Genomic DNA, 112,455 nt, shown 5'->3' with positions numbered 1-112,455 from the left:
GTGATCGCCAAGGCATCCACCACATGCACTTGTTCGCTTGACCCTATAACGGGTGCGTCTCTGGCCGTCTTCACTGGGAAGACCGCGCGAGCCACATCGTTACAGGTTGAGTATTCGTGTTGCGCCGTATTCAAGGCAATCTTTCGATCACCTTTTCATACATCGATACAATCACAACCCTGATTCACCTACTCGGGTCATCTCTGATGTCCTTTCGTGAATCTCTTTACTACTTCTTCCTGATTGTTAAAGAACGACAGCCGATAATGCGGTTGCTATAACCGCCTATCTTTACTGACTGGCTCAATCGCCAATGCTTGTTTCACTGAACCGCCAGCACGTTTAAATGCCTGCGCCAGATAAACCAGCATTGAAGATTGGTGGAGGATGACGGGATCGAACCGACGACCCCCTGCTTGCAAAGCAGGTGCTCTCCCAGCTGAGCTAATCCCCCAGTCACATACATCACACAGGGGAACTTCGCCGATCAGCCACACCAGACAAGACATTGGTGGGTCTGGATGGATTCGAACCATCGACCCCCGCCTTATCAAGACGGTGCTCTAACCGACTGAGCTACAGACCCCTGAGTCTGTCTTTCAAATTCACAGCCGATAAGCGTGAGCGCTCAACTTTGATGCTGAAGCTCTGGAAAGGAGGTGATCCAGCCGCACCTTCCGATACGGCTACCTTGTTACGACTTCACCCCAGTCATGAATCCCACCGTGGTAAGCGCCCTCCTTGCGGTTAGGCTACCTACTTCTGGTGAAACCCACTCCCATGGTGTGACGGGCGGTGTGTACAAGACCCGGGAACGTATTCACCGCGGCATGCTGATCCGCGATTACTAGCGATTCCAGCTTCACGCACTCGAGTTGCAGAGTGCGATCCGGACTACGATCGGTTTTCTGGGATTGGCTCCCCCTCGCGGGTTGGCGACCCTCTGTTCCGACCATTGTATGACGTGTGAAGCCCTACCCATAAGGGCCATGAGGACTTGACGTCATCCCCACCTTCCTCCGGTTTGTCACCGGCAGTCTCCCTAGAGTGCTCTTGCGTAGCAACTAGGGACAAGGGTTGCGCTCGTTGCGGGACTTAACCCAACATCTCACGACACGAGCTGACGACAGCCATGCAGCACCTGTGTTACGGCTCCCTTTCGGGCACCCCGACCTCTCAGCCAGGTTCCGTACATGTCAAGGGTAGGTAAGGTTTTCGCGTTGCATCGAATTAATCCACATCATCCACCGCTTGTGCGGGTCCCCGTCAATTCCTTTGAGTTTTAATCTTGCGACCGTACTCCCCAGGCGGTCAACTTCACGCGTTAGCTACGTTACTAAGGAAATGAATCCCCAACAACTAGTTGACATCGTTTAGGGCGTGGACTACCAGGGTATCTAATCCTGTTTGCTCCCCACGCTTTCGTGCATGAGCGTCAGTATTGGCCCAGGGGGCTGCCTTCGCCATCGGTATTCCTCCACATCTCTACGCATTTCACTGCTACACGTGGAATTCTACCCCCCACTGCCATACTCTAGCCCGCCAGTCACAAATGCAGTTCCCAGGTTAAGCCCGGGGATTTCACATCTGTCTTAGCGGACCGCCTGCGCACGCTTTACGCCCAGTAATTCCGATTAACGCTTGCACCCTACGTATTACCGCGGCTGCTGGCACGTAGTTAGCCGGTGCTTATTCTTCCGGTACCGTCATCCCACCCAGGTATTAACCAGATGGTTTTCTTTCCGGACAAAAGTGCTTTACAACCCGAAGGCCTTCTTCACACGCGGCATTGCTGGATCAGGCTTGCGCCCATTGTCCAAAATTCCCCACTGCTGCCTCCCGTAGGAGTCTGGGCCGTGTCTCAGTCCCAGTGTGGCTGGTCGTCCTCTCAGACCAGCTACAGATCGTCGCCTTGGTAGGCCTTTACCCCACCAACTAGCTAATCTGCCATCGGCCGCCCCTTGAGCGAGAGGTCCTAAGATCCCCCCCTTTCCTCCGTAGAGCGTATGCGGTATTAATCCGGCTTTCGCCGGGCTATCCCCCACTCCAGGACACGTTCCGATGTATTACTCACCCGTTCGCCACTCGCCACCAGGGTTGCCCCCGTGCTGCCGTTCGACTTGCATGTGTAAGGCATGCCGCCAGCGTTCAATCTGAGCCAGGATCAAACTCTTCAGTTCAAACCTGTTACTGTTTTTCGGTTCCGTTAAGAACCGGTCGCTCACTCAACGTACTGACGAATGATCCAGCCATCTTGCGACGGCCAAACCTTCCTTTCATTACTGTGTGAGACTTGATACTTTCGCTTTTACGCCAGACTCCGAAGAATCCGGCCAGCGTCGCCATCAAGCGCCCACACTTATCGACTGTTAATTTTTAAAGATCAATTCGCGTCACTTGCAGTCGCCGCACTTCAAACTATCCGGCACCGCTTCGTTCTGCGTCGCTGCATCTGCAGCAGAGAAACGAGATTATGAAGAATCTTTTTCGCTACGTCAACCGTTGTTTTTGCTATCGCTTAAAACTTCCGGTTCACCTCGCGTTCACCGGTTTCTGCGGCGAACCCCGTTTGCACGGAGGAGGCGAATCATAGGTGAGCCGCGCCCCTAGTTCAAGCGTTTTCCCAAAATTCTTTTTTGATATCTCATTTTGGCGTGGCAGCAAGTAGCCGCGCCCACGCTAGACGATCCCGCTATTTCATCACTCGCGCGACGACATCCATAAAGTGATCCATATCCGGCGTCGCGCGATCCGGCGACTTGGCGCGATCGTCCCACTTGCGCAGACGCAGCGCATCGCTGGCGAAGGGCTTTTGCAGGAACGTCTCCGCTTCGGACTCACTGAAGACGCCGCCCTGCAACGCCAGGCTCCGCACCGAATCCGCAGAGAGCTGCGCGAAGTACGTCGCATCGACCGCGCACAGACAACGCTTCGCATCCACGTGCAGACGGATCGGCTCCAGCACCGCGTCCGGCAGGATCGGGCGCAAAAACGGCAATGCAAAGTATTGATGCAGATCGTCGATGCCGCGCTCGCTCGGTGTTTCGCCGTGCCGATTCAGCAAATGCCCAAGGTCGTGTAGGAACGCCGCCGCGACCAGCTCATCGGACGCGCCCTCTTCTTCGGCCAGCGCGCCGCTTTGCAACGCGTGTTCGAGCTGCGTCACCGGCTCGCCGCTATAAGCCAGCGCGCCGAACGCATCGAACAATCCGCGTATGTCGTTCAGATTCAAAGCCACGCCATCACTCCCAAGGTAACGAGAAGGTTTTCAGATTCGTAAAGCTCTTCATCGCTTCCTGTACGCCTTCCTTATAGCCAAGCCCCGAATCCTTGATGCCGCCGAACGGCGTCAACTCGGTCCGGTATCCAGGCACTTCCCACACGTTGACCGTGCCGACACGCAATTCGTTGATCAGCCGCGTGATCGAATCCTGACGATTCGTGCAGACCCCGGACGACAACGCGAACGGCGTGCCATTGCTGATGCGGATGGCATCGTCGAGCGTGTCGAAGGTGAGGATCGGCGACACCGGGCCGAAGGTTTCTTCGCGCACCACCGTCATCGACGGATCCACCCGATCGATCACGGTCGGCGAGTACAGCGCGCCGATCCGCCGGTTGCCCGCCAGCAGCCGCGCGCCTTGCGCCACCGCCTCGTCGACCCGCGCCTCGAACAGCCGCGCGGCGGCCTCGTCGATAACCGTGCCCATCTGGTTCGCGGGATCGAACGGATCGCCATACGTCCACGCACGCGTCTTCTCGACCACACGTTCCGTGAAGTCGGCCGCGATACGCTTTTGCACCAGGATTCGCTTGACCGCCGTGCAACGCTGCCCGGAGTTCTTGTACGAACCCTGAACCGCCAGCGTCGCCGCGCGATCGAGATCGGCGTCTTCGAGCACGATCAGCGGATCGTTGCCGCCAAGTTCCAGCACGACGCGCCGATACGCCGCCTTCGACGCAATATATTTGCCGATCGCCACGCCGCCCGTGAACGTCACGAGTTCGGCCAGCGGATGCGTGATCAGCGTATCGGCGATCTCGCGCGGATCGCCGGTCAGCACCTGCAACATCGGCTCGGGCAAGCCGGCTTCATACAGAATGTCCGCGAGATAAAACGCCGACATCGGCACTTTTTCCGACGGTTTCAGAATGACCCGGTTATTGGTCGCGATGGCCGGCGCGATCTTGTGCGCGACCTGGTTCATCGGGTGATTGAACGGCGTAATCGCGACGATCACGCCCGCAAGCGGCTCGCGCTGCGTAAATACGCGGCGCTTCTTGCCATGCGGCGTCAAATCGCACGAAAAACTTTGCCCGTCGTCGCGCAGCGTTTCGATTGACGAAAACTTCAGCACGTCGGCCACGCGCCCGATCTCGTAGCGCGAGTCCTGTTTCGACAGACCCGATTCGAGCGAAATCAGATCCGACGCTTCCTCGACGCGCTCGCGCAACAAGCCCGCCGCGCGTTCGAGAATCTGCGAGCGCTCGTAGCGCGACAGCGCCGGTCGATACGCGGCCGCGTAATCGAACGCGGCATTCACGTCCTCGACGGTCGCCAGCGGCACCGTGCCGACGCACGCGCCGGTATACGGATCGCGGACGTCGAGCGTGCGCACGCGGCTCGCGTGCTGGCCGCACCACCGCAGCGCTTCGGTGCGAAACGGCGCGTCGTGGTCTTTCAGCACGGCGCTCATGACGCCACCTGATGATTGAGCGCGAGATCGAAGATATCGAAATTGCGCAGGCGTTTCGCGGTGGCCGCGCCGTCGATGTTCCGGTTGAAGATCAGCGGCACTTCCTGTTCGGAGATGCCGCCGTGCGAACGCAGCGGCACGGTCAGCCCCGACAGGTCGTGCGCTTCGCGACGCGTGCCGAGCGTGACGTTTTTCTGGCTGACGACGACGATATCGCCCACACGGTCGTTCGGCAGCTCGAAGCGGTCGCACGCCGCCGCGTTGCCGAGCACCACATCGACGCCGTCGAGCGCGCGCAACCGCCCGATCACGTCCGCAGCGTCGGCGTCGCGCGGCAGATAGATCGTCGCGAACGAGCCGAGCGCGCCGTGGTGAACCACGTAGGGATCGGTGATCGGCAGGATCACGCGTGCGTTGGCCGCGCCGAACCAGTCGTCCATCACATCCTGCAGATAGATCACGTTCGGCTCGCCGGTTTGCGGGTCGTGTTTGGCGTTCATCCCGTGATCGGCGGTCAGACCGATCGTCCAGCCCAGCGCGTCGAGCTGCGCCAGATAGCCGTCCATCATCGCGTAGAACGCGTTCGCGCCTTCGGTGCCGGGCGCCCACTTGTGCTGGATGTAGTCCGTCGTGGACAGATACATCAGGTCGAGCTTACGGGTTTCGGCAAGCCGCACGCCGGCAGCGAACACGAATTCCGACAACGCCGCGCTGTACACATCGGGCACCGGCAAGCCGACCAGATCCAGCACGTCGCCGATGCCGTTTTCGTCGATGCTCACCGTGTCCGCCTTTTCAGCGGAGAAGCAGATGCCGTCGAGCTTGTCGCCGAGCAGGCGGCGCAGTTTGTCCTTCGCGGTGACGACGGCGACTTGCGCGCCCGCCTTCGCCGCGGCGGCCAGCAAGGTGCCGGCGCGCAGATAGGCCGGATCGTTCATCATCACTTCCGCGCCCGTGCCGCCGTTCGCGTCCGGGTCCCAGAAGTAGTTGCCGCAGATGCCGTGCACGCGCGGCGGCACGCCGCAGACGATCGACAGGTTGTTCGGGTTGGTGAACGACGGGATCACGCAGTCGCCCTTGAACGCCGCGCCGCCCTTCAGCATCTTGCCGATAAACGGCGCGACGCCGGCCGCGACCGCGGCTTCCAGATAGTCGTACTCGCAGCCGTCGACGCACACTACGACGACAGGTTGCGTGGGCAGCCGGTAAGCACGGCCGTTGACTTCAATCTTGCGGGTGTCGAGTTCGGTCGGGATAGCCATCGTCATCTTCCATGCGCGTTGAACGCGCGTTCGCGGTTCACGGGTTCACTGGTTCACTTCACTGCGGCCGCGTCGAAACGGCGGCGCTTCATGCGGTGCGGCTGCGTGGTCGGGCGCGGTCGTGCTGCGGATCGTCCTGCTGTGCTTCATACGCTTCGTGGACCCGCTGACGACCGCCGTTCACATGCGCGTGCATCAACGACGCCGCGCGATCGGCGTCGCGCGAAGCCAGCGCCGTGAGGATCGCGCGATGTTCGGCGAGCGAGCGCTCCATCGTGTCGTCGCGCGCGCCCAGCGCCGCGCGACGGAACAGCCGCAACTCGCCCACCAGCCGCCGATACGTGTCATACAGTTTCGTGTTGCCTGCGCCCGCCACGATCGCGTCGTGAAACGCGACGTTGGCGCGCGCATACGCGTCTTGATCGTGCGCGTCGAGCGCGTCGCGCATCGCATCGATCTGCACGCGCAGTCCCGCCAGTTGCGCCGCATCGATCCGCTCGGCCAGCGCGCGGCAGGCCGCTTCCTCGAGCACGCCGCGCACGGCATAAATCTCGTCTGCCTCGTCGAGCGACACGATCCGCACGAACACGCCGCGATTCTTTTCGGTGCGGACCAGCCCAGACTGTTCGAGCGCGCGAAATGCCTCGCGAACCGGTCCGCGCGACACCTGCAAACGCGCGGCCCAATCGGCTTCGTTCAGCTTGTCGCCGGGCGCCAGCGCGCCGCTGGCGATATGCCGCTCGATTTCGTCGCGCACCACCGACGTCAGCGACGGCCGACGCCTCCCGCGGATCGCACCGCCCGGCGGGACACTCCGGCCCTGCGCTGTGTCGTCGGATGTTGCATTTGGCATATTTTCGGTCATTTCGACAATTTTTGCCACATTCAAATGGGTGAAACGCCGTCGAGGCGCAACACCTCAAATCAGAATGAAAGAGAGAGAGAGCGGGTTGAAAACCCGTCTTAGTCGATACGACGGCGCGGCACGCGCGCCGCGATGACCAGCAGCGCCGCCAGCGACACCAGCAGCAGAATCAGCGACAACGCGGACGCCGGCAGGTAATAGCCGCGCTCCACCTGGCCGACCACGACGATTGGCACGGTCGCGAAGCCCGGCGGATACACCGTCAGCGTCGCGCCGAGTTCGCCGAGCGACAGCGCGAAACCCAGCGCGAGACTCGCGCGAATCGCAGGCACGAGTTGCGGCAGCACGACCCGGCGCAACACCATCGACGGCGGCGCACCGAGACTCGCGGCGGCTTCGCGCAGTACCGTCAACTCGGGACGCAGCGCGGCGGCGGCGCATCGATAGCAGAACGGCAAGACCAGCGCGAGTTGCACCAGCACGACGATCGCCCACGAACTGGACAGATCGACCGGTTTCTTGTGATACGCGATCAGCACCGCAAGCCCGAGCACGACGCTCGGCACGCCGTTGGGCATCATCGCGATCGTGTCGACGAAGGCGCCGAGGCCGCGCCGGTCGCGCCCTTCCAGCGCGAGCGCCAGCCACATGCCGACGATCGTGCCCAGCACCGCGACGCCGAAGCCCACTTCGAGGCTCGTCGCGACGGCGTCGAAGTCGTCGGAACCGAGACGTTCGAACCAGCGCATGCTGAATCCGCTCGGCAGGATCGTGCCGGACCAGTGCGCCGCGACGCTCGACAGCGCCACGACGATCACTGGCAAAACGAACAGCCACACGCACAGCAGCGCGGCGAGACACAGCAGCGCGCCACCCGTGATCCGCGCGACGAGGCTGCGTCGCACCGGACGGGCGCGCAAATGGATCGTCGGCAAAACGGTCGGATCGAGATCAACGGCCATGTTTCGCTCCTGCAAGCTTGCGACGGTTCACCAGACGATAAAGCGCATACAGCGACAACGACATCATCAGCATCACGACCGCGCCCGCGGCCGCGGTCGGCAGATCGAGATCGACGGTCGCGGAACTGTAGATGGCAACCGGCAGCGTGATCAGATGTGCGCTGCCGAGGACCAGCAGAATGCCGAACTCGTTGAGCGTCAGCAGAAAACAGAGAATGGTGCCGGCGGCGATGCCCGGCCACGCGAGCGGCAGGATCACGCGAAACGCGACCATCCAGCTATTCGCACCGAGACTGCGCGCGGCTTCGATCAGCCGCATGTCGAGCGTCGCGAACGACGCGAGCGTGGGCCGCACGACGAACGGCGCGTAAAACACGACTTCCGCGAGAATCACGCCGCCGACGCCGAACAGAAAATCGAGCGGCGGGTTGTCCAGATGGAACAGACGCTGCAGGCCGATGCTGACCGAGCCTTGCGAGCCGTACAGAAAGATCAGCGTGAACGCGACCAGAAAAGACGGGAACGCAACGAACAACTCCAGGAAACGCGTGATGATCCGCGCGCCCGGAAACGGTTTGAAAAACAGCAGCGACGCCAGCCCGACGCCCAGCAGCGACGCGAGACCCGCGCTGGCGAACAGGATCCATAAGGTCGTGCCGACCACGCCGCGCGTCTCCGGATTCTGGAAGAAGCTCGCATACGCGTGCAGGCCGAGGCCGTGCGGGCCCGTCAGGCTCAGCAGCACGAGACGGATCAGCGGATAGATCACCAGCGGTCCGAGCACGACCACGGCGAGAAACAGCAGATGCCATTGCGCGCGCCGTTCGCGGCGGCGCACCGACGCGGTATGCGCGGCGGCGCTGGCCGCGCGACGGGCGTCGGCGGCGGTGCCTGGATCGAGCGGATTAGCGTTGGACAAGGACGACATCGTCAGCCTCGTATTGCAGGGAAATTCGCGCGCCCTTCTCCGGCATCATGCCGTGGCCGCGTTGCATCGTGACGAGCACCGGCTCGCCGGGCAGCGCGTCGAGCGTGACCTGCACCGACAGCACCGCGCCGTACCATTCGACCGACGCAATCGCGCCGTGCAACTGCCCTTCGCCGAGCGGCACGATCCGCAGCGCTTCGGGGCGCAGACAGGCGAGCCGGTCGCGTTCGTTGTAACGCACGTCGCCCATCGAAAACGCGACCTGCGGCGGCAGCAGGTTCGCCGCGCCCAGATACCGCGCGACGAAGGCGTCGGCGGGCGCGTCGTACAACTCCTGCGGCGTGCCGAGTTGCGCGATGCGGCCTTCGCGCATCAGCAGCGTGCGATCGGACAGCACCAGCGCGTCGTCCTGATCGTGCGTCACGCAGACGATCGTCAGGTTCGGCAGACGCTCATGCAGCGCCTTCAGCTCGGAACGCACCGACGCGCGCAGATTGGCGTCGAGCGCGGACAGCGGTTCGTCGAGCAGCAGCACGTCGGGCTCGATCACCAGCGCGCGCGCCAACGCCACGCGCTGCTGCATGCCGCCCGACAGTTGTGCGGGCATCACGTGCCCGGCGTCGCCGAGTTGCACCAGTTTCAGCGCATCGGCGACACGCCGCGCGATGTCTTTGGCAGGCGTCTTGCGCGCCCGCAAACCGAACGCGACGTTCTCGAACACCGACAGATGCGGAAACAGCGCATAGCTCTGGAACAGCAAACCCAGATTGCGCCGATGCGGCGGCACATGCGTCAGGTCGTGTCCGGCCACCGTCAGGTTGCCGGACAGACCGTCCGCTTCGATGAAGCCGGCGATAAAGCGCAACAACGTCGTCTTGCCGCAGCCGCTGCGGCCGAGCACGGTCAACAACTCGCCGCGTTCGATCGTCAGCGACAGGTCGTCGAGTACGGTACGCGAACCGAAGCGCACCGTCAGATGCTCGATCTGCACGCCGCCCGGCGCGCCTTGAAGCGTCGCGCCGGGCGCTTCCGGATTGGCGCCGAGTGCGCCGGCATGAGCAAGACTGGCCGTATTCACCGGATTCATCCTCCAACGTTAAAGTGCAAACGACGTATTACTTCGGCTTCACGACGTCGAGCTGCTTGCCCGAGCTGCCGATCACATCGTTCTTCCAGCGCGCCGTCCAGTCGGCCTTCTTCGCCATCACCTGGTTCCAGTCGACCGGAATCAGCTTCACGCCCGCGATCGCTTCCTTCACGGCTGCGCCGTTCTTGCCCGTCAGCGCGACGTCGGTGCGGCCCGGGATACCGAAGATGTCCGGCACCTTCGACTGCACTTCCGTCGACATCAGATAGTCGATCAGCTTCTTGCCGCCAGCCGTGTTCGGTCCGCCCTTGATCAGGCCGATCGCATACGGCAACTGGAACGTGGTCGGCTGGCCGCCCGCTGCACCGGCGAGGAAGATCGGCTTGAGCGACAGACCGCCGTTGGCGGCGTCGTCGAGGTCCATCTGCAGGTCGCCGTTCGCCACCGAGATTTCGTTACGCGACAGCAGCACGTCCAGATAGCCGGTGCCCTTGGTGTGGAACTTGGCGCTGTTTTCGAGCTTCTTCAGATAGTCGAACGCCTTGTCTTCGCCCATCAGCGACGTCGTCAGGATGATCACGGCCATGCCGTCGCCCGCCGTCGCCGGATTCGAGTAGGCGATCTTGCCGGTGTAGTCCGGATGCAGCAGATCCGCGAAGGTCTTGGGTTGCGTCTTGACGACTTCCGGGTTGATCGCGAACGAGAAATAGTTGTTCACGAAGGTTGCCCATGCGCCGTTCGGCGCCTTGGCGATTGCCGGCACGTTCTTGTAGTTCGCGCTTTGATAAGCCTGCAACAGGCCGCTTTGATCCGCCTGCTGGATGAACGGCGGCAGCGTGACCAGCACGTCGGCCTTCGGCGAGTCTTTTTCGATGTTGGCGCGGTTGACGACCTCGCCGCTACCCGCCGTGACGATGTTGACCTTCACCCCTTCCTTCTTTTCGAAGGCCGGCAACACGTCCTTGTAGAGGTTTTCGAGGCCGTCCGCCGTGTACAGCACCACGGCGTCGGCGGCCTGCGCCGGCAGCGCCGCGCCGAATGCCGCGATGGCGACCAGCGCCGGCAGCAGTTTGCGGGCGAGACCGGTGGTCGCGCGAAGGTGATTCGTCTTAGTCATGTCGCTTATCTCCGTAAGGCTAAAAAACCGGACGGTCGGGGGACCCGAACGCTGTTGTGTTTGAACGGCGAGACGGCGCGTGCGCCGCATTGCGTGTGATGCCCACAGCCCTTGGCAAAGCAGATACCGGTACGGCTCCAGATTGCTGACAACTTTATCGCGCCATTTTTCGGCCGGGCGCGAAAGCGCGCAGCCCGTTCGCGCTGCATACCTTGCCAGTTGGGGCACGGCAAGAATCGCAGGTCTGCGTGACAGCGCCGTGACTATTTTTATCATTTCCAACAAATGACACAATTCGCCAATAATATGCAAATCTACGGATGTGCGAGAGCGCGCATTCATCTGAAGACGGAGGGCGTGTGATTGTAGGAAATGATCCAATTCTGCTTACCCCGGGGCCGTTGACGACATCGTCGGCGACGCGTCAGGCCATGCTGCGCGACTGGGGATCCTGGGATGCCGCATTCAACCGCATGACACAGACGGTGTGTACCGATCTGCTGGATGTTGTGCACGGCGGCGCCGATTACGTATGTGTGCCGCTCCAGGGGAGCGGGACGTTTTCGGTCGAAGCCGCGATTGGCACGCTGGTGCCGCGTGAGGGCTGCGTGCTGGTGCCGAACAACGGCGCGTATTGTGCCCGCATCGTGCGTATCTTGCAGCGGTTGCGGATTGCTTACGTCGAACTTGCATTGCGCGAGGACGAACCGGTGACTGCCGCCGCGATCGAAGACGCGTTTATGCGCGATCCGCGGATCACGCATGTGGCGCAGGTTCATCTGGAGACGAGTGCGGGCTTGCTGAATCCGCTCGACGAGATTGCCGCCGTCTGTTTACGGCATGACAAGCGGTTGATCGTGGACGCGATGAGTTCGTTTGGCGCGTTGCCGATCGACTTGCGGCTGGGCGGCATCGATGCGTTGATATCGGCGAGCGGCAAATGTCTGGAAGGCGTGCCGGGGATGGGTTTCGTGATTGTGCGACGCGATTTGCTGGCGTCGTGCGAGGGGCGTTCGCCGTCGCTGGCGATGGATCTCTACGATCAGTACGCGTACATGCAGAAGAGCACGCAATGGCGCTTTACACCGCCGACGCATGTGGTTGCCGCGCTGCGGGTGGCGCTGGATCAGTTTATCGCCGAGGGCGGGCAGCCCGCGCGCGGTGCGCGTTATGTGAAGAACTGTCACACGTTGGTCTCAGCGATGAAGGCGTTGGGGTTTGAGACGTTCTTGCGGGCGGAGGTGCAGGCGCCGGTGATTGTCACGTTTCACGCGCCGCGCGATCCGATGTGGCGGTTTGGGGATTTTTATGCCGCAGTGCGGGAGGCCGGGTTTGTGCTTTATCCGGGGAAGCTGACGGTGGTGGAGACTTTTCGGGTGGGGTGTATTGGGGCTGTCGATAGCCATGAGATGTTTGATGCGGTTGCCGCGATCGGGAGGGTTTTGGTGGAGATGGGGGTGAAGGTTTAGGTTTGCTCCTGGCTTTTTTTTCTGGGTTTTTTCTGATTTTGGGGTTGGCGTTGGTTTTGGGTCTGGTCTGGTCTGTTGTCCCGGTTTCACGTCGGTCTGCCTGGATCGTCCCTGTGCGGGACCGCACCTACTTTTCTTTGCTCGCGCAAAGAAAAGTAGGCAAAAGAAAGCGCGTTTACACCGACACTTCGTAGCGAGTGGCGTCCTTTCAGAACGGGTAGTGGACCGCGCACGTTTGGAGTTGCCGCGCCGTTTTTCCTGGTGGTCCGCGCCCGCACATCCCGCCCGCTTCGCGGCGGTAGCCTGCTTCAAAAACCCATTTGCGCCACGTCATTCGCCCGCCGCTTCGACAGTTCCGGCGCCCGGATCGAAGGCCGGTTTTCGCCACGCCATTCGCCCGTTTTTTCGACGGTTCCGGCGTCAGCTCAAAACTCGGTCCACGCCACGCGATTCGCCAACCTTCACGACAACTCCAGCGTCCGGCCCAAAGCCCAGTTTGCCCCACGGCATTCACCCGCCTTCACGACGGTTTCGACGTTCCGGGTTGCCAGGAATTTTGCGCGCGCGACCAGACCGGCGCATGCCAAGAAAGTGGGTTTTGTGGCCGACGGAGTGCAGCGCGCGAATGGCGCTAAGAGATAAAGACGGGGCTGTGCCCGTCGGCTGTCGCGGAGCGAACAGCCGGAACTAATGACTGCCTTGCCACCAAGTCAGGCGGTGCGGCAACTCAAATCGTGCGCGGTCCACTACCCGTTAATTACTAGACGCCACTCGCTACGAAGCGCGAGGTAAACGCGCTTTCTTTTGCCTACTTGTATATTGAGGACGTGGCGCTGACCTGATCAGTCTTCGTCACAGAGGCAGTCAGTTCGTTTCGCCTACAGGGTCTTCGAACCCGTAGAAAAGCCTGGAACGGCTGCCTCTTTCATCCCCTGAACCCGAACAGTTGACTGAGCTCAAAGCTCGAATTCACGCAAGTATGGGTGCCGCGATGACTATGCAAAACACGTCTTCTACCTTCCACGTCGGTATCGATGTCAGTGGCAAGTTCCTCGATATCGCCGTCCTCGAAACCGCTGAAACCTTCCGCGTCGATAACCAGCCCCACGCCATCGACGAACTCGTCGCGCGCATGCTCACGCTCGACCCCGCCCTGATCGTCATGGAAGCCACCGGCAAGCTCGAACTCGCCGTCCTGTCCGCCATGCTGATGGCCGGCCTGCCCGCCGTCGCAGTCAATCCCCGCAACGTTCGCGCCTTTGCCCACGCCACCGGCCAGCGCGCCAAGACCGACCGGATCGACTCGCTGCTCATCGCCCGCTACGCCCAGGCCGTCAAGCCGCCTGTGCGCCCCCTCACCGACGGGCACACCCAGCAGTTGCAGGCCTTGCTGCTGCGACGCCTGCAACTGCTCGAGATGCTCAATGCCGAGGTAGCGCGCCTGCGACGCGCCCATCCCGCCACGCGCCCCAGTCTGCGCGAGAACATCAAGTGGCTCAGCCAGCAGGTCCATATCGCTGACCTCGATATCGGCGCCTTCGTGCGCGCCTGTCCCGCCTGGCAGGACAAGGAGGCCCTGCTGCGCTCCGTGCCCGGTGTCGGCCCGACCATCTCCGCCACGCTGCTCGCATTTCTGCCCGAACTGGGCTCGCTCGATAACCGCGAAATCGCTTCGCTCGCCGGACTCGCGCCGTTCAATTGCGACAGCGGCGCACGCAAGGGCAAACGCCGTATCGCGGGCGGGCGCATCGCCGTGCGACGCGTCCTCTACATGGCCTGCATCAGCGGCCAGCGGTGGAACGCCACCATCAAGGCGCTGAACACGCGCCTGCTCGCCGCCGGCAAACCCTTCAAGGTCGCCATCACCGCCTGCATGCGCCGTCTGCTCGTCATGCTCAATGCCATGGTGCGCGATTCCGCACCCTGGAATCCCATTGCCGCTTGACGTTCAATACAGTTGCTTTTCTTTGCGCGAGTGTACAGACTGGAGACATAGCTGACAGGTGTACAGGGACATGGTTGACACTTTCGGGCACTCGAACGCCCGGATCCAACCATGCCCTGGAACGTAAAAGACACCATGAGTCTCCGACAGGAATTCGTTTGCCTCGCTATCCAGCATTCGTTGCCGTTCAGCGAGTTATGCCGGCGCTTCAACATCAGCCGCCAGACCGGCTACAAGTGGCTGGAGCGCCATCGGGCTGAAGGCGACGACGGTCTTGCCGATCGCTCCCGACGCCCGCATCACAGTCCCTGCGCTTCGCCCGATCAGGCGGTTCAGGCCGTGCTGGCATTGCGCCGTGAGCACGGCTGGGGCGGACGCAAGATCGCGCGACGCCTGCTCGATCTGGGCATGACCGGCGTTCCCGCGGCGGCCACGATCACCGAGATCCTTCGCCGTCACGGGATGATCCATCCACACGCGTCCGCGCAGCGCCAGCACTGGCAGCGCTTCGAACATGCGTATCCGAATTCGCTCTGGCAGATGGATTTCAAGGGCGATTTCGCGACGCTGGAGACGGGGCGCTGCTCCCCGCTCACGGTGCTGGACGATCACTCGCGGTTCAACATCGTGCTGGCGGCCTGCTCGCGAACCACCACCGAGGTCGTGCGCACGGAGCTGGAGCGGGCGTTCCGCTGCTACGGTCTGCCCGTGCGTATCAATACGGACAATGGCGCGCCCCCGGGGGCGCCCAGCGCCCCACGGCAGCTCACCGAGCTCGCGGTATGGCTGATCAGGCTGGGAATCCGCGTGAGCTACAGCCGGCCGTATCACCCGCAGACCAATGGCAAGGATGAGCGGTTTCATCGCACGCTGAAGGCCGAAGTGCTCGAGCGTCATGCGTTCACCACGCACGCCCATGTGCAACGGGAGCTCGAGCGCTGGCGCCAGGTGTACAACACCGAGCGTCCGCACGAGGCGCTCGATATGGCCACTCCGCTCACGCGTTACAGGCCCAGCGAGCGAGCCATGCCCGAGCGGCTGCTGGAGCCCGAGTACAGCCCCGACGATGAAGTGTTACGGGTCAATGCAAGCGGCGTGGTGCGTTTCCGGGATCGGGTGCTGCGCCTGTCGGTTGCGCTCAAGGGACTGCGCGTGGCTGTGCGCCCGAAGCCCGATACGGACGGCGTGTATGAGTTTTGGTATGCCCATCACCGCGTCGCCAGACTTGACCTGAAGACCACAAAACCGTAACCATCAGGTGTCAACGATGTCCCCGTACATGTGTCAACCATGTCTCCAGTCTGTACACGCGAGCAAAGAAAAGTAGGTGCGGTCCCGCACAGGGACGATCCAGGCAAACCAGCGTGAATACAGGACGCGCACGCCACGCCAGGAGCAACCAAACCCAAACCATCACCCAGCAATAACAATCTCCAACCCTCGCCCCGCCACAACCTCAGCCAGCCCGCGCTCGGGCGCCAACTCCGTCACCAGATACCGGGCCGACTCAAAACCATTAATCCTCACCGGCGTCACCCGCCCGAACTTCGAATTATCGGCAACCACCACCACCATATCCGCACACGCGATCATCCGGCTCCGCACTTCCGCCGCCATCCGCGAATAATCGGTCAGCCAGCCGTCCGGCGAAATCCCCCCCGCCCCGACGAACGCAAAATCCGCGCGATATTGCTGCAACTGATGCAAGGTATCCAGCCCGAACGTGGCGTCTTCGATGTCGGATAACTCGCCACCCAGCAAGGTCACCCGATTGTCATTGCGACGCCCCAGCAACAGCGCAATCCGCCAGTCGTTCGTATAGACCGTCAACCGGTGACGGTCTGTCAGCGCGCGCGCCAGCGCCTGCGTCGTACTGCCCGAATCGACGATCAACGATGCGCCGTCAGGCACGAACTCGGCGGCACGCTGGCCGATTGCGCGTTTCGCGCCCGCATTCGCGGCTTCGCGTGTGTCGAGGTCAGGCTCGCGCCGTTCGCTCGACAACGCGCCGCCATGCGTGGTCACCAGCAAGCCGCGACCGGCCAGCACGTTCAGATCGCGCCGGATCGTCTCGCGCGATACGTTCAGTTCGCGCACCAGTTCCGCCACCGACAACGCGCCGGCTTTGGCAACCTGCGACAGGATGTATTGATGTCGTTGTTCTGCAAGCATCTCGATTGAGGCCCAAGACTGTTTGGTTTCGTAAGCCGCCGTATTGTAGTACGCATGCCTTCAGGACGACTCCCGCAGCGGCGCCTTCCCTGCTAACCTGTCCGTCCCAATGCAAAACTTGCACGACCGGCGCGCGCTGTGCGTCACGCGCCACCGTGCGGTCCCACGATGCCGCCATTGTTTCGCCGCCTGTCCCTGCTGTTCCACGCACTGCGCTACGGCATCCGCCTGCTCTGGCTCGCGGCGCCGCCCGACCACAAGCTGCAATGGATCGCCACGCTCATCGAACGCGTTCACGCGTCCGGCAACGGCCGCGGCCGCCTGCACGGCGTCCTGCCCGCGCTCGGTCCACTCGCGTCCACGTTCGCCGAAGCCGTCTCGCGTCGCCCGGAACTCGCCACCGGCACGCTCCACGACGCAATCGACGCGATCGGCCATCTCGAAGATCCGCTGTCGCCGCAAGAATGTGAACAAGTATTGACGCGCACGTTCGGCGCGCCGCTCGCCGCGTTGTTCGAGTCGATCGATCTGATCCCGCTGCACAGCGGTTTCGCCGAGCAGACGCATCTCGCGCGCCTCGCCGTGCCGGTCAACGGCCATCGCGACGTGACCATCAAGCTGGTGCGCGCCGCGCAGCTTCAGCAGATCGGCGACGAAGCCGCGCTGCTGCGCTGGGTCGCTCGCTGGCTCGAAAAGCTGTCGTCGAGCGCGCGTCGTCTGCACTTGCGCGAACTGGCCGAATCGTTCACGCAGGAAGTGCTGCGCCGCTTCGACCTGCGCGCCGAAGCGGCCAACCTCAGTCAGACCGGCCATCACTTCGACGGCGACGCGCGCATCGTCGTGCCGGACGTCATCTGGGAATTGAGCACGATCCACACGCTGACCATCCAGCGCATCGACACGCTGTCGGCGGCGGATCTGCCCGGCCTTGTCGCGCATCGCGTGAAGCTCGCGCCGCTGGCCGCGCACATCGTCGAAGTGGTCACGCAACAGGCGTTCGAACACGGCTTTTTCCATGCGACGCTCGACGCGCGGCGGGTTCGCGTCAGCATCGAGCCCGACACGCTGGGCCGGCTGGTGCTCGCGGAATTCGCGATCATGTCCACGTTGTCGTCACCGGAGCGGGAGTTTTTCGTGCACGGCGCAACCGCGTTGTTCGACCAGGATTACGGACGCCTTGCAGATATGCATCGCGATGCCGGCCATGTGCCCACGTCCACGCGCACGGAATCGCTCGAAGCCGAATTGCGGATGCGCAGCGAAGCCCATTTCGCCGACCAGCCGCACGAAAGATCGGCAGGCGCGCTGTTTCATCATCTGCTGCACGCGGTCCATCCGTTCGAAGGCGCGGTGCCGCAACGCCTCGCCACCGCACAACGCTCGTTCTCGCAGGCGGAAACGCTGGCCCGCGCGCTTCACCCCGGTCTCGACACATGGAATATCGCGCGCGGTGTCCTGTCGGATATAGCGAAGCGCGATGTCGGAACGCATGGCTGGATCAAGCGCGTATCGAAGGAATTGCCGCATCTCGCGCATATGTTGCCGCGTCTGCCGCAACTGGCCGTCCGCTATTTGCAGCATCAGCACGATTCCGCAGGCACGAAGCAGCACGCGCAACTCGTCCACGACCTGATCCGCGAACAGCGGCGCACCCGCGCGCTGCTATGGGCGTGCGCGATCACCGGCATGCTGGTCGGCGCAATCGTCGCGGTTCTGAATTATTGGGCCTGAACTTTCAGACCTGGCTGCCGTTATATGGATAGATCGCGTGGCTTCTGCACTCGCCGCGCGCAGACAGGCGGAGCAGACAATCCGCCGTCGGCCGCATCGTCAAGACATCGGGGATTCCATGACACGCAGGGCTTTTCGTATCGCCGCGCTCACGATCGCGCTCGCGACCGGCGGCGGTATCGCCACACCCGCATTCGCAGAACTCGGCGGCCTGCCCAGCTATCCCGCCAGCACCACGCCTTCGACACGGCTCGTGCTGAAATCCACAGCTGCGGCTGCGGCGGCTACATCGGGCGCGGCGGCGTCGAACTACACCGTCGATACGACCACGCTCGCTTCCGGCACCGTCGTCAGCGAATACGTCGGCCACGACGGCACCGTGTTCGCGATCGTCTGGAACGGCCCGACCATCGCCCCGCTCGACACGTTGCTCGGCGCCTACTTTCCGACCTACAAGCAAGGCATCGCCGATGTGCAGGCCGCGCGCGGCGGCGGCTTCGGTCCGGCCGCAGTCCGTCAGTCGGGACTGGTGGTCGAAACCGGTGGCCATATGGGCGCATTCCACGGCCGCGCGTACCTGCCGCCAGCGGTGCCCCAAGGCCTCAGCGTCGACGATATCCAGTAATTCGCGCGCGCCGGATCCAGCAGACGACGCCGGCAGCGCAGGACTCGCGCACACATCGATAAGAAAACGGATAAGCAAGCGGATAGGCAAACGGGAATGACAATGGGCAAAACCGGATGGATGGTGGCGGCTGCGCTGAGTCTCGGCGTCGTGGCCTGCGGCGGAGGCGGTGGCGGCAGTTCGTCGACGGTGAGCACGACCGGCAACAGCAGCAATAGCAACGGCACGAGCGGCGACGCGGTGAACAGCGGCTCGGTGACGGTGGTCAACGCGTCGGCGGTGCCGACCAGCAGCAGCGCAATCAATACCGTGCCGGTCACGGTGTCGTCGGCCGGCTTCCAGGACCAGCCGATGGTCAAGGTGACGGTCTGCGCGCCGAACAGCAATGCCGCGTCGAGCTGCACGACGATTTCCAACGTGCTGGTCGATACCGGTTCGTACGGCCTGCGCGTGTTCGCATCGGCGCTACCAGCCACGCTGGGCGCGCTGACAGCCAGAACCGACTCGCTGTCGGGCAAAGCCGTCACCGAGTGCGTGGTGTTCGCGAGCGGCCACGCGTGGGGCAGCGTGCGCGGCGCCGACGTCCGGATCGGCAACGAAACAGCCATCGATCTGCCCGTCCACATCCTCGCCGACCCGAGCCTGCCCGCCGAACCGTCCGCCTGCGCGGTCAACACGGCTATCGCCGGCGCGTCGGACCTGGGCGCGAACGGCATTCTCGGCGTGGGCGTCAAGAGTCAGGATTGCGGCGCGCCCTGCGTGACCAATTCGCTCGCCTGGTATTACTTCGCCACGGATTCGACATCAAGCACCCGGATCACCGTGCCGCTCGGCAACCAGGTCACGAATCCGGTCGCCAGGTTCGCCACCGACAACAACGGTGTGATCCTGGAAATGCCGCAGGTACCGGATTCGGGCACCGCGGTGGCCACCGGCACGCTGGTGTTCGGCATCGATACGCGGTCGAACAACGCACTCGCCGGCACCGGCGCGACCTTGCTCGCCACCACCGACGGCGGCAACTTCAACGCGACCTACAACGGCCGCAGCTTCACCGGCAACGCGTTCTTCGACTCGGGCTCGAACGGCCTGTTCTTCCAGGACGCGTCGATTCCCTCCACCGGCTCGTTCTTCACGCCGGTATCGACACTCGGCCGCGAAGCGACGATCAGCGCGAGCAATCTGTCGGGCGCGACGATCGGCTTCAATATCGCCAATGCGAGCACGCAGTTCGGCACGGGCAATCGCGCGTTCAACAACGTCGGCGGTTATATGAGCGGCAGCTTCGACTTCGGCATGCCGTTCTTCTACGGACGTCACGTCTACTACGGCCTCACCGGCCAGACATCGACGGGCGGCGGCACCGGTCCGTACGTCGCGTTCACGTCCAGCTGAAAACCGGCCACCGGGCACGGGCACGGGATTAAGCAAAAGCACGGGCACGGCACGCGCCGCGCCCGCGTCGCGAGTGCACGCTCGAACAAGACGCGCCGACGGCCGATCGCGATACTTCGGTATCGCTACAAGCGCTTGCGATCGTCCGCGATCTTTTGTCATTCCTTCGACGCCGTCCGATGTCCGCCATCTTTCTGCCTGCCATTTTCGTGCTGTTGTGGTCGACCGGTTTCGTGGTCGCCCGCGCGATCACGCCCTTCGCCGATCCCAATCTGTTCCTGCTGGCCCGTTTCGGCGGGACGGCGCTCGTGTTCGCGCTGGCCGCCGTCGTCGCGCGCGTCCGCTGGCCGAGCGGCCGCGAAATCGGCAAGCATCTGATCGCGGGCGGGTTACTGCAAGGCGTGTACCTTGGCGCGGGTTACTGGGCAGTCGCGCAAGGCATGAGCGCGGGCGTAATGGCATTGCTCGGCGCGCTTCAACCGCTGGCCACCGCTGCGCTCGCCGCGCCGCTATTCGGCGAAAGGCTGTCGGGACGCGGATGGACGGGCATGGCGCTCGGCCTCGCGGGCGTCGCGCTGGTGCTGACGCCGAAATTGACGACGGCGGCGCTGCCCGGCGCGGTCGCCACCGGTTCACACGGCAACGCGCCGCCGTGGCTCGTGATTGTCGTATCGATTGTCGCGGTCGGCGCGATCACGGCGGGTACGCTGTTCCAGAAGACGTCGCTGTCGAAAGCGGATCTGCGCAGCGCGAGCGCGATCCAGAATGCCGGCGCCGCCATCGTCGCCGCGCTGCTCGCGCTGGCGCTCGGCGAGCATCGGTGGATTCCGTCGCCGGTGTTGTGGATCTCGCTCGGGTGGGGCATCGCGATGCTGTCGGGCGTCAGCTTGACGCTGCTGGTGTGGATGGTCCGCCGGGGCGACGCTTCGCGCGCGACCGCGCTGCTGTTTCTCGCGCCGCCGCTTGCCGCGCTCCAGGGCTTTATCGGTTTCGGCGAAACCTTGTTGCCGGTGCAGATCGCCGGTTTCGTCGTTGCACTGGTCGGCGTTCTGCTTGCACGCTCGTGACGGTTTGCGCACTATTTTGTCTGGGTATCGCCGATCTCAATCCATTGCCAAGGACCTTCCCATGACCCAGCAAGACCGTGCCGACCGCCAGCGTCTGATCGCCGACGAACTCCACGTCGCCGAGCATTTCGACGCAGGCCAGGAAATCGAACGCCGCGTCGCCTTCCTCGCCGACTATCTGCGCGAAAGCGGGCTGCGCACTTACGTGCTGGGGATCAGCGGCGGCGTCGATTCATCGACTGCGGGACGGCTCGCGCAACTTGCGGTCGAACGACTGCGCGGCGCCGGTTACGACGCGCAGTTTGTCGCCGTGCGCCTGCCGTACGGCATCCAGCGCGACGAAGCCGACGCGCAACAGGCGCTCGCGTTTATTCGCGCGGATCGCGGCGTGAGCGTCGATATCCAGCCCGCCGCCGACGCGATGCTGGCGTCGCTGGTCGCGAGCGGCACCGCCTTTTCTGGCGACGCGCATCAGGATTTCGTCCACGGCAATATCAAGGCGCGTCAACGGATGATCGCGCAGTATGCGATTGCCGGCGCGCACTCGGGTGTGGTGATCGGCACGGATCACGCGGCGGAATCGGTGATGGGATTTTTTACGAAGTTCGGCGACGGCGGCGCCGATGTATTGCCGCTTGCCGGCTTGAACAAGCGCCGCGTTCGCTCGGTGGCGATTGCATTGGGCGCGAGCGACGCGATTGCGCACAAGGTGCCGACGGCGGATCTGGAGATGCTGCGTCCGCAACGCCCGGACGAGGACGCCTACGGCATTCCCTACGACGCAATCGACGACTTCCTGGAGGGCAAGCCCGTCAGCGATGCGGTGTATGACACCGTGCTACGGTTTTATGAAGCGACGCGCCACAAACGGGCTTTGCCCTACACACCGTTCGACTGGCCCGAATAACGCGTGCGGTCTGCGCGGCCTGAACTCTCTGCGCGACGGCGCGCGACCTGCGTGCTATTCGCCCGAGGGCTCGGCGCCGAACAGTTCCGCGCCGGCCGCGAGCGCCACTCCGCCCAGATGCTTGCCCTGCACCAGCCGCGCGATCACCTCGCCGATATACGGCACCTCGGCGTTCAACGCCACGGTTGCAATGGCACGCGGCGTGCCCGAGTCGCTCACCGACACATGCTTGGCGTAATGGCCGAGTTCGTGCTCGAGAAAGTCTCGAACCTCTTGCTCGCTACACGACTCGGCAATATTCCACACATACAGGTTCATGATTTTCGGCTTAGCGGATACGACGCCGTGCGGCTTCGTCAGTCACGCGGATTCGCACAGGCCTTAGCGCCGCCCGTTGACGCGACGCCTGAGCCGCCGCCCGGCTAATTAATGCAGTGCCGCTTAACGCTACTGCGGACAAAATCAGATAAAAGGCAATCATTTGAATATCCCCTTCGAATTTCTGTTCGTTTTAAGGATAGGTGGCATCGCCCCCAAAAGCGATGCGACAGTTTGTCATGACGCACCTCGCCGAAATTGCGATGCCGCACTGCCGCTCCTGCCTTCGCTGCAGCGGTCCTGGCGGGATAACAGACGGCGCTTGAAAATGCACCGTTTTGAAACCTCGCTTTAAAAACCACGAATACACTTTACCCGATTATCTGACCGAAAAAATAGCAAAAAATGGGAGTCGGGTGAATGCCAATTGCAGACCGGAATAAACGACGCGCGCACTGACAAAGATCATCAAAACGACTCAATCGCGCGTCGTAATTCCAGATAACACGTCAACGTTTCCGATCAACTTGCGCGACGTGCCTGCAATGCACGAATCCGGCTCATGGCTTCGCCGTTCGACACCGCCGCTTCATACATCGACGCCAGATCCGCCTTCAACGCCGTGCGCGATCCGCCGTCCAGATACACCATATGGCCCGACGGATAAAAACGCGCGGACAGGTTCTGCCGCACCTGCTGGCTGACGAGCGGCATCTGCTGCAAATCGAGAACGGTTTGATAAAACGGCGTCACGTAGTCGTAGAAACCGTTCGCCGACAGCACTTTCAGATCCGTGTTCAACGCCATTACCGCTGCAAGATCGCCGGCCGTGTAGAGAATGACGTTGCCCTTCGCGTCCAGCCCCTTTTGCGCGCCGGTCGGATCGATATGGCCGAAGTCCCAGTTCTGGAACGCCTGGTCGTTCAGGTCGGTGAACGACGAGTCGGACGTGAATTTCAACTGCTCGTTCAGATACACGTTCCACATCGTCGTGTAGACGCCGGTCACGGCCGTCATGGTCGGATCGTTGCCGCCCGAATTCGGATCGATCTTGCCGGCGATGCCGGTCTCGATGGCCGTCACGCGACCGTCGTATTCACCGAGCGCCAGGCCTTTAGACTTCAGCAAGCTCGTCAGGAACAGCGAATTGCCGCGGCTGTCGTATGCGGCGATATCGAGGCTCCACGCGAGCAGCGTCGTCTTGTCGATGCCCGTGTATTCGCTGAGCTTTTCGACGATCGACGAATCCGTGGTCGGGAACTTGCGCAGCGCGGCGATGTAGTCGGTGCGGGCGAACTGCGCGACCTCTTCCGCGAATGCGCCGAGATCGGTGGGACGCGGCGCGATGCCGAGCTTCTTGTGATACCACGCGTCGGCGGCAGCGGTTGGCAACGCGCCGACCGGATTGCCCGCCTGCGTGTAATCGAGGATCGACGATTGCAGCGTGATGCCGTTCAGATCGACGCCGTCTTCGTGCAACCGGTACGCCAGCACGCAACTGCGCGCCGTGCCGTACGACTCGCCGAACAGAAACTTCGGCGAATTCCACCGGTTGTTCTTCGTCAGAAAGCGCTTGATAAATTGCTTCAGCGAATCCGCGTCCTGATCGACGCCCCAGAAATCGCGGTTCTTGTGCGGCGCGATCGCGGCCGAATAACCGGTTCCGACAGGATTGACGAAGACCAGATCACTTTTGTCCAGCAGGCTGTCGGGATTGTCTTCCATCGCGTACGGCGCGGGCGGCGTGAAGCTCGGCATCGACGTCTTGATCCGGCGCGGCGCAAACGAACCCAGCAACACAAACACCGACGACGAACCTGGCCCGCCGTTATAGAAAAACGTGACCGGGCGCGATTCCTCTTTTTGCGCATCTTCGGTGAACGCGACATAGAACAGTTTTGCACTCGGCAACGAACTGCTCGGGTCGACGGTGACGAGATGGCCCGCCGTTGCCGTGTAGTTGATCTTGCGCCCGCCGATGGTGGTCGTGTGATGCGTGACCGCGGCGTTTTCGCTGGTATCGGTGACGGAATCGTCCGGACCGTTGCCATAGGCGACGGGATCGAAGAAAGGATGATCGCCGGAAGGACTCCGCGATTTTCCGGCCGGCGCCCTGGCGCGCGACGAAGGCGGCGGTGGCGTCCTGGCCGCGCCCGTCGCGGCATTCTTCGTGGTCGAAGAAGCCGCGTCGGCAGGCGCGGCGGGTTCAGCTGGTTTTTCGACCGGCTTTTCGACCGGCGCGGCGGTCGTTTTCACGGGTTCGGGCGAGACGTGCGAATTGTGAGACGACTGCGGACTGCCGGACACTGCATCGGGATTCGACATGATCGCTCCATGGTTTTTCGAATTGCGCCGGGTAAGCCTGAGTTACCCGTCAGACTATAGTGCTGCCGCCACCTTCTGACCATCAGGACTCCCGAGCCCCGTGCAGGCATCCCATCCCGCCGACGCCGCAAAGCTGCCGTTATTGCCCTGCGTGATGTCGTGACACACGCCCGGCGTCTTGTACAGCTTCGGGTTCACGAAACCGACCGGCTGACCGTTCGTTGCGTTAATGCGCGCGATCAACGCGGCCCACAACGGCGCGACCGCGCTGGTACCGCCGACCACCGTGGTCGAGCCGCCGATCAGCACTTCGTAGCCGGTCATCGGTGATGCGTCGCCGGCCACGTCGGGCACGCCGCGTCCGGTCAGCGGCTTCTTGCCGCCGGACGACGCCGTCGAAGTCAGCCCCTTTTGCCATACCGGAACCGGGAATGCCGCGCTGACGCCGCCACCGCCCGCGCCGCCCTGCGCGCCGTCGTTCCACACCACTTCGTGCGTGATCGATTGCCCGCTCGCGGTCAGGTTGGTGCCGCCGCACGCCAGCACGTAGGGGCTCGACGCGGGGAAATCGACCGAGTCGCCGCTGGGCGCGCCGTCGCTCGATCCGCTGTCGCCGGACGCAACGCAGACCGTCACGCCCATCGTCACCGCTGCCTGCAACACGCTGTTGAACGCGTCGCGCGATTGCTGCGTCCAGCCGGTTTCCGGGCCGCCCCAACTGATCGACACCACCGACGGCTTGTTGGTCGTGTCATGGACCGCGCGGCTGACGGCATCGATAAAGCCGGAATCGCTATTGGGCGAAAAGTACACGGCGATCGTTGCCGACGGCACCAGCGCCCCGACGATCTCGATGTCCAGCGTCACTTCGCCGTCCGGGCCATTTGGATCGCCGCTCGGATGATTGCCGCCCTGATCGACGCCGACAGATTTTACGGTGGGCGATTTCACGCCCAGACCGGAGAAATACGCGTTGAGATCCGAGGTCGAATAGCCGCCGCCGAGCTCGATGATGCCGACGCACTGCCCCGCGCCGTCGCCGGCCGGAAAGTCGTACAGCGACGCGAGTTGCAACGGCGTGTACGACACCTGCTGCCGCGCGTTTGCCGGGCGAAACGGCGGTCTGATCCGGAAATGCGGCCGCGCCGGCGGACGGTTGTCGAGACCGAGCACGGCGGTGACCACTTCGTGAAGGTCGTCCGGCACGCTGATCGAGCCCGAGCGGCCGCGATACCGTCCAATGGAATGGTGTTCGTACTGATGCAGTTCGACGTCGAACGCGGTCTGGAACTGCTGAACCGTGCCGCCCAGCACGACGAGGCTTGCGGCCGGATCGTCGCGCACCACGCTCAGGCCGTGTTGCGCCGCAAACGCATTGACCTTCGCGATGTCGTCGGGCGCGGCGCCGAACTGCTGGGCGAACGCTTCGCGCGACAACGGCTTTGCGGCGGGGTCGCCCGCTTCGAGCTTGTCGAGCAAGGCCTGGAACTGCGGCTGCGCATGACGCCGCAGCATGACGACGACTTCGATCTTCTCAGCGGGGTCGCATGCGCCGACCACTTTCGAACCCGCTGCGATGGCCCGCTCACTGCCGGGCAGGAGATGCTTGCTCATGGTTTCGACACTCCGTGGTGCTGCGCGGATTTCGCGCGATGAAACGGGTGAAGCGGCTAGAACGTCGCGCGGAAGCTTGCACGGATGCGCGTCGTCAACCCGTCCGACCATTCGATTCGAACACAGTTCCGGAGTGTGCGGCAGTCGGCCGAATGGCCAGCTACGACCCGTTGCGGGTCGCGCTATGATGCTGAAGCGGCGATCCAGCCGCTGCATTGACTCGCGCAATCCCCATGCGCACGAACGAAGAATTCGAGGAATCGTCTAATGTCCATTTCGATGTATCAAGCGTCGGTGCCGGCACTCGTGCGCGGCCTGACCGCGCTGCAAGCCATTCTCGGCAAGGCCGAAGCCCACGCGGCAGAAAAGCAGGTCGACCCGTCCGTGTTCACCAGTGCACGCCTGTTCCCCGACATGCTGCCGCTGACGCGCCAGATCTATATCGCCACCGACACGGCCAAAGGCTGCGCGGCGCGCCTCGCGGGCGTCGAGCCGCCGAAGTACGACGACGTCGAAACGACTTTCGACGAGCTGACGGCTCGCCTGCAAAAAACGATCGACTATCTCAAGAGCCTGGATGCCGCGCAGATCGACGGCTCGGAAGAGCGTGAAATTGTGTTGAAAATGCGCAGCGGCCCGATCGAATTCACGGGCGCGTCATATCTGTTGACCTTCGTGCTGCCGAACTTCTATTTTCACGTGACGACGGCTTACGACATCCTGCGTCACAACGGCGTCGAGCTGGGCAAGCTCGATTACCTCGGCGGCCGCTAAGTTCTCCGGCTTTCCGGCGCGTCGCGAACACCAACGCCGCGTCGAAAACGACAACGCGCGAAGGCACCGGTAGCGAACCGGTGCCTTCGCGCACTCAGATCGTGCCGCGCGTCACGCACCGCATCCGGCCGATCGCATCAATCCATCGAAAGCCGCAACGCAAAGCCGATCAACGCCGCCGAAAAGGTCCAGCGTTGCACCGTCTGCGCCCGCGGATGCGCACGCATCCAGCGCGAAATCGACGACGCGCCGGTCGCATAGGTCACGTCGAACGCCGCGCCGATGGCGAGCAGCACCACGCCGAGTTCCACCATTTGCCACGCCACCGGCCCCGCTTCCGGACGCACGAACTGCGGCAACAGCACCGAACAGAACAACAACGCCTTCGGATTCAGCAGGTTCGTCAACAAACCTTTGATGAACACGGTGCGATGCGAATGACGCGTCGCGCTGGCGTCGTCACCGGACGGCAACGCGAACACGGGCGAGCGGAAAATCTGCACGGCGACATACGCGAGATACAACGCGCCGCCATAGCGCACCACCTCGTATAACCAGGGCGCATTGCGCAACAACGCGGCCACGCCGCACGCCGACAACGTGACGTGAACCGCGCGCGACGCACCGAGCCCCGCCGCCGCCGCAAACCCGCTGCGCGCGCCGCGCCCGATGCTGGTCTGGATCACCAGCGCCATGTCCGGCCCGGGCACCGCGTACACGACAAACAGCGCGGCGATATAGACGATCAGAAGATGCGTGGAAATCATAAAAACCCCCGGTTTCGAAGGCTCTATCTTGCAATTGGATGCGGAGCGATTGCTGGCGTAATTCACGGCTCGGCTGCGCTGGATTGGTGGAATCCGCTACACTGTGTAGATTAACCTCGCCTTTCCCCTACCCATGCCCGACCTCGACAAACTCGACCGCGCCATTCTCGCCGCGCTTCAAACCGACGGCCGCATGTCGAATGCGCGTCTCGCCGAGGTGGTCGGGTTGAGCGAGACGCCGTGCGCGCGCCGGCTGAAGCGCCTCGAAAGCGACGGCTATATCGATCACTATCGCGCGGTGCTGTCGCGGCCCGCGCTCGGGCTCGGCGTGATCGCGTTCGTGTACGTGCGCTTCGCGGTCCACGACCGCGCGGTGGCGACGCGTTTCGAGCGTGAAGTACAGGCGATTTCGCGGATTCTGTCCTGCCACAACGTGTCGGGCAGCGCCGATTACATCTTGCAAGTCGTCGCGCGCGATCTCGACGATTACGGCACCTTCATGCGCGATCAGTTGCGTAGTCTGCCGGGCGTGACCTCGGTGGAATCGTCGCTGTCGCTGCGCGAAGTGAAGGCGACCGGACCGTTGCCCTTGTCGTGAGCCACGCGCGCAGCGCGCCCGTGGCATAGTGACCGCCACGGCCGTTCGAGGCCCACGAACCCGCAAAAACACCAGAAACCAGATGGAGTTGTCATGAATCACGAACAGGCGCGAGCCGAAGAAACCCGCGCAATGGAGCGCGTGCTCAACGCCACCCGCCAGGTGCAAACCTCGTTCGCCGCATTGCAGTCGCTGTTTCCGCCGTCGGGTGACGGCAAGCCGTCGCAATTCGCCCTTCAAACCTTCGACGCCGCGCTTCAGGAACTCGAAGAAGCGCAAGCCGCATTCGACGAATTGCTCGGCGATCTGCTTGACGGCAATCGCTAGCCGTTTTAGCCGTGCGCCACGTGCTGGATAGCATCGGCACAGCAAAAAGCCCGGTCATCGACCGCATAAGCGGTCGATGACCGGGCTTCGTTCGAGGACGCCGCGCGGACTTGACAGTTAGTTGCCTCCAAGGCGGCGCGCGCCGGTTCGGCGCCAGCCGCTCAACGAGACGTCATTCCGGCACGGCGTCGCGCATGTTGCGCGCGAGGCGCACGATCAGCAGCAGGCCGACGAACATCACGATTCCGCCTGCAATCAGACTCGATCCGATCGCGAGCCGATAGATTTCGACGACGCGAAGCTGCTGGTCGTGCGGCAACTGCACGATGGCGGCCGCGCCCTGCTCGATCAGCGTCGACGAATCGATCGACGTCGAGAAACCGTCGAAGCTATGGCGCATCGACGCGCCCATCACGCCACCCGACAGGCCGATCCCCAACGCGCCGCCCAGCGACCGCACGAACGACATCGACGCCGTCGCCTCGCCGATCGCGCCCGACGGCACCGAGTTCTGCACGATCACCGTCGCGTTCGGCATGCCCATGCCCATGCCCATCCCGAGCACGCCCATCGCCACGAGGAAATACGGCGCGCTCGCGCCGACATGCGCCAGCACTGACAGAATCGCCAGCCCGGACGCCTCCAGAAACACGCCCAGCGCCAGCAGTCCGATCAGGCGACGGTTGGTCGAACCCAGGCGTCCGCCGATAAACGAACTGATCAGCATCATCGCCACTTGCGGCAACAGCATCAGACCGGATTGCTCAGGCGTCTCGTGCAGCACCAGTTGGAAATACAGCGGCATGAACACCAGCGAGCCCATCATCGCGAACGCCATCAAACCGGACGCGGCCACACAGGTCGCATACGGCGCATTGCGGAACAGGCTGAAGTTGACGATCGGTTCGGCCGTGCGCCGTTCGACCACGACCAGCAGCGCGAAGCACGACACCGCGATCAGACCGAGGCCTGCCAGCAGCGTCGCGTGACTGGCGAGACCGGCGCTGCCCGCGTCCATGATCAGCAACGCGGCCGTCGCGCCGCACACCAGCAAGGCCGCTGCTGCCGCCGGCAACGAAGTCAGCGCCACCGCCAGCGAGATCAGGCCGATCGGCAGATTGACGTAGAACACCCAGCGCCACGAAAAGTGCGTGGTAATGAAGCCGCCGAGCACCGGCCCGGCCGCGCTGCTCGCCGCGAACGCGCCGGTGAACAGACCTTGATAGCGGGCGCGGTCGCGCGGCGACACGATATCGCCGATCACGGTTTGCGACAGCGTCATCAAACCGCCCGCGCCGAGCCCTTGCAGGCCGCGAAACAGGATCACCTGCGTCATGCTCTGCGCCGATCCGCACAACACCGACGCCAGCAGGAACGTGCCGACGCTGATCGCGAACAGCAGCTTGCGGCCGTACATATCGGACAGCTTGCCGTACAACGGCGCGCTGACCGTCGAGGTCAGCATGAACGCGGTGACCACCCACGTGATCCGCGACAATCCTTCGAAATCGCTGGCGATCACCGGCAGCGCCGTCGATACGACCGTCTGGTCGAGCGCGGCCAGAATCATCGCGAGCAACAGACCCGCGATGATCCAGCTTCGTCGCGCGCCCTGCACGTATCCGCTTGCTATGTTCTGCGTCATATTTCTCGATAATTTGTGGCGTTGGCGCCGTTGTCCGGCGTCACTTCGCGCTGGCCTGGGTCTGTTCCTGCTGCGTCCAGCCGCCGCCCAACGCCGTGTACAACGTAATCAGATTGCTTTGCTGGCCGAGCCGGTCGGTGACGAGCTGGCTTTGCGCGGTGAACAGCGTGCGCTGCGCGGTCAGCAAGGTCAGGAAGCCGTCGAGACCGGCGCGATAGCGCGCGTTGGCGATGTCGTAGTACTTCTGCGCGGCATCGACATATTCGCGATCGGCTTCGACCTGATCGACGTAAGTGGTGCGTCCGGCCAGGCCGTTCGACACTTCCTTGAACGCCGTCTGGATCGCTTCCTCGTACGCGGCGATGTCGATGTTTTTCGTGATCTTCGCGACGTCCAGCGACGCTTTCAGATCGCCGTAGTTGAAAATCGGCACCGAGATCGACGGTGCGAACGACCACGAGCCGGAGCCCGCCTTGAACAGGCCGGTCAACGCGCTGCTGGCCGTGCCGGCGGCCGCCGTCAGCGAGATCGTCGGGAAGAACGCAGCGCGCGCCGCGCCGACATACGCGTTCGACGACTTCAGCGTGTGTTCCGCCTCGACGATGTCAGGACGGCGCGTCAGCAGATCGGACGACAACCCCACCGGCACGTCGGCGAACAGCATGTCGTCCTGCAGTTCACGATCCTGCGGGAAACCCTCCGGCAACGCGCAGCCGATCGCCGCAACCAGATTGTTGCGATCCTGTTCGACCGCGCGCTGGTACGACGCGACGCTCGCCTTCGCGCTCGCCAGCGACGTGCGCGCTTCCTGCACGTCCTCTTCCGCGCCGCTGCCGAGTTGCGCGGATTTCAGCGTGGTTTCGTAGGTTTCCTGATCCGACTGGACCGTGTGTTGCGCGATATTCAGCAACGAGCGGTCGGACAGCCACGTCAGGTAGTCGGTGGCGGTGGTCGAGACGAGGCTCAGTTGCGTGCTCAGACGCGCGGCGTCGGTGGACAGATATTCTTCGAGCGCCTGGTTTTTCAGGCTACGCAAGCGTCCGAAAAAGTCCACTTCCCACGACGACATGCCCAGTTGCACCGACGAACTTTGACTCGTCACGCCGGACGAATGCGCCTTCGTGTTCGTCCCGGTGGCGGTGATGGTCGGCGCGAGATTCGAACGCGCGATCCGGTATTGCGCTTCGTACTCGGCCACCTTCAGCGCGGCCTGTCGCAAGTCGCGGTTATTCTGCAAGGTCAGCGTAACAAGCTGTTGCAGATACGGATCTTTGAAAAACGCTTTCCAGTCGCTCAACACCGCCTGGTTCGCGGCGTCGTCCGGCTTCGCGGCGACAGTGCGCACCGCGCCGCCGCCTGCAAAACTGTCCGGCACCGGCGATGCGGGCCGCTGATACACCGGGTCCATCGAACAGGCCGTGGTCAACACGACCGCCGCAATCGCGGCTGTCACGAGTCTCAGCTTCATGGTCGTTTCTCCTCTTGCTGGCCATCGCTTCGACTGCCATCGTTCTGATTACCGCTTTGATCGGCGTGGTCTTGCCCGTCGTTCGCGGACGACGCAACCGCCGTGTGATCCTTGCCCTTGCCGAACTTGCGCACGACCACGAAGAACACCGGCACGAACAGCACAGCCAGCACCGTCGCGGCAATCACGCCGCCCAGCACACCCGTGCCGAGACCTTGCCGGCCGGCCGCGCCCGCGCCGCTGGCAAGCGCCATCGGCAGCACGCCGAAACCGAATGCGAGCGAGGTCATCACGATCGGACGCAAGCGAAGATGCGCGGCCTCGACGGCGGCGTCGACGATGCTCTTGCCGCTTTCGTGCAGCGACTTCGCGTATTCGACAATCAGGATCGCGTTCTTGGTCGCCAGACCGACGGTCGTCAGCAAACCGACCTTGAAGTAGATGTCGTCGGACAAACCGCGCAGATGGGCGGCCAGCAACGCGCCGACCACACCGAGCGGCACCACAAGAATCACCGAGAAGGGCACCGACCAGCTTTCGTACAAACCGGCGAGACACAGGAACACGACCGCCAGCGACAACGCGTACAGATAGATGGCCTGCGATCCGGCCAGGTTTTCCTGATACGACTCGCCGGTCCATTCCATGCCGATGCCTTGCGGCAACTTCGCGACCAGTTCCTCGACCGCTTTCATCGCGTCGCCGCTGCTGACGCCCGACGCCGCCTGCACCGACATTTCCGCCGCCAGCGTGCGGTTATAGCGCTCGACCTGCGGCGAACCCGCCGTCCAGTGACCGGTGGCGAAGGCCGAGAACGGGACCATCGTGCCGTCGTAACTGGTGGTCGTGCTGCCCGAGGTGCTCGACGTGCTCGACGACGTGCTGCTCGAACTGCTGGACGAACTCGACGACGAACTGCTGCTCGACGTGGACGACGTCACGTACCAGTTGCCGATGTCGTACGGCATCATCCGGTACGGCGCATCGCCCTGCACATAGACCTTTTGCACGCGGCCGGTGTCGATGTAGTTGTTCACGTAGGTCGAACCGAACGCCGTCTGAAGCGTCGAGTTGATGTTCGCCGCCGTGACGCCCAACGCAGCCGCTTTCAGATAGTCGATATCGACTTCATATTCCGGCACGTCGTTCATGCCGGCCGGACGCATCCCCGCAAGACGCGGATCTTTCGCGGCCGCCGCCATCAACTGGTTGCGTGCGGCGACCAGCGCATCGTGTCCGGCCGCGCCCTGGTCTTCGAGTTCGAAATCCAGCCCCGCGTAGCTGCCCAGCGATTGCACTGCGGGCGGATTCATCACGAACACCTGCGCGTTCTTGATCTTCGAAAATTCCTGGTTGGCTGCGGCGATGACTGCTGCGGCCTGCTGGTCAGAGCCCTTGCGAACACTCCAGTCCTTCAGGCGAACCATCGCCATCGCTTCGTTCTGGCCGGTGCCCGCGAAGCTGAAACCGCCGAGCAACATGACCTTGTCCACGGCCGGCTGCTTCATGAAATAGCTTTCGACCTGCTTCGACACGACGTCGGTTTCGGCGGCCGAGCTGCCTGCGGGCAGATTGACCATCGCCATGATCGACCCCTGGTCTTCATCCGGCAGGAACGACGACGGCAGATTCCAGTACAGCAGACCGGCGATCCCGCAGATCAGCCCGTAAGCGAGCAAGGTGCGCAGCGGACGCGCCACCAGACGCGACACGACATTGCCGTAGCGGGTATTGCCCGCCTCGAACGCACGATTGAACTTGCCGAAGAAACCCTTGCCATGCTGTTCCGCGTTCACCGGCTTGAGCAGCGTCGCGCACAGCGCGGGCGTCAGCGTCAGCGCGAGCAGCACCGACAGCACCATCGCGGCGGTGATCGTCAGCGAAAACTGCCGGTAGATCGCGCCGGTCGAGCCGGACATGAACGCCATCGGGATAAACACGGCGATCAGCACCGCCGTCACGCCGACCAGCGCGCCGCCGATCTGGCTCATCGCCTTCAACGTGGCCTCGACCGGACTCAGACCTTCGTCGCGCAACAATCGCTCGACGTTCTCGACCACCACGATCGCATCGTCGACCAGCATGCCGATGGCCAGCACCAGCGCGAACAGCGACAGCACGTTGATCGTGAACCCGGCGATCGACATCAACCCGAACGTGCCCAGCAGCGCGACCGGCACCACGACGGTGGGAATCAGCGTCGCGCGCAGATTGCCGAGGAACAGGTACATCACGAGGAACACGAGGATCACGGCCTCGAACAAGGTCTTGACGACCTCGCGCACCGACACCGAGATATACGGCGTCGTGTCGTGCGAATACTCGACCTGCACGCCCTTCGGCAACTGTTTTTGCAGCGTCGCGAGCTTCGCCTTGACGTCCTTCGCGACGTTCAGCGCGTTCGCGCCGGTCGCCAGTTCGATCGCCATCGACGCAGCGGGCTTGCCGTTCACGCGCGATGTGGTGTCGTACGAGTCGCCGCCCACTTCGATCCGCGCGACGTCTTTCAGATAGACGCGCGAGCCGTCGGTGTTGACGCGCAACAGGATGCTGCCGAATTCGTCGGTGGTTTTGAGGATGCCCTTGGTGGTGATCGTCGCGTTGATCACCTGCGTGCTGGTCGCGGGCGTGCCGCCGATTTGCCCGACCGACAACTGCGTGTTCTGGTTTTCGATCGCGGTCGTCACGTCGCTCGTCATCAGCCCGTAACTGTGCAGCTTCTTCGGATCGAGCCAGATACGCATCGAGTGCTGCGCGCCGAACAGTTGGACCTGACCGACACCGTCGATCTGCGTCAGCGGATCTTCGATGCGTGTGGCGATCACGTTACCGAGATCGATCGCGTTCATGCTGCCGTCGGTGGACGTCAGCGACACCACCATCAGGAAGCCCGACGAACTTTTGGTGACCTCGATGCCTTGCGTCTGCACGACCGACGGCAACGATGCATTCGCTTCCTGCACCTTGTTTTGCACCTGCATCGCGGCGACGTCGGCATTGGTGCCGGATTTGAACGTCAGCGTGATGGTCGCGGTGCCGGCCGAACTGCTGGTGGACGACAGGTACAACAGATTGTCGATGCCGGTCAGATCCTGCTCGATGACCTGCGTGACCGTGGTCGCGACCGTATCGGCGGATGCGCCCGGATAGGTTGCGGTGACGCGGATCGACGGCGGCGCGATGCTCGGATATTGCTCGACGGACAGACTGGTAATCGCGGCGGCGCCGATCATCATGATGACGATCGCGATCACCCACGCGAGAATCGGACGATGGATAAAGAAACGTGACATACGCGCTCCTTATCCCTGCGCGGCCGAAGCCGCTGCGGGTGTTGCGGTCGTCGTCGCGTCCGATGCCGCCGGTGCAGTGGATGCGGCCTGCGTCTGTTCGACCGGCTGCACCTTGCTGCCCGCGTTGACGGTTTGCAGGTTATCCAGCACCACGCGATCGCCGTCCTTCAGCCCGCTTTTCACGACCCACTGGTCGCCGTACGCGGTATCGGCGACCACCGACCGGCTTTGCACGGTGTTGCTCTGATCGACCACGAGCACCGTTGACGCGCCCGAAGAACCGCGCGTCACGAGATTTTGCGGAACCAGAATCGCGCTGTCCTGCGAGCCTTCGCTGAATTTCGCGTGGACGAACATGCCGGGCAGCAATTCATGCTTCGGATTCGGAAACACCGAACGCAACGTGACCGAACCGGTGGTCGAATCGACTGTGATGTCGGTGAACAGCAAACGGCCGGTGTTCGGATAAGGCTCGCCGTCTTCGGTGGTCAGCGTCACCGCGACATCGCCCGGCTTCAACTGTCCCGACGAGATGGCTTTTTGCAGACGCAACGCTTCGGCGCTCGAACGCGTGACGTCGAGATACATCTCGTCGATCGACTGGATCGTCGACAGCGCGGTGGTTTGATCGGCGGTGACGAGTGCGCCCGCCGTGTACGACGACTTGCCGATCCGGCCGCTGATCGGCGCGACGATCTGCGTGCGTTCGAGATTGATACGCGCGGTTTCCAGCAGCCCGCGATCCGCGACGACGTCGGCGCGTGCTTCGTCGGCGGCAGCGACGTAGTTTTCGACATCCTGCTGGCTGACGCCTTTAACTTGCAGTAAGGCTTGATAACGCTTCGCCGTGATGTCGGCGGCGCGCGCGGTGGCTTCGGCCTTCGCGAGCGTGCCGCGTGCATTGTCGTAGCTCGCCTGATAACTCGCCGGATCGAGTTGGTACAGCGGCTGTCCGGCCTTGACCGTCGATCCTTCGACGAACAGCCGCTTCGTGATGACGCCGTCCACCTGAGGCCGCACGTCGGACACCTGAGTGGCCGACAGACGTCCCGACAGATCGTCGATGATCTCGATCCGCGCGGCGTGCAGCGTCTTGACCGAGACGGTCGGCGTGGCGGGCTTCTGCGCGGCGTCGTTCGACGACTTGCTGCAGGCGGCGACGCTGAACACCATCGCGACGCACAGCGCGGGCAAGGTCAGACGCGGCAGGCGCGGCAGATGTGACGCAGCGAACGCGACGACCCGCCCGAGGCTGGAGCGGGTCGATGCCGGCACACGATGAGCCGTGACGTGCTGGAGTGTGGCCTCGTTGGGAACCGGCGGGCGTTCGGCGTGTGATGTCATGTCGGCTTTCGCATCCTCTTGGCGACGGGTTCGGGCTTAAGCCCTGCTAACGATTCCTGATACTTCGGTGTTAGCGAAAGTCGCCAAGGCTACGCGGCAAAGCCTTAGGGCGGCTTACCCGACTATTACGAGTTGTAACCCTCGCAAAAGTTGATTGAAGCTGGCCGACAGCCTTCCGCCGACTGCTGGTTGAGTGCACGAACGCGACTTGAACGTGCGTCGGGCGCGACTTGAAGTCGCATGCAAAAACACCCTGCGGCAGCGCGCGCAAAGACGTAAAGTCCTCGCGCGCGCCATCGCAGGGTGCGGTCCTTCGGCGACAGCGTGAAGGCTGTCGCGCGGCGGCTTACTGGCTCACGGCATACCGTTCGAGCCAGTGTGCGTACGGCGCGGGCAACACCCACGACGGACGCGTCTGCTTCAGTTCCAGCGCAGCGTGATACGGCCAGTGCGGATTCGCGAGATGCGCGCGACCGACCATCACCAGGTCCATCTGACCTTCGGCGATGGTGCGCTCGCAGATCGGCGGCGAGTCGATGCCCCACGCCGACGACACCGGCAGTTCGGCTTCGCGACGCACGCGTTCGGCGATCGGCGCGAGGAACGCCGGGCCCCACGGAATGTTGGCGGCAGGCGTCGAAAAACCGACGCTCACGCCGAGCATGTCGAGACCGCCGCGACGGAATGCCTTGGCCAGTTCGATCGATTCGTCGAGCGTCTGTTCGTCGCGGCCGTCGTATTCGATCACGCCGAAACGCGCGGTCAGCGGCAGGTTCTCCGGCCACACGTCGCGCACGGCGGCGAGCGTTTCGAGCAGGAAGCGGCTGCGGCCCTTGAAGTCGCCGCCGTATTGATCGTCGCGCTGGTTCGCGTGCGTCGAGAAGAAGCTTTGCGCCAGATAACCGTGCGCAAAGTGCAGTTCGAGCCATTCGAAACCGGCGTCGCGCGCGCGCTTCGCGGCAGCGACGAAGTCGGCCTTGACGCGCGCGATATCGTCGAGCGTCATCGCTTTCGGCACCTTCGGCAGGTTCGCGCCGAATGCGATAGCCGACGGCGACAGCGTATCCCAGCCGCGCGGGTCGCCGTCGGCGATATGGTCGTCGCCTTCCCACGGACGATGCGCGCTGGCCTTGCGTCCCGCATGCCCGATCTGGATGCCCGGCACCGAACCGGCCGCCTTGATCGACGCGGCGATGCGCGCCATGCCTTCGGCTTGCGCGTCGTTCCACAAGCCGGTGCACGCCGGCGTGATCCGGCCTTCCGGCGACACCGCCGTCGCCTCGACGATCACCAGCCCTGCACCGCCGCGCGCGATGCTGCTGTAGTGCGTCTGATGCCAGTCGTTGGTGAAGCCATCGACGGCGCTGTACTGACACATCGGCGGAACGGCGATCCGGTTGCGCAGCGAAACGTCCTTGAGGGTGTACGGCGAAAAGAGTGCTGACATGCGTGTTTCCAATCGAATAGGTGAAGTGCTGCGAGTTGTCCTGCCAGCGCCGCTTCGGCTCAGCCGGGTCAGACCGAGACCAGCGGCTTGCCGGAAAACTGCCGGTGTTTGAGACCGTCGAGTTGATCGGGCAAGTTTTCGAAACCGCCGACGATACACGGTTCGGCTTCGAGCCGCCCACCGGCCAGCGCGTCCAGCATCTGCTCGCCGGCATGCGTCAATGCCGCCCAGGCGGCGCTGTCGCCGAATACATGCAGCGCGCCGAGCGCCACTTCATGCACGGACAACGCGCGACCAAATGGCGCACATGGCCAGTGTTCCGCGCGCCCCTGGATGCAGACCAGATGACCGTTCGCGCGCAGCGCGGGTGCGACGCGCGTCGCGTGATCCGCATTGACGCAATCGACAATCGCGAAAAAGCGCGCGGCGTCGCTCGCGGGCCACGACACGCCGTCGGCGAGCGGTCCTTCCAGACATTCGCTGACGCCCAACGCACGCAAACGCGGCCAGTGACGCGGATTGCACATCGCACTGACGACGAAGCCGCGCGCGAGCGCCAGTTGCACCAGATAACGGCCGACAGCACCGCCCGCGCCGCTGACCAGCAGCGTGCGTCCGGTCTGCGCGGGCAGTTTTTCCAGCGCTTGCCATGCGGTCAGCGCCGGACACGGAAAGCTCGCGGCAACCGTCAGATCGAGTCCGGCCGGCACGCGCAACAGCACGTTCGCGTCGATCGGCGTGTATTCGGCATAGCTGCCCGGACGATGCAGGCTCTGGTGGTACGCGACGCGCTGACCGAGCCACGCACGATCGACGTTCTCGCCGATCGCGACCACGGTTCCCGCGCCATCGACGCCCGGCACTTTGCCCGGCTGCCAGCCCATCTGCGCGTCGCCGAGCACTTTCCAGTCGACCGGGTTCAGGCCGATCACCGCGTTCTTCACCAGCACGTCGCCCGCTTGCAGCGGTTGTCGCGCGACGCGTTCGAGCGACAGTTCATGCGGCGTCGAGCCGCCGCGCCAGACCCACGCGCGCCAGTCGGCCGGCCATTCGATATGTTTCGGTTCCGTCATTTCAAGTCTTCGTTGTCAGTTGCGGCCGGGCGACGTGGGCCCCGCCGACCGGCTTACTGATACGCGCCCGCCGAGTACGTGAGTTCGTAGCTGTGGCTGTAGATTTCGAGGATGTTGCCGAACGGGTCTTCCATATAGACCATGCGATACGGCTTTTCGCCGGGGAAGTATTCGCGCACCGGCATCCGTTGCTTGCCGCCCGCAGCGACGATCTTCGCGGCCAGGCCTTCGACGTCCGGGTCTTGCACGCAAAAATGGAACACGCCGGTTTTCCAGTATTCGAAGTTGTTGTCCGGCTTTTGCGCATTCGGAAACTGGAAAATCTCGACGCCGATGCGGTCGCCGGTCGACAGATGCGCGATCCGGAACGAGCCCCAACCGCCGCCGAATACATCCGTGCACATCACGCCGATCGCACTGGTGTCTTCGGTGATCGTGGTCGGCGGCATGATCAGATACCAGCCCATGACCTCGGTGTAGAACTTCACGGCGGCGTCGAGATCCGTCACCGACAGACCGATATGCGAAAAAGCGCGGGGATAGGGAGTAGGCATCAGCGAAGCGTCCTTTCAGGAAAATGGGCTCGCTAACAGACTACGGCTACGACGCTATAATTAAAACCACGTAGCAGTAATCCATTCGATAAATTATCGTTATGCTTAATCCCCAATGGCTGCGCACTTTCGGAACCCTCGTCGAGCTGGGCAACTTCACGCGTGCCGCGGAGCGGCTGCAACTGACGCAAGCGGCGGTCAGCCAGCATGTGCGTCATCTGGAGGACGAACTCGGCTTGCTGGTGATCCGGCGGCCGCGGCGGCTCGAACTGACGCCTGCGGGCAACGCGCTGCTCGACTATTGCCATGAGATGGAGCTTGCCGACCGACGGTTGCGGTTGCGGCTGTCCGGCACCGACGACGAATCCGGCGAGGTCAGCGTGATCAGTCCCGGCAGCATCGGGCTCGCGCTGTTTCCGATGCTGCTCGGTCTCCAGCAGACGCATCCGGGCTGGATCGTCCGGCACCGTTTCGCGCCGGATCCGGAAGTGCTCGGCGCCGTGCTGCAAAATCAGTACGAACTGGGACTCGTCACGCTCAAACCCGACGATCCGCGCCTGAGCGCCAGCCATTTCACGGAGGAACCGCTCGAACTGGTCGTGCCGGCCGGTCAGGACGTGCATGACTGGCGCGATCTCGAACGACTTGGCTTTATCGATCATCCCGACGGGCAGGCGATGGCGAACCGGCTGCTGAGCCGTCGTTTTCCGGGCAATCCGGGCATCCGCACGGTGCCGCGAAAAGGCTTCAGCAATCAGGTCGGGCTTATTCTGGAACCGGTCGCGCGGGGCTTCGGTTTTACGGTGATTCCGCGCTATGCGCGCACCGCGTTTGCGCAGCAGGACGCGATTGCGGTGGTCGAGTGCGGCGCGGCCGTCGTCGATACGTTATGGCTGATTCACCGGTCGGAATGGCCGCTGTCGCGTTGCGCGGCACGCGCCGTCGAGCATTTGCGGGAGCAGCTCGCGGTGACGTCGGTAGGATTGTGAAAAGTGTCGGCTTTCGATGCAAAGCGCGGCACCGGTCACGGACGGTGCCGGTGCCGGTGCTACCGCTCAAGCGAAAACGCTCAGGCGGTGCAACGTATCAGGCTTTTGCCGGGCGTCCGGTCTTGACGGCCTCGACTGCCGACACGGCGGCGACAAGGCGCTTCGACGGCGCGGCCGCGAGCAGCAGCAAGCCCGCGCGCAGCAGTTCGCTCTTCTTCACCGAGATGCCTTCTTCAAGGCAGCGCTGCTTGAGTTCCGCGATTTTCGCGTAGTCGGACTTGGGCATCGTGAAGCTGTCGCGCACGACTTTTTCTTTCTTCGCGCGGCGGGCGTTTTTCGTCACCGTTGCGGGTGCGGGAGCAACGGGTGCCGAGGCCACTGCCTCAACCGCTTCAACCGAAGCAACCGGCTCAACCGACGCAACCGCCGTTTCCGCTTTGGCGCGCTTACGGCTCTTCGCCTGCGGCTTCGCTGCCACTTCCGCTTCCACTTTCGCCGGCACCGCCGCTTCCGTCGCCGCAGCCTTTACCGGCTTCGACTTCCCCTTCGTTGCTCCCGCTTCCTGTTCGGGCGTCGTAGGAAAATGGAAGGTTTTCTTTGTGGCTTTTTTCGCAACAGCTTCGGTCATTATTTTTTCACCCCTCAAATTAATTGTATAAACAGTATATACGGTTTATACAATTACACGAATGGCCCGCGCACCGATGCGCAGCACGACACACATGGACGCATCGCCGATGAGCCTGTCACGGGAAAGTCACAGTTCACACCCATCATCTTCGACCATATGGCGAAGGGAACTCGCCGCTGAAACAGGCAGAGGGCAAACAGCGCCCCGCCCAACCGGAAGAGACATGCCGTGAAACAACGTGCGACTGTTGTGTGTTCGTCGGGCACTCGCCTGCTTCTCGTCAGCCGCGACGGCGCGCGCTGGTCGCTGCCGGGCGGACGGCCGAAAACGGGTGAAGCATTGCAACGAACCGCGAGCCGCGAGTTGCTGGAAGAAACGTCGCTGCACGCAACGGACGTTCGGTACATCTTCGCCGTCAACGGCATCAATACCTGCCATCACGTTTTTCTCGCGGGGTATTCGGAGGCCACGCGCCTCGCACCGCGCAATGAAATCACGCATTGCCGCTGGGCCAAAATCGCCGAGATTTCACGACTCGATACCAGTGTCGCCACTCGGGCCATTGTCGAGATTCTCGTGATGAGCGCGGATCGCAGCAACGGCAGCGCGGCGCCCTATCGTCAACGCGCGAAGACATTGCCCGAACAGGCGCAGGTCGCATTCGACGCAAACGCCTGGTTCGCGTGACCGGTTTCGACGCGTCCGCGACCGGACGCCGACAACGCCGCGCTCGCCGCACATTCCACTACCCGACAAGACTCCACCCGACCCGCCACGCGGTTCTTTGGAACCGTGACGCGGTACGTTCTATTTTGATGCGCGACATGTGCGCCGTATCATGAGATTCGTTTGAGCGGCCTGTTCGGACGCGCATTCGTCTGCGGAAAAGCATCGTGTCGTCACCCGACACGCGCCGCTCACCCTGCGCTTCGCGACACACGGTACCGTGCTGCCCGCTCCCTTATCGCGTCCATGCAGGGTCTGAGAATGTCTGAAAATACGGGACGACCGTCGCGGTCGCTGGATGCTATTCAACGCGACTTCAACGACCTCGTGGCGTCGAAGCTGACCGGCGACATCGCGCGCGACAAATTCGAGCGTCTGTGGGACGAGACGAATGTGATTGCAGCAAAGACCGTGACCACACCCGAAGGCGACCGCTGCATTGCGCTGCTCAAACAGATGCATCAAATCTTCGACACCACGCGCATCGACACCAGGCCGCCGGACGGCTATCACCGCCACCATTGACACCCGCCCGGCATCGTTGCGGCCGCGTCATGCGGGTTCCGCATCGGGCCGCAACCGCGCCGGCGGAACGACGGTCTCCACGAGGCCCGTTTTCACGTCGTAGACCAGTCCGCTGACGGTAAAGCCGCCCGGCAGATTCGGGTTCGCCTTGAGCGACGCCACGTCGAGCGCAACCGCCCGATACGGGTCGGTGATCGCGAGGTCGTCGAGCGTGTCGTCCGCGACGCCCATATGCTTTGCCAGCAACGCGGGCGCGTGATGGTAGCAACCGGCAATCCCGCAGTCGGTGTGCTGGAGCAGCACCAGATTCCATCCGGCGCCCACCGCTTCCCCAGCCGCACGTGACACCGTGCCGAGAATCGCCATCGTTTCGAGCAGCGCTGGATTCACGCGTCCGCCGACATTGCGGATCACCGCCGCTTCGCCGGGTTCGAGTTTCAGCACGTCCATCGGATCGACGCGGGGATCGACGCAACCGATGATCATCGTGCGTTGCGACGGCAGTATTTTCAGGTCGGGGGAAAAGCCGGTTTCGGCAAATTCGGCATTGCGGCGGAGTAGCGTATCGAGAAAATCCATGATGACCTCGGTGGTTCGATGTGAGAAAACGGGTTGAATGCGTTGCTGCGTGCTGATTTCGTGAATTCAATCAGCGATACGAACGATTGGATCGACGGTTCCGGTTGGCGTCATTGAGCGTTGAGCGTGTTCGCGTGAAGGCGGGCGAATTCACCCACCGTCATCGAGCGGCGGCCGGTGATCGTTTCTACGTTGTTATCCGCGCCGGACATGTGGCCATGTTGAAAGTCATTCATTGCGCCGCCCAGATGCTGAACGATATACGGCGGCACGCCCATTGCCTCGATCGAGCGGCAATATTCATCGACCGGCAGATCCTGAAACACGATTTTTCGACCCAGCGCTTCCGACAACTCGGCCGCCATCTGCTGATGGTCCATTTCGACCGGCCCGGAAAGCGGAATCGTCGTACCGATATGCGCGTCGGGATCCTTCAGCAACGCAGCGATTGCGCGGCCTTGATCCGCTGCCGCGATCGGCGAGTGACGTCCTTTGCCGACCGGCATCCGCAAGATCCCTTTCTGCAGATACGGCAACTGCCACGGATACAGCAGCCATTCGAGGAAATACGTCGGACGAAGGTGTATCACCGGCAGACCCGACCAGTTGAGCACTTCCTCGGCGATAAACGTATCGCGGCACGAGTCACTGCCCGATTCGCGATTGGCCGACCGTTGCGACAGGTTGATCACTGTCTTGACGCCGGTTTCCTTCGCGGCTTGCGCGAAATTCACGGTTGCGTTGATCAGACCCGGCTGAACCGGCCATACGAGATACGCGGCATCCACGCCTTCCATCGCGTCGCGAACGGTGTTGATCTCGAGCAGATCGCCGACGACGATTTCCGCGCCCAACGCTTCGAGCGCGGTGGAACGTTCATCTTTGCGACGGACCATCGCCCGCACATTCAGACCGAGTGCAATCGACTCGCGGACGGTTGCGCGCCCGGTATCGCCGGTCGCGCCAGTAATGAGAACTTTCTTCGACATGATGAATATTCCTTATCAAACAGAGCTGGATCGTTTCGTTCAATGACTGTGTTTTCGGCTGCGTCGAACCGCTTTCGTGACCGGCGGTTCGCGTTCCGGTGCAGTCAATATCGCGTATCGCGCGGACGGCCGGTAGCCCCTGGATTCGGCTAACATTTATGCTGATTGAGCATCGATGCCGCGCAACACGGGGTATCGATCCCGTGGCCGCTGAAGACTGGAGACGCGCTTGAAAGACGTTCTGACATTCAGGCTTTACACCCGCGTTGCGCGGCTCGGCAGTTTTTCGGCGGCCGCGCGGGAATGCGGACTGGCGCAATCGCAGGTGTCGAGAATGATTGCCGAACTCGAAGCGGGGCTTGGCGCGCGCCTGCTCACGCGAACCACGCGCGCGGTGATGCCGACCGAAGCAGGACTGGAATTTCTTTCGCGCATGGAGCCGATACTCGCGGCGATCGACGATGCGGAAAACAGCGTGCGCGAGACGGGCGAACTGCGCGGCGTGCTACGCCTCGCAATGCCGTCGACCATGGCGATTCGCGTCGTGATGCCGCGCCTTTCGGCGTTTACCGAACGTCATCCGCTGCTCAGGCTCGAGGTGATGCTCGACGACCGCTGGCAAGACATGATTCGCGAAGCGGTCGATGTCGGCATTCGCGTCGGCAGTCTGCCGGATTCGGCGGGCACCGCGCGACTGATCGGCACGATGCATCGGGTGGTGGCGGCGGCGCCCGCTTATCTCGCCCGGCATGGCACGCCCGTGTTACCCGAGGATATCGCGCTGCATCGCGTGGTCGGCGGACCGGCCGGATCGCAGGCGTCGTCGTGGCAATTCGAGCGCGACGGCGAGCGCGCGTCGATCGATCTGCAACCGCACGTCGCAACCAACGACACCGCCGGCGCGCTCGCCGCAGCGGTCGCAGGACTCGGCATCGTATCGACGACATCGTGGGCGTGCCGCGCGGAAATCGACAACGGCGCACTCGTGCACGTGCTGCCCGACTGGAAAATGGCCGAACTCCCCGTGCACGCCTATTTCCCGATGGGCCGGACCACCCGCCTCGCAGGCCGCGCGTTCGTCGATTTCATCGCGGCCGAACTGGCCAAGGCGCCACTCGATTTCATCGCCGCCGGCTAACGGGGCTATTTCGGACAACGGCCCATTGGCGCAGCGTTCGCATGCCCTTCCCATTCCCGATTTGGAATACTGCGGAAGATTGCGACGCTTCAAGATTTTTGGCGTGAGGCCGTTAAAACGTTTGAAACGCGCCGCACAGTCACAGCGGCTGCGGCATTGTGGATCGAGCGACGCTCACGCGACGCGGCGACCGTTAGGCATCCCTATCCGTTTTAGCTCTACTCAAAGCTGCCCAGAAATACGATATGCGTTCGTACCTTGATAGTTGCGCAACCCTGCCGGGCCACGAAGTAACCGGCTCGCGCCCCGCGCTGCGACGCTACCGGATCGGCGCAGCGTTCCTGTTTATCGGGCCGTTCGCGTTGCTCACCGGATTGTCCTGCGCGACCATCGCCTATCTGGAGAGCGATGCGCTTTCGCTGATCGGCGCGATTGCGCTGGGTATCGCAGGCGCGACGATGCTGGTTTACGCGCGCCGGGTGTTCGACTGCTACGGCGGTGCAAAATGGCTTTCGCAGCGCGTCGAGCGTCTGCTCATTCCGGTCGAACCGGACTCGCGACGCAGTCCGAAACGGCCTGGAAAAGCGTAGCGACGACACAGCGGCGCCGCAGCTTCGATCACGCGGTCTTCACTTCCGGATCGAGCGTCGCATCGTCATGCATCACGCCGAGCAGCCTCGCCTGCGTGAACTCGTCGCGTTCCAGCGCTTCGGCGGTGTTCTGATACGCGACGCGTCCGTTGACGAGCACATACACCCGGTCCGCGATCGGCAAGACCATATCCGCCTGATGCTCGACGATGACGACACTCGCGCGGTCGGGTAAGCGCACCACGGCATCGAGCACTTCCTGCACGACAGCCGGCGCGAGTCCTTCGAACGGCTCGTCGAGCAGGATCGCTTTGGCCGGTGCCATCAACGCGCGGGAACAGCGCATCGATCCCGTCGACACTCACGCCGCCTTTGCGCGCGGCAAGCCGCAGGTTTTCATAGACCGTCAGGTTCGGAAAAAGCCGTCGTCCTTCCGGCACCATCGCAAGGCCGAGCCGGTTGATCACATGACTCGGCTGGTTGGTGATGTCGTGCCCGTCGAACGTGATCGAGCCGGAATCGACCTGCACGATGCCGGTGGCGGCGCGCAGCGTCGTTGTCTTGCCGACGCCGTTACGACCGAGAATCGCCACCACCTCGCCTGTGTTGAGCGTGAGGTCGAGGCGGTCGAGAATCGTGTTGCCGCCGTAGCCGGCATTCAGGTTCCTGATCGTGAGAAGCGGCCTGGTCGACGCTGCGCGCACCTCGCGCGTAGTCACCCGCTCGGCAACCGGCAGCGTCAGCTTCGAGCGACCCATATACGCTTCGATGACTTCCGGATGCGCCGCGACTTCCGCAGGCGCAACGATCTCACGATCCGCTTCAGCGAGACCCGCGAGCGGTTCGTCCAGTAAAAGGATCTTCGCCACGAGTGGCCGGAAACCGATGCTGGCCACGCCGCAGTCGTTCCAGTACGCGCGCGCCGATCCCTCGCAGGCCAGTTTGAATGCGCCGTAGTGCGTCTCGGGATGAGGCTGCGCGCCGTCGTCGGGACCGAACACGCCTGCGCTGCTCGCGTACAGCACGCTGCGCAGACCGACATTGCGCGCGGCATCGAACACGTTCAGCGTGCCGATCAGATTGATTTGCGCGGCGCGAGTTCGGCCAGCAAACGCGAGTCGCAACGCATGTCGAATGCGCGCACGCTGAGATTGCGCGCCAGCAGACGCCGCATGATCCACGCGGCAAGAAAGCCGCTTCCGCCCGTTACCAGAACCCGCATCGCTTGCTCCTCCAATGTGTAAAACTTTGATTTTTGCGTTTTATAGAATACTATTCCACTAAGAAAATTAGTTCTATATATTTCCGTGCGCAGCACAAGGAGACGGCAAAGCGATGGACCAGGCAACGCAAACGCAGTGGGACGAGGAAACCGATCTGCTGGTGTTCGGTGCCGGCGCGGGCGGCATGACCGCTGCGCTGGTGGCACGACAAGAAGGCATCGAGGTGCTCGTATGCGAAAAGACCGACGCGGTGGGCGGCATCACCTCCACCTCCGGCGGTACCACGTGGGTGCCGGGCACGAGCCTGAGCGCGAGCGCCGGTGTGCCTGACAGCGTCGACGACGCGCGGCGCTTCCTCGCCTCGGTGGTCGGCGAGCGGGGCGGCGACGAAGCGCGCGACGCGTTTCTGGAAAGCTGCCCGACCGCAATCGACGAACTCCAGCGCATCAGCGACGTGAAGTTCGTCGCGGCCACGGCCCATCCGGACTACGTGTCGGGGCCGGGCGCCGCGTTCGGCGGTCGCGCGCTGGCGCCGGTCGCATTCGACGGCCGGCTGCTCGGCGACGCGTTCGTCCGCGTGAGACCGCCGCGCAAGGAGTTCATGGGGCTGGGCGGCATGATGGTGGCGCGCACCGATCTCGACGCGCTGCTCGCGCCGTTCGCCTCGAAGAAAAACCTCTCGCGCACGCTGGCCGTCGTGGGCCGCTATATGCTCGACCGGCTGCGCTATCCACGTGGCACGCAACTCGTGATGGGCAATGCGCTGGCGGCGAGACTCTTCTACAGCTTGCGCAAACAGAACGTGGAAGTGCGCTTCGACACGCCGCTGATCGAACTGGTGATCGAGCAAGGCGAAGTCACCGGCGCGGTCGTCGAGCAGAAAGGCGTCGGACGCAAGCGGATTCGCGCGCGGCGCGGCGTGGTGCTGGCCACCGGCGGCATTACCCGTCATCCGGTGTTGCGCAAGCAGCTGTTTCCCGTGGGCGCGCAGCCGTTGTCGCTGTCGCCCGACACGCATACCGGCGACGGCGTCGGCAGTGCGCTGAAGATCAACGCGCAGCTCAACGATGGCCACGACAGCCCCGGTCTCTGGATGCCCTGCTCGATCCTGCGCTCGGGCAACGGCCAGGACGCCGTGTGGCCGCACATCATTCTCGATCGGGCGAAACCCGGACTGATTGCGGTGAACCGCCGCGGCGAGCGCTTCGTCAACGAGTCGGACTCGTATCACGACTTCGTGATGGGGATGTTGCGCGACGCGAAGGGCGACAGCGTGCCCGCTCATCTGATCGTGGACGCGGCGTTCATTCGCGATTACGGCCTCGGACTGCTGATGCGCGATCGAAGCCGTAGTCGCATCGCCCGTTTCGAAAAGGCGGGCTACCTGATCAAAGGCGCGACACTGGCCGAACTGGCTACGAAACTGGGTGTCGATCCAGCGGGACTCGAACGCACGGTCGCCCGCTATAACCGCGACGCGATAAAGGGTGAAGACCCGGCGTTTCATCGCGGCGCGAGCCCGATGAACCGGTTCAACGGCGACGCCTCGCAGAAGCCCAATCCCTGCATCCGTCCGATCGGCGCCGGCCCGTACTATGCGGTGACGGTGTGGCCTGCCGACCTCGCCTGTAGCGCGGGGCTGGCGGGCAACGCCAACGGCCAGGTGCTCGATAACGATGGTCACGTGATACCGGGCCTGTACGCATGCGGCAACGACCTCGCATCGATCTTTCGCGGCACTTATCCAGGCCCCGGGACCACGCTCGGCCCCGCGCTCGTTTTCGGCTGGCGGATCGCCAAATATGTAGCCTAGGCCACGGGAGATCGGCCCGAGTCAACGCAGTCTGAATCGAGCGCGCCGGATCGGCGGGCGACTGCCTGAATTCCGTCGCGGGTACTGGGAGAACGTGAGTTGCGGGCGCCTCGACGGCGCCCGTTTTTTCACGTGTTTTCGGCGCGTGTACGGCCGTTGTTCGATGCAGCGAGACGTGCGGCGAACGCCGTCACGGAACAGATGCCTGCGCGAGCGCTAAGCCACGGATGCTTGAGCCGGACGGGCAAGTCCGGCACACCCGCGATCAGGCCGCCTTGGGCCGGCCCTTGCGTTTCGCCACGACGGGCTGCACGTTGGTCACGACCGGCGCAACTTTCAGGCTGCGCTTGAAATACGGCGAGCTGAGCGTGGCCGCGCTCATATCCGACACGGCTTCGAGCAGCGCAGGCGCAAGCGCCTTCAAACGCGCCTCCGGCAGACGGCTCGTCGGTCCGGCGAGACTCACCACGCCGACCGCCAGCCCCGTGACCGGATGACGGACCACGGCGGCCATCGACGTCATTCCCACCTCGTACGTGTCGCTCGCGACGCCGTAGCCGCGTTTGCGTGCGCCCGCCAGATCCTGCAGGAACTGCTGGATCGACTTCGGCGCGCGCGGCCCGGTCTGCCCTGCCTTGGCGATTCCGCCTTGGCGCGACACCAGTTCGAGCGCTTCCTCGTCGCTCATCGTCGACAGCCATGCCTGTCCGCTCGCGGTGCAATGCAGCGGCGGCTGGCTGCCCATGTCCGGGTCGTATCGCAAACCGGATTTGGCGCCCTGCGCCTTGCCGACAAACGTGATGTGATCGTCCTCGACCACGCCGAGCCGCGCCAGTTCGCCCGACGCCGTAGCGAGCCGGTCGAGTACGGGTTGCGAGATATCGAGCACGCCGCCCGTGGACAGCCAGATCAATGCCAGCGACACGAGCTTCAGCGCGAGCACGTACTCGCCATGATCGTCCTGCCGCACAAAACCTTGTTCGCTGAGTTCGGCCAGCAGGCGATGAGTTCCGCTACGCGGGATGTTCAGCGTGTCGGCGATCGCGGCCAGTTGCATGCTGCCGCCCTGCTTTGCCAGCAATTCGATGATCGCCAGCGCCCGCTCGAGATTCCCCGCCATATTCCACTCTCAGTTCGACTTAGATACCGAATGAGAACACGATTCCACATCGGAATTCAAGCGACCCGCATCCCGATGTGGCCCGCGCGTCCGCCTGGTGGCGGGCGGTCTCGACCCGCAGCACGGGACTGCGATGTCGCGCGCCCTTCAGCAGCACCGCGGCGGCGCCTACCGCAGCGGGAATCGCGAGCGCCGTGAACACCTCGCCGAAGCCCCAGTTCGCGTGCAGCATGCCCGCGCCCAGCGCGCCGAATGCGAGACCGAGCAGCTTTTGCTCGTCGATCGCACGCGCCGCCCGCGCGTCGGGCACGGCGGCGTTGAATGAAACCTTCATGGGTTGTCTCCGGATCGTTTTTTGTTGTTACCGACGACGAACGGCAGTTCGCGCCCCGTCTTGCGCGGGGCGTTGGCGCGAACTGCGAATGGGTCACGCGTGAAGCGCGCGCGTCAGCGGGCCGCGTAGGTTTGCGCCAGCACAGCGAGGGTCGCCTCGCGCAGCTTGCGGGCGCGTTCGAGCGCCGGCGCGGTCTTCGCCCAATGTTCGGTCGGCACCTCGATGCTGAGCGGCAGATGATCGGGCAGCGCACGCAGAATAGCGGCGAGGTCGATCCCGCCCTCGCCCGGAATCATCCGCTCGCAGCGCGCCTGGAAAAGCAGCGTATCGAGGTCGACCGGACGCTCGGCGGGTGCATCGCAAAACTGCACGTAACCGAAGTATTCGCGCGGTAACGCCGCGAGTTCTTCGATCGACGACCCGGCGCGGTCGAAGTGAATCGGATCGATGATAAGACCGGTGTTACTGCAGCCCGCCGCCTTGACGATACGCGCGCCCTGCGTGATGTCCTTCGCGTCGGTCCACGGCATCGGTTCGAGCGACGGCGACAATCCCAGCGGCTTCGCAAGCTCGCAGAGTTGCGCGAGCCGGTCCGCGGTGCGCGCTTCGTCGGGATCGTTGCCGGCCACCAGCACGTAGCGGGCACCGAGTTCCGCACCGGTTTCGAGCATCGGCGTGTAGTCGGCGACATTCGTCTCCGGCTTCAGACGCAGAATCTCGACGTCGAGCACCTTGATGCCGGTATCGCGCAAGCGCGCAAGCGTCTCGCGTCTCAACGGCGTATCGCCGACGATCTCATGCCGCACTTCGTGATCGGTGGCAGGCAACAGGCGCAGCCCGACATAGTCGTAGCCGGCCTGCGCGGCGCACTCGACCATCTGCGGCGGCGTCAGTTCGAGCGCCGTCAAAGCCGAGAGGGAGAGCGGCCGCGTGTTGTGCTGTGTCATGTCGTTTCCTTGAATCCGGTTATTCGTTCCAGCGTGCTTCGCGCTCAACGCAGCGGCGAAAACGGCGCGGGCACGCAGATCGTCGATTCCATCGTCGTCAGATGCGCGGGGCCGCCCTTGGGCGGCCAGATGCCGTCCTTCACCGCTTCGGCGCGAATCCGCGAACGCTCATCGACGCTCGCGTACGGCCAGATGTTCAGAAAGCGCGGCACGGCGCCGTCGAGCGAATACATCGCACCGATGAGCGGCGAGCGCGCGGTGCGTTCCGGCAACGCCTTTTCCCATGCGTCGATCGTGTGCTGCAGGCTCGCGAGTTTCGTTCCGTAGACCCGCATTTCATAGATGCCGCCGTGCACGGCGGGTTCGACAGGCGGCAGGAACGGGAACAGCGAATAGCTGTCGATCTTCACGTCGGTGACGAACTCTCCACAGCCGAGCGGATTGCCTTCGAGCAGCATGCGCTTGCGCTCGGTGACCAGCGCGGCTTCCGATTCGAAACCGCGCAACACCAGCACTTGCCCGAGCGTACCGATATCGGAATACCAGCAGCCGAGCAATCGCGAACCAGGTTGATCGCCGCTTGCCTTGATGCTTTCGAACACCTGCGCATTCGCGCCGATTTTCACGGTCAGTGTCACTACGTCATAGAGCGTCATTGCATATGTCCTTGTACGTGATTTAAAAAGTCCGCTGCCGCATCCGCTCGTGCGGCGCCGGCCAGCGTAAGTCCCGCGATGTAACCGAAGGTCATCGCCGGACCGAGCGTGATGCCGCCCGCCGGATAGCAGCCGCCCATCATGCTGGCGCTGTCGTTGCCCGTCGCGTATAGACCGGCGATGGGCCGACGGTCGCTGTCGAGGACGCGCGCGGCGGCATCGGTCGCCAGCCCGGCGAAAGTGCCGAGGCTGCCGGGAAGCAGTTTGACTGCGTAGAACGGCCCGTTTTCGAGCGGCGCGACGCACGGATTCGGTGTGTGTCGTGGGTCGCCCTGCACGCGGTTGTACGGCGTGGCGCCGCGATGAAACTGCGGGTCCAGTCCGTGTTTCGCGTGGAGGTTGTAGGCCGCCACCGTGTCGGTGAGACCTTGCGGATCGATACCGCATTGCACGGCGAGTTCAGCGAGACTCCCCGCGCGCTTCAGATACCCGGAACGCCGATACGAACCGGTCGAAAATGGAAACGGCTTTGACACGCCCAGGCCATAGCGGCGCTGGAACCGGTGGTCGCAGATCAGCCAAGCGCACACTTCTTCGCGTTGCGGCGTCGCGTCGAACAGCGCGCTCATCAGGTCGTAATACGACGAGGCCTCATTACCGAAGCGCTTACCCGCGCGCGTGACCGCGATCACGCCCGGCTTGGCGCGCTCGACCAGATGCGGGAACGCAACCGGTGGCGCGTTGTTTTGTTGCGGCACGAGCGACACCGGCGCCCACGCGGCGGGCGCGCTTAGCGCGGCATCGAAATGACCGCCGACCGCCTCGCCGAGGCGGATGCCGTCGCCGGTATTGGACGACGGTGCGGCCGACCAATGCTCGACGCCCGACGGCGTGTAATCGAAGGTTCGCGCACGGCGCGCCACGTCATGCGGATAGCCTCCGCAGGCCAGCACCACACCGCGCGCGGCCCGCACTTCCTTGACGACACCATCCATCTCGATGTGCGCGCCCACCACGCGCCCGGCTTCGTAAATCAGACTCACGGCTTTTGCATTTGCGCGCAGATCGACGTCGTGATCCGCAGCCGACTTCAGCAAACGCGCGACCAGCGCGTGACCGTTGACCAGATGCATCGAGCGTCCATAGCGAAGCGTATGCAGCGCGAACGTCGTCAATCTTCGCGCGACATGCAGCGCGGAACGCAGCGACCGTGTCGCGTTGAAGAAATGAGCGAGATCGGCGCCGGACGCGATCGCCATACCCTTGAGCGTGGTCTCGCGAAGCGGCGGCCGCAGCGTGTCGATCAGCGCGCCCAGTTCACGACCGTCGAATGGCATCGCGGAGATCGAGCGGCCGCCGGTTCCCGCGCCTTCCGACGTGTGAAAGTCCGGAATCCAGTTGCCATCGACGAAACGCGTCGACGTATTGCGCTCGAAAAACTCGACCATCTGCGGACCGTGGTTCAGCAACGCGCGGGTCTTTGCCGCGTCGAAATGCGGGCCAAGCTCGTTGCGCAGATAGGTGCGCGGCGCGTCGATGTCTTCATGGATGCCGGCGCGCACGGCGAGCGGATTGCCGGGTATCCACATCCAGCCGCCGGACCACGCCGTCGTGCCGCCGAACACCGCCTCCTTTTCCGCGACGATGACCCGCAACCCTCGCACGGCGGCGGTGACCGCCGTGGCGAGGCCACCTGCGCCAGAGCCCAGTACCAGCACATCACATTCGAGCATCGGTTCGCGCTTCATTGCCAATCCGCTTCATCCTGAGGGTGACATCCAGCTTTGTTGAATACTATTCCATTTTACTATTTTATTCAAACACGGCTTAACCCTTAGAGTCCGGTTGAAACGTATCAAAGCGCCGGTGCGACCCGTGCGCCCGCCGCCACCGCGCGATGCACGGCAAACGTCGCGGCCAGCGTGCGTGCCGCGTCCTCGCCTGAACAGATCGGGGTTTCGTTGCCCGCCATCACCTCCGCGAAATGGCGCAACTGCTCCGCGTAGGGGTCGCCGCTGTGCGGCGTGGTGCGCTCGTGCGTCAGTGGTTCGTGCCAGCCTTTGCCGCTGCGATATTCCCAGACGTCGAGTTGCGGCAACGTGAGCGATGCATCCGTGCCAGACACGAAATGCGTGTTCACCTGCTGACGCGGATAGTGCGCCGCCTCGCCCGCGGCGAGGTCCCAGTTCCATGGCGACGCCGCGCAATCGGACACGGCCAGCGTGCCGAGCGCGCCATTCGCGAATCGCAGGATCACGGCGGCGGTGTCCTCGACTTCGAAGCCCCGCACTGCGTTGGACGTCAGCGCCTGCACATCGACGATATCGCCGAGCAGAAAACGCATCATGTCGATGTCGTGAATCAGCGAGTGCGCCGCATCCCGGCCCGCGATCCGCGATCCATTAACCGCGACGTGGCAACCTTTGTCGATGCCGCCGCCGTCGCCGCAGCCAGGCGGTAATGCGTGCCCCGAGCTTCTCGCTGCTGTCCGGTGCCCGGCCGGCGTGGCGCTGACCCAATCCGCTACCAACCATGCGTCGTTCACGGCCGGCACCTATCGCCCCCATTGACGGTGGGGCTTTGAGCATATCGTAGAATTACGATATATACTTCGAACCGAAGCGATGCAGCACGCCGGACAACGGTCCCGCGGTTGCGTCGCCGGTCATTCATGCACGGAAGCAACTGATGACGATCGACATCGACGCGATCCACAAGGCACTTGCCAACCCTATCCGCCGCGAGATTCTGGCGCGGCTGAAAGAGCCGCATCTGCATTTCGCCGACCAGGAATTGCCGCTGGACCACGGTGTCTGCGCGGGCAAATTCGACACGTTCTGTGGGCTCTCGCAGTCCACGGTATCCGCGCATCTCGCCGCGCTGCAGCGCGCGGGGCTCGTGACGTCGAAAAAGGTCGGCCAGTGGGTGTTTTTCAAGCGCAACGAAACCGTCATCCACGCGTTTCTCGAACACATGAAAGCGGATCTGTAATCCGCAGCGGGAAGCTGCGTCATCCGCGTCCTATTACGCTTTGTCACTCATCGCGGGCCGTGCGCCCGCCAGGAAAGGTGAACTGTTATGCCGACTCTTTTTGACCCGCTTCAGGCTGGTGAACTCTCGCTGTCGAACCGCATCGTCATGGCGCCGCTGACCCGTCAGCGCGCCGGCGACATCCGCGTGCCGAACGCATTGATGGCCCGTTACTACGCGGAACGCGCGTCGGCGGGGTTGATCATCAGCGAAGCCACGTCCGTGACGCCGATGGGCGTCGGTTATGCGGAAACGCCCGGCATCTGGTCGCAGGAGCAGGTCGAAGGCTGGAAACAGGTGACGGAGGCTGTTCACGCGGCCGGCGGCAAGATCGTGCTGCAACTGTGGCACGTGGGCCGCATTTCGGATCCGGTGTTCCTCGACGGCGAATTGCCGGTCGCACCGAGCGCGATCGCAGCAGGCGGCAACGTCAGCCTCGTGCGTCCGCAACGGGCATTCGTGACACCGCGTGCGCTCGAACTGCCGGAAATCGCCGGGATCGTCGCGGCATATCGCAAGGGCGCGGAAAACGCGAAGGCGGCCGGTTTCGACGGCGTCGAAGTGCACGGCGCCAACGGCTATCTGCTCGACCAGTTCCTGCAGGACAGCACCAACAAGCGCACCGACATCTACGGCGGCCCGATCGAAAACCGCGCGCGCCTGCTGCTCGAAGTCACCGACGTATGTATCGACGTGTGGGGCGCTGGCCGCGTCGGTGTGCACCTTGCCCCGCGCGGCGACTCGCACACGATGGGCGACTCCGATCTGGCGGGCACGTTCGGCTACGTGGCGCGCGAACTCGGCAAGCGCAAGATCGCGTTTATCGCGGCGCGTGAAGCACTCGGCGACGACCGTCTCGGCCCGCAGCTGAAAGCGGCGTTCGGCGGCGTGTATATCGCCAACGAAAAGTTCACGAAGGCATCGGCGCAACAGGTGCTCGACGCGGGCGAAGCGGATGCTGTCGCGTGGGGCGTGCTGTTTATCGCGAACCCGGATCTGCCGCGCCGCTTCGAACTCGACGCGCCGCTGAACGCGCCGGTTCCGGCAACGTTCTACGCGCGCGGCGAGACGGGTTACGTGGATTACCCGTCGCTGGAAACGGTGGAATAAAGGCCTAAGCAGCCGGTGCAGCAAGACCGGCACATCGGTACACGAAGCCCCCTGGAACCGTGAGGTTCCAGGGGGCTTCGTCGTTCTGGACGCCGCTGCCCGACACAGCGTTGGCCATCCGGCCAGCTGTCGCGCAGCGATCCGCGCCGTTAGGATCGGCAGATGAACTTCTTCTTCTGGATCCTGCTCAATCTCGGCGTGCCGCTGCTCGGCCCGATCTTCACGCTCGCGCTCGTCGCGCCGACGCACGGCTTAACATTCGCCAGGAATCTGATCGTCGAATCGATAAAAGACGGTCAACTGCTGTGGTCGACGATCGCGCTGTCCGCCGCCGCAACCTACGAAGCCGTCACGGAACTGGAGAAGCACGGTGTATCAACGTGGCTCGAGCTGGCAGCGGCGTTTTTCTGTTGTCTCGCGTTCATGGCGTCGACGATCGTGATGACGGAAACGATGAAGCCGCACCTTCGCCGCACCCGACGATCCGCAACCCGAACTCGCGCAGTGACGTCGATCTCCATTTTTTTGACAGCCGTGGTTGCTATCCTGTTCGCTACGTTGCACTACCACACGAGCTAAACCCGGCGCTTCGATCGACGCGCCTTTTCAACGCCAAGGAGTCTTCACCATGGAGAAGTTTCATTATTTCATCGAGTCGGGACAGTGCTTTCGCTGGATCGCGGTTCCGGGATCCCTGATCTTCGGTACGCTCTCGCTCGTGTTGTCGGCCATGATGTGGATCGATATCGCCACGCGTTAAACGGCGTATGCATGGTTCGCGAAAACGCCCGTCGCAACTCACGCTGCATCGGGCTCGTTTAGCACTTTCACCATGAAAACGCGCTTCGACACATCGAGCCCTTGCGCCGCATGCCGCTTGCGGCGCGCCATCATGTCGGCGTCGAGCTGCGCGTCGTCGAGCGTCGCAAAGCCCAGTCGCCGATAGTAAGGCGCGTTCCACGGCACGTCGCGAAACGTCGATAGCACGAGCCGGCCCGTTCCTTCGGCGCACGCGCGTTCCGCCACCCGTTCGATCAGCAACGCGCCAATTCCACGACCTGCCCACGCGGTCAGCACATCCAGTTCTTCGATATAGATCCGGGCATCGTCCGGCACATGGTCCGACGCAGGGTTCGAGCCCTCGCCCGACACGCGCGCGAACATCACGAAACCGCCGACCCGCCCCGCGTCGTCGACAGCCACGATCACCTGCGCCGCATCGATCCGCCGACGCACGAAGTCTTCGTCCATCGGCGGCGCAGTGGCGATGCCGGTCATGCCGACATCGACAAACCGTTGCGCCGCGTCGTATTCGACATCGCGCACCGTCTGCACATCGCGTGGTCCGGCAATCCGGAAGCTCACGCCGAAAGCCTGCTGCATACGCCGTCCCTCCTGTCCAGACGCATCGAATTCCGTCGAAAATCACGCGCCGCCCGTCCACGCGACTACACTGCGCGAACGCTTGCCACCGCCCCTCTTAACCGGACCACGCCGCGATGGATCTGATGCACGTCCTGCAAACCGCGCTGCACTTCGACCGCCACCTCGGCGGGCTGATCGCCGAATACGGTACAGCCGTCTACGCGATGCTGTTCGCGATCATCTTCGTCGAAATCGCTTTTCTGCCGCTGTTTTTCCTGCCCGGCGATCCATTGATTTTCCTGTGCGGCGCGTTCGCCGCGACCGGCGCGCTCGATCTATGGGCGGTGATTCCCGTTCTGTTCGCGGCCACGGTCGCGGGCAGTCTGGTCGATTATGCGATCGGGCGGGCAATCGGCGCGAAGGTCTACACCGCGAACTACCGGTGGCTCGACAAGCAGGCACTGCGTCGCGCGCATGCGTTTTACGAAGCGCGCGGCGGTTTGACGTTTCTGGTGTCGCCGTTTCTCGCTGTCGTGCGCACGTTTGCGCCGTTCGCTGCGGGCGTTTCGCGGATGTCGGTTGCACGGTTCGTGCCGTTCGTGGCGGCGGGCGCGGCGTTGTGGATCGTGTCGCTGACTGTGGCCGGCTATCTGTTCGGCAACGTGCCGCTGGTGCGCGATCATATGAGCGAAATCATGCTGGCCGGCGTCGCCGTCGGTGCGGGCTCGCTGTTGATCGGCGCAATCTGGCGCGTGCTGTTCCGTCGCGGCAAATCGCAAGTCTGAGCGGCGTCAGCGTGTCAATCGCTGGCGGGCCACGGCAGATCCGGCGACGACCAGTCGAGTTCGGTGCCGAGCACCGAACGCTGGCCGCCCGACTGGATCGCCACCGTCACCGCGACGCACGGCCGCCCGCTGGCCAGCGACAGATAAGGATTGCTCGCCACCGGCACGCCCGGCAACAACACCGCATTGCGGAAATACGGCCGGTGGTCCCAGCGCGCATCGCGCGGATCGGACACCGGATACAGCGAATCCGCACGCTCGGTGTACCCGACGCCCGCCACTTCGCCGCCAATCTGCCGCCCGGTATCGTCGAGGATAAAACAGCTGACGCAGCGCGGAAGCTTGGCCAGCGTCGCAAACGCGCGCTCCATCGTCGCGCCGCCCATCAACGCGTTGGCGGCGGCGCTCAACGCGTCGCGATACGGCCGCACTTCCATTTCGAACAACGCATGCTGCTGCGCGCGGCCTTGCGCAATCGCATCGAACGCAAGGTCGATCTGACGATGCATCGAGTCGGGCGGGGTCACTTCCGGCGACGGCCGGCCGAGCAGATAGCCTTGCGCGAAATCCACATTCGATTCGATGGCGAGGATCAGTTCCTCGGTGGTTTCGACGCCTTCCACCACCACCAGCATCCCGGCCTGATGCAGCAGCGAAACCAGCTTGGGCAAGATCGGCTGTTGCGCGCCCGGACTCGTCGCGCGAATCAGTTCGCCGTCGAGCTTCACCAGATCGGGCTTGATCCGGAACAGCCGATCCAGGTTCGACTGACCCGCGCCGAAATCGTCGACGGCGATCAGGAAGCCCAACTCGCGATACCGCGCCGCCGCCCGCGACATGTCGTCGACGCTGCCGCCGTGCGACTCCAGAATCTCCAGAATCACGCGCTCCGGTTCGAGACCGGCTTCGCGTACCAGCATCGCCAGTTCGTCCGCGTAACCGTGCGCGACGAAGGTGGCAGGCAGGATATTCAGAAACAGCCATGCATCGTCGGGAATCGCGCGGCGCGCGTTCGCGAGATGCACTGCGTGACTGACGCGGTCGAGCGCGCCCTCGTCGCTGAGCAGACGCGGCGCGAACAGCACCACCGGCGGCACGGTCGAGCCGTCGGCGAGTTCGCCGCGCAGCAAGGCCTCGAAGCCGACCTGCTTCTGATGCGACAGGCTGTACAGCGGCTGAAAATGCGACACGAGGTAATAGTCCTGCCAACGCTGCCGAACCGCCTGCGCACCGGTCGGTGCCGGCGCTATCTCCACCGGCATTGCGCGCTCCGCGCAGACGCGGTTGCGGCCCGACTGCTTCGCGCGCAACAACGCCTCGTCGGCGCGATCGAGCAAGGACAGAATGCTTTCGCCCGGACGATGTTCGGCGACGCCGAAGCTCGCCGACAGAAAGCCGTCCGGCCGCGCGATCGTCGTGATGGCGGAGCGCAACTGTTCTGCGAGCGCGACCGCGTCCGCGAGACCGGCCGGCCGCAGGACCGCGAACTCTTCTCCGCCGATCCGGCTGACGGAATCGTGCGCGGCGCTCTGCTCCATCAAGACCTGCGCGACCTGGAACAGCGCCTGGTCGCCCATCGCGTGCCCAAAACGGTCGTTCAGCGATTTGAAGTGATCGATATCGACGAAAATCGCGCTGGTCCGCGCGTTGGATTTCAGCGAGTCGAGCCTGCGCTCCGCCTGTTCGACGAACGCGCGACGGTTTTGCAGGCCGGTCAAAGGATCGGTGGCGGCGAGTTGGGTCAGCTGGTTTTCGAGCAGGTAATGACCGCGCCGGAACCAGTAGAAACCGAAATGAAAGACAGCGGCGGTCGGTACGCCGATCATCGCCCACATCCAAGATACGATCTGGACATCGCGCGGATGCGGCTCGCCGAGCAGGAGCGGCAAACCGGCCGCGTACCAGATCAGCGTGCCGATAAAGAAGTGAACCGGCGTGAGCCACAGCGGCGCGGCGCACACCGGAATCACGATCACCGCGGGCAGCGTCCACAGCAGCGGATCGCTGACACCCACGACATTCAGCGCGACGCCGCCGAGCAGCACCATCATGTAAGCCACGCCGATCGCGCCGAATTGGGTCGGCGTGTTGGTGCGCGGCAGCGCGACGACCAGCAGCGCGAGCGCGACCGCGCAGGCGAGCCGGAACACGAGCGGCGACGTCGGCCCGGACACGAAACTGCGCATCACAACGAAAGTCAGGAACGCGACGACGGTAAACGCCATCGTTACCGTCGATAACGGGCGCTGATGCTCCAGCGAGCGCCGATGGAATCCATCCCGGAACCCGGCGTCGGACAGACTATGCGGCGTGGTCGAAAGCATAGAAGTAGGTTTGGGCGTTATCGCGGCACTCCGTCATTGCCTTTAACGGCAATCGACGCGTGAAATTGAAGGCCGATCTTCGCTTATTTTTTCAAACTCTTCGATGTCGCAGTATTTAATCTTTATCGATTACCGCTAAATGACCTGCGAGTCGCGCATTCACGCTGCCGGCATATCTTCGCGATTCAGGTTGATTACACCGCTATCGAGCGGCCGGTCGTTGCCCGCGCAACGGTCGCCCGACGGCATCGCCGCGATCACGCGGTTGCGGCCGGACGCCTTGGCGACGTACAGCGCGGCGTCGGCGCGGGCCATCAATACGGATAAGGTATCTCCGCCGCGATATTCATCGACGCCGACGCTGAAGGTATAAGCCGCGACGCCCGGCAATGGCTGCTCCAGCGCCGATAGTTGCTCTTGCAACCGTTCCAGCACCGCGACCGCCTCGCGCAGATCCGTTGCCGGGCAGATCACGCCGAACTCCTCGCCGCCCAGCCGGCCGAACAGATCGTCCGGCCGCAAATGGCTTTCGACGAACGCCGTGAAGTGCCGCAACACGCTGTCGCCGACCGCGTGGCCGTGCGTGTCGTTGATCGACTTGAAGCGATCGATATCGATGATCGCCAGCGACAGCGGGCGCTGCGCCCGCGCCGCCGTCGAGAGCGCCGCCTGCGCCCGCGCGAGAAACGCGCGTCGCGCCAGCGAACCGGTTAGGTCGTCGATATTCGCGAGCGTTTCGAGACGCGTCGCCATGCGGTCATGCGCCAGCATCACGCTGCCGATCGTCATGCACGGCAGCGCCAGAATGCCGATCGCGAGAAAGGCGATATTGAGCGGCGTCGCCTGCAACAGACTGTGCTGATCCATCTGGCCGAAGCCGTACATCGCGCCGCGCGCCAGATGCCCGATGCAGAACAGCACGCTCGACACGATCAGGAAGTAATAGCTGTAAGCCGATCGCTTCAATGGCCGGCCGCGCCACATCACCCACGCAACCTGCGCATAGATATAGAGGTTGAACGCGGACATCATCGCGACCCGCGCCGCGAAGTCCGGTGACACGTAGGTCCAGTAGATCAGGCCGGCGAGCGTGCCCGCCACGCCCAGATAGACGTCGGCGAGCAGGCGCCGACGGCCCAGAAAGCGATGGCAGCCGTCGAGCATGAACAGCAGCGCGACCGACACCAGCAGGTTCGCGAGCACGATCGAGATCCACGGCGCGATATGACCTTGCCCGGCCACGCACACCACCGCGACGATCGCCACCGCGTTCGCGGCAATCCACCACGCCACGCCCGGGATCGCCGCGCGCAGCAGCGAGCACAGCATCGCGGTCGCCATGACGCCCGACAGCGCGGTCACGAACAGAAGACTGACTGGATTGAGCATGCAAGGCCGGAAATGCGAAGCGCGTATCGGGCAGGAGACTCGATATGCGCACGAAAGAGCACGTGAACACGCGGCGCAAAGAGACGAGCTTACCGGGTTTTTTCTCGATTGGGACACCCAACAATCGGTAAGTATTTCTGAAAGCCGATTAACAACCGCGCTGTCGCCGACGATTAATCCGCAAGCAAACGATTGCGTGATTGATTGGCTTACATCGGCCCATCTATTAAGAATCGGGTTATTCCTTGCATGAACAGGACGTAGATCAAATTGTTACCCAAACGCTAAACCAGGTAATTTTGCGGCCGATAACACAACTATGGATTCAACATTGCGCCGCCCACCACAAGGCTCGCGATGTAAGGAAACGCAGTGCGGGACGTCTTACCGGATATTGACTCGCACCCGGCTCCGATAGCCCGCCAATGCTGCGGCAATGAATTTTGCTGCACCTGCATCCAATCGCCACAATACGTCGTATCTATCCGACAAATAGGAGTAGTCCGATGGTAGCTAAAAATTTCTCTCTTCAGTAGACTTCGCGAAAGGAGGCGACGGTCACTCAAGGCAAGCCACTCAAGTCACCGCCGGGCGCGTGCAACGCGCGCTTTACCTGCACATGCTTCGGATGGCCTGTTTTATGCCTTAGTCGACGTCAGCCATAAAGATTTCAAACGGCCGTCTTTCGGAAAACATGGTCCCAATTCTCGACTACCTGCTTGAACGTCAGATTTCCCCGCAATGGCGCGGCATGCTTACCGCCCTCGCCGAGGAATTCGAGACGCAGATCGGCCACGATGAGTTGCGTCAATTGATGTTCAGGGTAGGTTGCCGCTTTGCCGCAGCGCACGCGCTGCCGCCGGTCGGCTCGACGGCGGAACTCGCCGCCGCGCTGAACCTGTGCTGGCAAGACGCACAATGGGGCTTTGTCGAGCTATCGGACGAACCGGAATACCTCCGCATCGCACACTACTGCGCGCCGCTGCACGCATTCGGCGCTTCGGCGCTCTCCTGGACTCCGGCCTTCCTCGAAGGCGCCTACCAGACCTGGCTCAGCGCGCTCGGCGCGCAAGGCTTGTCGGTGGCGCAGACGAGCGGTTTCGACGAGAACACCGCCATCGAATTCCGGTTGGGCCGTTATCCGGCGTGACCGGAGTGCAGCGATTTTTTACTGGCCAAACGGTGCCCGCCGTACAGCGTACGTACGGACCGGCATCGTGAAGCGGCCATCCCTAGATAAGACGGCGGCATCATGAGTCCTTCGAGCGACATCGAAACACTGTTCGGACATTTCGGCGGCAACGCGTCCGACTACCAGGAAATCGGCCGTGAGAACGACGCCGCGACGGCGCGCACGCGCTGGCCGCTGCTCGTGACGCTCGACCTCAACCGGCAGCAGATTCCCGTCGTCGGCGAACCGGGCGAGCAAGCCGCAGCCGACGCGTCGCGCGCGCAACCCGAAGCAGGCGCCGCCGTGCCGCCGGGTTTCGCCCGTACCGATCCGCATGCGCCGGTCGATCGCAAGAGCGCGCCGCTGTTTGCGCGCTCGCCGCGTCGCGATATGCCGCCTGTCCTGAACTTTAAGAAACCGGAGCCGCTCGTTCAGCGCGGTGCCGCACGTTTCTCGCTCGAACCGCAACTGGCGGCGGTCACGCCGCTCGCGTCGGCGTCCGCCGCATCCACCGATACCGCGTCGCAACTGTCTGCGTCGCAAGCCACACCTCCGGCGCAATCCGCACCGGCAACACTGGTCGCAGCGCCGATAGCGGCCGCCGTGACACCCGCCGTGACACCCGCCGCAACGCCCGCGCAAACCGCCCAAGCGCTGCTCGTCGCGCAAGCCGCGCAAACGGCGCAAGCCGTTCAGGTCGCGCAGATCGCCCAGGCGGCGCAGGCCGCACGCGCGGCGCAAGCGGCACAACCGGCGCAATGGGGCGTTGCTGCGGCTCAACCGACACCGCACGCAGCCCCGCAGCTGCCGTGGATGCAGGCACCCGCTGCGATTCCGGCGACGCATTACGCCGCGCCTGCGCAACCGGCTTTCAATGCGCCGTCGGCATGGTCGCAACCGGTCGTGACGATGACCGATGCAGCCACGCCGTCGTTCGCCGGCGCACCGGCGCGCGGTTTCCCCGCCACCGCACCTGCGGCCGCGCCGATGCCGGCTGCCGCACCCGCGCAGAATCCGCCGTCGATGCTGAGCCGCCTGTTCGGTGGCGGCAACGCCGCACGTCAGGCAGAACCGGCCGCGCCGCTGCAATCGATGTTCGACCGGCTGCGCGCGCCCGCACCGGCCGCCGCACAACCGGTGGCACAACCGACGCCCGGCGCTTACCCGACCGGACCGTTCGGCGCGCCGGTCAGCGGCCCGCGCACATCCGCATCTCACTCCGACCAGGCTGCGAACGGCACGCGCCCCGCAGCGGCTCCGCATTCGTGGCTGGTCAACGGACCGCGACGCCCATGAAAGTCATCACAGTGGTTTCCGCGAAAGGCGGCGTCGGCAAAACCACCCTCGCCGCCAATCTGGCGTCGGTGCTTGCCGCCAGCGGCCGACGCATCATCGCGCTCGACCTCGATCCGCAAAATGCGTTGCGCCTGCACTTCGGCGTGCCGCTGGACAGCATCGACGGACTGTCGCGCGCCACCCTCGCGGGCGACGCCTGGCAATCGGTGATGTTCGACGGGGTGGACGGCGTCACGGTGCTGCCGTACGGCGCCGTGCTCGAAGACGACCGCCGCCGCTTCGAAGCGTATATCGACCACGAACCGTTGTGGCTCGCGCAATCGCTGGCCACGTTGCAACTCGAAGAATCGGACATCGTGATCGTGGATACGCCGCCGGGTTCGTCGGCGTACACGCGCACCGCGTTGTGCGCGGCCAACTTCGCGCTGAACGTCGTGCTCGCCGACGCCGCGTCCTACGCCGCGATTCCGCAAATGGAACGGCTGATTGAAACCTACGCCGCGCCGCGCGCCGATTTCGGCGGCGCCGGGTATGTCGTCAATCAGGTCGATCTGTCGCGCCAGCTCGCCAAAGACGTGCTCAAGGTGTTGCGTCACATGCTGGGCGGCAAGGTCTTCCCCGGCGTGATCCATCAGGACGAAGGCGTCAGCGAGTCGCTGGCTTGCGACACCACGCTGATCCATTACGACCCGCTGAGCCAGGCCGCCGCCGATTTCCGCACCTGCGGCGACTGGCTGCTCGCAGCGATCGACGCGATCCCCGTATCGCCAGGAAAAGTGGCATGAGCACACCGGAAGCTGCCGCACGGCAACCGCTGCGCACCGGCGCCGACGCCGGCGCGCCGTCGCGTCTGGAACGGATGGTCGACTGGCCGGTCTGGGATAGCTGGATCGTCAAGATCGTCGCCACGGTGTTCGCGGTCACCATGCTGTATTTCGTGTTCACCGTGCCGCTGGTGTTCGAACAGCAACTCATTTTCGCGACCGCGTGTTTCGTGGTCGCGATGCTGTTCCGCCGTCTGCAAGGCAACTACACGACGCTGGTGATGATCATGCTGTCGGTGGTGGCGTCCGGGCGTTACATGTTCTGGCGACTGACCACCACCACGCACTGGGAGCATCCGCTCGACATGGCGTGGGGTCTGCTGCTGGTGTTCGCCGAAGTCTATTCGACGCTCGTGTTGCTGCTCGGCTATTTCCAGACCGCGTGGCCGCTGAAGCGCCAGCCGATGCCGTTGCCGCGCTCGCGCGCCGACTGGCCGACCGTCGATGTGTTTATCCCGACGTATAACGAGCCGCTGTCGGTGGTGAAGCCGACCATCTTCGCCGCGCTCGCGCTCGACTATCCGACCGACAAGCTGTCCATCCACGTGCTCGACGACGGCCGCCGTCCCGAGTTCAAGGCATTCTGCGAAGAAGTGGGCGTCAACTGGACGATCCGCACCAACAACTTCCACGCGAAGGCCGGCAATATCAACGCGGCGCTGAAGATCACCCATGGCGAGTACATGGCGATCTTCGACTGCGATCACATTCCGACCCGCTCGTTCCTGCAGATCGGCCTCGGCTGGTTCCTGCGCGACAAGCTGCTGTCGCTGCTGCAAACGCCCCACCACTTTTTCTCCGCCGATCCGTTCGAGCGCAACCTCGGCACGTTCCGCAAGGTGCCGAACGAAGGCGAGCTGTTCTACGGTCTCGTGCAGGACGGCAACGATCTGTGGAACGCGACGTTCTTCTGCGGTTCGTGCGCGCTGCTGCGTCGCACGATGGTCGAGGAGATTGGCGGTATCGCGGTCGAGACCGTGACGGAAGACGCGCACACCGCGTTGAAGCTGCACGGCCTCGGCTACACCACCGCGTATCTGGCGATTCCGCAAGCCGCCGGCCTCGCCACTGAAAGCCTGTCCGGCCACATCGGCCAACGGATTCGCTGGGCGCGCGGCATGACGCAGATTTTCCGGATCGACAATCCGCTCACGAAGAAAGGCCTGAAGCTCGGTCAGCGCTTGTGCTACCTGAACGGGATGATGCACTTCTTCTACGGCATTCCGCGTCTGGTGTTCCTGACCGCGCCGCTGTCGTACCTGCTGTTCGGTGCGCACGTGATCGAAGCCGCCGCCGCGTCGATCGCCATTTACGCGATGCCGCACATGATGCACGCGAGCATCACGAACTCACGGATGCAGCGTCAGTTCCGCCATTCGTTCTGGGCCGAAGTGTACGAATCCGTGCTGGCGTCGTACATCACTGCGCCGACCCTGCTCGCGCTGATCAACCCGAAGCTCGGCAAGTTCAACGTCACGGCCAAGGGCGGCCAGATCGAGAAAGACTATTTCGACTGGTCGATCTCGCGTCCGTATCTGTTCCTGCTGCTGCTGAACCTGCTCGGCTTCGTGGTCGGCGTCGTTCATATCGGGCTGAACTGGCATGTGCGCAGCGAAGTGAACACCACGCTGCTGAACCTCGCGTGGACCGGCTACAACATGCTGATTCTCGGCGCCAGCGTGGCGGCCGCAAGCGAGCGCCGCCAGATTCGCGCAGTGCACCGCGTCGCGATGGTGATGCCGGTGATGCTGAAGTTCAGCACGGGCCGCACGCTCGCCTGCAAGACCATCGATTACTCCGAAGGCGGCGTCGGCGTTGCATTGCCGGAGCAGCTTCAGGTGCCGCTGCACGAGAAAGTGCGGGTGTCGCTGTTCCGCGGCGACGAGGAATACACGTTCCCCGCCACCGTCAGTTTCAGTGCGCCGGGCCGTGTCGGGCTGCGTTTCGAATCGATGTCGCGCGAGCAGGAATACGAGTTCGTGAAGACCACGTTCGCGCGCGCCGATGCCTGGACCGGCTGGGCCGAAGGCCGTCAGCAGGACACGCCGTTGCGCGGGCTGTCGCACGTGCTGCTGGTTGGGGCACGCGGTATCGCCGGGTTGTTCGAGCACCTTTACCACGACGTGCGCGTAGCGATGAAACCGCGCGCGGTCGATGCCAAAAAACGAGAAACCAAGAAAAGCTGATTTATGGGTCACGGTAATGGGAAGCGGCAGGTCGAACTCCGGCACACAGATCGTCTCGACGATGAAAACCGGTCCACTTATCCAGTAACACGGCCGCGCATGCGCCGTCTCGCACGCGGCCTCGCGTGCTGGATGGCACTGCAAAGCGCGCTGGCAGGACCGCTCGCATCGTTCGCGCTGGCCGACGACGCGTCGTCGTCGGTGCGCGGGGCGAAGCCCGCGTTCGGCGTCGTGCAGACGCCGCCGCCGTTGCCGGGAAATTCGACGCCGGCAGCTGCGGGCATGGCCGCGGCAACCGGAACGACGGCCACGGCCGGCGCGTCGTCCGCGAATCTCGCGACCGCGGCCGGCAACGTGCCGCCGCCCGGCCCCGCAGTGCCGCTCAATCCGTCGACGGTGAACCAGCCGCAACTGGCGCAGGCCGCGCCCGCGCTCGCCGCGTCCACGGTCAAGGCGCTCGGCATCAAGACGCCGACCACCGCCGATCCGGGCACGCTGGTGCCGGGCGGCCGTCGTCAGACGCTGACCTTCGCCGATCTCGGCGCACAGGACCCGCTGCAATTGCGCGGCACCGATGGCCAGAACGGTGTGCCCTTCTCCGTGCGTAACGACGAAGTCGTGACGGCGGCGACGCTGCATCTGATCTACACGTATTCGCCCGCGCTGCTGCCCGATATTTCGCAGCTGAAAATCCTGATCAACGGCGAAGTGGCGGCGACGCTGCCGGTGCCGCACGCGCAGGCTGGCGGTCCGGTGATGCGCGATATCGCGATCGATCCGCGCTTTATCGCCGAGTTCAACCACCTGAACGTTCAGCTGATCGGCCACTACACCGAGAAGTGCGAAGACCCGGCCAATTCTGCGCTGTGGGCAACCATCAGCAATGCCAGCTCGCTCGATCTGAGCTATGCATCGCTGACCACCAAACCGGAACTGTCGGTGCTGCCCGCGCCTTTCTTCGACCGTCGCGACGTGCGCCGCCTTGAACTGCCGTTCGTGTTCGCGCAAAAACCGACGCCCGCCGCGCTCGAAGCGGCCGGTACGGTTGCGTCGTGGTTCGGCGCGCTGGCGGGCTATCGCGGCGCGCTGTTTCCGACCCAGATCGATGCACCGCCGCTGTCGGGCAACGCCGTCGTGTTCGCGACCAACGACCAGCGTCCGGCCGGCGTGACGATTCCCGCCATTTCCGGCCCGACGATCGCGGTCGTGGATCGCGAGGCGCCCGCGCGCGGCAAATTGCTGCTGGTGCTCGGCCGTAACGACGCCGAACTCAAAACCGCGGCCGCCGCGCTCGGCCTCGGCGCGAACGTGCTGAGCGGCCAGAGCGCGACCGTCACCCAACTGAACGCACTCGCACCGCGCCAGCCGTACGACGCGCCGAACTGGCTGCCGACCAACCGTCCGGTGCGCTTCGGCGAACTGGCCGAACAGCGCGATCTGACCGTCACGGGTTACGACGCGCCGCCGGTACTGGTCAACATGCGCGTGCCGCCCGATCTGTTCATGTGGCACAGCAAGGGCGCGCCGCTCGATCTGCGCTACCGCTACACGGTGCGCCCGGCGCCCGACCGTTCGTCGTTCAACGTGATGATCAACACGGGCTTCGTGCAGTCGATGCCGATTCCCGCGCAACCGGCGTCGGTGTTCGATCCGGGCCGCTATTTCAACCGCATCATGCCGGACGGCACCGCCGAAACGCGCAAGGAAGTGTTCGTGCCGCCGTTGCTGCTGACGCCGCGTTCGCAACTGCGCCTGCACTTCTTCTACGACATCCCGAATACCGGCGAATGTCATGGCCGTCTGTTGCAGAACGTGGTGGGCGCGGTCGATCCGAATTCGACCATCGATCTCTCGTCGTTCCCGCATTACATGGCGCTGCCTGATCTGGCCGCGTTCGCGAACAGCGGCTTCCCGTTCACGCGGATGGCCGACATGTCGGAAACCGCCGTGATCCTGCCGGACAATGCCGACGCGGGCGACTACAGCCTGTATCTGCTCGAAATGGGCCGGATGGGCGCATCGACCGGTTATCCGGCGACGGGCGTGACGGTCGGTTTTGCCGACGACGTCGATCGTCTCGCCGACAAGGACCTGCTGATCTTCGGCGGTCCGGGCCGTCAGCCGCTGCTGCAACGCTGGGCGAAATCGATGCCGTTCTCCAGCGACGGCGACGCCCGCACGTTCCAGCTGTCCGATGTGATGTTCCGCATGCAGGACTGGTGGCACGGCGAACACGGCGTCGAACGCGCCGCCGCGCGCGCCGACCTGTCGATGGTCAGCTCGAACGGTGACGCGATGATCGCCGGTTTCGAATCGCCGCTGAAGAAGAACCGCAGCGCGGTCGCGCTGATCAGCTCGCCCGGCCAGTCCGATGCCGATCTGTCGTCCGCGCTGCTCGACAACGACATGTTGCCGGAGCTGCAAGGCGCGATGGCCGTGATCCACAACCGCACGGTCACCATCACCTCGAACGGCGACGCGTACTATCTGGGACATCTGTCGCCGCAGGAATACCTGCGCTGGGCGCTGTCGTCGCATCCGATGCTGTTGATGCTCGCCGGCCTGATTGCCGCGCTGATCATCGCGGCGATGTTCTACCGAGGGCTGCGCGCCGTCGCCGCGCGCCGGTTGAAGGATTGATATGCGGGTGAAACTGAAAACGTCGCGCGCTGCAGTCGGCGCGGCGGTTCGTTCGGGCGTGACGTGGGGTTTGACGGCGGCGTGCGTGGCCGGCGCGATGTCGGTCGCGTGCGCGGCGACGCAGTCGAAAGCGCCGGGCGCAGCAGCGTCGTGCAATGTCGACTGGCCGGGTTATCGCGCGTTCGTCGGGCGTTTCGTGCAGGCGGACGGTCGCGTGATCGACTTTTCGACGGCGTCGCAGCAAACCACCTCCGAAGGACAGTCGTACGCGATGTTCTTCGCGCTGGTCGCAAACGACCGCGCCACCTTCGACCGCTTGCTGGCCTGGACGCGTACCAATCTCGCGGCCAACCAGTTCGATCCGCAAAACGTGCGTCTGCCGTCGTGGCAATGGGGCAGGAAGCCGGATGGCAGCTACGGCGTGCTCGACCCGAACTCCGCGTCCGACGCCGATCTCTGGATCGCCTACGATCTGCTCCAGGCCGGCCGCCTGTGGCACAACAGCGACTACACGAAACTCGGCGTGGCGCTCGCGCAGCGCATCGCGCACGACGAAGTGGTCGATCTGCCGGGTCTCGGCCCGATGATGCTGCCGGGACCGCAAGGTTTCCGCACCGGCGACACGACCCGGATGAACGCGAGCTATATGCCGCTGCCGCTGCTGCGCGCAATGTCGAAGCAGTTGCCGGACGGCCCGTGGAGCCGTCTCGCCGACAGCACCTACCGGATGATCAAGACCACCTCGCCGCTCGGCTTCACGCCGGATTGGGCGGCATGGCGCGCCGGTCAGTTCGTGGTCGATCCTGAACATGCCGATATGGGCAGCTACGACGCGATCCGCGTGTATCTGTGGGCAGGCCTCGCGTCGCCCACCGATCCGCTCGCCAGACCGTGGCTCGCCGCGATCGGCGGAATGCGTTCGCGCGTGTCGATGCAAGGCTTCCCGCCGGAAAAAGTCGCCGCCACCAGCGGCCAGGGAACCGGCGAAGGCCCGCTCAGCTACTGGGGCGCCCTCGCCCCCTATTTCAAGGCGCTCGGCGACGAGCGCAACCTCGGACTCGCCCGCACTCACCTCGCCGCGCTCGACGCGCCGCCGGTGCAAGGCCGTGAGCCGGTTTATTACGATCGTGTGCTGGGTTTGTTCGGCACCGGATTTATCGACGGCCGCTATCGTTTCGACGATGCCGGCAGTCTCGTGCCGAGCTGGAGAAACGCATGCGATTGAGCGCCCGTGCGCTTGCACTGAGCGTCGCGACGTTGATCGTCGCGAGCGCGTCCCCCGTGGTTCTGGCGCAGGCCACCAAAGATCCGATCAGCGTGCTGGTCGATCAGGGCAAATACTGGCAGGCCCACCGTCGCGGCGATCTCGCCGAGCAGGCGTGGCAAAAAGTTTTGCAGATCAATCCGAAACAGCCCGATGCGCTGTTCGGGATGGGCATCGTGCTGGTCGATCGTAAAGACGGCGGCGGCGCGCAGCAATATCTCGCGCGTCTGCGCGCGGTCGCGCCGGATTATCCGAATATCGACGAACTCGGCCGCCGCCTCGGCGAAACCAGCGCGCGCGATCAGACCGTCAACGACGCGCGACGACTCGCGCAGAGCGGCCAGAGCGCGTCGGCGGTGCAGGAATACCAGCGTGCGCTGAACGGCAAGCCCGCCACGCCGCAGTTGCAACTGGAGTATTACCAGGCGCTTGCCGCCACGCCGCAAGGCTGGGATCAGGCGCGTCGCGGGCTCGAACAGCTGACGCACGACAACCCCGACGAGCCGCGTTTCGCGCTCGCCTACGCGCAGCATCTGACGTATCGCGACGTCACGCGGCGCGACGGTATCGCGCGTCTGCAAAAGCTGGCGGGCGACAGCACGGTCGGCGCGGACGCGAAGAAAAGCTGGCGTCAGGCGTTGTTGTGGCTCGACGCGAGACCGTCGGACAACGCGCTGTACCAAACATATCTGCAGTCGTCCGGCGACGATCCCGCCGTCAAGGCGCGCTACGAATCGATGGTCGTGCAGGACAAGGCCGCGCACGATCGCGCGATGTCCAACGCGGCGTCGGACGCGCGCGGCCGCACCGTCGGCGAAGGTTTTTCCGCGCTCGACCGTGGCGACCTCGTCACCGCGCGCGCGCGTTTCTCGTCGGTGCTCGCGAGCAATCCGGGCGACGCCGACGCGCTGGGCGGCATGGGCATCGCCGCGTTGAAGCAGGAGCATTTCGCCGAAGCGCGCGACTACCTCGAACGCGCGTCGCGTGCGGGCAATCCGTCGCGCTGGAAAACGGCGCTCGACAGCGCCACCTACTGGACCTACACCAGCGATGCGATCGGCGCGCGCAGCAACGGTGAAGTCGCGAAGGCGAAGTCGCTGTTCGAGCGCGCGATCGCGCTGAATCCGTCGGACGTCACCGCCCAGGTGCTGCTCGGCGAGATGCTGCTCGCCAATCGCGATCCGGTCGGCGCGGAACAGGCGTACCGGATGGCGCTGCGTCGTCAGGCCGACAATCCCGACGCGATTCGCGGCCTGGTCGGCGCGCTCGCCGCGCAAGGTCGCGGCGACGAAGCGCTGCAATTCGCGAACCAGTTGAACAGCGAACAGCAGACCAAGGCCGGTGGCATCAACCGTCTGCGTGGCGAGGCGCAAGCGGCTCAGGCGCGTGCCGCCGAAGCGCGCGGCGACCTCGGCACCGCGCGCAGTCTGTTCGAAGACGCGTTGCTGAACCTGCCGGACGATCCGTGGCTGCGCCTCGACCTCGCGCGCATTTACGTGCGCCAGGGCGCGGTCGCGAACGCGCGCAGCATGATGGACGGCCTGCTCGCCGCTCATCCCGACATGACCGACGCGCTGTACGCAAGCGCGTTGCTGGCCGGTGAAACGCAAGACTGGTCGGCGGGGCTGATGCAACTGGACAAGATTCCGGCAGCGCAGCGCACCGCCGAGATGACCAGCTTGCAGCATCGTTTGTGGGTGCATCAGCAGGTCGATCTGGCCAACCAGATGTCGCGCAACGGTCAGAACCAGCAGGCGCTGGCCGTGTTGCGCAATGCCGAGCCGGTCGCGACGGGCAGCCCGGAGCTGATCGGCGCGGTGGCGAGCGCCTATCAGCAGGCCGGCGATTCCGGCCGCGCGCTGAACCTCGTGCGCAGCGTGCTGGCCAGCTCGCCGAACAGCATCGACGTGCAATTGCAGTACGCGGGCATCCTGCTCGCGACGCATCAGGACGCCGAACTGGGCGAAGTGATGCGCCGGTTGTCGACGGTGCAGATGACGACGCAGCAGCGCACCGATTTCGGCAACGTCAATCTTGCCATCGTGATTCGCCAGTGCGACGCGGTGCGCGCGCGCGGCGATCTGGCGGGCGCGTACGACGTGATTTCACCGTGGCTCGCGGCCATGCCGGACAACGCGGATCTGCAAGCGGCGCTCGCGCGCCTCTACAGCGCCGCAGGCGACGATCGCAATGCGCTGGTCGCGTACAAGGTCGCGATTGGACGCCGTCCGGACGACATGAGCCTGACGCTCGCCGCCATTCCGACGGCAACCGCCGCCAAAGACCGTAGCTACGCGCACTCGCTCGCGACGCAAGCGCTGCGCACCGCGCCGAACGATCCGGGCGTGCTCGCGACGATCGGCCGGATGTATCGTGCGGAAGGCAATCTGTCGCTGGCGGCGACGTATCTGAAACGCTCGCTGGTGGCGGCCAATACGCCGCTGCTCGCCAACGCCGCGCCGCATTCGAACCCGGGCGCGGCGGGCAATGTGCCGCGCGGCTGGGAAGCCGCGATGCGGCGGATCGGCGCGAATCCGTTGCCGGGCACCAATCCGTTCGAAGGCAAAGCACCGATCGATGTCGGCGCGCAACTCGGTTTCGAGCGCCCGAACGCGGCGGCAGCCAGCTTGCAGTACGCGGCGCCTTCGTCGTCGGCGGCTTATTCGTCGTCGCTGTCGCCGCTGTCACCGAATTCCCAGTCTTCGCAGTCTTATTCTTACCCGACGCAGAACGTGCCGACCTATACGCCGCCCCAGCAACCCGCGCCCTATGTCGCACCGTATGTCGCGCCGTCCGCGCCATCGACCGTGCCGCGCGCCCCCAGTTCGTCGGTGAATGACGGCGGTTATGGCGCCGACAGCTACGGCAGCGGCGAATCCGGCGCGCCGGTTGCCGCGTCGCAGGCTTATCCGGCTCAGGCGCCGGCGTATCAGCCGTATCCGGGACAGCAACAGTACGCGCCGCAGCAGCAACAGCAGCAGTACGCCGCGCCGCAACAGGCGTATCCGCAGCAGGCATACGGTCAGCAACAATATCAGCAGCCGCAATACGCGCCGCAGCAACCGTATCCGCAACAGGCTTACGGCCAGCAGCAGAATCAGCCGCAGTACGCGCCGCAGCAGCCGTACCAGCAGCAACCGTATGTGTCGACGCCGTGGCCGATGTCGCCCGCTGCGCGTCAGGCGCAAAATTATCCTGCGCAAGCTCAACCGCAGCCGTACGCCGCCGCGCCCGCTCCGGCAGCGACGCGTCGCACGACCACGCGCAAGCCCAGCACCGCCCGCAGTACGACCCGCGCCGCCGCGCCGGTCTACGCGCAAGCGCAGTACCCGCAACAGCAGGCGTATCCGCAGCTGCAGCCGTATCAGCAACCGTATCAACAGCCTTATCAGCAACCGTATCCGCAGCAATACGCGCAGCAGCCGTATGCGCCGCAACCGGTCCAGCAGTATCAGCCGTACCAGCCGGTGCCGCCGCAGACTTATCCCAACCAGGCTTACGGCTCGTCGTATTCGAACCAGCAGCAGTACATTCCGCAGCCGCCCGCCGGTTACGCGCAGCAGTACGCGCCGCCGCCTCAGGCGACAGCGGACTCGCAGACGCTGAGCGTCGCGGATGAGCTTGCGCAGGTGAATCGCGAGCGGTCGAGCACCGTGACGGGCGGGATCGTGTTCCGCAACCGGACGGGCGAAGACGGCCTGTCGAACGTGACGGATATCGAGGCGCCGATTCAAGGCCGGATCGCGGCAGGCAACGGTCATATCGTCGTGACCGCCACGCCGGTCACGCTCGACGCCGGCACGGCCAGCACCAACCTGAACACGCTGGCGCGCTTCGGCTCGGGACTCGCGAGCAATGCGTCCACCGTCAATGCGCTGACCACGACGAGCACATCGGTGAACGGCACCAACAACTACGGTTCGCAATCGGCGAGCGGCGTGGGCTTGTCGGTCGGTTATGAAAACAAGAGCTTCAAGGGCGATATCGGCACTACGCCGGTCGGCTTTCCGACGCAGAACGTGGTGGGCGGACTCGAATACGACGGCGCGGTCACGGATCGCGTGACGTACTCGCTGGCCATCGCGCGACGCGCCGTCACCGATTCGTTGCTGTCGTATGCCGGCGCGCGCGACCAGGGCGCAGGGCTCAAATGGGGCGGCGTCACGTCGAACGGCGGACTGGCGAGCATGGCCTGGGACGACGGCACCAGCGGTCTGTACGTGAACGGCGCCTATCAGTTCTATCACGGCGATCAGGTCGAGACCAACAGCGCGGTCAAGGGCGGCGGCGGTCTCTACACGCGCCTCGTGAAGGACAGCGACCAGACCCTGACGATCGGCGTCAACACGACGATGATGCATTACGACAAGAACCTGTCGTACTTCACGTATGGTCAGGGCGGATATTTCAGCCCGCAACAATACGTGATCCTGAATCTGCCGGTGGAATGGTACGGCCGCAACGGTCCGTTCTCGTACGACCTGAAAGCATCGATCGGCGTGCAGCATTACCGGCAGGACGCGTCGAACTACTATCCGACCAATGCGACGTTGCAGGCCAACGCGGCCAGTTTCGCGGCGACCGTGCTCAACAGCGGCGTGGCTAATGTCGATGCGGGTGCGGTCTATCCGTCGCAAAGCAAGACGGGTGTCGCGTACTCGTTTAGCGCTGTCGGCGAATACCAGCTTGCGCCGCAGCTGTCGTTCGGCGCAATGGGGTCACTCGGTAATGCTTACCAGTATCGCGAGTGGCTGGCCGCGGTTTACGTGCGTTATAGCTTCAGCAAACAGACCGGTTTGCAACCCATCCAGCCAACACCATTGACATCGCCCTACCTGTCGTTGTCGAATTGAGCCTGATGCCACTTGATCGACGGGGCGCACTGCATCGCAGTGCGCCCCGTCCGTCGTCCACCGCATCCTGAGCCGGTAAATTATTCCGGCTTCGACCGCAACACGCCGTTCGCAGTTCGTCGTTAGTCATTCGTCGTCCGTTATTTGCTGTCAGTAACTGATCTAGAACGAAGACGAGGCGCTTTGAGAGAGGTCGTGCCGCGAGACCGGCCGCGACCGCAGCGCCTTGCACGCCGTCACACATCTTGCCGGCCGTCGCCCGTCGAGCGACGCGTCCTGCGAACAGGAACCGCGTTGAACACGAACCAACTTGCAGGTAAAGGCAAGCGCTTCGCGCTTCGTCTTTATCGAATGCGTGTGGTGGGCCTGGGTATCGGCTTTTTTTGCGTGGCGTCGGTCTTTGCGCAAGCGCAGACGCCGCCCTGGCTGTGGCTGCTCGCCGTGTTCCACGGCTTTCTGTGGCCGCACGTTGCGTATCGCGCAGCATTGTCGTGGAGTGTTCCGTTTCACGGCGAACGCTTCAACCTGATGATCGATGCCGCGTTCGGCGGGTTCTGGCTGATCGCGATGCGCTTCAACCTGCTACCGAGCGTCCTGTTGCTGACCATGCTCAGCATGGACAACATCGCGGCGGGCGGCATCCGGCTGTTTTTGCGCGGTCTCGCCGCGCATGCGCTGGGCGCTGCGATCGGCGTAGCGGTGCTCGGCATCGCCTTCGCGCCGCATACGCAGATGGCGACCATCATCGCGTGTCTGCCCTTACTCGTGCTGTATCCGCTGACGCTCGGCTGGGTCAGCTTCCGGATGTCGCAAAAGCTGTCGAATCATGCGCGCGAACTCGAACGCCTCAGTCAGACCGACGGCCTCACCGGCCTGCTGAACCGGCGTCACTGGGAAGACCGGCTGGCCGAACAGTTCGCGCGATGCCGCGACAACAACGAACCGTGCTGTCTGCTCCTGCTCGATCTCGATCATTTCAAACACGTCAACGACACCGAAGGCCATGCCGCCGGTGACGCCGCGCTGCGCAGCTTCGCGCTGTTCCTGCGCGCGAATCTGCGTCCGCATGACGTGATCGGCCGCTACGGCGGCGAGGAATTCGGTGTGATTCTGCCGGGGCTGGCCTGCGTCGAAGCGCAAGTCGTCGTCGATCTGTTGATCTGCAATCTGCGCGAACGCGCCGGTCAGGCGCACGCGCATCGACAGGCGAACGGGCACACGCACGGCGCGCTGCGCTGCACGGCGAGCGCGGGACTCGCGCCGTACTGGCGCGCGTTGGACGGCGCGGGCGCGTGGCTGCTCGAAACGGATCGCTGTCTGTACGCGGCCAAGGCCAAAGGCCGCGATTGCGTGGTGGTCTCGACGATGCCGGGTGCGCAAACGGAACCCGGCGCGTCCGTACCGCCCGCCAGCGGCTGGCCGGGCACGCTCGCATCGCCGGACGGTGTTGCCGCGAGCGTGTGACGCGCACCGCCCGACGTCAAACCAAAAACGACCGCTACGAGCGATCGCGATTGCGCGTGCGGGTCGCCGCGGTAATCACCGCGACGCCGAGCATGATCACGGCCACGATGGCGATCGTGTGTTGCGCGACGTGCATCGCGACGAGTGCCCACGACACGCCGCCAATCAGAATCAGCCATCCCACCAGATAAATAGCCAGGGTCATCGAATCCTCCGCGTCAGTTGTGTTTTGTTGTCGTGCTTGTTCAAGTTTCGGGTTGATGCCGGAATGCCGGAAACGTGCGCGCGTCTCAGGCGCCGCCGCGACTCGCATCCTGCGAATATTTCCGGCAATGCTCCAGATAACCCGCTTCGTGTCCGCTGACCAGTTCGACGATGCTGGTCCACAGCCACGGCGGCGCATCGATGGTTTTCGAGCGCTTGCGACGCAACTCGGTCAGCCACGCTTTTCGCTGCGCCTGATCCATCTGCCGCGCGTGCGCATTACCCACCACCAACGCCAGAAAACGCGCCGCCTTCATCGCTTCCGCGCGCGTCAGCGTTTCGATCGTCAGCTTCATGTCTTGCGGCAACAATTCGCGCAACACCACGGCACGATCGTCGAGACGCGCCGCGCGCATCCGGTCGCCGAGAAACGGCGCAAGATGCCGCGCGCCTTCGACCACGCGCAACGCGTTGTCGCGCGGCATGTGCGCGCCCCGATAACGCGGCGCGGCCGCCTGCACCGCTTCCTTGATGTCGATCAGACACAGATCGTCGCCTTCGACCGCCGCGCCGTCCACATCGAGCAATACCGCGTAACGCAAGCGTCCGAGCGAGCTGCAGCCTTTCACCCAATACGCGGCGTCGAGTACGGTGACTTGCGACGTATCGTCGGTTTTCGGGCGCAGCGCCGTCGCAAGACTCGCGATCGACTGCTTCTCGAACAACGCATCGATCTCGCGTCGCTCCCGCTTCGCGAGCGGCCAGAAACGCTTGCCGAGCGGAATTTCCGGCTCGATGTCCTCGATCCGCTCTTCGGCAAGCTGACGCCACGAGCGCCGCACCGCTTCTTTCATCACGACGCGCACCGCCTCGGGCTTGTCCGGATGCGCGAGCGCGCGATCGTTGTCGGACTGTTTATCGCTGCGGTCGCTTTTGTCGGGACGACCGACGTCGTCGTCGAATGCGCGTTCGTAGCCGTCCGCCAGCGCTTCCATCATCCGCACGGTCGTCACGCCCGGCAGATCCGACCCACGCGCGGCGGTCGCCAGCGACAAACCCAGCCGGATCAGATCGTGCGCCGGATTGCCGATCACCGTCTGGTCGAGATCGCGAATCTGGATTTCGACGCGCCCTTGCGCGTCCGCGACCGGGCCGAGATTGCCTGTGTGGCAGTCGCCGCAAATCCAGATCGCCGGTCCTTCCGGTAACGCGTGTCCGGCGATCCCGTCGAGCCATTCGTAAAATTTGCCGGTATTGCCGCGCACGTACGCATGCGCGGAGCGTGCCATGCGGGCGTTGCGGCGCGCACCGAGCAAGGCCTGACGCGCGTCGGGCTGCGGTAGCGCCGAGTTCTTGCCGGATTTTTTGGGAGTCGCGTTTTTATTCGGCATGGATGCCCCGTTTTTCGATCGGAACTATCTACGCAAACCTCGTGCCACCCGCCGGAAAAGCAAACCGGACGGCGACTTGCGCCGCCGTCCGGTTGGACCGCAAACCTGCCGCGAGCGGCGTTCAGAACTCCTGCGCGGTCGGACGCAACACGATTTCGTTGATATCGACGTCGTCCGGCTGATCGATCGCGTACGCGATCGCGCGCGCCACGGAGTCCGACGAAATCTGGTTGGCCTCGTAGAACGACTGGACCATCGCCGACGTGTCGGGATCCGAACTATGGTTCTGCAATTCCGATTCGACCGCGCCCGGCGAGATGATCGTCGTGCGGATCTTGCCGCCGACTTCGCTGCGCAGCCCTTCGGACAGCGCGCGCACCGCGAACTTGGTCGCGCTGTAGACGCTGCCGATCGGCGCAAACACCTTCAGCCCCGCCACCGACGCGATATTGATCACGTGTCCGCTGCCTTGCGCCTCGAAGCGCGGCAACACGGCGGCGATGCCGTACAGGACGCCCTTGATGTTGATATCGATGGTGCGATCCCATTCGTCGACCATCAGCTTCGACAGCGGCGAAAGCGGCATCGTCCCCGCGTTGTTGACGAGCACGTCGACGCGCCCGAAGGTTTCCACCGCCGTCGCCACCAGTCGCTCGACGTCGTCGCGCTTCGCGACGTCGGTGGTGACCGCGATCGCATGCTGACCGGCTTCCTTCAATTCCGCCACCAGCCGGTCGAGCCGGTCGGTGCGGCGTGCGCCCAGCACGACGCGCGCGCCTTGCGCGGCCAGATGACGGGCGGTCGCTTCGCCGAGACCGCTGCTGGCGCCGGTGATCACGACAACCTTGTTTGCAATGTTGGTGCTCATTTGATGCTCCTCGAAGTTCGAAAACAGCTGACGATGGTGCCGGCGCCTTCGCTGCGGCTTGCCGCGATGCGTGACCGGATGACTGTCAGTGTTGCACCGGGGATTGATCCGGTAAATGAACGAGTGAGGATTTCAGAAAGCCGGATTCTGGATCAATCCGGGTTGGGCTGGGCGATGTTCGATGTCGATGCGTCGGTACGCGAACCTATGCGGCGATATACGGCAGCCATTGCGGCTGCGCCATGATCTCCACCAGCCGGTCGAAGATAAAGCGCACGCGCGGCGGCGTCGGCATCCGGCGCGCGCGATACACGTAGAGCGTCCACGGCTTCGGCGCCCATGCATCGACGACGGAGACGAGGCGGCCGGCCTGCAGATGCGGAATTGCGAGATAACCGGGCATTTGCGCGAAGCAGAGGCCGCTCAACGCGGCTGCGCATTCGGCTTCGGGGTCGTCGGTGATGAAGGACGGGCGGTTGGGGATGAACGGCTGTTCGCCGCGAAACACCCACGGCCACGGACGGCCGGAGCTTCGGTCGATCAGCGCGCTGGTCGGTGCGTCGTGCAGGTCGGCGGGCGTGGCGACCGGCCGCGCGCGCTGCACCAGCGACGGCGCAGCGACGACATGCAGCGAGACCTTGCCGACGGCTTTCGCGACGAAGCGATTGTCGGCCAGTCGCCCGATCCGCACGCCGATGTCGATCTGTTCATCGACTACGTCGGCGAGCTGGTCGGAGAGCCGCAGGTCCAGTTGAATTTCCGGATGCGCGAGCAGATCGGCGCGCAGCGCCTGCACGATGCAGATGCGTCCGATCGCGCCCGGCACCGTCAAGCGGACGACGCCGGCATAGCTCGACGCCGCTTTCCGGGTTGTCATCCCGAAGATCGAATCGATCGAGCCGACCGCTTCGGCGGCTTGCTGCGCAAGGCGCTCACCGAACGCGGTGATCTGCATGTTGCGTGTATTGCGATGAAACAGCGACTCGCCGAAGCGGCTTTCGAGTTCGCTGATCGCGCGCGAAACGACTTGCGGCGATACGCCGAGGCGTGCCGCGGCTTCGCGGAAGCTGCGGGCTTCGGCGGTGATGCAAAAAACCCGAAGGAGTTCCAGACGGTCGGCCACGTAACGGTTCCGGCGAAAAAGGGGGACACCGAAATCTAGTCCAGTTGGGCGTGGCGGCGCAATGCTTCGCGCGCAGGGGATTGGAGGTTTGAGGGCGTTACGGCGCTGCGCGCGCTCAGTTGCGCGCTGTCAGCGTGCCCGACGACGGTTTCGCGGGCGACGCCTGCGTCTCGAAGCTCCATTGGAGATCGAACGGCGCGTCGGCGAAGGTGGCTTGCGTCAACGCCCCTTGCGCGTGAACCGTGTAGCGCGTCCCGGCTGCGAGCGGCCGGTAAGGCGTGCAGATTGCCGTGTTGCGCGCGGTGTCGGCGGCGGTCAACGGCGCGATATGGCACGCGACCCGATGTCCGCGCGCGTCGCGCAAGTCCACCGAACGCAACACGATATGCGCGTTCGGGCCGCCGGACAGCGTAATCGGAAAGCCGACGTCCTGCCCGAAGTAACCGGAGCCGGGGCCCATTGGGTCAGGCTGCTCGATGTCGGTCCACGAAAGCGGCACGTCGCGCTGACGGTCGTACGGCCACGCGACCAGTTGCGTGTCAGGCAACGGATCGGCGATATCAGCGAAATCGATGACCGTGACGGATTGCGCGCCGTGTTGCGTCGGATTGCGCGGCGTCGCTTGGGCCGCGCTGTCAGCCACGGTTTGCAGCGCGACGCTGCGACCATCCGCCGCAACGCCCGCGCGCGCCCAGTCGAACAGCATGGCGCCCCGGTGATACGGCGACGCGAAAATCTGCTGAACCGCGGCTTCGACGCTCATGTCCTGCGCGCCGCCCACCACCGACAACACCTCGCCCGCGCCGATCGCGACCGTCGCGTGACGCCGCACGCGCGACGTCACATCCGGCCCGGTAAATCCCGCCGCGCCGACGATCTCGTCGTGGCCGTGCGCGCCGTTCAGCACCAGATAGCGCGCGTGCGACGCGGCGGCCGCCGCGACGTCCGGATCGAACGCAAGCGGCTTCAGGCCAACTTCCCGACGACGCGCGTTCAGATACGCGAGCGCGGCGTCACCGGTGGCGTTCAGGGTCGGGTTGACGGCAGGTTGCGCCGATGCGTTCGCGGCGAGCGTCGCGCTGACGTTGAGCGCGGCCGTGGCGGTCGCGCCCGTCATGTTCGCGCTCGCGGCGTTGGCCGGCGTCGTGCGAAGCGTGATGGCCGGTCCCGTATAGCGCACCGCCGCCACCGACGCGGATTTCTCCGACGGCGCAGAAGAACACGCCGACAGAACGGCAGCAGCGATCAACGCGCCAAGCGCGGGCGACAACGACAAAAGGGATTTCATACGCAAACGACGCGACACATCGCGCAAACAGATAACGGAAACGATGTCTGGAATGACGGCAGAAAAGCCGGAGAACTTGAGCGAACCTCAAGCCGGCGACAGCATGAAAGACGACGGGAACGGCTGAAACGGAGCGGACGGCGGAGGAAGTGAAGCACCGCGCCGCGCGTCATCGGTGACGCGCGGACCGAAGCGGTTTTGAACCGGTGAAGCGCGCCCGGCCTGGGGCGGGCGCCTTCACTTCAGCGCGCCCGAGGCCGGACGCGCTGCCGGTTGAGCCGTGGCGGCTCAACGTTCGCCGAGAAACGCGCTCAGTTTGTCGGCACGGCTCGGATGACGCAGCTTCTTCATCGCCTTACTTTCGATCTGGCGAATCCGCTCGCGCGTCACGTCGAACTGCTTGCCGACTTCTTCCAGCGTGTAGTCGGTTGCCATGTCGATGCCGAAGCGCATACGGAGCACCTTCGCTTCGCGCGGCGTCAGATCTTCCAGCACCGCACGCACGGTCGCGCGAAGGCTTTCGTGCAAAGCGGCGTCGGCCGGCGACATCGTGTCGCCGTCGGCGATCATGTCGCCCAGGTTCGTGTCGCCGTCTTCGCCGATCGGCGTTTCCATCGACACGGGTTCCTTCGCGATCTTCATGATCTTCTGGATCTTGTCTTCCGGCATTTCCATGCGCTCGGCCAGGGTTGCCGGATCGGCTTCCTTACCCGTGCGCTGCAGGATTTCGCGCGAAATACGATTCAGCTTGTTGATCGTTTCGATCATGTGCACCGGCACGCGGATCGTGCGCGCCTGGTCGGCGATCGCGCGCGTGACGGCCTGACGGACCCACCACGTTGCGTACGTCGAAAACTTCCAGCCGCGACGATATTCGAACTTGTCCACCGCCTTCATCAGGCCGATGTTGCCTTCCTGGATCAGATCGAGGAATTGCAGGCCGCGATTCACGTACTTCTTCGCGATCGAGATCACCAGACGCAGGTTGGCCTGCGTCATCTGATGCTTGGCCTGGCGCATCTGGCGCTCAGCCGTCAGCATCCGGCGATTGACCGACTTCAGTTCCGGCAGCGACAGCACGGCGCGGGTGCGGATGTCGATCAGCTTTTGCTGATGCGCTTCCAGATCCGGCAGGCTACGGCCGATTGCTTCGGCATACGCACGCGAAGTGGCGGCAAGGCCGCGGCCCCACGTCAGATCGGTTTCGTTGCCCGGGAACACCTTGATGAATTCGTCGCGCGGCATGCCGCAACGGTCCACCATCAATTGCAGGATCTGACGCTCGACCGCGCGCACTTCTTCGACCATTGCGTGGACGTCGGCGCACAGGCGCTCGATGACCTTCGCGGTGAAGCGGATCGTGCGCAGTTCTTCGCTGACTTCGGCTTGCGCGGCGAGGAATGCCGGCGACTCGGCGCCAGCCGCCGTGTACGCTTCGCGCATCGATTCGAAGTGCGTCGCGACGCGGGCGAAGCGGTTCAGGCACTCGTCACGCAGTTGCGCGAGGTTCGCTTCGTTCGCTTGCGCGGTGGCGTTTTCGTCGTTCGAGTCTTCTTCCGACGCTTCTTCCTCGACCGGCGCTTCTTCGACCACAGCGGCTTCGACGACCGGTTCGGCTTCCGACAGACCATCTTCGATCAGACCGTCGACCAGTTCGTCGATGCGGATTTCTTCGCTCGCGACGCGGTCGGCCATTTCGAGAATCGTCGCGATCGTGGACGGGCACGCGACGATGGCTTGCACCATGTTCGCGAGGCCGTCTTCGATGCGCTTGGCGATCTCGACTTCTTCCTTACGCGTGAGCAACGTCGCCGAGCTCATTTCGCGCATGTACATACGCACCGGGTCGGTCGTACGGCCGAATTCCGAGTCCACCGTCGACAGCGCGACTTCGGCTTCTTCGTCGGCCTGATCGTCCGACGCCGCCGCCGAACCTTCACGCAACAACAGCGCTTCGGCGTCCGGCGTCTGTTCGTAGATCGTGACGCCCATTTCCGCGAACGTACGGACGATGCTTTCCATTGCAGCGGTGTCCGCGAAATTCCCCTGCAAATGGTCGCTGATATCCGCGTGCGTCAGATAGCCGCGCTCACGACCCAACTGGATCAGTTCGCGCAGTTGCTGGCGGCGTTCGCCTGCATCAGTTGCCGAATCCGCCTGAGCCGCAGGCACCGCACCCTTACCGCCGCGCGCGCCGTTCGTCGCTGCTCCCGTATCTGCCACCGTTCGTTGTGCCCCGCTTGCCATCAACTGCTACTCCTTACTGAATTCGGCCTCGAAACCGGCCGACTACGTTTGACTGGTGCCCCGGACGCGCGCACGCGTCATACCGGTGCTCCGGCCCCGAAAAGGCCGACGTGCTGAATTCGGTATGACGAAAAGAATGGAATTGGCCGCGGCAGGCACCCTGAGGGCTCGCCGGATCCGTGAACTGGGCGCGCTCGATTGAGCAAAGCCCGACATTCTACCTTCTCTAGGGTTTTCTTTCCCGTAAACCGACGCGTCATCGTGAAATTTTCCAGATCCAAGCCTTTGCGAAACTTTCGATGACCCTTTGATCGCACACGGCTTTTTAGTTCACACGCGTTCACACGGCCTCCTCAGGTTCGGATTTGTCCGGCAGACACCTCATCTGGTGACTGTTACGTTGAAAACAATCTCCCTGCGCTGAAAACGCGCACTTCACGCGGCCGGTTGTGGTTGTCAGATCGCTACACATCACGAAATCGCGCTGCAAATGTCAAAAAACATGCCCCAATCTCTGACTCAGACGCTCGACGCGCTGATTGCGGACGCGACCGCGAATGCCCGCGTGCTGCCGGTCGTCGCGCGGATTCGCGCCGTTTTCGGTCACGATCCGGCCGCGCTGAACGCGCTGGCCTACGCGTTGAACCGATACCACGTGTTCGACACCGCCGCCGACGTCGCGTTGCAAGGAATCGCGCTCGACCGCGACAGTGCGGCGCTACACCACAATGCATCGTATGCATTCAACATGCTCGGCGACTTCGCGAACATGTACCGGCACAGCGTCGAAGCCGCCGCGCTGCTGCCCCACGACGCCAACTTACAGTTCAATCTGGCCGCCGCGCTGTTACGTGTGGGCGAATTCGAACGCGGTTGGGCGCATTACAGATGGCACGAGCGGCTTGCGGCGAATCACGATCTCGTGCGGCCGGATTCTCCGGAATGGCATGGCGAAGCGGTCGCGGGCTGCCGGTTTCTGCTGATCGGCGAGCAAGGTTTGGGCGACCAGTTGCAGTTCCTGCGGATCGCCGACTGGTTGCACCGGCGCGGTGCGATCGTGGATGTGTGGGTCGACGCGGCGCTCGGCGATATCGCGCGTCGCGCTTCCGGGGTTCATGCAGCATGGACCGGCCTGCCGCCCGGTCGCTACGATTTCTGGTGCCGGATGCTGCGCGCGCCGGAACATTTGCCGCTCACGCTCGATGCATTGCCGATCGCGATGCCGTATCTGTCGGCGCCGTCCGACGCCGTCGAACGCTGGCGCGCGCGACTGGATGCGGCGTCCGCGTCCCAATCGCTATCGCAATCGCGGGATGGAGGCGTACGCAAGAAGCGCGTCGGCATCGTGTGGGGCGGCAATCCCGACTACGAACTGGACCGTTACCGCTCCATCGCGCTGACCCGGCTAATCCCGATTCTGTCCAATCCCGATGTCACGTGGTTTTCGTTGCAAAAGGGACAACCCGCGCGCGACGTCGACGCGCTACCTGCCGATATCGACTTTCATCCGCTCGGCTCCGAGATCGCCAGCTTCACCGACACGCTGGCGATCGTCGCGTCGCTCGATCTCGTGATTACCGTCGATACCTCGGTCGCGCATCTGGCGGGCGCGACGGGCGCGCCCGTCTGGATTCTGCTGCCCACCTGCACCGACTGGCGCTGGATGACCGATCGCACCGACAGTCCGTGGTATCCGTCCACGCGGCTGTTCCGCGCACGTCGTCATGACGACTGGTCGCCGGTGCTCGACGAACTGCGCGACGCGCTCCGGGCGTGGGCGTCGATGCCGCATACGGTCGGCTGAATCGCACGCTTCGCAGAAAACAGCGGCGCGCAAAAGCCGCGCAAACCCCAAGCAAAACAGCGTCCGCGCGAATCGCCGTCATCCGCCAATGCTGCGCCGCAAAAGCCCATCCGCTTGATCGGCGCCGCCGTTCGGGCGCACTATGGACGGCTTCGGCCGTCGCCCGGCCTTCCTCAATACGCCCCCCGTGGAGGAACTATGTCCGAGATCGATCAGAACAGAGTCGTCGAGATCCTGAACCAGATCCTTGAGTCGGAACTGGTCGGCGTCGTGCGATACACGCACTACTCGTTTCTCGTGTTCGGCTTCGGCCGGATTCCGATCGTCTCGTGGCTCAGGGAACAGGCTGACGAATCGCTGCTCCACGCGCAGCAGGCCGGCGAGTGGATCACCACGCTCGGCGCCTATCCGTCGCTGGCAATCGGGCCGTTGCTCGACTCCCATACGTTCGATATCGCGTCGATCCTGCGCGAATCGCTGGAGGCGGAAAAAGTCGCGCTCAACCTGTATCGCGACCTGCTGTCGCAAGTCGAAGGACGCTCGATCGCGCTCGAGGAATACGCGCGGCAAATGATCCACACCGAAGAAATGCACGCGGGCGAAGTCGACAAGATGTTGCGCCGTCCCGGCACCGTCGCGCCGACAGCCGGCGCCGCGCCGACGGCCTGAGCGCATGCGCCGGAACGGCCCGGCATAACCGCATAAAGCTGAAACCGCGGAATCGCATTCGTCGCTACCGCGAATACCGTCAAACGATGCTCGGCACCTGCGCGCGGTTCGCGAACGCAATCAGTTCGTCTTCCGATGCACCAGTCGCGGCCATCGCGCGCAAGCTCGACACCAGATGCAGATGCTCGGCGAACGCATGCGTCAGATTCCGGTAATCGCGCACCAGCGACACCACATCGGATTGCTGCCGGCGGATCGTGGTCGCGAACAGCTTCGGCTCCAGATCGGTGCCGTCGCCGAGTTCTTCGACGCCATAAAAGCACGTCGAGATTTCAAGCCGGCCAACCGTCGATCGACGCACGATCTGATCCGACGCATTCGCCCATTCGAGATATTCCATTTCATTCGACGCAAGTCGTGGACCGTTGCTTTCGAGAATCCAGAAACGGCGCGACGGTTCGAGCGGCGGCAAGATCGCTTGTGCATCGCGGGGAATCACCGCGTGCCCGGAAGGCAGCGCATCGAATACACGGCTTTGACGCGCAAAGAATTCGAAAATCTTACGGATCAGTTTTTCGGTTTCTTTATGCACCGCTTCCGGATTGCTGATTGCATTGCGGATCACATAAGGCGCGACAGACGCCGCATAAAACCGGAGATAACCGAGATCCGGAAGTATCACTGCCGCCGCGAGATCGTCGCGGGGATAATGTCGTCCCGAGCGAAACACGGGTTCCATCGTATGCGTCAGGCATAGCGTGCCGCGCGCCAGCATGCCGAATCCCTGAGTGCCGAGGACATGGTAGATAACCAGCGCGCAGGCTTTTTCAACCGAAGCTTTCGTCGATGCATAGAGGTCGCTTTTTCTCATCTTTGTCTCGCGGCTTTTATCGAACGACAGGCTGATCAGATCCCCCGAGCCGTTTTGCATGCCCCGTGATTCATGGCTTTATTCAGGGAATAGCGTAATGGTGCTGGCGCAGATTAGCGGACCTAAAACGCCCGCTCTGTTATGGGACCAACATATCGACGGCTTTAGCGGCTTGGCGGGAATGCGCTTTGCCCGGGATTAGGGATCGCCCTGATAAGCGCTTATAAACCGCTATCGATCCGCATGCGCCAATGCAAGCGGACACGCCATCGGACACGCGGCAACACCCTAAAGCGCATACCGGAAAAGGCGATGCATCGTGTATGCTTTCGCGCATGGCTAAACCCGCAAACGACTCCCCAACGCCCACGCGAAACCGCCCGAAAGTCCGGTTACGGATGCGCATCGAGCAGGACGGCACGATCGCGCTCGGGCCCGGCAAAGTGGCGCTGCTAGAAGCCGTGAAAACGCACGGGTCGATCTCGGCGGCCGCGCGGAGCCTCGAAATGTCGTATCGCCGCGCGTGGCTGTTGATGGACGAAATGAACCGCTCGCTGAAGTCGCCAGCCACGGTCACGGAGCAAGGCGGACAGAGCGGCGGCGGATGCGTGCTCACGCCCGTCGGCGAAGAGATCATCCGCCTGTATCGCGAGATCGAAACGCAGGCGTTGACCGCGTGCAAATCGGAAATCGCCGCGCTGACGAAACTCGTCAAACGCTAGCATGTCCCGCAAGCGGATGCAGCCAGCCGTCAGCCGTGCCGCAAGCAAAACCGCGAAACCGCCGCCGCATTGCCGCGTTGCGTGCCGACCCGCATCATCAGTTCGACAAAGCTGGCGATGCTCGCGGTTCGCACCGGAAAATACGCCACCTGATGCCGTTCGCACACGCGCTTGAGCGTATTCATCGAATCGTGGTCGATGCAATCCACCGGGAACACGACCATATCGGCGCGCGGCAGCGCAGCGGCCAGCAAGCCCTTGCGATCTTCGATGCCGCCGTCGTGCACCGTCAGTTCGCCGCCCGCGCGTTCCACCATCTGCTTGAGCAACGCATTCGATTTCGGCCGTCCGCCCACGTAGACGATCCGTTTTCCGTCGAGCGCGCCGGGCGTCGGTTGCGACGGCTGGCCGTCGGCGGATCCAGCGTCGGCGCTGTCGTGCAGCACGCGTTCCATCGCGTTCAACTCGGTCTGCATCGCCCTGGCGACGCCGAACGCGTCATCGAGCTGGCCGCGTAGCGTGTGATTGATCGTCTGCTCGGCGGCCATCCGCTGTTCGGCGGCTTCGCGACGGCTGGTGTGCAATGCGAGCCGTTCGTCGCGGGCGGCGAGCGCGTCGCGCAACGTGGCGATTTCCGCGTGCAGATCGGCGTCGCTCGCCGTCGATTGGCGACTTGCCTGAAGCGTCAGACGCGCCACCTGCTCGCTCAGATGCGCGACCGATTCATCGCGCTGCGCACTCATCTCATGCAACCGGCCTTGTTGCCGCTCGACCTTCGCACGCAACGCCGCATTCTCCTCTTCCAGCACGACCAGCCGCCGGATATCGGCGCGATTGGCCGCACCGACCAGATGCGACAGCATATGCAGTTCGCCGAATGCGGACTGCCTGACACCCAGCGTCGCATGAGGATGCGTCATCACCGCCCAGTAAGCCGGCGGGATATCGCCACTTTTCAACGCGTCGTTCCAGAGCGCCTGCAGCGTGTCTTCGTCCTTCGCCTGATCGAAGCGGCGAACCGCGCCCGCATAGCGTTCATCCAGCGCTTTCTGCAACGCCTTGCCGCCCGCGCCACCTTCGATCGCGAGTTCCACGGCCGCGTGATGAATCTCCAGATCGCTCGCATGCTGACGATCCAGCGTCGTGAATTTCGGCACCAGCTTGCGCAATTCATGCGTGGTCAGGCACGTGCCGATCACCGAGCAATGCAGATGGGAATCGAGTTCGACGAGACGCGTGCGCCGGTTGAGAGTCTTCAATTGCGCTTTCGACGGCGCACAGCAGTCGTCCGCGTGATCGTGGCCCGGCGCGCGTGCGTCGTTGCCCGAGGTGTTGCCGGAGAGATCGATGCCCGACGCACCGATTCGACGAAAAGGAGGAGCCTGCATGATGACCTCTAAACGGTTCGAGTCCGCGGCCGATCGTGCGCGCGTCGTGAAAGGCAGACCACGCGCTACGGTGCAACAGCCTTCAGACGACGTTCGTTCGAAATATACCACCGAATATAACGACGACGATGTTGCTGCCAGGCGCGCAGATTCTTCGCTGCGCACGGTTTGAAAACGCGACCGGCTTGCGCTCAGGTCGTGACTTTGAGATCGATCGTGCGAGCGTCGACGGGCACGAACGCAACGAGCGGCGGCGCATGCCGTTCCATCACGTACGACACGCACAAACCCACGAACATCGCATCGAGCCGTTCGAGTTCTTCGATCGTATTGCGCATGGCCATCGAGTCGTTGCTGAATGAACCGGAGAAGATGAAGTCGCGTTGCTGCTGCGCGAGACGGGCCGCCTTGATCGCGCGCTTCAGTTCGCGCAGACGCGGAAACTGCGCCGCCTCGCCGTGCCGCGCAAGACCCGACAGCAGTTTCTGCAACGGCCGGAATGCCGGTTCGTCCGCGGACGATGCCGCTTGCGCGCCGTCTTCGAACATCAGCACGAAGCGCAGCACGCTGCCATGCAAACGACGATACGCATCGACCAGATCGCGAATCAACTCCGCGCGCTCGTAACTGGATGCGGCCTTCACCGCCGTGATCGCCGCGGAAAAATCGACCGCCGGACGCTCGGGGAGCGCCGTGTTTTCCGATACCGTGCGACGACTACGACTCAACATTCACCTCCGCGTTCGACCGTTTTCTCGTTGCATGAAAGCATTACACGGCCAGTCGCGAATGCCACCGCTATATTCTACCGAATATATCGATGCGCAATTTTACGGCCTTCCATCGACCGATGCGAGCGGTGCGAAAAGTGCGCGCGGTTAGAATCGACGCTTCCGTGCCTGCACCGCTTTCCTATCCCTCGACGACGATGAATTGCTTCCACGCCTCTCCCGTTCACGCAGCGCCCGCCTGCGCAGACGCAACCCACCGTTCGACGCGCGCCGCATGACGACCGTCGCGTTGTTCGTGCTGACCGCATTGGCGGAAATCGTAGGGTGCTATTTGCCGTGGCGATGGCTGCGCGATGGCGGCAGCATCTGGCTGCTGGTTCCGGCGGCGATTTCGCTCGCGTTGTTCGCGTGGTTGCTGACGCTGCATCCGACGCCTGCGGGACGGACGTATGCGGCCTACGGCGGCGTTTATATCGCCGTGGCGGTGGTGTGGCTGTGGGTCGTGGATGGCATCCGCCCAACCGGTTGGGACGGCGTCGGCGTCGCATTGACGCTGGTGGGAATGGCGGTCATCGCGTTCCAGCCGCGATAACCGCCTGACATGCAGGCTTAAATCACGGTGACGCGATTGCGTCCGTCGTGTTTCGACATATACAGCGCGCGGTCGGCGCTCGCGAAACCGTCACGATGCGACAGACGCGACAACGTGTCTTTCACCGTCAACGACGCGCCGATGCTGACCGTCACCACGCCGAACGGCGACCCGCGATGTTCGATGCCGAGCCGCGCGACGCCGCTGCGCACCTGCTCGACCATCGCTTCGAACGCAGCCGGTTTCGCGTCGAGCATCAGCAGACCGAACTCCTCGCCACCGAGCCGTCCCGCGATCACACGATCGCCGTCGGCCGCCTCCTGCATCACCGACGCCACGTCGCGCAAACAGGTGTCGCCGGTCGGATGACCGTAGGTGTCGTTGTATTGCTTGAACCAGTCGACATCGACGACGACTGCGCCGATGCCTTCGCCGTCGCGCGCTTCGTACCATTTGCGACCAATGCTTTCAAGCAGAAAGCGACGGTTGAACAGATGCGTCAGCGGATCGATGGCGGTCGCGGTGCGCAGCTTCAGATCGTTCTCGATCATCAGGCGCAAGTGATTGAACACCGCGCGCTGCGCGGCGTCGAGCGTGCGCGGCAGCGGGTCCATCGCGCAAAGCGCGCCGACCACCTGACCGTCCGGCGAATGCAGCGGAATCGCGGCGTAAAAACGCACATACGGATAACGGCGCACCAGCAGACATTCGGAAAAGCGCGCGTCCGCGTGGGTATCTTCGACGACGGTGAGCTCGTCGTCCTGGACCGCGTGATCGCACAGCGAGCCCGCGCGCGGCACCAGCGGCAGCGCCATGCCGACTTCCGCACGGTAATGCTGGTTGTGCTCGTCGAGCAGCGTGACGGCAGTCATCGACGCACCGGTCACACTTTTCAGGATCGACGCGGCGTGCGCGAAACACTCGCGCATCACCTGGTCGTCATGCAGCAGCCATTCGATCACCGAAGGTTCCGCTCCCGACTCCTGGAAGGCGGTGAGATCCATCTGAATCCGGCTGGAAAGGCGGTCGACACTTTGCGCTAATTGCACGGCTTGAAATCCTCTATTCGCTTGAAGCGTGTCAACGGCACCCGGCCCCAAAACTTGAGATTTCCGGGCTTTCCCGTAAGGGATTCATTGGACCGTTTTTTCGAGGACGGGCTGCGCGGAAGCCTTGTGGGCGGGGCCTGGCCGGCTACTCGCAGCTCCTTTCCTGGTGTTACATAAGGGTCGCAAGCGTCCGTCGATGCAACGACGTCGAACCGGCCGCGGACTGTCGGCCGGCACGACCGTCGTTACGCACGACCGTTTCTTTATTGCCCTGCCCTACAGACCGGAACCGGACGCGCATCCGGTCGTCGCTCCAAAGCCGCGTGCGATGGACGCGGACGCGGGCTGCTGCACGTTTCCCGAAAGCTATTCCTTGCTTCCAGGTAAGAGTTGATATTGACTGGTAACGCAGAAATCTTAAGTTTCCTTCAGAATCCGACGCTTTATTTAGTCCTAGGGCGGTTCCGCGAAACGTATGCGCATCAATATTCCACTTTCTGCAATCGCCGCCGCCCTCATTGCGATCAGCGCATCCGCCTCCGCTCAGGAAATCGGTCTGTATGCGGGCCCGCTCACCGGTTCAGACGCCAACACGTACTCGTGGGCAATCGACTACACCGAAGGCTTCGGCAAGTACTTCGCGGGCAGCATCACGTGGCTCAACGAAGGCCACGTACCGGGCCACCATCGCGACGGCCAGGCCGCGCAGGCATGGCTGCGTCTGCCCGTCGCAAACCGGCGCGTGGTCTTCGCGCTCGGCGCCGGGCCGTATCGTTACTTCGATACGGAAACGGCTAAACAGGGCGAGGGATACTCGAATACGCACGGCTGGGGAATGCTGTACAGCGCGCGCGCCAGCTGGTATTCCGCGCATCGGTGGACGGCGAATCTGCAGCTCAACCGCGTGCAGGTATGGCGCGGCCCGCCCACCACCGCGTTGCTGGTCGGGATCGGCTATCAGCTCGACGGACCCGACGAGCCGGGTCCGCGCGCATTCGCGATTCCGCGCACGCACAACGTCACGCAGAACGAAGTCGCGGTGATGGCTGGCGAGACGATCCTGAACAGCCTGCAATCGCAGACGTCGTTCGCCGAAGCGATCGAATACCGGCGCGGCTTGACGCGTTTCGTCGATGCGACCGTCGGCTATCTGCATGAAGGCAACGGACTCGTCGCCCGGCGCGACGGCTTGACCGCGCAACTGTGGCTGACGCGCGCGTTTCTCGACGACAAGCTGACGATTGGCATCGGCGCGGGCGCGTATGCGGCGATCCACCATGGCGAAGACACAGACCGCTCGTCGGGCGACGGGATTCTGTCGGGCCTCGTGTCGGTATCCGGCTCGTACCGGTTCAGTCAGCACTGGGCCGCACGCGTCACGTGGAACCGCGTCGTGACCCGCTATAGCCGCGATACGGACGTGCTGCTGGGCGGTCTCGCTTACCGTTTCTGATCCGTGCGCGGCAGCGCATCGGCGAAAAAAAACGGCGACCTCGCGGTCGCCGTTTTTTTTATATCAGTAGCGAGATCAGGCCGCCTATCGTGATGCCGGCGGCCAGCCAGCGTCCTGCTGTGTAGAACGGATTGGTGTTCTCCGGCGGCTTGTCCGGATTGTCCAGTCCCAGCGACCCATACGCAAACGACTTCACCGCGCCACCGGCGGTCGCGGTCGCGCTTGCATCAGCGCTCGCGTCCGCACTCCCGTCCGTGGCGGTATCGCCCGAACTGTCCGTACCATCCGTGTTACTGGTGGATGCGGTGGAACCCGCTGCCGCACTCGTATTGCCAACCGGTTGCGACTGCGATTGCGACTGCGATTGCGCTGCGGCTGCCGCACCCGCGGAGGAGATGCTGACTGCGTCGTCCTGCGTGACGCCATCGCTCTTCCCCGAAGACGCGGCAACCGTCGATCCGTCGTCCTTGTCCGATGCCGCGGTTTTCACCACGGCACTCCGGTCATAGGCCGGCGACGATCCGCCGTTACTGATCTGCATAGCCCTATCCCCCTTCTTTCTTACCCGCCGTCAAAATCAACGGCACAACGAGCAAGGCGTAGCGTTAACGCCAATCGCTACGCCCAGCAACGTGCCAGCCAGAAAACTCGTCGTGGTCGTCGACGAGCATCCGTCAAATGCCGGAAGACAGATCATCAGCAACACGGTCAGGAGGCGGCGCATCGACAAAACCCTTTTGAATAGTCTTTCTGCGCTATCGACACAACCCGCACCGATTTTTAGTCTTGGTAAGGCAAAGAAAGTATCAGGCGGCCAACGCCTCTTGCGCCGTCATCGTCGATGCGATCAACAGCACGGGAATCGACTTCGACGTCGGCGTGCCCGCGCCGTCGGCAACCGACGACAGCGGCACCAGCGGATTCGTTTCCGGGTAATACGCACCCAGACAGCCGCGCGGAATGTCGTATTCGACCAGCAGGAAACCGTCCACGCGACGCTCGATGCCGTCTTCGCAGACGCTTTCGATATCGACCAGCTGGCCCGGTTCGAAGCCGAGCATCTTCATGTCGTCGATGTTCGCGAACAGCACGCGACGCTGTCCGTACACACCGCGATAGCGGTCGTCCAGCGCGTAGATCGTCGTGTTGTACTGATCGTGCGAACGCGTCGTCATCAAGGTCATCAGACGCTCGCCATGCAGCGCGCGTGCACGATGGATCGGCGTATCGAACGAAATCGCGTGCACGACGAACTGTGCCTTCTGGCTCGGCGTTTTCCACACGCGGTCACGCGATGCGACGCCCAGATGGAAGCCGCCCGGCGTCTTCAGACGCTCGTTGTAATCGCCGAAACCGTCGATCACTTTCGCGATGCCGTCGCGGATCATCGCGTAATCGTTGACGTGCGCCATCCAGTCCACTTTCTCGCTACCGAGCGTGGCTTCGGCCATGCGCCCGACGATCGCGATTTCCGACAGCAGGTTCTGCGATGCGGGCTTGTTCATCCCGTACGAGATATGCACCATGCTCATCGAATCCTCGACGCTGACGCCTTGCGCAACGCCGTTCTGCAGATCGATTTCCGTACGGCCGAGAGTCGGCAGGATCAGCGCGTCGCGGCCGTGAATCAGGTGGCTGCGGTTCAGCTTGGTGGTGATGTGCACGGTCAGGTCGCACGAACGCATCGCCGCCCATGTGCGCGGCGTGTCCGGCGTCGCGATCGAAAAATTGCCGCCCAGACCGATAAATACCTTCACACGACCTTCGAGCATCGCGTGGATCGATTCGACCACGTCGTAGCCGTGTTCGCGCGGCGGTTCGAAATCGTAGACTGCGCCCAGACGGTCGAGAAACGCCTGGGTCGGCTTTTCCTCGATACCCACGGTGCGGTCGCCCTGCACGTTCGAATGGCCGCGCACCGGGCACAGACCCGCACCGCGCCGGCCGATATTGCCGCGCATCATCATCATGTTCGACAGCAGTTGCACCGTCGGCACCGAGTTCTTGTGCTGCGTGATGCCCATGCCCCACGTCGAAATCACCGCGCGGCCCTTGATATAGATGTCCGCGAGATTCAGCACTTCGTCGATCGGCACGCCCGATTCCTCGACCACCGCATCCCAGCTTTCGGCGCGCAGATCGGCCGCGAACGCGTCGAAACCGACCGTGTGTTCGTCGATAAACGCCACGTCGAGCACACGCTCCGTGCCGTTGCGGACCGCTTCGTCGTCCAGTTCGATCACGCGTTTCGCGACGCCCTTGATCAGCGCGAAGTCGCCGCCGATCTTCGGACGCACGAACACCGAGCTGATCTTCGTGCTGCCCATCGTGATCATTTCGACCGGGTGTTGCGGGCTGGCAAAACGTTCGAGACCGCGTTCCTTCAGCGGATTGATCGACACGATGGTCGCGCCGCGCTTCGCGCATTCGCGCAGTTCGCCGAGCATCCGCGGGTGATTCGTCGCCGGGTTCTGACCGAAGATCAGCAGCGTGTCCGCGTGCTCGAAATCGTCCAGCGTGACCGTTCCCTTGCCGATTCCGACCGTTCCCGGCAGGCCGCGGCTGGTTGCCTCGTGACACATGTTCGAACAGTCGGGGAAGTTGTTGGTGCCGTACATCCGCACGAACAGCTGATACAGAAACGCGGCTTCGTTGCTCGCGCGCCCGGACGTGTAGAACGCGGCGCGGTTCGGATCGTCGAGCGCCTTCAGATGACGCGCCATCAGCTGGAACGCGTCGTCCCAGCTAATGGGAACATAGCGGTCGCTTTCCGCCGAATAGACCATCGGATCGGTCAGACGACCGTGCTGTTCCAGCTCGAAATCCGACTGCGCCATCAGCTCCGTGACCGTGTACGTCTCGAAGAACGACTGCGTCACGCGCTTGCTGGTCGCCTCGGCGGCCACCGCCTTCACGCCGTTTTCGCAGAATTCGAAGGTCGAGCCGTGTTCGCGGTCCGGCCACGCGCAACCCGGGCAGTCGAAGCCGTCCGGCTGGTTCTGGGCGAGCAGCGTGCGGTAATTGCCACCCGACACTTTCTCTTTCAGCAGGTTCAGCGCCACGTACTTCAGCGCGCCCCAGCCAGCGGCCGGGTGGGTATACGGTTCGATACGAGCGTCGGATTTCTTCATGGCCTTCAGGCAGATTAGCGGGCGTTTGCGCCGATGACGCAAGCGTACTGTGTTCCAAAACGGGTGCGGCACACAGAAAACGGGAAATTCGAGGGATACAGTTTTGATTTGTGTCATACACTCTGGCTGTGCCCCTCGCTACTTATCGACACACCCGCGTGAAGCTTTACGAAAAAATTGCCGATGACATCGACGCCGCCGTCCGGCGCGGCGTATTTGCGGCCGGCGAGCGGATTCCGTCGGTCAGGCAGGCGAGCCAGCAGTACGGCGTCAGCATCAAGACCGTGCTGCACGCGTATGGGCTGCTCGAAAGCCGGGGCATCGTCGAAACGCGGCCGCAATCCGGCTATTTCGTCCGCGAACAGGCGCGCACCGACGCGACGCGCGATCACACCGGGCCGGTTCCGGTCGTGGCCTCCGAGGTGGACGTGAGCCGGCTGGTGCTGTCTACACTGCGCAGCATCCGCACCAACGCCGCGATGCCGCTCGGCTCGCCGTATCCCGACCCGACGCTGTTTCCGTGGCGGCGCATCAACCAGTATGCGAACGCGATTGCGCGCCGCCATACCAGCTGGAACCTGATCGACGACCTGCCGCCCGGCAATCCCGAGCTGATCCGGCAAATTGCGCGACGTTACGCGGAGAACGGCGTGCCGGTCGATCCCGACGACATCATCATCACGGTCGGCGCGACCGAGGCGATCAACCTGAGCTTGCAGGCCATTGCAAAGCCGGGCGACACCGTGGCCGTCGAGTCGCCGACCTACTACGCGATGCTGCACGCGATCGAACGGATGGGCATGCGCGCGCTCGAAGTGCCGACCCATCCCGTTGACGGAATCGATATCGACGCGCTCGAAGCGCTGATCGGCAAGCAGAAAATCGCCGCGTGCATGGTGATGCCGAATTTCCAGAATCCGCTCGGTTTCCAGATGCCGGACGCGAACAAGAAGCGCCTCGTCGAGCTACTCGCGGCGCACGAGATTCCGGCCATTGAAAACGACGTCTATCACGAGCTGTATTTCGGCGACAGCCGCCCGACGACGCTGAAGAACTACGACACCAAAGGGCTGGTGCTGCATTGCGCGTCGTTTTCGAAAAGCCTGACGGCGTCGTACCGGATCGGCTGGGCGATGCCAGGCCGCTATCGCGAGCAGGTCGAAAAACTCAAGTTCCTGAACACCCTGACCACGCCGTCGGTGCCGCAGGTCGCGGTCGCCGACTATCTGCGGCAAGATGGCTACGACCGGCATCTGCGACACGTCCGCAAGGTTTATCGTCAGCAGGCGCGACTGATGACCGCGATGGTGCAGCGCTTTTTTCCCAGCGGCACGCGCACCTCGGCGCCGCAAGGCGGCTATGTGCTGTGGGTCGAACTGCCTGAAAACGTCGATTCGATGCGGCTTTATCAGGCAGCGCTCGCGCGCGGCATCACGATCGGCCCCGGTTATATGTTCTCGACGCGCAATGCGTTTCACCATTACATCCGCCTCAACTACAGTTATCCGTGGACCGCGCAAACGGAAAACGCGTTGAAGACGCTCGGTGAACTCGTCGCGCGCATGGCTTGACGCAACACGACCAGACCAAAAACGGAGACAGACATGAGCGATGGCACGAACGGCACCCCGAACCACGACCTCAACGACGATGCGGACGACGACATGGACGGCGTCGATCCGGCGATGATCGCCGTGCTCACGCAACTATGGCGTGCGCAGCGGGAGACGCCGGGGCGTGCGTGGTCGCTGGCGAAGCTGTCCAAACAGTCGGGATTGACGATGAGTGCGCTGCGACGCCAGTTGACCGCGCTCGACGGAAACGGCCTCGTCGAAACCACCTATACCGAGGAAGGCACGGGCACCGCGCATTTGACCGAAGAAGGCGCGTCGATCTGCGCCGATCTGTTCCAGCAGGAAGACGACGACTGAGCGCCATGCTCGCATGCGCGCAGCGCATGCATCGCGCGATACCTGATGCATGCATGCGTCACGCGCATGCATGCATTCAGACGCGCGGTCCGGCGGTGGCCGCGCCCATGCCCGATGCCGCTTTCGCGGCGGCTTGCGCGTTCGCAGCCGCACCGGCTTCGCGTACCGCGAGGTCGCCCGCGCTCAACGCAGCGACCGAAAACGAGAACGTGTTGACGCCCGCGTCGCTTCGCACCGACACCGTGCCGCGATGCATCTCGGCAATCGCCTTGACGATGGCCAGCCCGAGCCCGTGATTTTCGCGACTATTGGTGCGCGACACTTCGGCTCGATAAAAACGGTCGAACAGATGCGCTAGCACCGACGATTCGATCGGATCGCCCGGATTCGCGACCGCGATGCGCACCTGATCGTGCTCACGCGTGATCGACACCGTGACCGTATCGCCGCGTCCGCAATGCTGGATCGCGTTCATCAGCAGGTTCGTGCAGGCGCGCCCGAACAGCGAGCGGTTCACCAGCGCAATCGCGTCGCCGTGCGAGACCGCGCGCACGCGTGCTTCGTCGAACGGAATTTCGAGGAATTCGAGCGTGCGCGCCACTTCCGCCGCCAGCGACACTTCGACCAGACCCGTCGCGCGTTCGCCCTGATCGGCACGCGCGAGGAACAGCATGTCGTTGATGATCGCGCGCATCCGCTCGTATTCTTCGAGGTTCGATTGCAGCGTATGGCGCAAATCGTCCACCGAGCGATCGCTGCGCGTCAACGCAACTTCCGTCTGCCCGATCAGGATCGTGACCGGCGTGCGCAACTCGTGCGCGACGTCCGCATTGAACGATTCGAGCCGCCCATACGCGCAGTCGAGCCGTTCGAGCGCGCCATTGAACGAATGCGCCAGCTCGTTCAGTTCGAGCGGCAACGAAGCGGTATTCAGCCGTTGCGAGCGATTGTTCGGCCTGACCTCAGCCGCATCTCGCGTAAGCCGCGTCAACGGCGCGAGGCCGAGACGCGTGACGCCGTAACTGAGCCAGAGCACCGCAAGACTGCCCAATGCGGACAGCGCCGCCAGCGCAAAGCCGAACACGCGCAGCGTGCGCAGGTTCGTCAGGTAGCTCGCGCACACCTGCAGATGGACGGGCGGACGCATGCCGTATGCCGGGATGGTCTGCGTGGCGGTCAGCATGTCGTCGGTCCCGTTGGACGGCTGGATGCGCGAATAGCCGCCCGGCCAGCTATCGACGACTTCGCCTTGCAGCGGCGTGCCGTAGTGGAACAACGGCGTATCGCTCCAGACCGAAAACAGCGTGGTGTTGTCGCGCGGCGTCATGTCGGTGAGCTTTTCGCGCGCCATCTTCCATTTTTCCGGCGTGACGCCGTGATAAACGATGATGCGGGCAATTTCCATCCGGTCATCGAGCGACTCGCGCAAGTGGCGCTCGAGCTGCGTGCGCAGCACGACGAATAAACCCGTGCCGATCAGCGTGAACATGCACAGCGCGACCAGCGCGAACATCAGCGCGAGGCGCCGCGCGATCGAGCGGTTCGACGTGTAGAAATCTGGCGACGCAGCGGACGTATTCATGGCAATTCAGCTTCTTCGCGCACTTCGAGTACGTAGCCCATGCCGCGCACCGTATGCAGCAACTTGGTCGGAAACGGGCCATCGAGCTTCGCGCGCAGGCGCTTGATGGCGGTTTCCACGACGTTCGTATGGCTGTCGAAATTGACGTCCCATACCATTTCGGTGATCGCCGTTTTCGACAGAATATCCCCTTGCCGACGGGCTAGAACACTCAAAAGCTGAAATTCTTTCGCGGTCAGATCGAGGCGCACGCCGTCGCGCGACGCACGCCGCCCGATCAGATCGACGAACAGATCGCCGACCGAAATCAGCGTCGATTCCTGCGAGCGCGTGCGACGCGCGAGTGCATGCAACCGCTCGACGAGTTCCAGAAACGAAAACGGTTTGGTCAGGTAATCGTCTGCGCCTTCGCGCAAACCGCGCACGCGATCGTTCACATGATCGCGCGCGGTCAGCATGATGACCGGCGTGGACTTGCGCATCCGCAGCGCTTTCAGCACGCTGAACCCATCGCGCTTGGGCAGCATCACATCCAGCACGATCACGTCGTAATCGAATTCGGTTGCGAGATGCATGCCTTCTTCGCCGTCGAGCGCGACATCGACCACCCAACCCTGCTCGGTCAATCCGGAACGCAGATAGTCGACCACTTTGTGTTCGTCTTCAACGATCAGCAATTTCATTCGCGTCTCTCCTGTACCGACATTATATGAAACGCCTCGTATTGCCCTGTCATATCAATCTGCATGCGCGCCGCCCTGCTGCGCGGTCTGCGGTTCGGCCGGCGCAGCAACATCCCAGCCGCCGCCGAGCGCCTTCACCAACGACACCGACAATGTCATCTGCTGACCGCGAATCTGCACGTCCTGGCGCTCGCTGGTCAACATCGACTGCTGTGCGTTGATCACATCCAGATACGCGACCAGACCGCCGGAATAGCGGTCGTTCGCGAGCGACAGCAGATGCTGCGCGTCGACCACCGCATCGTGCGACTCCTTCGCCGCACCGTCGAGCACCGACAGACCCGTCACGCCGTCCTGCACCTGCTGGAACGCCGTCAGCACGGTTTGCCGGTAGTTCGCTTCGGCCGCCTGATAGCCCGCGCTCGCGTATTTGACATTTGCCGCGCGCCGTCCGCCGTCGAACACGACCTGACCGACTGCCGCGCCCAAGGTCCACATCAGGCTCGGCGCGCTCAACAGACTCGCGAACGACGTGCTTTCCCAACCGATACTCGGCGTCAGCGTCAGGCTCGGAAAAAACGCGGCCTTGGCAACGCCGATCTGCGCATTCGCCGCCGCCATCGCCCGCTCGGCCGACGCGATATCGGGGCGACGTTGCAGCAGATCGCTCGGCAAGCCCAGCGGGATCGGCGGCACGCTCGCATCTAGCACTTTCGCCGCAACCGAGAATTGCGGCGCGGGCACGCCCACCAACGCGGCGATCGCATGCTCGTATTGCGCCCGCTGGCGCAACAGCAACTGCGCCTGCACGCGTGTCGCGTCGAGTTGCGATTTCTGTTCGAGTACATCGAGTCCGGAAACCGAACCGAGATCGTGCTCGGCGCTCACGTAGTCGAGTGCTTTCTGTTGCAGTTGCACCGAGCGGTTCAGCACATCGATTTCCGCATCGAGTTCGCGCAGCGAGAAATAGTCGGTGGCGAGATCGGTGGTGAGCACGAGACGCGCGTTCGCGAGATCGTCGCCCGACTGCTCCGCCGATGCCTCCGCGCCCTCCACTTCACGACGTATACGGCCGAATAGATCGGTGTCGTACGAGATCGACGGCCCGATCTGAAGATTGTTCTGCACCGTCGTCTGACTCGGCGTCGAGTAGTTCGTCACCGGGCGGTTCTTCGAAATCTTGAAGCGCGACGCCGCGCCGTTGAGATCTACTTCCGGCAAACGCTGCGCCGACGTATTCGCCAGCGTCGCACGCGCCTGCGCATAGTGCGCGCTTGCCGCGACCAGCGTCTGATTCTGCGCGAGCGCCTGACTTTCGAGCGTGTTCAGCGTAGCGTCGTTGAACGCGAGCCACCAGTTCGGCGCAAGCGGCGCATGCGACGGCTCGGCGACACGCCAGTACGAATCGGTTTGCCATGCCGGCGGCGTATCGGCTTGCGGCTGTTTGTAGTCCGGCCCGACCGTGCACGCGGACAGACACAGCGCGCCACCTGCCAGCGTCAGCGCCGCGACGCCGCCAGATTTCCGCCGCGCGAAATCAGACCGCTTCACGACGCCTCCTTGTCATCGGCGGCGTCTTTGGCCGGTTCCTTGCCGCCGCCTTTCGACGCATCCTTGTCCGGCTTCGCGATCTGCACGTGATCGCCGTCCGCGATGGAATCGCTCGGGTTGATGATCACGCGATCCGTCGCGTCGATGCCGCTTTCGAGTTCGAGCGTCTGACCCATATCGCGCGCGATCACGATTGGACGCAGCCTGACCGCACCCTTGTCGTCGACGACAGCCACTTGCGGTCCTTCCTTGCGAAACAGCAGCGCATTGCCCGGCACCGTCAGCCGTGCATGCTCGGGCGCGGGCAACGCGACCTGCACGTAAGCGCCGGGACGCAGCGTGCCGTCCGGATTCGGCAACCTGACCTCGACTTGCAGCGAGCGGGTCGGCACGTCGATCGCGCCGGAAATATTCGCAATCGTGCCGTTGAACGTCTGCCCCGGCAATTCCGCCTGCGTGATCGCGACCTGCTGACCGACCGTCACGTTCTGCGCGTACGCTTGCGGCAGCTGGATAAACACGCGCAACGGGTCCGACTGCGCAAGCGCGAACAGCGCGCGGCTCGCGCCGCTGCCCGCGTCGATCAGGTCGCCCACGTCGACATTGCGTTGCGTAACCACGCCGGCGAACGGCGCAACGATCCGTTTGAAGGATTCGAGCTGACGCAAACGCTTGACGTTCGCATCCGACGCGGCGAGATTCGCGACGCCCTGGTTGTATGTGCTTTGCCGTTCGTCGAGTTCCTGTTGCGACACCGCATCGCGCTGACGCAACTGTTTCCAGCGGTCCAGAGACGATTTCGCGAGACCCAGGCTTGCATTGATCTGATCGCGCTGCGCAACCGCCTGTGCAAGCTCTTGATCGATCTCGGGCGTATCCAGATCCGCGAGCAGCTGGCCCTTTTGCACGCGCCCGCCGATATCGACGTACCAGTGCAGCAGATAACCGGTTGCGCGCGCATAGATCGGCGACTCGACGAAGCCGCGCAACGTCGCCGGCAACAGCGTCTTGCCACTTGCCTTGCCTTGCACCGGCGTCACGACCGTCACGTATTGCTGCGCGTTCTGCTTCGTCGTTGCCGCGACCGAACGGTTCTGGAACACGTTCGAAATTACAGTGCGCAATGCGCCGAGCGCGAGCAGGATCAGCACCACGACGATCGCGATCTTCGCGCGTCGCCACTCGCGATTACGCGGCGGCAACGCGTGGTCTTCGTCGTTCTCGCGCGTGGGAATGGCTAGCGAAGCATGGGTTTTCTCAGTCATTTCATTCAGCCATCGTTTAACTTTTTTGAGCGGGTTCGCCGCGATCGCCATCTTGTTTGCGCGCGTGGCGCCGTGCAAGACGACTGTGAATGCCTGCGAACACCAGCGGCACGAAAAACAGTGTGGAAACGGTCGCGAACAGCAGGCCGCCGATCACCGCGCGGCCCAGCGGCGCGTTCTGTTCGGCGCCTTCGCCGAGACCGAGCGCCATCGGAATCATGCCGATGATCATCGCAAACGCGGTCATCAACACCGGGCGAATCCGGCTCGCGCCCGCTTCGAGCGCGGCCGTGAGCGGCGGTGCGCCCGCCATCAGCCGCTGACGTGCGAACGCCACCATCAGGATACTGTTCGCGGTCGCGACGCCCATCGTCATGATCGCGCCGGTCAACGCGGGGACGCTCAGATGCGTGCCGGTCAGGAACAGCATCCAGACGATGCCCGCGAGCGCGGCCGGCAATGCGCTGATGATGATCAGCGGATCGACCCACGACTGGAAGTTCACGACGATCAGCAGATACACCAGCACGATTGCCATCGCGACACCGACGCCCAGCCCGAAATACGAACTGCGCATGGTTTGCACCTGACCGCGCACGGTGATCGTGCTGCCGCGCGGCAAGGTGGCGCGCGCCTGCTGCACCAGCTTGTCGACCTGATCCGCCACGCTGCCGAGATCGCGCCGCTCGACGCTCACGTACACGTCGATCACCGGACGGATTGCGTAATGCGTGACCACCGCGAATTTTGCCTTGGGCGTGACCTGGACCAGGTTGCCGAGGAGTTGCGTCGGCCCCGTGCTGCCCGCGCTCGACACCGGCGTGCGCAGCAGGTCGTCGATCGACGACATCTGGTATTGCGGCGTCTGCACGCCGACCTGGTATTCGACGCCGTTGCGGTTATTGAACCAGAACCCCGGCGAGGTCTGCGAACTGCCCGACAGTGAAATCAGCAGGTTCTGCGCGACGTTGCTCGCACTCAGATTCAATTGCTGCAAACGCGTGCGGTCCATCTGCAGATTCAGTGCGGGCGAGTCGAGTTTTTGCTGGATATGCGTATCCACGGTGCCGGGAATCTGCCGCACTTGTTTCATCAGTTTGCGCGCGACATCGAAATTGCCTTGCTGGTCCGCACCGGCGATCTGCACATCGACCGCCGCGGGCAAACCGAAGTTGAGAATCTGCGTGACGATATCGGCCGGCTGGAAGAAGAATTCGACGCCCGGGAAACGTTGCGGCAACAACGCCCGCAACTTGTCGACGTACATGGCCGTCGGTTTATGGTCTTCGTTCAGTGCAATCTGGATCTCGCCGTCGAGCGTACCGATCGTGCCCGAGTTGCTATACGACAGATTGATACCGCTGTACGGCAAGCCGAGGTTATCGAGGATCGTGCCGAGTTCGTGCTCGGGCACGACTTCTCGAACCACCTTCTCGACTTCGTCGGCGAGACGCGCGGTTTCTTCGATGCGCGTGCCGGTCGGCGCCCGCATGTGCAGGCGGATATTGCCCGCATCGACGCTCGGAAAGAAGTCTTCGCCGAGCGCGAAAACCAGCGCCATCGACACGACGCAGAAGCCGAGAAACAAGCTCGCGAACATCCGGCGCCGCACCAGCAGACTGCTCAGGATCACGATGTATCCGCCGCGCATGCGTTCGAAACCGCGGTCGAAACGACGGTAGAGACGCATGAACAGATTCGGCTTCGCGCCTTCTTTCGGTTGATGCGCGTGTCCCATCAACAGCATTGCGAGCGTCGGCACCAGGGTTCTGGAAAGCACGTACGACGCCAGCATCGCGAACACCACCGCTTCGGCCAGCGGCACGAACAGAAAGCGCGCGACGCCCGTGAGGAAGAACATCGGCACGAACACGATACAGATACACAGCGTCGACACCAGCGCCGGAACTGCGATTTCACCCGCGCCTTCGAGGATCGCGTCGTGCAGATTCGTGCCCATATGCAGGTGCCGCTCGATGTTTTCGATCGTCACCGTCGCATCGTCGACGAGAATCCCGACCGCGAGCGCGAGGCCGCCGAGCGTCATGATGTTGATGGTCTGGCCGAGCGCGTGCAGCGCGATCAGCGACGTGAGGATCGACAGCGGAATCGACACTGCGATGATGCAGGTACTGCGCCAGTTGCCGAGGAACAGCAGGATCATCGCCGCGGTCAGCGCCGCCGCGATCAATGCTTCGCGCACCACGCCCTGCACCGCTGCCTTGACGAATACCGATTGATCGAACAGCGCAGTGATGCTCAGTTCAGGAGGCAATGCAGCGCGCGCATTGGGCAGCAGCTTATGCAGCGTATCGACGATCGCGAGCGTCGAAGCACTGCCGTTTTTAAGCACCGACATCAACACGCCGCGCCGGCCGTTCTGCCTGACGATATTGGTCTGCGGCGAGAAGCCGTCGCGCACGTGTGCGACTTCGCGCAAATACGTGGTGGCGCCGTTGAGCGTGCGCACGGGGATATCGTTGAGACCTTCGAGCGTGGACGGCGAGCCGTTCATGTCGATCGTGTATTCACGCGATCCGATTTTGGCCGTACCGGTTGGCAGGATCAGGTTTTGCGCGTTGAACGCCCCGACCACATCCGACGGCGTCAGTCCTTTTGCGAGTAGCGCGCGGGTGTCGAGGTCGACGGAAATCAGACGCGACTTGCCGCCATACGGATACGGCACCGACGCGCCGGGAATCGTGACCAGTTGCGGGCGCAGGAAGTTGAGCGCCGTGTCGTTGAGTGCCTGTTCGGACAGTTTGGGGCTGGACAGGCCCAGCTGGATCACGGGAATGCTCGACGCCGAGTAGCTGATCACGAGTGGCGGCGTGGCACCGGGCGGCATCTGTCTGAGCTGTGCCTGCTCGACCGCGACCGTTTGGGCGATAGCGGTCTGGATATTCGCGGTGGGTTGCAGGAACAGCTTGATGATCGCGATGCCCGCGAGCGATTGCGACTCGATGTGCTCGATGTCGTTGACCGTCGTGGTGATGCTACGTTCGTTGACCGACGTGATGCGGTTGGCCATATCCTCGGCGGACAGGCCCGTGTAATTCCAGATGATGCTGACCACTGGAATATTGATTTCCGGGAGCACGTCGACCGGCGTGGTGAGCAAAACGAACGGCGTCGCCAGCAGGATCATGATTGCCATCACGATGAACGTGTATGGCCGCTTGAGCGCAACGTTGACAATCCACATTGAGACGCGCCTAAAGGATGCGCCGGGGGCGCCTGGTTTCGTGTGATTATTGACTCAAGCGATGGGGCTCGAGGACTCGGGGTTTTCTTTGGCTTGACGCGGCGGCCGGATGATAGCTGGCCGCGCGGTGCGCGCTTGTTCCCTTGTCGGAGTCTATGCTAGTGGATGGGTGCCAACCGCTGCATGGCGCGAAAATGGCGGAAATGACAGGAATGGGGGTGGGGGTGGGGTTTGGTGGTTTGCCTCGGTCGGCTCGGTCGTCCCGGGTTTGCGGTGGTTTGCCTGGGTCGACTCGGTCGTCCCGGTTTCGCGCTGGTCTGTCTGGATCGGCTCGCTTGTCCCGGTTTCACGCTGGTCTGCCTGGATCGGCTCGCTTGTCCCGGTTTCACGCTGGTCTGCCTGGATCGTCCCTGTGCGGGACCGCACCTACTTTTCTTTGCTCGCGCAAAGAAAAGCAACTGTATTGAACGTCAAGCGGCAATGGGATTCCAGGGTGCGGAATCGCGCACCATGGCATTGAGCATGACGAGCAGACGGCGCATGCAGGCGGTGATGGCGACCTTGAAGGGTTTGCCGGCGGCGAGCAGGCGCGTGTTCAGCGCCTTGATGGTGGCGTTCCACCGCTGGCCGCTGATGCAGGCCATGTAGAGGACGCGTCGCACGGCGATGCGCCCGCCCGCGATACGGCGTTTGCCCTTGCGTGCGCCGCTGTCGCAATTGAACGGCGCGAGTCCGGCGAGCGAAGCGATTTCGCGGTTATCGAGCGAGCCCAGTTCGGGCAGAAATGCGAGCAGCGTGGCGGAGATGGTCGGGCCGACACCGGGCACGGAGCGCAGCAGGGCCTCCTTGTCCTGCCAGGCGGGACAGGCGCGCACGAAGGCGCCGATATCGAGGTCAGCGATATGGACCTGCTGGCTGAGCCACTTGATGTTCTCGCGCAGACTGGGGCGCGTGGCGGGATGGGCGCGTCGCAGGCGCGCTACCTCGGCATTGAGCATCTCGAGCAGTTGCAGGCGTCGCAGCAGCAAGGCCTGCAACTGCTGGGTGTGCCCGTCGGTGAGGGGGGCGCACAGGCGGCTTGACGGCCTGGGCGTAGCGGGCGATGAGCAGCGAGTCGATCCGGTCGGTCTTGGCGCGCTGGCCGGTGGCGTGGGCAAAGGCGCGAACGTTGCGGGGATTGACTGCGACGGCGGGCAGGCCGGCCATCAGCATGGCGGACAGGACGGCGAGTTCGAGCTTGCCGGTGGCTTCCATGACGATCAGGGCGGGGTCGAGCGTGAGCATGCACGCGACGAGTTCGTCGATGGCGTGGGGCTGGTTATCGACGCGGAAGGTTTCAGCGGTTTCGAGGACGGCGATATCGAGGAACTTGCCACTGACATCGATACCGACGTGGAAGGTAGAAGACGTGTTTTGCATAGTCATCGCGGCACCCATACTTGCGTGAATTCGAGCTTTGAGCTCAGTCAACTGTTCGGGTTCAGGGGATGAAAGAGGCAGCCGTTCCAGGCTTTTCTACGGGTTCGAAGACCCTGTAGGCGAAACGAACTGACTGCCTCTGTGACGAAGACTGATCAGGTCAGCGCCACGTCCTCAATATACAAGTAGGCAAAAGAAAGCGCGTTTACACCGCCACTCCGTAGCGAGTGGCGTCTATCAATTTTCGGGTAGTGGACCGCGCACGTTTGGAGTGGCCGGTCCGTTTTTCCCGGTGGTCCGCGCCCGCACATCCCGCCCGCTTCGCGGCGGTAGCCCACTTCAACAACCCATTTTTGCCACGTCCTGGCCGCCTCTTCGACGGTTCCGCGCCCAGCTAAAAGCCCGGTTTGCGCCACCTGATTTGGGTGCCTTCACGACGGTTCCGGCCTCCTCCACAAAGCCCGATTTGCGCCGCGGCATTCACCCATCCTTCACGACGGTTTCGACGTTCCGGGTTGCCAGGAATTTTTGCGAGCCTTTCAGAAATTTTGTGTGCGAGTCATGGTACTCATGGCCCGACAGTAAAGCGGTCTTCAAACTGGATGGCGAACTCCGTTCGCGCCGCGCTCCAGCACAGGGGCCGGTTGGTCCACTTGCCGACGATGTAGCGCAGGCTCAGCCAGATGAGTTTGAGCGCGGCTTCGTCGGATGGAAAGTGGCCCTTGTTGCGGATCGATTTGCGCACCTGGCTGTGCAGGCTCTCGATCGCGTTGGTCGTGTAGATCAGCGTGCGCACCGGCGCGGTGAACGCAAAGAACGGCACGACCTCTTCCCACTGCCGTCGCCACATCGGCACGATCGCCCGGTAGCGCTGGCCCCACTCGCCGGCCTCGAAGCGCGCCAGTTCCTGTTCGGCCGCCTCGGCGCCCGTTGCGGTGTAGACCGGCCTGAGCGCGGCGGCCAGCGCGGCGCGCTCCTTCCAGGTGGCGAACTGCATCGAGTTGCGCAGCAGGTGCACGATGCAGGTCTGGACCACCGTCTGCGGGAACACCGACACGATCGCCTCCGGAAACCCCTTGAGCCCGTCGACCACCGCGATCAGGATGTCGCGCGTGCCGCGCGCCTTCAGCTCGCTCATCACCCTGAGCCAGAACCGGGCGCCCTCGGTGTGCTCGATCCAGATGCCCAGCACGTCGCGGTAGCCCTCACAGTTCACGCCGATGGCCAGATACACGGCCTTGTTGCGCACCAGCCCCTCATCGCGGATCTTCACGCGCAGCGCATCGAAATAGACCAGCGCATACACCGGATCGAGCGGGCGCTCCTGCCAGGCCCGGACCTCGTCGAGCACCGCGTCGGTGACCGCCGACACCAGCTCGGGCGAGATCTCCAGGCCGTAGAGTTCGGCCACGTGGGCCTGGATATCGCGCGTACTCATGCCGCGCGCGTACAGCGCGATGATCTTCTGGTCGAAGCCGGGAAAGCGGCGCTGGTATTTGCCGATGAGCGCCGGATCAAAGCGGCCGTGGCGATCGCGGGGAATCGCCAGCTCCAGCGGGCCGTCCTCGCTGAGCACGGTCTTCGCGCTCGATCCGTTGCGGTGGTTGCCCGCGTCGTGCTCGAGCGGCTGGTCCAGATGCACGTCCATCTCGGCGTTGAGCATGCGCTCGGCCAGCGCCTTCTTGAGTTCGCCGAGCAGGCCCTGCGAACGCAGGACCGTCTGCGGATCCTGCCCCTTGAGCAGTTCGTCCAGCACCGCCGGATCGAACCGGCTCCTCGTCTTGCGCGTTGCCATATGACTCTCCTTGGCCCGTTACGGGCAATCATATGACTCGCAGACACAAAATCGCTTACAGGCTCATTTTTGCGCGCGCGACCAGACCGGCGCATGCCAGAAAAATGGGTATTGTGACAAACGGAGTGCAGCGCGCGAATGGCGCCAAGAGATAAAGACGGGGCTGTGCCCAACGGCTGTCGCGGAGCGAACAGCCGGAACGAATGACTGCCTTTATATGGACGCCTCCCGTTTGCCAAGGGATTTCGTGTGTGTTGGTAGACAGGAAGGCTGCGGCTTTATATCCGGCCTTGTTGCAGGTCGAACCCGCTGGCCTCGATGGAATCCGCTGGCTCACGCCTCACTTGACACACGGGCTGTTAGCCCGCAAGGCAGTTCAGGTTTGGTGAGTCCCGGTCTGACCTGTGTGCCATCACACTCAATTACCTTGCGCAACCGCTGACATCCCATCTCCCCTGCAAAACCGGTTTATTCAGTCATTGCAGCGCTTACGCCGCTCGCGTACTCACATAGCCTTTCTCGTACGTACGCCCGTGCGCCAGCAGCGCCCAAATCGTTCGGGCCATCTTGGGTTGGCCAACGCAACGATTACCACGTTATACAGGCGCCGCCGGCCCAACTGCTCGATCCACGGGCACGGCTCTTTCACGCGCGCGAGCACCGATCGTGCACCGTGGATCAGCAGTGTGCGCAGATACACATTACCGCGTTTGCTGATCATGCAGTCTGATCCTGCCACCGGTGCCGGTCTGTCTGGGCACCAGACCCAGCCAGGCCGCAAACTCACGTCCTGAATGAAACGCTTTGGGGTCGCCCATCGTCGCCACAGCAGCGGTCGCTGTCAGCAGCCCGACGCCGGGAATGTCGGCGATCTGCCGGCAGGCACGCTCTTCCTTCATCCAGTCCGGAAATTGCGGCGTTCGATTCGCGCAATCTGCTCGTCGAGAACGTCAAACCCATGCCACTGCTCACGCAGCGTGTCCACCAGCATCGTGGGCAAACGCGCCTCCAGGCGCGCCAGCACATCAGCCATCGCCCAGTTCAGCGCAGCGCGGCCTTACGCCATCACTTCACCGTATTCCGTCAGCAGCCCACGCAATCCAATGATCTGCATCGTGCGAAACCTGATCAGTTGCTGGCGCATCAGGTGCAATGCCAGCACGGCCTGCTGCGATTCAGTCTTGACCGTCACGGACCTCACGCCCGACTGCTGTACCGCGGTCCAGATTGCCCGTGCATCAGCCACGTCGATCTTGTTACCGCTCACAAACGCCTTGACCGCCTGGCCCGGCATCAACTTCACCTGATGACCCATCTGCTCCAGATGACGCGCCCAGTGCTGGGAACCGCCACACGCTTCCATGCCGATCAGGCACGGCGCGCGATTTGCAAAGTGCGACAGAAACGTGGCGCGTCGGATCTGCCGGCTGACGACCTCGCCTGTTTTGCGGATCAACCCAGTGGACCTGGAACACCTGCTTCGCAATATCGACACCAACCGGAGTAAGCTTCATTTGGGTTCTCCTTCCTCAAGTGGTACGTTGCCCAACTTCCACTCTGGCACATCTGAGGCCGTCGGTTGCGAGAACCCACCTTCCTGGTCGCGCCCCGACCATTCGATCAGCAGCCCTCGCGGGGAGGAGGCGTCCATACCATTTGTCACCAAGGCAAACGGTGCGGCAACTCAAATCGTGCGCGGTCCACTACCCGATAATGAATAAACGCCACTCGCTACGGAGTGAGCGGTGTAAACGCG

The 112,455-nt window shown here is 63.5% G+C and carries 87 protein-coding genes, 2 tRNA genes, 1 rRNA gene and 6 pseudogenes; 38 read left to right on the top strand and 58 right to left on the bottom strand.

Going from position 1 to position 112,455, the window contains the following annotated elements; translation table 11 throughout:
• Window positions 1-378: 378 nt before the first annotated feature.
• The 11 genes from PW947_RS11725 to phnS form a co-directional block, all read right to left on the bottom strand.
• Window positions 379-454: transfer RNA gene (locus tag PW947_RS11725), tRNA-Ala, on the bottom strand.
• A 55-nt stretch (window positions 455-509) separates the two neighbouring features.
• A tRNA-Ile gene (locus tag PW947_RS11720) sits at window positions 510-586 on the bottom strand.
• 66 nt (window positions 587-652) lie between these two features.
• Window positions 653-2,180, bottom strand: a 16S ribosomal RNA gene (locus PW947_RS11715).
• 512 nt (window positions 2,181-2,692) lie between these two features.
• Window positions 2,693-3,238 carry a phosphonate degradation HD-domain oxygenase gene (locus PW947_RS11710; RefSeq protein ID WP_299631777.1) on the bottom strand — a complete coding sequence of 182 codons (546 nt, stop codon included), beginning with the start codon at window positions 3,236-3,238 and terminating at the stop codon, window positions 2,693-2,695.
• 4 nt (window positions 3,239-3,242) lie between these two features.
• Window positions 3,243-4,697 (bottom strand): phosphonoacetaldehyde dehydrogenase, encoded by a 1,455-nt coding sequence (gene phnY / locus PW947_RS11705; protein ID WP_299631775.1) that lies wholly within the window; start codon window positions 4,695-4,697, stop codon window positions 3,243-3,245.
• Window positions 4,694-5,959 (bottom strand): phosphonoacetate hydrolase, encoded by a 1,266-nt coding sequence (gene phnA, locus PW947_RS11700; RefSeq protein ID WP_299631773.1) that lies wholly within the window; start codon window positions 5,957-5,959, stop codon window positions 4,694-4,696. Before phnA ends, phnY begins: the two co-directional genes overlap by 4 nt.
• A gap of 88 nt (window positions 5,960-6,047) precedes the next feature.
• Complete coding sequence (locus tag PW947_RS11695; RefSeq protein WP_299631771.1) at window positions 6,048-6,824, bottom strand: phosphonate utilization associated transcriptional regulator; 777 nt, start codon at window positions 6,822-6,824, stop codon at window positions 6,048-6,050.
• A 98-nt stretch (window positions 6,825-6,922) separates the two neighbouring features.
• Window positions 6,923-7,786 carry a 2-aminoethylphosphonate ABC transport system, membrane component PhnV gene (gene phnV, locus PW947_RS11690; RefSeq protein ID WP_299631769.1) on the bottom strand — a complete coding sequence of 288 codons (864 nt, stop codon included), beginning with the start codon at window positions 7,784-7,786 and terminating at the stop codon, window positions 6,923-6,925.
• A complete protein-coding gene (phnU, locus tag PW947_RS11685; protein WP_299631767.1) occupies window positions 7,776-8,714 on the bottom strand; it encodes a 2-aminoethylphosphonate ABC transporter permease subunit in 939 nt (312 codons plus the stop codon). The genes phnV and phnU overlap by 11 nt, the downstream gene beginning before the upstream one ends.
• On the bottom strand, window positions 8,692-9,792 hold the full coding sequence (phnT, locus tag PW947_RS11680; protein WP_299631765.1) for a 2-aminoethylphosphonate ABC transport system ATP-binding subunit PhnT: 1,101 nt from the start codon (window positions 9,790-9,792) through the stop codon (window positions 8,692-8,694). The genes phnU and phnT overlap by 23 nt, the downstream gene beginning before the upstream one ends.
• 37 nt (window positions 9,793-9,829) lie before the next feature.
• Window positions 9,830-10,918, bottom strand: a complete 1,089-nt coding sequence (gene phnS / locus PW947_RS11675; protein WP_299631763.1) for a 2-aminoethylphosphonate ABC transporter substrate-binding protein — start codon at window positions 10,916-10,918, stop codon at window positions 9,830-9,832.
• A 362-nt stretch (window positions 10,919-11,280) separates the two neighbouring features.
• On the opposite strand from phnS, the gene PW947_RS11670 reads away from it, so the two are divergent.
• From PW947_RS11670 to PW947_RS11660, 3 genes are all read left to right on the top strand, one after another.
• Window positions 11,281-12,387, top strand: coding sequence for a 2-aminoethylphosphonate--pyruvate transaminase (locus tag PW947_RS11670; RefSeq protein WP_299631785.1), 1,107 nt, complete (start codon window positions 11,281-11,283; stop codon window positions 12,385-12,387).
• 997 nt (window positions 12,388-13,384) lie between these two features.
• The gene (locus tag PW947_RS11665; protein WP_299630243.1) at window positions 13,385-14,332 is read left to right on the top strand and encodes an IS110 family transposase; all 948 of its coding nucleotides are present in this window, start codon (window positions 13,385-13,387) and stop codon (window positions 14,330-14,332) included.
• 111 nt (window positions 14,333-14,443) lie between these two features.
• Window positions 14,444-15,583 (top strand): IS481 family transposase, encoded by a 1,140-nt coding sequence (locus PW947_RS11660; protein ID WP_299631761.1) that lies wholly within the window; start codon window positions 14,444-14,446, stop codon window positions 15,581-15,583.
• Window positions 15,584-15,745: 162 nt separating this feature from the next.
• Here the strand turns inward: PW947_RS11660 and PW947_RS11655 are convergent, their stop codons facing one another.
• Entirely contained in the window at window positions 15,746-16,504 is a 759-nt protein-coding gene (locus PW947_RS11655; protein WP_299631759.1) for a DeoR/GlpR family DNA-binding transcription regulator, read from the bottom strand.
• A 168-nt stretch (window positions 16,505-16,672) separates the two neighbouring features.
• Here PW947_RS11655 and PW947_RS11650 point away from each other — a divergent pair, with 168 nt between their 5' ends.
• From PW947_RS11650 to nadE, 5 genes are all read left to right on the top strand, one after another.
• Entirely contained in the window at window positions 16,673-18,235 is a 1,563-nt protein-coding gene (locus tag PW947_RS11650; protein ID WP_299631757.1) for an AarF/UbiB family protein, read from the top strand.
• Between the two features lie 118 nt (window positions 18,236-18,353).
• On the top strand, window positions 18,354-18,860 hold the full coding sequence (locus PW947_RS11645) for a DUF2844 domain-containing protein (RefSeq protein WP_299631756.1): 507 nt from the start codon (window positions 18,354-18,356) through the stop codon (window positions 18,858-18,860).
• A gap of 102 nt (window positions 18,861-18,962) precedes the next feature.
• Entirely contained in the window at window positions 18,963-20,255 is a 1,293-nt protein-coding gene (locus tag PW947_RS11640) for a DUF3443 family protein (RefSeq protein ID WP_299631755.1), read from the top strand.
• 179 nt (window positions 20,256-20,434) lie between these two features.
• Complete coding sequence (locus tag PW947_RS11635) at window positions 20,435-21,322, top strand: DMT family transporter (protein WP_299631753.1); 888 nt, start codon at window positions 20,435-20,437, stop codon at window positions 21,320-21,322.
• A 61-nt stretch (window positions 21,323-21,383) separates the two neighbouring features.
• Window positions 21,384-22,229 (top strand): ammonia-dependent NAD(+) synthetase, encoded by an 846-nt coding sequence (gene nadE, locus PW947_RS11630; protein ID WP_299631752.1) that lies wholly within the window; start codon window positions 21,384-21,386, stop codon window positions 22,227-22,229.
• A 54-nt stretch (window positions 22,230-22,283) separates the two neighbouring features.
• Here nadE and PW947_RS11625 read toward each other — a convergent pair whose 3' ends face one another.
• From PW947_RS11625 to PW947_RS11615, 3 genes are all read right to left on the bottom strand, one after another.
• The gene (locus PW947_RS11625; protein ID WP_299631751.1) at window positions 22,284-22,547 is read right to left on the bottom strand and encodes an RNA-binding protein; all 264 of its coding nucleotides are present in this window, start codon (window positions 22,545-22,547) and stop codon (window positions 22,284-22,286) included.
• Window positions 22,548-23,069: 522 nt separating this feature from the next.
• On the bottom strand, window positions 23,070-24,872 hold the full coding sequence (locus PW947_RS11620; RefSeq protein ID WP_299631749.1) for a peptidase S1: 1,803 nt from the start codon (window positions 24,870-24,872) through the stop codon (window positions 23,070-23,072).
• A 54-nt stretch (window positions 24,873-24,926) separates the two neighbouring features.
• Window positions 24,927-26,486, bottom strand: a complete 1,560-nt coding sequence (locus PW947_RS11615) for a S53 family peptidase (protein ID WP_299631747.1) — start codon at window positions 26,484-26,486, stop codon at window positions 24,927-24,929.
• A gap of 267 nt (window positions 26,487-26,753) precedes the next feature.
• Here PW947_RS11615 and PW947_RS11610 point away from each other — a divergent pair, with 267 nt between their 5' ends.
• Window positions 26,754-27,260 (top strand): DUF1993 family protein, encoded by a 507-nt coding sequence (locus PW947_RS11610; RefSeq protein ID WP_299631745.1) that lies wholly within the window; start codon window positions 26,754-26,756, stop codon window positions 27,258-27,260.
• 137 nt (window positions 27,261-27,397) lie between these two features.
• Here the strand turns inward: PW947_RS11610 and PW947_RS11605 are convergent, their stop codons facing one another.
• On the bottom strand, window positions 27,398-28,027 hold the full coding sequence (locus PW947_RS11605) for a LysE family translocator (protein ID WP_299631743.1): 630 nt from the start codon (window positions 28,025-28,027) through the stop codon (window positions 27,398-27,400).
• Between the two features lie 133 nt (window positions 28,028-28,160).
• Here PW947_RS11605 and PW947_RS11600 point away from each other — a divergent pair, with 133 nt between their 5' ends.
• Together PW947_RS11600 and PW947_RS11595 are read left to right on the top strand one after the other, a co-directional pair.
• Window positions 28,161-28,625, top strand: coding sequence for an Lrp/AsnC family transcriptional regulator (locus PW947_RS11600; RefSeq protein WP_299631742.1), 465 nt, complete (start codon window positions 28,161-28,163; stop codon window positions 28,623-28,625).
• A 93-nt stretch (window positions 28,626-28,718) separates the two neighbouring features.
• Window positions 28,719-28,952, top strand: coding sequence for a hypothetical protein (locus PW947_RS11595; protein WP_299631741.1), 234 nt, complete (start codon window positions 28,719-28,721; stop codon window positions 28,950-28,952).
• A 172-nt stretch (window positions 28,953-29,124) separates the two neighbouring features.
• Here the strand turns inward: PW947_RS11595 and PW947_RS11590 are convergent.
• The 7 genes and pseudogenes from PW947_RS11590 to PW947_RS11560 all read right to left on the bottom strand — a co-directional run.
• Window positions 29,125-30,612 (bottom strand): annotated as a pseudogene (locus PW947_RS11590) (MFS transporter); the annotation flags it as partial.
• 25 nt (window positions 30,613-30,637) lie between these two features.
• Window positions 30,638-32,065: an efflux transporter outer membrane subunit gene (locus PW947_RS11585; protein ID WP_299631740.1), complete on the bottom strand. Its 1,428-nt coding sequence runs from the start codon at window positions 32,063-32,065 to the stop codon at window positions 30,638-30,640.
• Window positions 32,062-35,358, bottom strand: coding sequence for an efflux RND transporter permease subunit (locus tag PW947_RS11580; protein ID WP_299631739.1), 3,297 nt, complete (start codon window positions 35,356-35,358; stop codon window positions 32,062-32,064). The genes PW947_RS11585 and PW947_RS11580 overlap by 4 nt, the downstream gene beginning before the upstream one ends.
• Before the next feature lie 9 nt (window positions 35,359-35,367).
• The gene (locus PW947_RS11575) at window positions 35,368-36,702 is read right to left on the bottom strand and encodes an efflux RND transporter periplasmic adaptor subunit (RefSeq protein WP_299631737.1); all 1,335 of its coding nucleotides are present in this window, start codon (window positions 36,700-36,702) and stop codon (window positions 35,368-35,370) included.
• A gap of 346 nt (window positions 36,703-37,048) precedes the next feature.
• Window positions 37,049-38,149 (bottom strand): NADH:flavin oxidoreductase/NADH oxidase, encoded by a 1,101-nt coding sequence (locus PW947_RS11570; RefSeq protein WP_299631735.1) that lies wholly within the window; start codon window positions 38,147-38,149, stop codon window positions 37,049-37,051.
• A 68-nt stretch (window positions 38,150-38,217) separates the two neighbouring features.
• Window positions 38,218-39,222, bottom strand: coding sequence for a zinc-binding dehydrogenase (locus tag PW947_RS11565; RefSeq protein ID WP_299631733.1), 1,005 nt, complete (start codon window positions 39,220-39,222; stop codon window positions 38,218-38,220).
• Window positions 39,223-39,275: 53 nt separating this feature from the next.
• Window positions 39,276-39,776, bottom strand: a complete 501-nt coding sequence (locus PW947_RS11560; RefSeq protein WP_299631731.1) for a lactoylglutathione lyase family protein — start codon at window positions 39,774-39,776, stop codon at window positions 39,276-39,278.
• Window positions 39,777-39,877: 101 nt separating this feature from the next.
• On the opposite strand from PW947_RS11560, the gene PW947_RS11555 reads away from it, so the two are divergent.
• Window positions 39,878-40,765 carry a LysR family transcriptional regulator gene (locus PW947_RS11555; protein ID WP_299631729.1) on the top strand — a complete coding sequence of 296 codons (888 nt, stop codon included), beginning with the start codon at window positions 39,878-39,880 and terminating at the stop codon, window positions 40,763-40,765.
• A gap of 97 nt (window positions 40,766-40,862) precedes the next feature.
• Here PW947_RS11555 and PW947_RS11550 read toward each other — a convergent pair whose 3' ends face one another.
• Complete coding sequence (locus PW947_RS11550; protein ID WP_299631783.1) at window positions 40,863-41,393, bottom strand: hypothetical protein; 531 nt, start codon at window positions 41,391-41,393, stop codon at window positions 40,863-40,865.
• Window positions 41,394-41,624: 231 nt separating this feature from the next.
• Here PW947_RS11550 and PW947_RS11545 point away from each other — a divergent pair, with 231 nt between their 5' ends.
• Together PW947_RS11545 and PW947_RS11540 are read left to right on the top strand one after the other, a co-directional pair.
• A complete protein-coding gene (locus tag PW947_RS11545; protein ID WP_299631728.1) occupies window positions 41,625-42,083 on the top strand; it encodes an NUDIX domain-containing protein in 459 nt (152 codons plus the stop codon).
• 162 nt (window positions 42,084-42,245) lie between these two features.
• Window positions 42,246-42,647: a hypothetical protein gene (locus PW947_RS11540; protein ID WP_299631726.1), complete on the top strand. Its 402-nt coding sequence runs from the start codon at window positions 42,246-42,248 to the stop codon at window positions 42,645-42,647.
• A 27-nt stretch (window positions 42,648-42,674) separates the two neighbouring features.
• Here PW947_RS11540 and PW947_RS11535 read toward each other — a convergent pair whose 3' ends face one another.
• A complete protein-coding gene (locus tag PW947_RS11535) occupies window positions 42,675-43,226 on the bottom strand; it encodes a carbonic anhydrase (RefSeq protein ID WP_299631724.1) in 552 nt (183 codons plus the stop codon).
• A gap of 110 nt (window positions 43,227-43,336) precedes the next feature.
• Window positions 43,337-44,215 (bottom strand): NmrA family NAD(P)-binding protein, encoded by an 879-nt coding sequence (locus PW947_RS11530; RefSeq protein WP_299631723.1) that lies wholly within the window; start codon window positions 44,213-44,215, stop codon window positions 43,337-43,339.
• 229 nt (window positions 44,216-44,444) lie between these two features.
• Here PW947_RS11530 and PW947_RS11525 point away from each other — a divergent pair, with 229 nt between their 5' ends.
• A complete protein-coding gene (locus PW947_RS11525; protein ID WP_299631722.1) occupies window positions 44,445-45,353 on the top strand; it encodes a LysR family transcriptional regulator in 909 nt (302 codons plus the stop codon).
• Window positions 45,354-45,598: 245 nt separating this feature from the next.
• Complete coding sequence (locus PW947_RS11520; RefSeq protein ID WP_299631721.1) at window positions 45,599-45,943, top strand: hypothetical protein; 345 nt, start codon at window positions 45,599-45,601, stop codon at window positions 45,941-45,943.
• 28 nt (window positions 45,944-45,971) lie between these two features.
• On the opposite strand, the gene PW947_RS11515 is transcribed toward PW947_RS11520, so the two are convergent.
• From PW947_RS11515 to PW947_RS31225, 3 genes and pseudogenes are all read right to left on the bottom strand, one after another.
• On the bottom strand, window positions 45,972-46,268 hold the full coding sequence (locus PW947_RS11515; RefSeq protein WP_299631787.1) for a hypothetical protein: 297 nt from the start codon (window positions 46,266-46,268) through the stop codon (window positions 45,972-45,974).
• Between the two features lie 58 nt (window positions 46,269-46,326).
• Window positions 46,327-46,812 (bottom strand): annotated as a pseudogene (locus tag PW947_RS11510) (ATP-binding cassette domain-containing protein); the annotation flags it as partial.
• Window positions 46,810-47,165, bottom strand: a pseudogene (locus PW947_RS31225) (SDR family oxidoreductase); the annotation flags it as partial. The pseudogenes PW947_RS31225 and PW947_RS11510, both read right to left, overlap by 3 nt.
• Before the next feature lie 113 nt (window positions 47,166-47,278).
• Between PW947_RS31225 and PW947_RS11500 the strand changes: the two are divergent.
• Window positions 47,279-48,979: an FAD-dependent oxidoreductase gene (locus PW947_RS11500; protein WP_299631718.1), complete on the top strand. Its 1,701-nt coding sequence runs from the start codon at window positions 47,279-47,281 to the stop codon at window positions 48,977-48,979.
• Window positions 48,980-49,244: 265 nt separating this feature from the next.
• Here the strand turns inward: PW947_RS11500 and PW947_RS11495 are convergent, their stop codons facing one another.
• The 6 genes and pseudogenes from PW947_RS11495 to PW947_RS11470 all read right to left on the bottom strand — a co-directional run.
• Complete coding sequence (locus tag PW947_RS11495; RefSeq protein WP_299631717.1) at window positions 49,245-50,099, bottom strand: IclR family transcriptional regulator; 855 nt, start codon at window positions 50,097-50,099, stop codon at window positions 49,245-49,247.
• Between the two features lie 19 nt (window positions 50,100-50,118).
• Window positions 50,119-50,433, bottom strand: coding sequence for a hypothetical protein (locus PW947_RS11490; RefSeq protein WP_299631716.1), 315 nt, complete (start codon window positions 50,431-50,433; stop codon window positions 50,119-50,121).
• Between the two features lie 113 nt (window positions 50,434-50,546).
• Complete coding sequence (locus tag PW947_RS11485; RefSeq protein ID WP_299631715.1) at window positions 50,547-51,380, bottom strand: sugar phosphate isomerase/epimerase; 834 nt, start codon at window positions 51,378-51,380, stop codon at window positions 50,547-50,549.
• Between the two features lie 44 nt (window positions 51,381-51,424).
• Window positions 51,425-52,036 carry an NIPSNAP family protein gene (locus PW947_RS11480; protein WP_299631713.1) on the bottom strand — a complete coding sequence of 204 codons (612 nt, stop codon included), beginning with the start codon at window positions 52,034-52,036 and terminating at the stop codon, window positions 51,425-51,427.
• Window positions 52,033-53,784, bottom strand: coding sequence for an FAD-dependent oxidoreductase (locus PW947_RS11475; protein ID WP_299631711.1), 1,752 nt, complete (start codon window positions 53,782-53,784; stop codon window positions 52,033-52,035). Before PW947_RS11475 ends, PW947_RS11480 begins: the two co-directional genes overlap by 4 nt.
• Window positions 53,785-53,891: 107 nt before the next feature.
• A pseudogene (locus PW947_RS11470) lies at window positions 53,892-54,404 on the bottom strand (Gfo/Idh/MocA family oxidoreductase); the annotation flags it as partial.
• A gap of 320 nt (window positions 54,405-54,724) precedes the next feature.
• Between PW947_RS11470 and PW947_RS11465 the strand changes: the two are divergent.
• The 4 genes from PW947_RS11465 to PW947_RS11450 all read left to right on the top strand — a co-directional run bounded on the left by PW947_RS11465 (window position 54,725) and on the right by PW947_RS11450 (window position 56,936).
• Window positions 54,725-55,027 (top strand): metalloregulator ArsR/SmtB family transcription factor, encoded by a 303-nt coding sequence (locus tag PW947_RS11465; RefSeq protein ID WP_299631709.1) that lies wholly within the window; start codon window positions 54,725-54,727, stop codon window positions 55,025-55,027.
• 87 nt (window positions 55,028-55,114) lie between these two features.
• Entirely contained in the window at window positions 55,115-56,176 is a 1,062-nt protein-coding gene (locus PW947_RS11460) for an alkene reductase (protein ID WP_299631708.1), read from the top strand.
• 162 nt (window positions 56,177-56,338) lie between these two features.
• Complete coding sequence (locus PW947_RS11455; RefSeq protein WP_299631707.1) at window positions 56,339-56,755, top strand: hypothetical protein; 417 nt, start codon at window positions 56,339-56,341, stop codon at window positions 56,753-56,755.
• A gap of 49 nt (window positions 56,756-56,804) precedes the next feature.
• Window positions 56,805-56,936, top strand: coding sequence for a hypothetical protein (locus PW947_RS11450; protein WP_299631705.1), 132 nt, complete (start codon window positions 56,805-56,807; stop codon window positions 56,934-56,936).
• A 38-nt stretch (window positions 56,937-56,974) separates the two neighbouring features.
• Here the strand turns inward: PW947_RS11450 and PW947_RS11445 are convergent, their stop codons facing one another.
• On the bottom strand, window positions 56,975-57,559 hold the full coding sequence (locus PW947_RS11445; RefSeq protein ID WP_299631703.1) for a GNAT family N-acetyltransferase: 585 nt from the start codon (window positions 57,557-57,559) through the stop codon (window positions 56,975-56,977).
• A 116-nt stretch (window positions 57,560-57,675) separates the two neighbouring features.
• On the opposite strand from PW947_RS11445, the gene PW947_RS11440 reads away from it, so the two are divergent.
• Window positions 57,676-58,326: a VTT domain-containing protein gene (locus PW947_RS11440; RefSeq protein WP_299631702.1), complete on the top strand. Its 651-nt coding sequence runs from the start codon at window positions 57,676-57,678 to the stop codon at window positions 58,324-58,326.
• A 14-nt stretch (window positions 58,327-58,340) separates the two neighbouring features.
• Here the strand turns inward: PW947_RS11440 and PW947_RS11435 are convergent, their stop codons facing one another.
• On the bottom strand, window positions 58,341-60,650 hold the full coding sequence (locus PW947_RS11435; protein ID WP_299631701.1) for a bifunctional diguanylate cyclase/phosphodiesterase: 2,310 nt from the start codon (window positions 60,648-60,650) through the stop codon (window positions 58,341-58,343).
• Between the two features lie 159 nt (window positions 60,651-60,809).
• Window positions 60,810-62,039, bottom strand: a complete 1,230-nt coding sequence (locus PW947_RS11430; protein ID WP_299631700.1) for a GGDEF domain-containing protein — start codon at window positions 62,037-62,039, stop codon at window positions 60,810-60,812.
• Between the two features lie 694 nt (window positions 62,040-62,733).
• Here PW947_RS11430 and bcsD point away from each other — a divergent pair.
• The 8 genes from bcsD (at window position 62,734) to PW947_RS11390 (ending at window position 77,737) form a co-directional block, all read left to right on the top strand.
• Window positions 62,734-63,189 carry a cellulose biosynthesis protein BcsD gene (gene bcsD, locus PW947_RS11425; RefSeq protein WP_299631698.1) on the top strand — a complete coding sequence of 152 codons (456 nt, stop codon included), beginning with the start codon at window positions 62,734-62,736 and terminating at the stop codon, window positions 63,187-63,189.
• A 102-nt stretch (window positions 63,190-63,291) separates the two neighbouring features.
• On the top strand, window positions 63,292-64,506 hold the full coding sequence (bcsP, locus tag PW947_RS11420) for a cellulose biosynthesis protein BcsP (RefSeq protein WP_299631696.1): 1,215 nt from the start codon (window positions 63,292-63,294) through the stop codon (window positions 64,504-64,506).
• The gene (gene bcsQ, locus PW947_RS11415; protein WP_299631694.1) at window positions 64,503-65,291 is read left to right on the top strand and encodes a cellulose biosynthesis protein BcsQ; all 789 of its coding nucleotides are present in this window, start codon (window positions 64,503-64,505) and stop codon (window positions 65,289-65,291) included. Before bcsP ends, bcsQ begins: the two co-directional genes overlap by 4 nt.
• Window positions 65,288-67,516, top strand: coding sequence for a UDP-forming cellulose synthase catalytic subunit (gene bcsA / locus PW947_RS11410; RefSeq protein ID WP_299631693.1), 2,229 nt, complete (start codon window positions 65,288-65,290; stop codon window positions 67,514-67,516). The genes bcsQ and bcsA overlap by 4 nt, the downstream gene beginning before the upstream one ends.
• A 99-nt stretch (window positions 67,517-67,615) precedes the next feature.
• The gene (gene bcsB, locus PW947_RS11405) at window positions 67,616-70,156 is read left to right on the top strand and encodes a cellulose biosynthesis cyclic di-GMP-binding regulatory protein BcsB (protein ID WP_299631692.1); all 2,541 of its coding nucleotides are present in this window, start codon (window positions 67,616-67,618) and stop codon (window positions 70,154-70,156) included.
• 1 nt (window position 70,157) lies between these two features.
• Window positions 70,158-71,381: a cellulose synthase complex periplasmic endoglucanase BcsZ gene (gene bcsZ, locus PW947_RS11400; RefSeq protein ID WP_299631690.1), complete on the top strand. Its 1,224-nt coding sequence runs from the start codon at window positions 70,158-70,160 to the stop codon at window positions 71,379-71,381.
• A complete protein-coding gene (locus PW947_RS11395; protein ID WP_299631688.1) occupies window positions 71,372-76,273 on the top strand; it encodes a cellulose synthase subunit BcsC-related outer membrane protein in 4,902 nt (1,633 codons plus the stop codon). Before bcsZ ends, PW947_RS11395 begins: the two co-directional genes overlap by 10 nt.
• A 294-nt stretch (window positions 76,274-76,567) precedes the next feature.
• Window positions 76,568-77,737 carry a diguanylate cyclase gene (locus PW947_RS11390; RefSeq protein ID WP_299631686.1) on the top strand — a complete coding sequence of 390 codons (1,170 nt, stop codon included), beginning with the start codon at window positions 76,568-76,570 and terminating at the stop codon, window positions 77,735-77,737.
• A 34-nt stretch (window positions 77,738-77,771) separates the two neighbouring features.
• Here PW947_RS11390 and PW947_RS11385 read toward each other — a convergent pair whose 3' ends face one another.
• The 3 genes from PW947_RS11385 to PW947_RS11375 form a co-directional block, all read right to left on the bottom strand.
• Window positions 77,772-77,942, bottom strand: a complete 171-nt coding sequence (locus PW947_RS11385; RefSeq protein WP_299631685.1) for a hypothetical protein — start codon at window positions 77,940-77,942, stop codon at window positions 77,772-77,774.
• Between the two features lie 85 nt (window positions 77,943-78,027).
• Window positions 78,028-79,332, bottom strand: coding sequence for a DUF2252 domain-containing protein (locus PW947_RS11380; RefSeq protein WP_299631683.1), 1,305 nt, complete (start codon window positions 79,330-79,332; stop codon window positions 78,028-78,030).
• A 121-nt stretch (window positions 79,333-79,453) separates the two neighbouring features.
• A complete protein-coding gene (locus PW947_RS11375) occupies window positions 79,454-80,200 on the bottom strand; it encodes an SDR family oxidoreductase (RefSeq protein WP_299631681.1) in 747 nt (248 codons plus the stop codon).
• Between the two features lie 3 nt (window positions 80,201-80,203).
• Between PW947_RS11375 and PW947_RS11370 the strand changes: the two genes are divergently transcribed.
• The gene (locus PW947_RS11370) at window positions 80,204-80,446 is read left to right on the top strand and encodes a hypothetical protein (protein ID WP_299631679.1); all 243 of its coding nucleotides are present in this window, start codon (window positions 80,204-80,206) and stop codon (window positions 80,444-80,446) included.
• Here PW947_RS11370 and PW947_RS11365 read toward each other — a convergent pair.
• The 3 genes from PW947_RS11365 to rpoD all read right to left on the bottom strand — a co-directional run bounded on the left by PW947_RS11365 (window position 80,406) and on the right by rpoD (window position 84,858).
• A complete protein-coding gene (locus PW947_RS11365; protein ID WP_299631678.1) occupies window positions 80,406-81,323 on the bottom strand; it encodes a LysR family transcriptional regulator in 918 nt (305 codons plus the stop codon). The two genes, PW947_RS11370 and PW947_RS11365, sit on opposite strands and share 41 nt — an antisense overlap.
• Window positions 81,324-81,438: 115 nt before the next feature.
• Complete coding sequence (locus tag PW947_RS11360) at window positions 81,439-82,611, bottom strand: CAP domain-containing protein (RefSeq protein WP_299631677.1); 1,173 nt, start codon at window positions 82,609-82,611, stop codon at window positions 81,439-81,441.
• 288 nt (window positions 82,612-82,899) lie between these two features.
• Complete coding sequence (gene rpoD / locus PW947_RS11355; RefSeq protein WP_299631676.1) at window positions 82,900-84,858, bottom strand: RNA polymerase sigma factor RpoD; 1,959 nt, start codon at window positions 84,856-84,858, stop codon at window positions 82,900-82,902.
• Between the two features lie 502 nt (window positions 84,859-85,360).
• Here rpoD and PW947_RS11350 point away from each other — a divergent pair.
• The gene (locus PW947_RS11350) at window positions 85,361-86,662 is read left to right on the top strand and encodes a hypothetical protein (protein ID WP_299631674.1); all 1,302 of its coding nucleotides are present in this window, start codon (window positions 85,361-85,363) and stop codon (window positions 86,660-86,662) included.
• Between the two features lie 198 nt (window positions 86,663-86,860).
• A complete protein-coding gene (locus tag PW947_RS11345) occupies window positions 86,861-87,331 on the top strand; it encodes a ferritin-like domain-containing protein (protein WP_299631673.1) in 471 nt (156 codons plus the stop codon).
• Between the two features lie 79 nt (window positions 87,332-87,410).
• Here PW947_RS11345 and PW947_RS11340 read toward each other — a convergent pair whose 3' ends face one another.
• Entirely contained in the window at window positions 87,411-88,202 is a 792-nt protein-coding gene (locus PW947_RS11340) for a hypothetical protein (protein WP_299631672.1), read from the bottom strand.
• Window positions 88,203-88,600: 398 nt separating this feature from the next.
• Between PW947_RS11340 and PW947_RS11335 the strand changes: the two genes are divergently transcribed.
• Window positions 88,601-88,924, top strand: coding sequence for a ModE family transcriptional regulator (locus tag PW947_RS11335; protein WP_366146115.1), 324 nt, complete (start codon window positions 88,601-88,603; stop codon window positions 88,922-88,924).
• 29 nt (window positions 88,925-88,953) lie between these two features.
• On the opposite strand, the gene PW947_RS11330 is transcribed toward PW947_RS11335, so the two are convergent.
• Together PW947_RS11330 and PW947_RS11325 are read right to left on the bottom strand one after the other, a co-directional pair.
• Window positions 88,954-90,312, bottom strand: a complete 1,359-nt coding sequence (locus PW947_RS11330; RefSeq protein ID WP_299631668.1) for a DUF2325 domain-containing protein — start codon at window positions 90,310-90,312, stop codon at window positions 88,954-88,956.
• A 191-nt stretch (window positions 90,313-90,503) separates the two neighbouring features.
• Entirely contained in the window at window positions 90,504-91,043 is a 540-nt protein-coding gene (locus tag PW947_RS11325; protein ID WP_299631667.1) for a hypothetical protein, read from the bottom strand.
• A 274-nt stretch (window positions 91,044-91,317) separates the two neighbouring features.
• On the opposite strand from PW947_RS11325, the gene PW947_RS11320 reads away from it, so the two are divergent.
• Window positions 91,318-91,635 carry a YnfA family protein gene (locus tag PW947_RS11320; RefSeq protein WP_299631665.1) on the top strand — a complete coding sequence of 106 codons (318 nt, stop codon included), beginning with the start codon at window positions 91,318-91,320 and terminating at the stop codon, window positions 91,633-91,635.
• Window positions 91,636-91,652: 17 nt separating this feature from the next.
• On the opposite strand, the gene PW947_RS11315 is transcribed toward PW947_RS11320, so the two are convergent.
• Window positions 91,653-92,639: a sensor domain-containing diguanylate cyclase gene (locus tag PW947_RS11315; RefSeq protein ID WP_299631663.1), complete on the bottom strand. Its 987-nt coding sequence runs from the start codon at window positions 92,637-92,639 to the stop codon at window positions 91,653-91,655.
• Window positions 92,640-93,159: 520 nt separating this feature from the next.
• Between PW947_RS11315 and PW947_RS11310 the strand changes: the two genes are divergently transcribed.
• Window positions 93,160-94,137: a hypothetical protein gene (locus tag PW947_RS11310; RefSeq protein ID WP_299631661.1), complete on the top strand. Its 978-nt coding sequence runs from the start codon at window positions 93,160-93,162 to the stop codon at window positions 94,135-94,137.
• Window positions 94,138-94,195: 58 nt separating this feature from the next.
• On the opposite strand, the gene PW947_RS11305 is transcribed toward PW947_RS11310, so the two are convergent.
• Together PW947_RS11305 and PW947_RS11300 are read right to left on the bottom strand one after the other, a co-directional pair.
• Window positions 94,196-94,678, bottom strand: a complete 483-nt coding sequence (locus tag PW947_RS11305; RefSeq protein ID WP_299631659.1) for a hypothetical protein — start codon at window positions 94,676-94,678, stop codon at window positions 94,196-94,198.
• A gap of 265 nt (window positions 94,679-94,943) precedes the next feature.
• The gene (locus tag PW947_RS11300) at window positions 94,944-97,268 is read right to left on the bottom strand and encodes an FdhF/YdeP family oxidoreductase (protein ID WP_299631658.1); all 2,325 of its coding nucleotides are present in this window, start codon (window positions 97,266-97,268) and stop codon (window positions 94,944-94,946) included.
• 158 nt (window positions 97,269-97,426) lie between these two features.
• On the opposite strand from PW947_RS11300, the gene PW947_RS11295 reads away from it, so the two are divergent.
• Together PW947_RS11295 and PW947_RS11290 are read left to right on the top strand one after the other, a co-directional pair.
• Window positions 97,427-98,839, top strand: a complete 1,413-nt coding sequence (locus tag PW947_RS11295) for a PLP-dependent aminotransferase family protein (protein WP_299631657.1) — start codon at window positions 97,427-97,429, stop codon at window positions 98,837-98,839.
• 93 nt (window positions 98,840-98,932) lie between these two features.
• Window positions 98,933-99,199: an ArsR family transcriptional regulator gene (locus PW947_RS11290; protein WP_299631781.1), complete on the top strand. Its 267-nt coding sequence runs from the start codon at window positions 98,933-98,935 to the stop codon at window positions 99,197-99,199.
• Window positions 99,200-99,275: 76 nt separating this feature from the next.
• Here the strand turns inward: PW947_RS11290 and PW947_RS11285 are convergent, their stop codons facing one another.
• From PW947_RS11285 to PW947_RS11250, 8 genes and pseudogenes are all read right to left on the bottom strand, one after another.
• Window positions 99,276-100,781 (bottom strand): heavy metal sensor histidine kinase, encoded by a 1,506-nt coding sequence (locus PW947_RS11285; RefSeq protein WP_299631656.1) that lies wholly within the window; start codon window positions 100,779-100,781, stop codon window positions 99,276-99,278.
• Window positions 100,778-101,464, bottom strand: a complete 687-nt coding sequence (locus tag PW947_RS11280; protein WP_299631654.1) for a heavy metal response regulator transcription factor — start codon at window positions 101,462-101,464, stop codon at window positions 100,778-100,780. The genes PW947_RS11285 and PW947_RS11280 overlap by 4 nt, the downstream gene beginning before the upstream one ends.
• Window positions 101,465-101,518: 54 nt before the next feature.
• The gene (locus PW947_RS11275) at window positions 101,519-102,967 is read right to left on the bottom strand and encodes an efflux transporter outer membrane subunit (protein WP_299631779.1); all 1,449 of its coding nucleotides are present in this window, start codon (window positions 102,965-102,967) and stop codon (window positions 101,519-101,521) included.
• A 44-nt stretch (window positions 102,968-103,011) separates the two neighbouring features.
• A complete protein-coding gene (locus PW947_RS11270; protein WP_299631652.1) occupies window positions 103,012-104,280 on the bottom strand; it encodes an efflux RND transporter periplasmic adaptor subunit in 1,269 nt (422 codons plus the stop codon).
• A 16-nt stretch (window positions 104,281-104,296) separates the two neighbouring features.
• On the bottom strand, window positions 104,297-107,485 hold the full coding sequence (locus PW947_RS11265) for an efflux RND transporter permease subunit (RefSeq protein WP_299631650.1): 3,189 nt from the start codon (window positions 107,483-107,485) through the stop codon (window positions 104,297-104,299).
• 470 nt (window positions 107,486-107,955) lie between these two features.
• Window positions 107,956-108,904 (bottom strand): annotated as a pseudogene (locus PW947_RS11260) (IS110 family transposase).
• A gap of 568 nt (window positions 108,905-109,472) precedes the next feature.
• Entirely contained in the window at window positions 109,473-110,699 is a 1,227-nt protein-coding gene (locus tag PW947_RS11255; RefSeq protein WP_299630214.1) for an IS256 family transposase, read from the bottom strand.
• Window positions 110,700-111,187: 488 nt separating this feature from the next.
• Window positions 111,188-112,213 (bottom strand): annotated as a pseudogene (locus tag PW947_RS11250) (IS110 family transposase).
• Window positions 112,214-112,455: the final 242 nt, after the last annotated feature.

Origin of the sequence: Paraburkholderia sp., assembly GCF_028283785.1 — a bacterium.
Lineage (GTDB): Bacteria > Pseudomonadota > Gammaproteobacteria > Burkholderiales > Burkholderiaceae > Paraburkholderia.
The sequence above is the reverse complement of the archived record's forward strand: the minus strand, read 5'-3'. Positions and strand labels throughout refer to the sequence as shown.

Bases quoted from the DNA above. Each gene is read 5' to 3' on its own strand.
- PW947_RS11585 (WP_299631740.1), bottom strand. From the start codon at position 32,065: ATGAAGCTGAGACTCGTGACAGCCGCGATTGCGGCGGTCGTGTTGACC.
- bcsQ (WP_299631694.1), top strand. From the start codon at position 64,503: ATGAAAGTCATCACAGTGGTTTCCGCGAAAGGCGGCGTCGGCAAAACC.
- PW947_RS11455 (WP_299631707.1), top strand. From the start codon at position 56,339: ATGAACTTCTTCTTCTGGATCCTGCTCAATCTCGGCGTGCCGCTGCTC.
- PW947_RS11270 (WP_299631652.1), bottom strand. From the start codon at position 104,280: ATGACTGAGAAAACCCATGCTTCGCTAGCCATTCCCACGCGCGAGAAC.
- PW947_RS11350 (WP_299631674.1), top strand. From the start codon at position 85,361: ATGCCCCAATCTCTGACTCAGACGCTCGACGCGCTGATTGCGGACGCG.
- bcsA (WP_299631693.1), top strand. From the start codon at position 65,288: ATGAGCACACCGGAAGCTGCCGCACGGCAACCGCTGCGCACCGGCGCC.
- PW947_RS11280 (WP_299631654.1), bottom strand. From the start codon at position 101,464: ATGAAATTGCTGATCGTTGAAGACGAACACAAAGTGGTCGACTATCTG.
- bcsP (WP_299631696.1), top strand. From the start codon at position 63,292: ATGAGTCCTTCGAGCGACATCGAAACACTGTTCGGACATTTCGGCGGC.
- PW947_RS11475 (WP_299631711.1), bottom strand. From the start codon at position 53,784: ATGAAGCGCGAACCGATGCTCGAATGTGATGTGCTGGTACTGGGCTCT.
- PW947_RS11290 (WP_299631781.1), top strand. From the start codon at position 98,933: ATGGACGGCGTCGATCCGGCGATGATCGCCGTGCTCACGCAACTATGG.
- PW947_RS11485 (WP_299631715.1), bottom strand. From the start codon at position 51,380: ATGACACAGCACAACACGCGGCCGCTCTCCCTCTCGGCTTTGACGGCG.
- PW947_RS11305 (WP_299631659.1), bottom strand. From the start codon at position 94,678: ATGCAGATCAGTAACGGCGGATCGTCGCCGGCCTATGACCGGAGTGCC.
- PW947_RS11325 (WP_299631667.1), bottom strand. From the start codon at position 91,043: ATGTTGAGTCGTAGTCGTCGCACGGTATCGGAAAACACGGCGCTCCCC.
- PW947_RS11600 (WP_299631742.1), top strand. From the start codon at position 28,161: ATGCCCGACCTCGACAAACTCGACCGCGCCATTCTCGCCGCGCTTCAA.
- PW947_RS11695 (WP_299631771.1), bottom strand. From the start codon at position 6,824: ATGACCGAAAATATGCCAAATGCAACATCCGACGACACAGCGCAGGGC.
- PW947_RS11665 (WP_299630243.1), top strand. From the start codon at position 13,385: ATGCAAAACACGTCTTCTACCTTCCACGTCGGTATCGATGTCAGTGGC.
- bcsB (WP_299631692.1), top strand. From the start codon at position 67,616: ATGCGCCGTCTCGCACGCGGCCTCGCGTGCTGGATGGCACTGCAAAGC.
- PW947_RS11285 (WP_299631656.1), bottom strand. From the start codon at position 100,781: ATGAATACGTCCGCTGCGTCGCCAGATTTCTACACGTCGAACCGCTCG.
- PW947_RS11625 (WP_299631751.1), bottom strand. From the start codon at position 22,547: ATGAACCTGTATGTGTGGAATATTGCCGAGTCGTGTAGCGAGCAAGAG.
- PW947_RS11320 (WP_299631665.1), top strand. From the start codon at position 91,318: ATGACGACCGTCGCGTTGTTCGTGCTGACCGCATTGGCGGAAATCGTA.
- PW947_RS11500 (WP_299631718.1), top strand. From the start codon at position 47,279: ATGGACCAGGCAACGCAAACGCAGTGGGACGAGGAAACCGATCTGCTG.
- PW947_RS11450 (WP_299631705.1), top strand. From the start codon at position 56,805: ATGGAGAAGTTTCATTATTTCATCGAGTCGGGACAGTGCTTTCGCTGG.
- PW947_RS11550 (WP_299631783.1), bottom strand. From the start codon at position 41,393: ATGACCGAAGCTGTTGCGAAAAAAGCCACAAAGAAAACCTTCCATTTT.
- PW947_RS11605 (WP_299631743.1), bottom strand. From the start codon at position 28,027: ATGATTTCCACGCATCTTCTGATCGTCTATATCGCCGCGCTGTTTGTC.
- PW947_RS11335 (WP_366146115.1), top strand. From the start codon at position 88,601: ATGCGCATCGAGCAGGACGGCACGATCGCGCTCGGGCCCGGCAAAGTG.
- PW947_RS11660 (WP_299631761.1), top strand. From the start codon at position 14,444: ATGCCCTGGAACGTAAAAGACACCATGAGTCTCCGACAGGAATTCGTT.
- PW947_RS11340 (WP_299631672.1), bottom strand. From the start codon at position 88,202: ATGAGAAAAAGCGACCTCTATGCATCGACGAAAGCTTCGGTTGAAAAA.
- PW947_RS11435 (WP_299631701.1), bottom strand. From the start codon at position 60,650: ATGCTTTCGACCACGCCGCATAGTCTGTCCGACGCCGGGTTCCGGGAT.
- PW947_RS11380 (WP_299631683.1), bottom strand. From the start codon at position 79,332: ATGCCGAATAAAAACGCGACTCCCAAAAAATCCGGCAAGAACTCGGCG.
- PW947_RS11490 (WP_299631716.1), bottom strand. From the start codon at position 50,433: ATGAAGGTTTCATTCAACGCCGCCGTGCCCGACGCGCGGGCGGCGCGT.
- PW947_RS11495 (WP_299631717.1), bottom strand. From the start codon at position 50,099: ATGGCGGGGAATCTCGAGCGGGCGCTGGCGATCATCGAATTGCTGGCA.
- PW947_RS11555 (WP_299631729.1), top strand. From the start codon at position 39,878: ATGCTTAATCCCCAATGGCTGCGCACTTTCGGAACCCTCGTCGAGCTG.
- PW947_RS11650 (WP_299631757.1), top strand. From the start codon at position 16,673: ATGCCGCCATTGTTTCGCCGCCTGTCCCTGCTGTTCCACGCACTGCGC.
- PW947_RS11575 (WP_299631737.1), bottom strand. From the start codon at position 36,702: ATGACATCACACGCCGAACGCCCGCCGGTTCCCAACGAGGCCACACTC.
- PW947_RS11530 (WP_299631723.1), bottom strand. From the start codon at position 44,215: ATGTCGAAGAAAGTTCTCATTACTGGCGCGACCGGCGATACCGGGCGC.
- PW947_RS11520 (WP_299631721.1), top strand. From the start codon at position 45,599: ATGCGTTCGTACCTTGATAGTTGCGCAACCCTGCCGGGCCACGAAGTA.
- PW947_RS11560 (WP_299631731.1), bottom strand. From the start codon at position 39,776: ATGCCTACTCCCTATCCCCGCGCTTTTTCGCATATCGGTCTGTCGGTG.
- phnA (WP_299631773.1), bottom strand. From the start codon at position 5,959: ATGGCTATCCCGACCGAACTCGACACCCGCAAGATTGAAGTCAACGGC.
- PW947_RS11370 (WP_299631679.1), top strand. From the start codon at position 80,204: ATGCTCCTCGAAGTTCGAAAACAGCTGACGATGGTGCCGGCGCCTTCG.
- PW947_RS11595 (WP_299631741.1), top strand. From the start codon at position 28,719: ATGAATCACGAACAGGCGCGAGCCGAAGAAACCCGCGCAATGGAGCGC.
- PW947_RS11345 (WP_299631673.1), top strand. From the start codon at position 86,861: ATGTCCGAGATCGATCAGAACAGAGTCGTCGAGATCCTGAACCAGATC.
- phnV (WP_299631769.1), bottom strand. From the start codon at position 7,786: ATGGCCGTTGATCTCGATCCGACCGTTTTGCCGACGATCCATTTGCGC.
- PW947_RS11265 (WP_299631650.1), bottom strand. From the start codon at position 107,485: ATGTGGATTGTCAACGTTGCGCTCAAGCGGCCATACACGTTCATCGTG.
- PW947_RS11375 (WP_299631681.1), bottom strand. From the start codon at position 80,200: ATGAGCACCAACATTGCAAACAAGGTTGTCGTGATCACCGGCGCCAGC.
- bcsZ (WP_299631690.1), top strand. From the start codon at position 70,158: ATGCGGGTGAAACTGAAAACGTCGCGCGCTGCAGTCGGCGCGGCGGTT.
- PW947_RS11635 (WP_299631753.1), top strand. From the start codon at position 20,435: ATGTCCGCCATCTTTCTGCCTGCCATTTTCGTGCTGTTGTGGTCGACC.
- PW947_RS11570 (WP_299631735.1), bottom strand. From the start codon at position 38,149: ATGTCAGCACTCTTTTCGCCGTACACCCTCAAGGACGTTTCGCTGCGC.
- PW947_RS11465 (WP_299631709.1), top strand. From the start codon at position 54,725: ATGACGATCGACATCGACGCGATCCACAAGGCACTTGCCAACCCTATC.
- nadE (WP_299631752.1), top strand. From the start codon at position 21,384: ATGACCCAGCAAGACCGTGCCGACCGCCAGCGTCTGATCGCCGACGAA.
- PW947_RS11310 (WP_299631661.1), top strand. From the start codon at position 93,160: ATGCGCATCAATATTCCACTTTCTGCAATCGCCGCCGCCCTCATTGCG.
- phnY (WP_299631775.1), bottom strand. From the start codon at position 4,697: ATGAGCGCCGTGCTGAAAGACCACGACGCGCCGTTTCGCACCGAAGCG.
- PW947_RS11620 (WP_299631749.1), bottom strand. From the start codon at position 24,872: ATGTCGAATCCCGATGCAGTGTCCGGCAGTCCGCAGTCGTCTCACAAT.
- PW947_RS11610 (WP_299631745.1), top strand. From the start codon at position 26,754: ATGTCCATTTCGATGTATCAAGCGTCGGTGCCGGCACTCGTGCGCGGC.
- PW947_RS11580 (WP_299631739.1), bottom strand. From the start codon at position 35,358: ATGTCACGTTTCTTTATCCATCGTCCGATTCTCGCGTGGGTGATCGCG.
- PW947_RS11535 (WP_299631724.1), bottom strand. From the start codon at position 43,226: ATGGATTTTCTCGATACGCTACTCCGCCGCAATGCCGAATTTGCCGAA.
- PW947_RS11315 (WP_299631663.1), bottom strand. From the start codon at position 92,639: ATGGATCTCACCGCCTTCCAGGAGTCGGGAGCGGAACCTTCGGTGATC.
- bcsD (WP_299631698.1), top strand. From the start codon at position 62,734: ATGGTCCCAATTCTCGACTACCTGCTTGAACGTCAGATTTCCCCGCAA.
- PW947_RS11460 (WP_299631708.1), top strand. From the start codon at position 55,115: ATGCCGACTCTTTTTGACCCGCTTCAGGCTGGTGAACTCTCGCTGTCG.
- rpoD (WP_299631676.1), bottom strand. From the start codon at position 84,858: ATGGCAAGCGGGGCACAACGAACGGTGGCAGATACGGGAGCAGCGACG.
- PW947_RS11440 (WP_299631702.1), top strand. From the start codon at position 57,676: ATGGATCTGATGCACGTCCTGCAAACCGCGCTGCACTTCGACCGCCAC.
- PW947_RS11300 (WP_299631658.1), bottom strand. From the start codon at position 97,268: ATGAAGAAATCCGACGCTCGTATCGAACCGTATACCCACCCGGCCGCT.
- PW947_RS11445 (WP_299631703.1), bottom strand. From the start codon at position 57,559: ATGCAGCAGGCTTTCGGCGTGAGCTTCCGGATTGCCGGACCACGCGAT.
- PW947_RS11565 (WP_299631733.1), bottom strand. From the start codon at position 39,222: ATGACGGAACCGAAACATATCGAATGGCCGGCCGACTGGCGCGCGTGG.
- PW947_RS11480 (WP_299631713.1), bottom strand. From the start codon at position 52,036: ATGACGCTCTATGACGTAGTGACACTGACCGTGAAAATCGGCGCGAAT.
- PW947_RS11360 (WP_299631677.1), bottom strand. From the start codon at position 82,611: ATGAAATCCCTTTTGTCGTTGTCGCCCGCGCTTGGCGCGTTGATCGCT.
- PW947_RS11430 (WP_299631700.1), bottom strand. From the start codon at position 62,039: ATGCTCAATCCAGTCAGTCTTCTGTTCGTGACCGCGCTGTCGGGCGTC.
- PW947_RS11515 (WP_299631787.1), bottom strand. From the start codon at position 46,268: ATGGCACCGGCCAAAGCGATCCTGCTCGACGAGCCGTTCGAAGGACTC.
- PW947_RS11330 (WP_299631668.1), bottom strand. From the start codon at position 90,312: ATGCAGGCTCCTCCTTTTCGTCGAATCGGTGCGTCGGGCATCGATCTC.
- PW947_RS11615 (WP_299631747.1), bottom strand. From the start codon at position 26,486: ATGAGCAAGCATCTCCTGCCCGGCAGTGAGCGGGCCATCGCAGCGGGT.
- phnS (WP_299631763.1), bottom strand. From the start codon at position 10,918: ATGACTAAGACGAATCACCTTCGCGCGACCACCGGTCTCGCCCGCAAA.
- PW947_RS11645 (WP_299631756.1), top strand. From the start codon at position 18,354: ATGACACGCAGGGCTTTTCGTATCGCCGCGCTCACGATCGCGCTCGCG.
- PW947_RS11395 (WP_299631688.1), top strand. From the start codon at position 71,372: ATGCGATTGAGCGCCCGTGCGCTTGCACTGAGCGTCGCGACGTTGATC.
- PW947_RS11385 (WP_299631685.1), bottom strand. From the start codon at position 77,942: ATGACCCTGGCTATTTATCTGGTGGGATGGCTGATTCTGATTGGCGGC.
- PW947_RS11255 (WP_299630214.1), bottom strand. From the start codon at position 110,699: ATGGCAACGCGCAAGACGAGGAGCCGGTTCGATCCGGCGGTGCTGGAC.
- PW947_RS11655 (WP_299631759.1), bottom strand. From the start codon at position 16,504: ATGCTTGCAGAACAACGACATCAATACATCCTGTCGCAGGTTGCCAAA.
- phnU (WP_299631767.1), bottom strand. From the start codon at position 8,714: ATGTCGTCCTTGTCCAACGCTAATCCGCTCGATCCAGGCACCGCCGCC.
- PW947_RS11640 (WP_299631755.1), top strand. From the start codon at position 18,963: ATGGGCAAAACCGGATGGATGGTGGCGGCTGCGCTGAGTCTCGGCGTC.